At 38.5% G+C, this 115,343-nt stretch carries 127 protein-coding genes and 1 tRNA gene (2 of these 128 only partly in view); 49 read left to right on the top strand and 79 right to left on the bottom strand.

What is annotated here, in order from left to right:
* Positions 1-1,545, top strand: the 3' portion of a protein-coding gene (locus MED134_RS12830; RefSeq protein WP_038599830.1) for a M14 family metallopeptidase. It extends 945 nt beyond the left edge of the window; 1,545 of the gene's 2,490 nt are visible here — the last part of the coding sequence; its start codon lies off the left edge, out of view; it ends in the stop codon at positions 1,543-1,545.
* A 258-nt stretch (positions 1,546-1,803) separates the two neighbouring features.
* Here the strand turns inward: MED134_RS12830 and MED134_RS12825 are convergent, their stop codons facing one another.
* Together MED134_RS12825 and rimO are read right to left on the bottom strand one after the other, a co-directional pair.
* Complete coding sequence (locus MED134_RS12825) at positions 1,804-3,048, bottom strand: hypothetical protein (protein ID WP_052084239.1); 1,245 nt, start codon at positions 3,046-3,048, stop codon at positions 1,804-1,806.
* A 115-nt stretch (positions 3,049-3,163) separates the two neighbouring features.
* Entirely contained in the window at positions 3,164-4,516 is a 1,353-nt protein-coding gene (gene rimO, locus MED134_RS12820) for a 30S ribosomal protein S12 methylthiotransferase RimO (protein WP_035336055.1), read from the bottom strand.
* 105 nt (positions 4,517-4,621) lie between these two features.
* Here rimO and MED134_RS12815 point away from each other — a divergent pair, with 105 nt between their 5' ends.
* Positions 4,622-5,800, top strand: a complete 1,179-nt coding sequence (locus MED134_RS12815; RefSeq protein WP_237747117.1) for a serine hydrolase domain-containing protein — start codon at positions 4,622-4,624, stop codon at positions 5,798-5,800.
* Positions 5,801-5,808: 8 nt separating this feature from the next.
* Here the strand turns inward: MED134_RS12815 and MED134_RS12810 are convergent, their stop codons facing one another.
* Together MED134_RS12810 and ftsY are read right to left on the bottom strand one after the other, a co-directional pair.
* Positions 5,809-6,141, bottom strand: a complete 333-nt coding sequence (locus tag MED134_RS12810) for a hypothetical protein (RefSeq protein WP_038599824.1) — start codon at positions 6,139-6,141, stop codon at positions 5,809-5,811.
* Between the two features lie 14 nt (positions 6,142-6,155).
* Complete coding sequence (gene ftsY, locus MED134_RS12805; protein WP_035327777.1) at positions 6,156-7,109, bottom strand: signal recognition particle-docking protein FtsY; 954 nt, start codon at positions 7,107-7,109, stop codon at positions 6,156-6,158.
* A gap of 294 nt (positions 7,110-7,403) precedes the next feature.
* Here ftsY and MED134_RS12800 point away from each other — a divergent pair, with 294 nt between their 5' ends.
* From MED134_RS12800 to secDF, 8 genes are all read left to right on the top strand, one after another.
* Positions 7,404-8,756, top strand: coding sequence for a UDP-N-acetylmuramate--L-alanine ligase (locus MED134_RS12800; RefSeq protein ID WP_038599821.1), 1,353 nt, complete (start codon positions 7,404-7,406; stop codon positions 8,754-8,756).
* Between the two features lie 56 nt (positions 8,757-8,812).
* Positions 8,813-9,949 (top strand): DinB family protein, encoded by a 1,137-nt coding sequence (locus MED134_RS12795; protein ID WP_038599818.1) that lies wholly within the window; start codon positions 8,813-8,815, stop codon positions 9,947-9,949.
* A gap of 195 nt (positions 9,950-10,144) precedes the next feature.
* Entirely contained in the window at positions 10,145-12,088 is a 1,944-nt protein-coding gene (gyrB, locus tag MED134_RS12790; protein WP_038599816.1) for a DNA topoisomerase (ATP-hydrolyzing) subunit B, read from the top strand.
* A 133-nt stretch (positions 12,089-12,221) separates the two neighbouring features.
* A complete protein-coding gene (locus MED134_RS12785; protein WP_038599813.1) occupies positions 12,222-13,226 on the top strand; it encodes a DUF6588 family protein in 1,005 nt (334 codons plus the stop codon).
* 680 nt (positions 13,227-13,906) lie between these two features.
* Positions 13,907-14,833 (top strand): malate dehydrogenase, encoded by a 927-nt coding sequence (mdh, locus tag MED134_RS12780; protein ID WP_038599810.1) that lies wholly within the window; start codon positions 13,907-13,909, stop codon positions 14,831-14,833.
* Positions 14,834-14,953: 120 nt separating this feature from the next.
* Positions 14,954-15,862 (top strand): SecDF P1 head subdomain-containing protein, encoded by a 909-nt coding sequence (locus tag MED134_RS12775; RefSeq protein ID WP_038599807.1) that lies wholly within the window; start codon positions 14,954-14,956, stop codon positions 15,860-15,862.
* A gap of 165 nt (positions 15,863-16,027) precedes the next feature.
* Positions 16,028-16,624 carry a hypothetical protein gene (locus tag MED134_RS12770; RefSeq protein WP_038599805.1) on the top strand — a complete coding sequence of 199 codons (597 nt, stop codon included), beginning with the start codon at positions 16,028-16,030 and terminating at the stop codon, positions 16,622-16,624.
* Between the two features lie 163 nt (positions 16,625-16,787).
* Entirely contained in the window at positions 16,788-19,766 is a 2,979-nt protein-coding gene (gene secDF / locus MED134_RS12765) for a protein translocase subunit SecDF (RefSeq protein ID WP_038599802.1), read from the top strand.
* Between the two features lie 218 nt (positions 19,767-19,984).
* On the opposite strand, the gene MED134_RS12760 is transcribed toward secDF, so the two are convergent.
* The 3 genes from MED134_RS12760 to MED134_RS12750 all read right to left on the bottom strand — a co-directional run bounded on the left by MED134_RS12760 (position 19,985) and on the right by MED134_RS12750 (position 22,620).
* Positions 19,985-20,626: a 7-carboxy-7-deazaguanine synthase QueE gene (locus tag MED134_RS12760; RefSeq protein ID WP_038599799.1), complete on the bottom strand. Its 642-nt coding sequence runs from the start codon at positions 20,624-20,626 to the stop codon at positions 19,985-19,987.
* Positions 20,627-20,716: 90 nt separating this feature from the next.
* Positions 20,717-21,874 (bottom strand): MFS transporter, encoded by a 1,158-nt coding sequence (locus MED134_RS12755; protein WP_038599796.1) that lies wholly within the window; start codon positions 21,872-21,874, stop codon positions 20,717-20,719.
* Positions 21,875-21,996: 122 nt separating this feature from the next.
* On the bottom strand, positions 21,997-22,620 hold the full coding sequence (locus tag MED134_RS12750; protein WP_038599794.1) for a hypothetical protein: 624 nt from the start codon (positions 22,618-22,620) through the stop codon (positions 21,997-21,999).
* 185 nt (positions 22,621-22,805) lie between these two features.
* Between MED134_RS12750 and kynU the strand changes: the two genes are divergently transcribed.
* The 10 genes from kynU to MED134_RS12700 all read left to right on the top strand — a co-directional run bounded on the left by kynU (position 22,806) and on the right by MED134_RS12700 (position 31,917).
* Complete coding sequence (kynU, locus tag MED134_RS12745) at positions 22,806-24,068, top strand: kynureninase (protein ID WP_038599791.1); 1,263 nt, start codon at positions 22,806-22,808, stop codon at positions 24,066-24,068.
* Positions 24,068-24,685, top strand: coding sequence for an FMN-binding negative transcriptional regulator (locus MED134_RS12740; RefSeq protein WP_038599789.1), 618 nt, complete (start codon positions 24,068-24,070; stop codon positions 24,683-24,685). Before kynU ends, MED134_RS12740 begins: the two co-directional genes overlap by 1 nt.
* A 49-nt stretch (positions 24,686-24,734) precedes the next feature.
* The gene (locus tag MED134_RS12735) at positions 24,735-26,135 is read left to right on the top strand and encodes an FAD-dependent oxidoreductase (RefSeq protein WP_038599786.1); all 1,401 of its coding nucleotides are present in this window, start codon (positions 24,735-24,737) and stop codon (positions 26,133-26,135) included.
* A 15-nt stretch (positions 26,136-26,150) separates the two neighbouring features.
* The gene (locus tag MED134_RS12730) at positions 26,151-26,603 is read left to right on the top strand and encodes a RidA family protein (RefSeq protein WP_038599783.1); all 453 of its coding nucleotides are present in this window, start codon (positions 26,151-26,153) and stop codon (positions 26,601-26,603) included.
* A gap of 230 nt (positions 26,604-26,833) precedes the next feature.
* A complete protein-coding gene (locus tag MED134_RS12725; RefSeq protein ID WP_038601267.1) occupies positions 26,834-27,151 on the top strand; it encodes a GIY-YIG nuclease family protein in 318 nt (105 codons plus the stop codon).
* Positions 27,152-27,295: 144 nt separating this feature from the next.
* On the top strand, positions 27,296-28,738 hold the full coding sequence (locus tag MED134_RS12720; RefSeq protein WP_038599780.1) for an aldehyde dehydrogenase: 1,443 nt from the start codon (positions 27,296-27,298) through the stop codon (positions 28,736-28,738).
* Positions 28,739-28,796: 58 nt separating this feature from the next.
* Positions 28,797-29,576, top strand: coding sequence for an SDR family oxidoreductase (locus tag MED134_RS12715; protein ID WP_038599777.1), 780 nt, complete (start codon positions 28,797-28,799; stop codon positions 29,574-29,576).
* Positions 29,577-30,038, top strand: coding sequence for a DUF1648 domain-containing protein (locus MED134_RS14795; protein ID WP_052084237.1), 462 nt, complete (start codon positions 29,577-29,579; stop codon positions 30,036-30,038).
* A 79-nt stretch (positions 30,039-30,117) separates the two neighbouring features.
* Positions 30,118-31,209: an amidohydrolase family protein gene (locus tag MED134_RS12705; protein WP_038599774.1), complete on the top strand. Its 1,092-nt coding sequence runs from the start codon at positions 30,118-30,120 to the stop codon at positions 31,207-31,209.
* 66 nt (positions 31,210-31,275) lie between these two features.
* Positions 31,276-31,917 (top strand): O-methyltransferase, encoded by a 642-nt coding sequence (locus MED134_RS12700; protein ID WP_038601263.1) that lies wholly within the window; start codon positions 31,276-31,278, stop codon positions 31,915-31,917.
* Positions 31,918-32,028: 111 nt separating this feature from the next.
* Here the strand turns inward: MED134_RS12700 and MED134_RS12695 are convergent, their stop codons facing one another.
* The 3 genes from MED134_RS12695 to MED134_RS12685 all read right to left on the bottom strand — a co-directional run bounded on the left by MED134_RS12695 (position 32,029) and on the right by MED134_RS12685 (position 34,535).
* Complete coding sequence (locus MED134_RS12695; protein ID WP_038599771.1) at positions 32,029-33,573, bottom strand: S8 family peptidase; 1,545 nt, start codon at positions 33,571-33,573, stop codon at positions 32,029-32,031.
* A 122-nt stretch (positions 33,574-33,695) separates the two neighbouring features.
* Complete coding sequence (locus tag MED134_RS12690; protein ID WP_038599768.1) at positions 33,696-34,253, bottom strand: phosphatase PAP2 family protein; 558 nt, start codon at positions 34,251-34,253, stop codon at positions 33,696-33,698.
* Positions 34,254-34,535, bottom strand: a complete 282-nt coding sequence (locus tag MED134_RS12685; protein ID WP_035327726.1) for a twin-arginine translocase TatA/TatE family subunit — start codon at positions 34,533-34,535, stop codon at positions 34,254-34,256.
* A gap of 318 nt (positions 34,536-34,853) precedes the next feature.
* On the opposite strand from MED134_RS12685, the gene MED134_RS12680 reads away from it, so the two are divergent.
* A complete protein-coding gene (locus tag MED134_RS12680) occupies positions 34,854-35,717 on the top strand; it encodes an RNA polymerase sigma factor RpoD/SigA (protein WP_035327724.1) in 864 nt (287 codons plus the stop codon).
* A gap of 248 nt (positions 35,718-35,965) precedes the next feature.
* The gene (gene rpe / locus MED134_RS12675) at positions 35,966-36,625 is read left to right on the top strand and encodes a ribulose-phosphate 3-epimerase (RefSeq protein ID WP_038599765.1); all 660 of its coding nucleotides are present in this window, start codon (positions 35,966-35,968) and stop codon (positions 36,623-36,625) included.
* A gap of 75 nt (positions 36,626-36,700) precedes the next feature.
* On the opposite strand, the gene MED134_RS12670 is transcribed toward rpe, so the two are convergent.
* Both MED134_RS12670 and MED134_RS12665 read right to left on the bottom strand, forming a co-directional pair.
* Entirely contained in the window at positions 36,701-37,402 is a 702-nt protein-coding gene (locus MED134_RS12670) for a Bax inhibitor-1 family protein (protein ID WP_038599762.1), read from the bottom strand.
* A gap of 135 nt (positions 37,403-37,537) precedes the next feature.
* Entirely contained in the window at positions 37,538-38,071 is a 534-nt protein-coding gene (locus MED134_RS12665) for a hypothetical protein (RefSeq protein ID WP_038599759.1), read from the bottom strand.
* Between the two features lie 191 nt (positions 38,072-38,262).
* Here MED134_RS12665 and MED134_RS12660 point away from each other — a divergent pair, with 191 nt between their 5' ends.
* The 3 genes from MED134_RS12660 to MED134_RS12650 all read left to right on the top strand — a co-directional run bounded on the left by MED134_RS12660 (position 38,263) and on the right by MED134_RS12650 (position 41,004).
* On the top strand, positions 38,263-38,964 hold the full coding sequence (locus MED134_RS12660) for a DUF4331 family protein (RefSeq protein ID WP_035327716.1): 702 nt from the start codon (positions 38,263-38,265) through the stop codon (positions 38,962-38,964).
* 21 nt (positions 38,965-38,985) lie between these two features.
* The gene (locus MED134_RS12655; protein ID WP_035327714.1) at positions 38,986-39,609 is read left to right on the top strand and encodes a DUF4331 family protein; all 624 of its coding nucleotides are present in this window, start codon (positions 38,986-38,988) and stop codon (positions 39,607-39,609) included.
* Positions 39,610-39,693: 84 nt separating this feature from the next.
* Complete coding sequence (locus MED134_RS12650) at positions 39,694-41,004, top strand: tetratricopeptide repeat protein (RefSeq protein WP_038599756.1); 1,311 nt, start codon at positions 39,694-39,696, stop codon at positions 41,002-41,004.
* A gap of 256 nt (positions 41,005-41,260) precedes the next feature.
* Here MED134_RS12650 and MED134_RS12645 read toward each other — a convergent pair whose 3' ends face one another.
* Complete coding sequence (locus tag MED134_RS12645) at positions 41,261-42,052, bottom strand: anti-sigma factor domain-containing protein (RefSeq protein ID WP_038599753.1); 792 nt, start codon at positions 42,050-42,052, stop codon at positions 41,261-41,263.
* Positions 42,049-42,588 (bottom strand): RNA polymerase sigma factor, encoded by a 540-nt coding sequence (locus tag MED134_RS12640; RefSeq protein ID WP_038599750.1) that lies wholly within the window; start codon positions 42,586-42,588, stop codon positions 42,049-42,051. The genes MED134_RS12645 and MED134_RS12640 overlap by 4 nt, the downstream gene beginning before the upstream one ends.
* Positions 42,589-42,743: 155 nt before the next feature.
* On the opposite strand from MED134_RS12640, the gene MED134_RS12635 reads away from it, so the two are divergent.
* The 3 genes from MED134_RS12635 to cysM all read left to right on the top strand — a co-directional run bounded on the left by MED134_RS12635 (position 42,744) and on the right by cysM (position 44,913).
* Positions 42,744-43,154, top strand: coding sequence for a hypothetical protein (locus MED134_RS12635; RefSeq protein ID WP_038599747.1), 411 nt, complete (start codon positions 42,744-42,746; stop codon positions 43,152-43,154).
* Positions 43,155-43,241: 87 nt separating this feature from the next.
* Entirely contained in the window at positions 43,242-44,042 is an 801-nt protein-coding gene (gene epsC, locus MED134_RS12630) for a serine O-acetyltransferase EpsC (protein WP_038599744.1), read from the top strand.
* Positions 44,035-44,913, top strand: a complete 879-nt coding sequence (gene cysM, locus MED134_RS12625) for a cysteine synthase CysM (protein ID WP_038599741.1) — start codon at positions 44,035-44,037, stop codon at positions 44,911-44,913. The genes epsC and cysM overlap by 8 nt, the downstream gene beginning before the upstream one ends.
* Before the next feature lie 61 nt (positions 44,914-44,974).
* On the opposite strand, the gene MED134_RS12620 is transcribed toward cysM, so the two are convergent.
* Complete coding sequence (locus tag MED134_RS12620) at positions 44,975-45,850, bottom strand: sterol desaturase family protein (protein ID WP_038599739.1); 876 nt, start codon at positions 45,848-45,850, stop codon at positions 44,975-44,977.
* Positions 45,851-46,122: 272 nt separating this feature from the next.
* On the opposite strand from MED134_RS12620, the gene MED134_RS12615 reads away from it, so the two are divergent.
* From MED134_RS12615 to MED134_RS12570, 10 genes are all read left to right on the top strand, one after another.
* Positions 46,123-46,758: a Crp/Fnr family transcriptional regulator gene (locus MED134_RS12615; protein WP_038599736.1), complete on the top strand. Its 636-nt coding sequence runs from the start codon at positions 46,123-46,125 to the stop codon at positions 46,756-46,758.
* Positions 46,759-46,828: 70 nt separating this feature from the next.
* Positions 46,829-47,641, top strand: coding sequence for a sulfite exporter TauE/SafE family protein (locus MED134_RS12610; RefSeq protein ID WP_038599734.1), 813 nt, complete (start codon positions 46,829-46,831; stop codon positions 47,639-47,641).
* A 74-nt stretch (positions 47,642-47,715) separates the two neighbouring features.
* The gene (locus MED134_RS12605; protein WP_038601261.1) at positions 47,716-49,125 is read left to right on the top strand and encodes an MBL fold metallo-hydrolase; all 1,410 of its coding nucleotides are present in this window, start codon (positions 47,716-47,718) and stop codon (positions 49,123-49,125) included.
* Positions 49,126-49,135: 10 nt separating this feature from the next.
* Positions 49,136-49,450: a rhodanese-like domain-containing protein gene (locus MED134_RS12600; protein ID WP_038599732.1), complete on the top strand. Its 315-nt coding sequence runs from the start codon at positions 49,136-49,138 to the stop codon at positions 49,448-49,450.
* 162 nt (positions 49,451-49,612) lie between these two features.
* Positions 49,613-49,978 (top strand): rhodanese-like domain-containing protein, encoded by a 366-nt coding sequence (locus MED134_RS12595; protein WP_237747115.1) that lies wholly within the window; start codon positions 49,613-49,615, stop codon positions 49,976-49,978.
* Positions 49,979-50,082: 104 nt separating this feature from the next.
* Positions 50,083-50,349 carry a heavy-metal-associated domain-containing protein gene (locus tag MED134_RS12590; RefSeq protein WP_038599729.1) on the top strand — a complete coding sequence of 89 codons (267 nt, stop codon included), beginning with the start codon at positions 50,083-50,085 and terminating at the stop codon, positions 50,347-50,349.
* Positions 50,350-50,352: 3 nt separating this feature from the next.
* Entirely contained in the window at positions 50,353-50,613 is a 261-nt protein-coding gene (locus MED134_RS12585; RefSeq protein ID WP_038599726.1) for a YidH family protein, read from the top strand.
* A gap of 104 nt (positions 50,614-50,717) precedes the next feature.
* The gene (locus MED134_RS12580; RefSeq protein ID WP_038599723.1) at positions 50,718-51,191 is read left to right on the top strand and encodes a Dps family protein; all 474 of its coding nucleotides are present in this window, start codon (positions 50,718-50,720) and stop codon (positions 51,189-51,191) included.
* 137 nt (positions 51,192-51,328) lie between these two features.
* On the top strand, positions 51,329-51,889 hold the full coding sequence (locus MED134_RS12575; protein WP_038599720.1) for a YeeE/YedE family protein: 561 nt from the start codon (positions 51,329-51,331) through the stop codon (positions 51,887-51,889).
* The gene (locus MED134_RS12570; RefSeq protein WP_038599718.1) at positions 51,889-52,302 is read left to right on the top strand and encodes a DUF6691 family protein; all 414 of its coding nucleotides are present in this window, start codon (positions 51,889-51,891) and stop codon (positions 52,300-52,302) included. Before MED134_RS12575 ends, MED134_RS12570 begins: the two co-directional genes overlap by 1 nt.
* A gap of 76 nt (positions 52,303-52,378) precedes the next feature.
* On the opposite strand, the gene MED134_RS12565 is transcribed toward MED134_RS12570, so the two are convergent.
* From MED134_RS12565 to mraZ, 16 genes are all read right to left on the bottom strand, one after another.
* Positions 52,379-52,452: transfer RNA gene (locus tag MED134_RS12565), tRNA-Arg, on the bottom strand.
* Positions 52,453-52,487: 35 nt separating this feature from the next.
* Positions 52,488-54,440, bottom strand: a complete 1,953-nt coding sequence (locus MED134_RS12560) for an OmpA family protein (RefSeq protein WP_038599715.1) — start codon at positions 54,438-54,440, stop codon at positions 52,488-52,490.
* A gap of 292 nt (positions 54,441-54,732) precedes the next feature.
* Positions 54,733-55,182 carry a GatB/YqeY domain-containing protein gene (locus MED134_RS12555; RefSeq protein WP_038599712.1) on the bottom strand — a complete coding sequence of 150 codons (450 nt, stop codon included), beginning with the start codon at positions 55,180-55,182 and terminating at the stop codon, positions 54,733-54,735.
* A gap of 138 nt (positions 55,183-55,320) precedes the next feature.
* A complete protein-coding gene (gene ftsZ / locus MED134_RS12550; RefSeq protein WP_038599709.1) occupies positions 55,321-57,336 on the bottom strand; it encodes a cell division protein FtsZ in 2,016 nt (671 codons plus the stop codon).
* A gap of 97 nt (positions 57,337-57,433) precedes the next feature.
* Positions 57,434-58,783, bottom strand: coding sequence for a cell division protein FtsA (gene ftsA, locus MED134_RS12545; protein ID WP_038599707.1), 1,350 nt, complete (start codon positions 58,781-58,783; stop codon positions 57,434-57,436).
* 55 nt (positions 58,784-58,838) lie between these two features.
* Complete coding sequence (locus tag MED134_RS12540; RefSeq protein WP_038599704.1) at positions 58,839-59,555, bottom strand: cell division protein FtsQ/DivIB; 717 nt, start codon at positions 59,553-59,555, stop codon at positions 58,839-58,841.
* Entirely contained in the window at positions 59,545-60,897 is a 1,353-nt protein-coding gene (murC, locus tag MED134_RS12535; RefSeq protein WP_038599701.1) for a UDP-N-acetylmuramate--L-alanine ligase, read from the bottom strand. Before murC ends, MED134_RS12540 begins: the two co-directional genes overlap by 11 nt.
* Before the next feature lie 31 nt (positions 60,898-60,928).
* Positions 60,929-62,026, bottom strand: a complete 1,098-nt coding sequence (murG, locus tag MED134_RS12530; RefSeq protein ID WP_038599698.1) for an undecaprenyldiphospho-muramoylpentapeptide beta-N-acetylglucosaminyltransferase — start codon at positions 62,024-62,026, stop codon at positions 60,929-60,931.
* Positions 62,013-63,221, bottom strand: coding sequence for an FtsW/RodA/SpoVE family cell cycle protein (locus tag MED134_RS12525; protein WP_038599695.1), 1,209 nt, complete (start codon positions 63,219-63,221; stop codon positions 62,013-62,015). The genes murG and MED134_RS12525 overlap by 14 nt, the downstream gene beginning before the upstream one ends.
* A gap of 119 nt (positions 63,222-63,340) precedes the next feature.
* Positions 63,341-64,678, bottom strand: coding sequence for a UDP-N-acetylmuramoyl-L-alanine--D-glutamate ligase (murD, locus tag MED134_RS12520; protein WP_038599692.1), 1,338 nt, complete (start codon positions 64,676-64,678; stop codon positions 63,341-63,343).
* Between the two features lie 60 nt (positions 64,679-64,738).
* Positions 64,739-65,977 carry a phospho-N-acetylmuramoyl-pentapeptide-transferase gene (mraY, locus tag MED134_RS12515; protein ID WP_038599690.1) on the bottom strand — a complete coding sequence of 413 codons (1,239 nt, stop codon included), beginning with the start codon at positions 65,975-65,977 and terminating at the stop codon, positions 64,739-64,741.
* Positions 65,977-67,440 carry a UDP-N-acetylmuramoyl-L-alanyl-D-glutamate--2,6-diaminopimelate ligase gene (locus tag MED134_RS12510; protein WP_038599687.1) on the bottom strand — a complete coding sequence of 488 codons (1,464 nt, stop codon included), beginning with the start codon at positions 67,438-67,440 and terminating at the stop codon, positions 65,977-65,979. The genes mraY and MED134_RS12510 overlap by 1 nt, the downstream gene beginning before the upstream one ends.
* On the bottom strand, positions 67,437-69,428 hold the full coding sequence (locus tag MED134_RS12505) for a penicillin-binding protein (RefSeq protein WP_038599684.1): 1,992 nt from the start codon (positions 69,426-69,428) through the stop codon (positions 67,437-67,439). Before MED134_RS12505 ends, MED134_RS12510 begins: the two co-directional genes overlap by 4 nt.
* Positions 69,429-69,430: 2 nt before the next feature.
* Positions 69,431-69,751 carry an FtsL-like putative cell division protein gene (locus tag MED134_RS12500; protein ID WP_038599681.1) on the bottom strand — a complete coding sequence of 107 codons (321 nt, stop codon included), beginning with the start codon at positions 69,749-69,751 and terminating at the stop codon, positions 69,431-69,433.
* A gap of 7 nt (positions 69,752-69,758) precedes the next feature.
* Positions 69,759-70,655: a 16S rRNA (cytosine(1402)-N(4))-methyltransferase RsmH gene (gene rsmH, locus MED134_RS12495; RefSeq protein WP_038599677.1), complete on the bottom strand. Its 897-nt coding sequence runs from the start codon at positions 70,653-70,655 to the stop codon at positions 69,759-69,761.
* The gene (mraZ, locus tag MED134_RS12490) at positions 70,642-71,112 is read right to left on the bottom strand and encodes a division/cell wall cluster transcriptional repressor MraZ (protein ID WP_038601257.1); all 471 of its coding nucleotides are present in this window, start codon (positions 71,110-71,112) and stop codon (positions 70,642-70,644) included. The genes rsmH and mraZ overlap by 14 nt, the downstream gene beginning before the upstream one ends.
* Positions 71,113-71,427: 315 nt before the next feature.
* Between mraZ and MED134_RS12485 the strand changes: the two genes are divergently transcribed.
* Positions 71,428-72,192: an alpha/beta fold hydrolase gene (locus tag MED134_RS12485; RefSeq protein WP_038599674.1), complete on the top strand. Its 765-nt coding sequence runs from the start codon at positions 71,428-71,430 to the stop codon at positions 72,190-72,192.
* Between the two features lie 131 nt (positions 72,193-72,323).
* The gene (gene yihA, locus MED134_RS12480) at positions 72,324-72,929 is read left to right on the top strand and encodes a ribosome biogenesis GTP-binding protein YihA/YsxC (RefSeq protein WP_038599672.1); all 606 of its coding nucleotides are present in this window, start codon (positions 72,324-72,326) and stop codon (positions 72,927-72,929) included.
* Here yihA and MED134_RS12475 read toward each other — a convergent pair.
* The 3 genes from MED134_RS12475 to gldB are packed head-to-tail and all read right to left on the bottom strand — an operon-like array spanning position 72,919 to position 74,615.
* Positions 72,919-73,290 carry a hypothetical protein gene (locus MED134_RS12475; protein WP_038599670.1) on the bottom strand — a complete coding sequence of 124 codons (372 nt, stop codon included), beginning with the start codon at positions 73,288-73,290 and terminating at the stop codon, positions 72,919-72,921. The genes yihA and MED134_RS12475 overlap by 11 nt on opposite strands.
* Before the next feature lie 5 nt (positions 73,291-73,295).
* The gene (gldC, locus tag MED134_RS12470; protein WP_035327624.1) at positions 73,296-73,634 is read right to left on the bottom strand and encodes a gliding motility protein GldC; all 339 of its coding nucleotides are present in this window, start codon (positions 73,632-73,634) and stop codon (positions 73,296-73,298) included.
* 3 nt (positions 73,635-73,637) lie between these two features.
* Positions 73,638-74,615: a gliding motility lipoprotein GldB gene (gene gldB, locus MED134_RS12465; RefSeq protein WP_052084236.1), complete on the bottom strand. Its 978-nt coding sequence runs from the start codon at positions 74,613-74,615 to the stop codon at positions 73,638-73,640.
* Positions 74,616-74,698: 83 nt separating this feature from the next.
* Here gldB and nadE point away from each other — a divergent pair, with 83 nt between their 5' ends.
* Both nadE and MED134_RS12455 read left to right on the top strand, forming a co-directional pair.
* Positions 74,699-75,487 carry an NAD(+) synthase gene (gene nadE, locus MED134_RS12460; RefSeq protein WP_038599668.1) on the top strand — a complete coding sequence of 263 codons (789 nt, stop codon included), beginning with the start codon at positions 74,699-74,701 and terminating at the stop codon, positions 75,485-75,487.
* Between the two features lie 125 nt (positions 75,488-75,612).
* The gene (locus MED134_RS12455) at positions 75,613-76,251 is read left to right on the top strand and encodes a response regulator (protein ID WP_038599666.1); all 639 of its coding nucleotides are present in this window, start codon (positions 75,613-75,615) and stop codon (positions 76,249-76,251) included.
* Here the strand turns inward: MED134_RS12455 and dnaG are convergent.
* The 5 genes from dnaG to rsmG all read right to left on the bottom strand — a co-directional run bounded on the left by dnaG (position 76,248) and on the right by rsmG (position 81,685).
* Positions 76,248-78,227, bottom strand: coding sequence for a DNA primase (gene dnaG, locus MED134_RS12450; protein WP_038599662.1), 1,980 nt, complete (start codon positions 78,225-78,227; stop codon positions 76,248-76,250). The two genes, MED134_RS12455 and dnaG, sit on opposite strands and share 4 nt — an antisense overlap.
* A 235-nt stretch (positions 78,228-78,462) precedes the next feature.
* Positions 78,463-79,551 (bottom strand): hypothetical protein, encoded by a 1,089-nt coding sequence (locus tag MED134_RS12445; RefSeq protein ID WP_038599659.1) that lies wholly within the window; start codon positions 79,549-79,551, stop codon positions 78,463-78,465.
* A 51-nt stretch (positions 79,552-79,602) separates the two neighbouring features.
* Entirely contained in the window at positions 79,603-80,364 is a 762-nt protein-coding gene (locus MED134_RS12440; RefSeq protein WP_038599656.1) for a hypothetical protein, read from the bottom strand.
* Entirely contained in the window at positions 80,348-80,917 is a 570-nt protein-coding gene (locus MED134_RS12435; RefSeq protein ID WP_038599652.1) for an RNA polymerase sigma factor, read from the bottom strand. The genes MED134_RS12440 and MED134_RS12435 overlap by 17 nt, the downstream gene beginning before the upstream one ends.
* 138 nt (positions 80,918-81,055) lie before the next feature.
* Positions 81,056-81,685, bottom strand: a complete 630-nt coding sequence (gene rsmG / locus MED134_RS12430; RefSeq protein ID WP_038599649.1) for a 16S rRNA (guanine(527)-N(7))-methyltransferase RsmG — start codon at positions 81,683-81,685, stop codon at positions 81,056-81,058.
* Positions 81,686-81,887: 202 nt separating this feature from the next.
* On the opposite strand from rsmG, the gene MED134_RS12425 reads away from it, so the two are divergent.
* Positions 81,888-82,985 (top strand): fatty acid desaturase family protein, encoded by a 1,098-nt coding sequence (locus MED134_RS12425; RefSeq protein WP_038599646.1) that lies wholly within the window; start codon positions 81,888-81,890, stop codon positions 82,983-82,985.
* Positions 82,986-83,095: 110 nt separating this feature from the next.
* The gene (locus MED134_RS12420; protein WP_035327609.1) at positions 83,096-84,280 is read left to right on the top strand and encodes a pyridoxal phosphate-dependent aminotransferase; all 1,185 of its coding nucleotides are present in this window, start codon (positions 83,096-83,098) and stop codon (positions 84,278-84,280) included.
* A 77-nt stretch (positions 84,281-84,357) separates the two neighbouring features.
* Here the strand turns inward: MED134_RS12420 and MED134_RS12415 are convergent, their stop codons facing one another.
* A complete protein-coding gene (locus MED134_RS12415; RefSeq protein ID WP_148305673.1) occupies positions 84,358-84,948 on the bottom strand; it encodes a carcinine hydrolase/isopenicillin-N N-acyltransferase family protein in 591 nt (196 codons plus the stop codon).
* Positions 84,949-84,981: 33 nt separating this feature from the next.
* Entirely contained in the window at positions 84,982-85,206 is a 225-nt protein-coding gene (locus MED134_RS14790) for a hypothetical protein (protein WP_052084234.1), read from the bottom strand.
* A gap of 218 nt (positions 85,207-85,424) precedes the next feature.
* On the opposite strand from MED134_RS14790, the gene MED134_RS12410 reads away from it, so the two are divergent.
* Genes MED134_RS12410 through MED134_RS12400 form a run of 3 tightly spaced genes read left to right on the top strand, consistent with a single transcriptional unit; the run spans position 85,425 to position 88,877 of the window.
* Positions 85,425-87,209: a DUF885 domain-containing protein gene (locus tag MED134_RS12410; protein ID WP_038599643.1), complete on the top strand. Its 1,785-nt coding sequence runs from the start codon at positions 85,425-85,427 to the stop codon at positions 87,207-87,209.
* Positions 87,210-87,269: 60 nt separating this feature from the next.
* Positions 87,270-88,433, top strand: a complete 1,164-nt coding sequence (purT, locus tag MED134_RS12405; RefSeq protein WP_038599640.1) for a formate-dependent phosphoribosylglycinamide formyltransferase — start codon at positions 87,270-87,272, stop codon at positions 88,431-88,433.
* A 36-nt stretch (positions 88,434-88,469) separates the two neighbouring features.
* Positions 88,470-88,877 (top strand): Dabb family protein, encoded by a 408-nt coding sequence (locus MED134_RS12400; protein WP_038599637.1) that lies wholly within the window; start codon positions 88,470-88,472, stop codon positions 88,875-88,877.
* Positions 88,878-88,921: 44 nt separating this feature from the next.
* On the opposite strand, the gene MED134_RS12395 is transcribed toward MED134_RS12400, so the two are convergent.
* The 38 genes from MED134_RS12395 to rpsL all read right to left on the bottom strand — a co-directional run bounded on the left by MED134_RS12395 (position 88,922) and on the right by rpsL (position 113,053).
* Positions 88,922-89,836 (bottom strand): dimethylarginine dimethylaminohydrolase family protein, encoded by a 915-nt coding sequence (locus MED134_RS12395; RefSeq protein WP_038599634.1) that lies wholly within the window; start codon positions 89,834-89,836, stop codon positions 88,922-88,924.
* 99 nt (positions 89,837-89,935) lie between these two features.
* On the bottom strand, positions 89,936-90,433 hold the full coding sequence (locus MED134_RS12390) for a GyrI-like domain-containing protein (protein WP_052084233.1): 498 nt from the start codon (positions 90,431-90,433) through the stop codon (positions 89,936-89,938).
* 102 nt (positions 90,434-90,535) lie between these two features.
* Positions 90,536-91,822, bottom strand: coding sequence for a citrate synthase (locus tag MED134_RS12385; RefSeq protein ID WP_035327595.1), 1,287 nt, complete (start codon positions 91,820-91,822; stop codon positions 90,536-90,538).
* Positions 91,823-92,518: 696 nt separating this feature from the next.
* Entirely contained in the window at positions 92,519-93,808 is a 1,290-nt protein-coding gene (gene eno, locus MED134_RS12380) for a phosphopyruvate hydratase (RefSeq protein ID WP_035327593.1), read from the bottom strand.
* 138 nt (positions 93,809-93,946) lie between these two features.
* Positions 93,947-95,059 carry a glutamine-hydrolyzing carbamoyl-phosphate synthase small subunit gene (gene carA / locus MED134_RS12375; RefSeq protein ID WP_038599631.1) on the bottom strand — a complete coding sequence of 371 codons (1,113 nt, stop codon included), beginning with the start codon at positions 95,057-95,059 and terminating at the stop codon, positions 93,947-93,949.
* 114 nt (positions 95,060-95,173) lie between these two features.
* On the bottom strand, positions 95,174-95,875 hold the full coding sequence (locus MED134_RS12370) for a hypothetical protein (protein ID WP_035327589.1): 702 nt from the start codon (positions 95,873-95,875) through the stop codon (positions 95,174-95,176).
* Between the two features lie 138 nt (positions 95,876-96,013).
* A complete protein-coding gene (gene rplQ, locus MED134_RS12365) occupies positions 96,014-96,481 on the bottom strand; it encodes a 50S ribosomal protein L17 (RefSeq protein ID WP_038599628.1) in 468 nt (155 codons plus the stop codon).
* 57 nt (positions 96,482-96,538) lie between these two features.
* Entirely contained in the window at positions 96,539-97,531 is a 993-nt protein-coding gene (locus MED134_RS12360; protein WP_013751347.1) for a DNA-directed RNA polymerase subunit alpha, read from the bottom strand.
* 25 nt (positions 97,532-97,556) lie between these two features.
* Positions 97,557-98,162 (bottom strand): 30S ribosomal protein S4, encoded by a 606-nt coding sequence (rpsD, locus tag MED134_RS12355; protein WP_038599625.1) that lies wholly within the window; start codon positions 98,160-98,162, stop codon positions 97,557-97,559.
* An 89-nt stretch (positions 98,163-98,251) separates the two neighbouring features.
* Positions 98,252-98,635: a 30S ribosomal protein S11 gene (gene rpsK / locus MED134_RS12350; protein ID WP_035327583.1), complete on the bottom strand. Its 384-nt coding sequence runs from the start codon at positions 98,633-98,635 to the stop codon at positions 98,252-98,254.
* Positions 98,636-98,644: 9 nt separating this feature from the next.
* A complete protein-coding gene (gene rpsM / locus MED134_RS12345) occupies positions 98,645-99,019 on the bottom strand; it encodes a 30S ribosomal protein S13 (RefSeq protein ID WP_038599622.1) in 375 nt (124 codons plus the stop codon).
* A 5-nt stretch (positions 99,020-99,024) separates the two neighbouring features.
* Positions 99,025-99,141: a type B 50S ribosomal protein L36 gene (gene ykgO / locus MED134_RS14995; RefSeq protein ID WP_010519235.1), complete on the bottom strand. Its 117-nt coding sequence runs from the start codon at positions 99,139-99,141 to the stop codon at positions 99,025-99,027.
* Positions 99,142-99,158: 17 nt separating this feature from the next.
* Complete coding sequence (infA, locus tag MED134_RS12340) at positions 99,159-99,374, bottom strand: translation initiation factor IF-1 (protein WP_013751343.1); 216 nt, start codon at positions 99,372-99,374, stop codon at positions 99,159-99,161.
* Complete coding sequence (gene secY, locus MED134_RS12335) at positions 99,374-100,726, bottom strand: preprotein translocase subunit SecY (protein ID WP_035327579.1); 1,353 nt, start codon at positions 100,724-100,726, stop codon at positions 99,374-99,376. Before secY ends, infA begins: the two co-directional genes overlap by 1 nt.
* A 13-nt stretch (positions 100,727-100,739) precedes the next feature.
* Complete coding sequence (rplO, locus tag MED134_RS12330; RefSeq protein WP_038599618.1) at positions 100,740-101,192, bottom strand: 50S ribosomal protein L15; 453 nt, start codon at positions 101,190-101,192, stop codon at positions 100,740-100,742.
* A 12-nt stretch (positions 101,193-101,204) separates the two neighbouring features.
* The gene (gene rpmD, locus MED134_RS12325) at positions 101,205-101,384 is read right to left on the bottom strand and encodes a 50S ribosomal protein L30 (protein ID WP_035335938.1); all 180 of its coding nucleotides are present in this window, start codon (positions 101,382-101,384) and stop codon (positions 101,205-101,207) included.
* Between the two features lie 11 nt (positions 101,385-101,395).
* The gene (gene rpsE / locus MED134_RS12320) at positions 101,396-101,920 is read right to left on the bottom strand and encodes a 30S ribosomal protein S5 (RefSeq protein ID WP_035327573.1); all 525 of its coding nucleotides are present in this window, start codon (positions 101,918-101,920) and stop codon (positions 101,396-101,398) included.
* A gap of 7 nt (positions 101,921-101,927) precedes the next feature.
* On the bottom strand, positions 101,928-102,284 hold the full coding sequence (rplR, locus tag MED134_RS12315) for a 50S ribosomal protein L18 (RefSeq protein ID WP_038599615.1): 357 nt from the start codon (positions 102,282-102,284) through the stop codon (positions 101,928-101,930).
* Positions 102,285-102,295: 11 nt separating this feature from the next.
* On the bottom strand, positions 102,296-102,838 hold the full coding sequence (gene rplF / locus MED134_RS12310) for a 50S ribosomal protein L6 (protein ID WP_038599612.1): 543 nt from the start codon (positions 102,836-102,838) through the stop codon (positions 102,296-102,298).
* Positions 102,839-102,858: 20 nt separating this feature from the next.
* The gene (gene rpsH, locus MED134_RS12305) at positions 102,859-103,257 is read right to left on the bottom strand and encodes a 30S ribosomal protein S8 (protein ID WP_038599609.1); all 399 of its coding nucleotides are present in this window, start codon (positions 103,255-103,257) and stop codon (positions 102,859-102,861) included.
* Positions 103,258-103,343: 86 nt separating this feature from the next.
* The gene (rpsN, locus tag MED134_RS12300) at positions 103,344-103,613 is read right to left on the bottom strand and encodes a 30S ribosomal protein S14 (RefSeq protein ID WP_035327565.1); all 270 of its coding nucleotides are present in this window, start codon (positions 103,611-103,613) and stop codon (positions 103,344-103,346) included.
* Between the two features lie 3 nt (positions 103,614-103,616).
* Positions 103,617-104,168 (bottom strand): 50S ribosomal protein L5, encoded by a 552-nt coding sequence (gene rplE / locus MED134_RS12295; protein ID WP_035327564.1) that lies wholly within the window; start codon positions 104,166-104,168, stop codon positions 103,617-103,619.
* 2 nt (positions 104,169-104,170) lie between these two features.
* Positions 104,171-104,482, bottom strand: a complete 312-nt coding sequence (gene rplX, locus MED134_RS12290) for a 50S ribosomal protein L24 (RefSeq protein WP_035327563.1) — start codon at positions 104,480-104,482, stop codon at positions 104,171-104,173.
* Positions 104,483-104,495: 13 nt separating this feature from the next.
* On the bottom strand, positions 104,496-104,864 hold the full coding sequence (gene rplN, locus MED134_RS12285) for a 50S ribosomal protein L14 (protein WP_035327562.1): 369 nt from the start codon (positions 104,862-104,864) through the stop codon (positions 104,496-104,498).
* Entirely contained in the window at positions 104,864-105,121 is a 258-nt protein-coding gene (gene rpsQ, locus MED134_RS12280; RefSeq protein ID WP_013751331.1) for a 30S ribosomal protein S17, read from the bottom strand. The genes rplN and rpsQ overlap by 1 nt, the downstream gene beginning before the upstream one ends.
* A gap of 11 nt (positions 105,122-105,132) precedes the next feature.
* Positions 105,133-105,321, bottom strand: coding sequence for a 50S ribosomal protein L29 (rpmC, locus tag MED134_RS12275; RefSeq protein ID WP_035327559.1), 189 nt, complete (start codon positions 105,319-105,321; stop codon positions 105,133-105,135).
* Between the two features lie 11 nt (positions 105,322-105,332).
* Positions 105,333-105,755 carry a 50S ribosomal protein L16 gene (gene rplP, locus MED134_RS12270; protein WP_035327557.1) on the bottom strand — a complete coding sequence of 141 codons (423 nt, stop codon included), beginning with the start codon at positions 105,753-105,755 and terminating at the stop codon, positions 105,333-105,335.
* Positions 105,756-105,777: 22 nt separating this feature from the next.
* Positions 105,778-106,497: a 30S ribosomal protein S3 gene (gene rpsC / locus MED134_RS12265; RefSeq protein WP_035327555.1), complete on the bottom strand. Its 720-nt coding sequence runs from the start codon at positions 106,495-106,497 to the stop codon at positions 105,778-105,780.
* A gap of 4 nt (positions 106,498-106,501) precedes the next feature.
* Positions 106,502-106,912 carry a 50S ribosomal protein L22 gene (rplV, locus tag MED134_RS12260; protein ID WP_035327553.1) on the bottom strand — a complete coding sequence of 137 codons (411 nt, stop codon included), beginning with the start codon at positions 106,910-106,912 and terminating at the stop codon, positions 106,502-106,504.
* A 6-nt stretch (positions 106,913-106,918) separates the two neighbouring features.
* The gene (rpsS, locus tag MED134_RS12255; protein ID WP_035327551.1) at positions 106,919-107,200 is read right to left on the bottom strand and encodes a 30S ribosomal protein S19; all 282 of its coding nucleotides are present in this window, start codon (positions 107,198-107,200) and stop codon (positions 106,919-106,921) included.
* Positions 107,201-107,206: 6 nt separating this feature from the next.
* A complete protein-coding gene (gene rplB / locus MED134_RS12250; RefSeq protein WP_035327549.1) occupies positions 107,207-108,031 on the bottom strand; it encodes a 50S ribosomal protein L2 in 825 nt (274 codons plus the stop codon).
* A gap of 9 nt (positions 108,032-108,040) precedes the next feature.
* Positions 108,041-108,331, bottom strand: coding sequence for a 50S ribosomal protein L23 (gene rplW, locus MED134_RS12245; RefSeq protein WP_035327547.1), 291 nt, complete (start codon positions 108,329-108,331; stop codon positions 108,041-108,043).
* Positions 108,332-108,337: 6 nt separating this feature from the next.
* Positions 108,338-108,967, bottom strand: coding sequence for a 50S ribosomal protein L4 (rplD, locus tag MED134_RS12240; protein WP_035327545.1), 630 nt, complete (start codon positions 108,965-108,967; stop codon positions 108,338-108,340).
* The gene (gene rplC / locus MED134_RS12235; RefSeq protein ID WP_035327543.1) at positions 108,967-109,578 is read right to left on the bottom strand and encodes a 50S ribosomal protein L3; all 612 of its coding nucleotides are present in this window, start codon (positions 109,576-109,578) and stop codon (positions 108,967-108,969) included. The genes rplD and rplC overlap by 1 nt, the downstream gene beginning before the upstream one ends.
* 151 nt (positions 109,579-109,729) lie before the next feature.
* Positions 109,730-110,035: a 30S ribosomal protein S10 gene (gene rpsJ, locus MED134_RS12230; protein WP_013073266.1), complete on the bottom strand. Its 306-nt coding sequence runs from the start codon at positions 110,033-110,035 to the stop codon at positions 109,730-109,732.
* An 11-nt stretch (positions 110,036-110,046) separates the two neighbouring features.
* The gene (gene fusA, locus MED134_RS12225; RefSeq protein WP_035327540.1) at positions 110,047-112,173 is read right to left on the bottom strand and encodes an elongation factor G; all 2,127 of its coding nucleotides are present in this window, start codon (positions 112,171-112,173) and stop codon (positions 110,047-110,049) included.
* Between the two features lie 3 nt (positions 112,174-112,176).
* On the bottom strand, positions 112,177-112,653 hold the full coding sequence (rpsG, locus tag MED134_RS12220) for a 30S ribosomal protein S7 (protein ID WP_035327538.1): 477 nt from the start codon (positions 112,651-112,653) through the stop codon (positions 112,177-112,179).
* Between the two features lie 25 nt (positions 112,654-112,678).
* Positions 112,679-113,053, bottom strand: a complete 375-nt coding sequence (gene rpsL, locus MED134_RS12215; RefSeq protein ID WP_013751318.1) for a 30S ribosomal protein S12 — start codon at positions 113,051-113,053, stop codon at positions 112,679-112,681.
* A gap of 189 nt (positions 113,054-113,242) precedes the next feature.
* On the opposite strand from rpsL, the gene MED134_RS12210 reads away from it, so the two are divergent.
* Positions 113,243-114,928: a ShlB/FhaC/HecB family hemolysin secretion/activation protein gene (locus tag MED134_RS12210; RefSeq protein WP_038599587.1), complete on the top strand. Its 1,686-nt coding sequence runs from the start codon at positions 113,243-113,245 to the stop codon at positions 114,926-114,928.
* A gap of 121 nt (positions 114,929-115,049) precedes the next feature.
* Positions 115,050-115,343: the 5' end (the start) of a SusC/RagA family TonB-linked outer membrane protein gene (locus tag MED134_RS12205; protein WP_038599584.1), read on the top strand. The gene runs 2,949 nt beyond the window's last position; 294 of the gene's 3,243 nt are visible here — the first part of the coding sequence; the start codon lies at positions 115,050-115,052; its stop codon lies off the right edge, out of view.

The raw sequence follows: 115,343 nt of genomic DNA, 5'->3' as shown, positions 1-115,343 counted from the left end.
ATTCATACAGATCGAGGTTATGAACTCACGCTGGTAGATCGTGTAGCACACCACAAAACCACAGGACTCTCTACCGTAGAAATTTCTGTAAAAAATGCTGCAAAGCTCAACTCAGAGTTTAAAGCATACTTTAATAACAACAATCTCAAATATAAAAGCTACGTGCTTTCTGGTAATGTAGATAATCTCAAAGCGCTAGCCGACTTAATGGACAAGCACGAGATAAACTATGGCTTTGCCTCAAACGGAAAGGCAACAGGTTTTAACTACACCTCAAACGGTCAAGGTAGTATGAGCTATGACACAGCAATGGTGATAAGTACAGACCAGCCAAAAGGAAAGATGGTAAAGGCACTTTTTGAGCCAGATGCAAAACTAAGTACACCGCTCACTTATGATATCACCGCGTGGAATTTACCACACGCTTACGGTCTTAATGCCGTAGCAAGCACATCACTGGTAAGAGCAAATGCCGCAAGCCCTTTTAAAACAAACATAACCACAGCAAGCACAAATGTAGCGGGCTACATCGGGAAGTGGAATAGTCTTGATGATGCACAGTTTCTAGCAGGACTTCTTAAGGAAGGTATTAGAGTACGTTTTAGTGAGCAACCCTTTGTAAATAATGGAGTTTCTTACGAGCGCGGTTCTTTAATCATCACAAAAAGTGATAATCTGGGACGTGAAGATTTTAATGAAGTGTTGAGTACGCTTTCGCGAAAGCATAACAGAACCCTTACCGCTACGACAACCTCATTTGCAAGTTCTGGACCAGATTTTGGGTCGTCACAAGTAAAGCTTATCAATCCGCCAAAGATTGCATTACTTAAAGGAGATGCAACCTCATCATTGAGTTATGGAGCTACGTGGTACTTTTTTGAACAGACATTACAATACCCAGTGACTTCTATAAATGCAGATAAGCTAGGGCGCGTGAATCTTGATGAATTTGATGTACTCGTGATGCCTAGCGGCTGGTACGGAAGCGTTCTTAATGAAAGTAACCTTGATAAAGTAAAAGACTTTGTGCGTGGTGGCGGTAAAGTAATTGCACTAGCAAATGCCGTAGGAAGCCTCGCTGGAAAATCTGGATTTTCAATAAAAAGAAATACCGGCGGCAGCGATACCGAAAAAAGTGACAAGAAAGAAAACCTAACTCCGTATGCAGATCGTGAGAATGCAAGTACCACAAACTTTATCACAGGTTCTATCTTTAAGACTAAAGTTGATACGACGCACCCAATGGCCTTTGGCTATCCAGACACGTACTACAGCTTAAAGCTAGGAAGCAACTCCTATTCATATCTGGATCGTGGCTACAATGTAGCGTGGATTCCTGAAGAGGTAGAGAATGTAGCAGGATTTGCAGGAGAAACGGCCAAAGGAAAACTAAGTAACTCTCTAATTTTTGGAGAAGAACGTATGGGACGCGGGAGCGTTATCTATATGGTAGACGACCCACTTTTTAGAGCGTTCTGGCACAATGGAAAGCTATTCTTCACCAATGCTATTTTCTTGACCAATAATGGAAAGTTTAGGTTGTAGATTCAATACTTACTAAAACAAAAAAATGCCCTGTATTTCAGGGCATTTTTTTGTTTACTTACTCTTGCCGACATCTCCCTGACTCCCTCTTGGAAGAGGGACACTGTTGTGGGTAGGTTACGTTATTTTGATGGATAGAATTGAGGGGTAGAATTATTACATAAAATTCTAGTTAACTCACTCCTGCGGACATCTCCCTGACTCCCTCTTGGAAGAGGGACACTGTTCTGGGTAGGGCGCGTTATTGGGAAAACTAGGCTATTTCATCTCAAAGTGTACCATCTTGACCTCGCTGTTGTCACCATTAAGATCTGTCCAGGCGACAAAAATCGAATCGCCTACAACTTCTAGTTGTGGGAAACCGCTTTGTCGTTCGGCAGAGGTATTGGTTACTGTTACTGGCGCATCGTGTGTGCCATCTACATACACTCGGGCTACTTGGAGCACTACGTTTTCCCCCATTGGTTCTAACCACGAGATGAGAGCGCTTCCATCACTCATAAAATCTGTATCTACTCTACCTATTGCGTTTCCGTTATCTATACGGATTGCACCTCCAAAAGAGGCTCCATTATCATTTGAAAAAGCTGTGAGCACTCTAGGAGCATCACCCTCTGCAGTAAACCAACTCACCACCACATTTTCTTCTTTGGTTGCTATTGCAGGTCCGTTTACGGGGCAACCGTTAAGTTCCCAATTATCATTACCTATAACCATAGGTTTTGACCACGCTCCATCTACCCATCGCACGATTGCCATATCTCGTATCTCTGGTGTGGTGTCTGAACGATCTCTGTAAACGGCAACCGGTCCATTATTTGTAATAGCCGTTGCTGTATTACAGCAGTCACAAACGCGACTATCTATCTCTGTATCTTGAGTTATGTTTCCCGCTAAATCTATGTAGGCGTTGCGTAGCGTCATTTGGTTTTTACTCTTGTCTTCGTTTTTTGTATTTCTACCATCTAGCCAAGTAGCATAAAAACCTCCATCATATGCTTGTATAGACACAAAACCGTGCTCTGCATCTACACCATCTGTATTGAGTAGGAAATCATCTTTTATAACCGCATCACCTTTTGATAATTGAAGCTTTATATTATAATCATAAGTACCCTCTGCAGATTTTTCTAAGATATTAGTAAGCACATAATCACCATTTACTCCTAGGGCTGGAAAATCTGCCCAGTTTACAAACCAATTATCTCCAGATGTAATGGTACTAGGTTGGCTCCACTTGGCACTATCGTAACTAGCATATTTTAAAATGGCTTGTTTACCTTCTTGCTCCACCCAAGTCATATGTAATTTACCGCCACTCGACTTGAGTCTAGGCAAATGAGATTTTCCTGTAGAGGGTAGTTGTATCGCGGTGAGTGATGCATTGGTAGTAGACGCGGCTATTGCTGGCTGCTCTGTTATTGGTGCTACCTCAGTTTGATTAGACTCTTTACAAGAAGTAATAAGAATTAAAGCAAAAAACACTAGACAAATAATACGCATAAAAAAAGCTTTTTTAGTGCTACAAATGTAAGCCTTGCAAACAAACTCTTACACACAAAAAAGCCTTTCAAAACATTTGTTCCAAAAGGCTTCTTGTAAATTAATTTACTACTTCTTATTTTTTGGTAGCACGTTTTGCGTGCAATGCTTGTGGTCGCTCTAAGGCTACAAGTGGTTCTGCATACAGATCAAAATCTTCTGCCTCTGTTACTTTTACCATTGCGTAGTCTCCAGTTTTTAAATAAAACTTAGTCGCATCTACTAGCACCTCATTATCTACATCTGGTGAGTCAAATTCTGTACGACCTATAAAGAAGTTCCCTTCTTTACGATCTACAACAATTTTAAACTCCTTCCCTATTTTCTGCTGATTGAGCTCCCAAGAAATTTGTGATTGGATCTCCATAATCTGGTTTGCACGATCCATTTTTACATCCTCTGGCACATCATCTTCTAGATTATATGCGTGTGTATTTTCCTCGTGTGAGTATGTAAAACATCCTAAACGCTCAAAACGTTGATCTTTTACCCATTGCTTCAGCGTTTGGAAATCTTCTTCGGTTTCTCCAGGATACCCTACAATAAGCGTAGTTCTTATGGTCATCTCTGGTACGCTTTCGCGAAAGCGTTCTAACAACGCATTTGTCTTTGCCATTGTTGTACCACGTCGCATAGATTTTAAGATAGGATCTGCAATGTGTTGCAACGGAATATCAAGGTAATTACACACCTTAGGCTCACGCTTCATCACATCAAGTACATCTACCGGGAAACCAGAAGGAAATGCATAGTGTAGACGAATCCATTCTATACCTTCTACTTTAACAAGGTTTTCAAGAAGCTCTGCTAGGTTGCGTTTTTTATATAAATCAAGACCGTAATACGTAAGATCTTGTGCGATAAGTATTAATTCTGTCACGCCGTTTGCAGCAAGCTTTTTTGCTTCTACTACGAGGTGCTCAATAGATTTTGACTTGTGCTTACCTCTCATTAAAGGAATTGCGCAGAAAGAACAAGGGCGGTCACAACCTTCGGCTATTTTTAGGTAGGCATAGTTTTTTGGTGTAGTTGTGATACGCTCACCTATAAGCTCGTGTTTATAGTCTGCTCCAAGTGCTTTAAGTAATCCTGGTAGCTCTGTTGTTCCAAAATACTGATCTACATCTGGAATCTCCTTTTGAAGGTCTGGCTTATAACGCTCAGAAAGACATCCTGTAACAAATACCTTGTCTACATCACCTTCTTCCTTTTGCTTTACGTACTCAAGAATGGTGTTTACAGACTCCTCTTTTGCATTATCTATAAAACCACAGGTGTTAATCACAACGATGTTACCATCTTCTTCGTGAGCAACATCCATCTCATTTGCTTTAAGCTGGCCCATTAAGACCTCACTATCATAAACGTTTTTTGAGCAACCTAGAGTTACTACGTTTATCTTATTCTTCTTCAATGATTTTGTACGCATAGCCTTCCTTTTAAGGGAGTGCAAAGATAAGCCAAATAACATAGTAAATAGCACCTTGATATTTTACACCTTTTGATAGCTTTAAAAACTGCCAATTCCCTAATTATGAGAGCTACATTAATCCTTTTTAATATTTTAGAGTCCTATCATAAAGCCTCAATGATGCGTTACCTATATTTCTTATTACTTATAAGTCTATCGTGTTCAACTACAGATAATGAAATCATTACTGATGATACGATTATTATAACTGACGATACCATCGCAGAAGAGCCAGATGATACTGGCGAGACTAGTAATCTGTACTTCCCTCCTATTACAGGTGACACTTGGGAAGTGACAAGCCCGTCTACTCTTAACTGGAATCTTACAGCCTTACAAGATCTTACTGATTATGTAGCAGAAAATAACAGCAAAGCTTTTATCATCCTTAAAGATGGAAAAATAGTAGTAGAGAATTATTATCAAGATACAGACGCAACCACAAGCCATCGCTGGAATAGCGCTGCAAAAACGCTCACGGCTTACACCGTAGGTATTGCTCAACAAGAAGGCTACTTATCTATAAATGATGCTTCCAGCAATTATCTGGGCACGGGATGGACTACTATGACTCCAGAACAGGAAGCGGCGGTAACAATACGTAACCAACTCACGATGACCAGCGGAGGAGACTATACAGTAGACGATACCAACTGCTCTGACCCTGAGTGTCTGCAGTACCTTAATGATGCTGGTGCTGAGTGGTACTATCATAACGCTTTTTACACCTTATTACAAGACGTAGTAACAGCAGCTGTACCCGGTGATTTTAATACCTACTATGACAATAAGCTTAAGTCACAAACTGGTATGACGGGTGCCTGGGTGCCTTTTGGCTATTTTAGATTATACTTTAGTACAGCTCGAAGTATGGCGCGTTTTGGGCTACTCACGCTCAATGAAGGAAATTGGGACGGAAACCAATTAATAAATCCCGCATACTTTACAGAAATGACAACGCCTTCTCAAGATATTAATGAGGCTTACGGATATCTCTGGTGGCTTAATGGGCAAGACAGCTATAGACTACCCGGCACCACGACAACATTTACAGGAAAATTAATCCCTACTGCTCCAGATGATCTTATCGCTGGTTTAGGTAAAGATGATCAAAAAGTATATGTTTTACCTAGTGAAGGACTAGTGGTAATACGCCTAGGCGATGCAACCGAAGAGTCATTATTAGGTCCTTCTGGTTTTGATACAGATTTATGGGAAAAAATAATGGCTGTTATCAACTAATAGCTTAATTATTGAAAAGGATTAACCCACATCAAGAAACCGTAGATAAAAAACTTAGTGGACTCAAACACAATCACCGCAATTACGGGTACCCACCAGTATTGTGAAGTAATCGCTCCTTTAAGGATTCTCCATATGTAAAATATGATGAGACTGTAAAAGGCAATAAATATATAGTGAGGAAAAGCGGTGTACTGCGCTAAATATTTAGGCACAAGATCACTCCTAACAGCAGTGTATGCTGTATAGACGCTATACAGGTTAAGTAATAAGAAACCAATAGCAACCACTCGTAAGGTGCGCAACGTAAGTTCTGGAAGCCACCTAAAATCGAGTTTCATAAAAAAGTGATGGCTTACTTAAAGAAACTATCTACAAACTCTACTTTATTAAAGACTTGTAAATCTTCGATACCTTCTCCTACTCCAATGTATTTTACAGGGATTTGAAACTGATCAGAAATTCCTATCACCACACCACCTTTTGCGGTACCGTCTAGTTTTGTTACGGCTAGCGAAGTCACCTCTGTAGCTGCTGTAAATTGTTTTGCTTGTTCAAAGGCGTTTTGACCCGTAGAACCATCAAGTACAAGAAGTACATCGTGAGGAGCATCTCCCACTACCTTTTGCATCACACGCTTCACCTTAGTAAGCTCGTTCATAAGGTTTACCTTATTGTGCAATCTCCCGGCAGTGTCTATAATAATCACATCTGCATCTTGTTTTACGCCACTCTCTAGTGCGTCAAAGGCTACTGAGGCTGGGTCACTTCCCATTTGCTGTTTTACAATAGGTACATCTACTCGATCTGCCCATACCTGCAGTTGATCTATCGCCGCTGCTCTAAACGTATCTGCCGCACCAAGCACCACCTTTTTACCTTGCTTTTTAAACTGGTAAGCAAGCTTTCCTATAGTGGTTGTTTTTCCCACACCGTTTACACCTACCACCATAATCACGTGTGGTTTGTTTTGCGATGGGATTTCAAATTCGGTTGCGTTACCTGTGTTTGTCTCACTTAGTAGACCGGCAATTTCTTCACGTAGTATTCTGTTAAGCTCATCTGTGCCTACATACTTATCTTTGGCCACACGCTCTTCTATACGCGTGATTACCTTAAGCGTGGTTTTTACACCCACATCACTGGTAACAAGCACCTCTTCAAGATTATCAAGTACATCATCATCTACCTTAGACTTTCCGGCAACTGCCTTACTCATCTTATCAAAGAAGCTCGTTTTTGTCTTCTCTAGCCCTTTATCAAGGGTTTCTTTTTTTTCTTTTGAAAATATTTTCTTGAAGAAACTCATTTGGTTGTGCGTTTTCTGTGTTCCGTAAGCAGAACGTTGGTATCGGTTAGACAAAAATAGTGCCTTTTACTGAGAATGTCGTTATGTCAGTACAGACAACTCGCAGAGAGTCAATATTTCTGCATAAACAAACGCCTTTTTGTAGTCGTAACAGTGTTTTGGCAGCGAGGTTTAAGAGGAGAAAGTGTTTTTGTTACGCTTTCGCGAAAGCGTACTCATACCCAAAATAGAACTTATAATACTCGCACATTTGGAATCGAAATCTTATTTTTACGATAAAGACTTTTACAACATATGAACATTCATTTTATAGCCATAGGTGGAGCCGCAATGCATAATCTAGCACTTGCTTTACATCACAAAGGAGAGACCGTAACAGGTAGTGACGACACGATTTTTGACCCTTCAAAATCTCGACTTGAAAAATATGGACTATTACCTGAAGCATTTGGCTGGTTTCCAGAAAAAATAACAAGCGACCTCGATGCCGTTATTTTAGGAATGCACGCAAAAGAAGACAACCCAGAGCTGCTCAAAGCACAAGAACTAGGTCTCAACATTTACTCATATCCAGAATATCTATATGAGCGTGCAAAAGACAAAACTAGGGTCGTTATAGGAGGATCTCACGGTAAGACTACTATTACCTCTATGATACTGCACGTGATGCATTACTGGGATAAAGAGGTAGACTATATGGTGGGTGCACAGCTAGAAGGCTTTGACACAATGGTGAGAATGACAGATGACGCAGATTTTATGGTGCTAGAGGGTGATGAGTATCTGAGTAGCCCTATAGATCGCAGACCAAAATTTCACTTATACAAGCCTAATATTGCTCTACTAAGCGGTATTGCTTGGGATCATATTAATGTCTTTCCTACGTTTGACAATTATGTGGAGCAGTTTCAGATTTTTGTAGACTCAATGACAAACGGTGGTGCAATGGTGTACAATACCGAAGATGAAAATGTGGTGAAAGTAGTAGAGAACGCCACTGCTCACATTAAAAAATATCCTTACCAGACACCTGAGTACACGGTAGAAGATGGTGAAACACTACTAGAAACTCCAGATGGTGCGATGCCTATAGAAGTTTTTGGGAAACATAATCTCAATAACCTAGCCGGTGCCAAGTGGATCTGCCAGCATATGGGTGTTGTAGAAGAAGATTTTTATGAAGCAATCTCAACCTTTACAGGGGCCAGCAAGCGACTAGAACTTATCGCTCAAAGTAATGACACGGTCATTTACAAAGACTTTGCGCATAGTCCTTCTAAAGTAGCTGCAACTACAAGCGCCGTAAAAGAACAATATGGTGACCGTACCGTTGTAGCCTGCCTAGAGCTTCATACGTACAGCAGTCTTAATCCTGAGTTTTTAAGCGAATATCAAGGAGCACTAGATGCTGCAGATGTGGCGGTGGTTTTTTACTCACCAAAGGCTGTCGAAATCAAAAAACTAGAACCTATCACAGCGCAGCAAATCGCAGCAGCGTTTAAACGTGATGACCTCACCATATTTACAGACCCAGCAGATTTTAAAGCCTTTCTATTTGAACAAGAGCTTAAAAATAAAGCCATACTGCTTATGAGTAGCGGCAATTATGGCGGGTTAGATTTTGAGGAGGTTAAGGGGTTGGTGTAACAAAACCCCTATCTTGCTACTAATAAAGCCAGTAAGAACTCAAACAAGTCAATCCAATGAAATTTATCCCAACTCTTATCGTATTACTCTGCTGCTCATTTATTACAAAAGCACAGCAATCTCAAGTATCAAACAGCTGGACAGCCTTTTCTCAATCTATAGATATGAGTATGGACCAGGAGCGCAAATTTATTCTTAAAGCAGCTGTAAAGGCAGAAATTGCAGACTCCACAGCTTGGGCAGGACTATGGGCCCGAGTAGATATGAAGAATAATGAGAACGGCTTTTTTGATAATATGGGTGATAGACCTATCAGAGATCCAGAGTGGAAAGAATATACCATAGAAGGGACCATAGGTAAAAATGCAGAACGATTACTTATAGGTGGTTTGATGCTATCTGATGGAACATTCTACTTTGACAACTTCTCTTTACAAATAGAAGACAGTAACGGCATAATGACAGATTTTCCACTAGGAAATGCAGACTTTGAAAAAACCGCAAAAGGAGAGAAAATAGACTCTTGGTTAGAAGGTATAGGCGGCACAAACAGCAGTTCTGTGCTAGAGTATACACTAGAATCATCTAGCGATGCTTTTACCGGAGCACACTCCCTGATGATAACAGGAGAAGGTACAGAAGCTATGGACTTTGGCCCAGCCGAAATTAAGTCTGAAGATGGTTATGCTCCACAGCTAGGTGTTTTAATATCAATGCTAGATGATTTAAAAGAGCGAGTTGAGTATAGAGTAAAAGGAATGTCTCAGCACGAGATAGATCATCTACACGATGAGAATGCAAATCGCATAGGTGCACTCGTAATGCACCTAGCAGCAGCAGAGGCATTTTACCAAGTAAGAACATTTGAAAATAGAGGCTTTAATGAAGAGGAAGCCAAAAAGTGGGGACTAGCCTTAGACTTAGGTAAAAAGGCTCAAGAGGAGTTTAAAGGGAAGCCCGTAAGCTATTATCTAGAGGAGTTTACAAAAGTTAGAGAGCGCACTAAAGCCCTTTTTAAGTCTGCAAGTGACGAGTGGCTTCTTGAAGAAGTACCTAGTTATGGGATGAATAATTACTACGCCTGGTTTCACGTAATGGAACATCAGTCAAGTCACTTAGGTCAGGTTTTATTTCTTGCAAAACGCATTCCGCCAGAGGCAGAGATCAATGCGCCAACTGAGATGAAAAATTAAAGCTTTATAGATATTTAAAGATCATAATTCCGCTTTCGCGAAAGCGTAAAAATGCACCTCACAAATTGCGCTAAAAAGAGGCTTGTATTTTTCCACAAAATGTTAATAACTTCAAGGGTTTTCGAGGGTTTTTAAGACCTTTCTGGAGACCCTTTCTTTATATTTGTTTTTAGACAATATTTTAAGAATTATAATATGAGCGACGACGCTAATAAAAAGCAATATTCGGCAGATAGTATTCAGGCCCTTGAGGGAATGGAGCACGTACGTATGCGTCCTTCGATGTATATTGGAGATGTAGGAGTTAGAGGTTTGCATCACTTGGTATATGAGGTGGTAGACAACTCTATAGATGAGGCTATGGGAGGTTACTGTGACGCTATAGATGTTACTATTAACGAGGATAACTCAATCACGGTACGAGATAATGGTCGTGGTATCCCTGTAGGGATTCATAAAAAGGAAGGCGTATCTGCATTACAAGTAGTAATGACTAAGATAGGTGCCGGTGGTAAGTTTGACAAAGACTCTTATAAGGTTTCTGGTGGTCTTCACGGGGTAGGTGTATCTTGTGTGAATGCACTTTCTAACCATCTTAAAGCTACGGTTTATAAAGAAGGTAAAGTATGGGAACAAGAGTATGAACGTGGTAAAGCATTATACCCAGTAAAAGCTATAGGTGATACAGATTTTACAGGTACCGAAGTTACGTTTACTCCAGATGACTCTATCTTCCAGCAAACTACAGAGTACAATTATGACACGCTTGCTTCAAGATTAAGAGAGCTGGCTTACCTTAATAAAGGTATCACTGTAACACTTACAGACAAGCGAAATAAGAAAGAAGATGGTGAGTTTGAAAATGAAACTTTTCACTCTAATGAAGGTCTTTCAGAATTTGTACGCTTCTTAGATGGTAACCGTAATCCTATAATAGGGAACGTTATCTCTATGGAAGGAGAGAAAAATGGTGTCCCTGTAGAAGTTGCTATGATTTATAATGATAGCTATGCAGAGAATTTACACTCATATGTAAACAACATTAACACACACGAAGGAGGAACACACCTTGCAGGTTTTCGTCGTGGTCTTACGGGATCACTTAAGAAATTTGCAGATGCCTCTGGAATGCTAGATAAACTTAAGTTTGACATCGCGGGAGATGATTTCCGTGAGGGTCTTACAGCTATTATTTCTGTAAAGGTAAGTGAGCCACAATTTGAAGGGCAAACTAAAACCAAACTAGGTAACCGTGAGGTTACATCTGCAGTATCTCAAGCAGTGGCAGAGATGATTGAGATCTATATGGAAGAAAACCCGAATGATGCTAAGACCATTGTTCAAAAGGTAATTCTTGCAGCTCAAGCTCGTCACGCAGCAAAGAAAGCGCGTGAGATGGTGCAACGTAAGACGGTAATGAGTATAGGTGGTTTACCTGGAAAATTATCTGACTGTTCTGAAACAGACCCTGCAGTTTGTGAAGTATTTCTTGTTGAGGGAGACTCGGCAGGTGGAACGGCTAAGCAAGGTCGTGACCGTGAGTTTCAAGCCATTTTACCACTACGTGGTAAGATCTTGAACGTTGAGAAAGCAATGCAGCATAAAGTTTTTGAAAACGAAGAGATCAAAAATATTTTTACAGCCTTAGGAGTAACTATAGGTACAGAAGAAGATAGTAAAGCACTTAACCTTTCAAAACTTAGATATCACAAAGTAGTTATTATGTGTGATGCCGATGTAGATGGTAGTCACATTTCTACTCTTATTCTTACTTTCTTCTTCCGCTATATGAGGGAGTTGGTAGAAAAAGGTTTTGTATACATCGCAACACCACCATTATACTTGGTTAAAAAAGGTCAGAAAAAGCAATATGCTTGGGATGATAAAGAACGAGATGCAATAGCAGAACGTCTGGGTACTCAAGGTGTATCTATACAACGATACAAAGGTCTTGGAGAGATGAATGCAGAGCAGCTTTGGGATACAACTATGAATCCTGAGTTTAGAACACTACGCCAGGTTGCCATAGATAATGGTACAGAGGCAGATAGAATATTCTCTATGCTTATGGGTGACGAGGTACCACCTCGCCGTGAGTTTATCGAGAAGAATGCTATCTATGCAAACATAGACGCTTAAACACTCTTAATTATATGCGTAAAAGGCTCTAAACTTATGTTTAGAGCCTTTTTTTATTTTAAATAGCATTACCAATTCTCTAATAGTTTGATAAATAGTATTTTCCCATACTCCTACTGAAACCTATAAGATTATGACACTAAAACTACGCCTTTGTATTTTCAATTTAATTATTTGCACTTCGCTTCAAGCCCAATCTGTTTTTGAAGATGCAGAAAACACGGTACAAGACCTAGTTTTTATTTCTGAAGGTTTTATTACACCCGGTGCAGAGGCAAGCTCATTTCAATCTTCTGCAGCTTGGGTAGATAATGCCCGCTCATTGGGATTATTCGAAACCAAAACTTCTTTGCACTTTAACACGCTATTTACACCCAATAGTAAGCGTAGTTTTGAAGTCTCAAATTCAGATTTCAATAATTTTATCATTCGTGATGGTTCGAGCAGCGCTATCATACCGAGTGCATTAGGTGGTGAGACTTCTACCTTTTTTGATTTTACCATAGGCGATGAACCTAATGAATTACAAGCTTTTGAAGGCGTACAACAAAGTGTGCTTTTTCACCCCTTTCTACAGGCCTCTGTAGGCTTGTGGAAAAAGACAGAGGTTACCTTACGTTATTCCCCTAGAATACCCATTGAAGATGCGGCATATAATATTTATGGTATAGGCGTTAAACATAACCTCAATCAATACAGCTCTAAAGGCGAAAATCCAGAATCACTTCAGTATGCTATCGCTGCTTCATACGCTCGGTTTGACTTAACGATCAAATTAGATGCCTTTACTATTGATAATCCAGATGACACAGAGACAACTCCGCTTCTAGAAGTAGACGGTATGGAAATAGCTTCAAATTCGATACTTTTTCAACTTATAACTTCTAAGAGACATAAGCAATTTGAGTTTATGGGTAATCTGGGAATAACAGTGAGCAATTATGATTTTTCGCTCAATGGTCAAGAAAGTCAGTTTTTATCTATTTTAAATCAGCTAGTAGAAAAAATTGATACTCAAAAAACCGCTATAAGATGTGAAATTGGCGTGAGCTATCATTTCTCAAAGTGGAGCTTATCGCACATCTTAACGGTAGGAAGATTTACAAATTCTAACCTAGCAGTTATGTACAGGTTGTAACTATCTTAAAGCTCTCATCTTATTCAAATAATATCGATAAAAAGTAAATTATAATCGACAAAGTGTAGTTTTAAACAATCTGATTAATGTTTTATCACCTCACAATTTAAAGCTTCAAATAATATTTAAATTGCAGTAGTATATGATGAGTGTTTGACACTTTTCGCTATTTTCTTATAATTAGATGTAGGGGTTTAATTTTAAAGAATCTAGTCATACGTAAATCCTCGCTATCTGATAGTGAGGATTTTTTTTAATTAAGTCTTCTCAACAAGTGCATACTTCCGTACAAGATTTTAGTTTTAATCGATGAAATACTTAATTTATCGATGAATTACACAAATATACATATTTGATCTCTAACATTACTTAACAAAAAAATCAATTTTTTGAGTCGTAGTACATTTACACCAGCGTAATCATACGTTGATTATTAAACTATTCTAAGTTGGGTATTTGAAATGGTTTAAAAAACAAGCAACATAATATTTTGATTCATTTGGATTGTGAATTCAGGCTTGTTATATCCCTGTCACTACTTGTAGCGACAGGGATTTTTTTTTGACGTCTATTAATACAGTTTTATCATCTTAGACTACATTAAAAGAAGGAGATATCGTATTTTCGTAGCAGCTTTAAAAAGCTGTATAAATCAACATAAATATTAAAAATTATATCCAATGAAAGTTACCGTAGTAGGTGCTGGAGCCGTAGGTGCCAGCTGTGCAGAATATATCGCAATAAAAGATTTTGCTAGTGAAGTAGTATTAGTAGACATTAAAGAAGGTTTTGCCGAAGGTAAAGCAATGGATTTAATGCAAACAGCTTCATTAAACGGTTTTGATACAAAAATCACAGGTACTACTGGTGATTACTCAAAAACTGCAGGTAGTGATATCGCGGTAATTACTTCTGGTATACCTCGTAAGCCAGGTATGACTCGTGAAGAACTTATAGGTATTAACGCAGGTATCGTAAAAAGCGTTGCTGCTAGCCTTGTAAAGGAGTCTCCTAACGTGATCCTTATCGTAGTATCTAATCCTATGGATACAATGACTTACCTAGCTCATAAAGTAACTGGACTTCCTAAAAACCGTATCATCGGTATGGGTGGTGCTCTTGATAGTGCACGTTTTAAGTACCGTCTTGCCGAAGCTCTAGAAGCTCCTATCTCAGATGTAGATGGTATGGTAATAGGTGGACACTCAGACAAAGGAATGGTACCACTTACACGTCTTGCAACTCGCAACAGTGTACCAGTATCAGAATTTATTTCTGACGATCGTCTTACTCAAGTAAAAGAAGATACTAAAGTAGGTGGAGCAACACTTACTAAACTTCTCGGAACTTCTGCTTGGTACGCACCAGGAGCAGCAGTATCAGGTCTTGTACAGGCTATTGCTTGTGACCAAAAGAAAATATTCCCTTGTTCTACACTACTAGATGGTGAGTACGGTCTTTCTGATCTTTGTATCGGTATACCAGTAGTACTAGGTAAAAACGGAATCGAAAAAATAGTAGAGATCAACCTTGACGATGCAGAAAAAGCACACCTTGCAGAAAGTGCAGAGGGCGTTAAGAAAACTAACGGATTATTAGAGCTATAATACAGCCTACATAACTCGATACAAAAAGCCTGTTACTTAAATGTAGCAGGCTTTTTTTTTACGCTTTCGCGAAAGCGTAATTCGCTCATTATTATATATCTTCGGCTTACAAATCAGTATATGAAAATACAATTATCACTTTTATACGTACTTCTAAGCTTAGCATCCTGTATAAGTTTCAAACCCAAAAATAGCTTTAAAATTGAAGTCTCCTCACCAGCACAAGCACTCACAGTGCACCATCTAGAAGCTATAAAAAATAGGCTTGCCCCATCTAGTAAGGCTATTAAGATTGAAGCCGTAGGTAATAATCAAGCGTATATTAGTTTAAAAACCAAAAAAACAGAAGAACATATAAGAACCCTTCTAAAAACTCCGGGCGCTGTTGCCTTCTACGAGACCGCATCTATAAAACAGATAATGCCCTCCATAATTGATTTATATAATGAAGAACTAGACCCTGAAAGAGACTACAGTATCAAACATTTTAGAGAAGTGTTTATGGCAGGATTACCTAACAATACAACATATATAGGATTAAGTAACGTTAAGGATACAGCACTTGTAAACCGCACACTACACTCAGAAAAGGTAAAGGTAGCACTACAAAAAGAAAATCTCAATGTCACATTTGCCTGGGGTATACCAGAAACTAATGGTGTGATAACACTTTATGCACTCATACTTGACTCATCGGGAAAACCGGCGATGCACGGTAAATTTATTTCACGCTCCACACAATCTTTTTCTCAAGTAGGAGAGCCCACAATAAACATTACAATGACAGATACAGCTGCTACAGCGTGGGAAACCCTCACCACAAGAGCGGCTAGAGATAGATTTGCAATAGCAATTGTGATAGATAATCAAGTGTATGCAGCACCTATGGCAAACCAACCTATAACTGGTGGACAAACCGAAATAAGCGGTAACTTCACCGTAGAGAGCGCGCACAACCTTACACAAGTGATTTCTACAGGTGTGATACCACAGCTGGAAATCACATCATTTATTACAAATGATGACTAAAGATTTTTAAACTCCTATATACGCTTTCGCGAAAGCGTAAAACCTAAAACTACTAGCAGATAGGAGTCTACAAGCCGTTTTAATTAACTAATAAGTAGTCTTTAAAACATTGGGTACTTAACCTGAGAATATTATATTTGTCTCTTGATGAATAAACATCAATTTGTGAGAAACAAGTGGTACTTATATACATTTATTATTACCCTAGCTATTTTAGGAATAAGCTTGGAGCAAAATGCTGTACCTAACCAGGAGATTCTCATAAAATTTACTACTTCTCAAAACAGTGTACATAACACTCAAGATGCAATTGCACTTGTAAAGAGCAAACTAGAAAATGTAGACGTAAGCAACATCAAAGTTGAAAAGCTTATAGATGGAACACTAAAACTGAGTTACTACAGTGATCTAGAGGTATCTGAGATTCAAGAAATTTTTAGCGAAACAAGTAACAGTCAAGCATACACGACTACTCCTGACCACTACCCTACTGGTGAGAGTCCTGCAGAGTACTACGAGCTGGACATCTATAAAATTAAGAATACTAGCGATTTTGATGGACCAGCTGGTCATATTGTTGAGCCTAAGTCTGAGACTACACGTGCTACAAGCTTTGACACCTATGCTGCTTTTAATAACCAGCAAGCAAGAGAAGAAAATAGTAATACACACACAACCTATACACTTTATAGGTACAATGCTATCGCATTAAAAAATATCCAGTACCGCATACCACAAGTACGTGCTGGACCTATTTCTTAACAACTTCACCTAGATATATACAGTCTAGCCAGTGGCTAGTTGTAATATCCACAACGCTGCTTCAACACCCAGAAGTGACACTTATTATCAATTAATTATTTATCAACCTTCAGAGATTTTGGTTTACAGTAAAACCACCTTTTCTGAACTCAAACAAAGTAAAATGCAAAATAAAGGACTCATTAGAGTTTTTGCGTTAATTTTTGGTCTGGTATGTTTATACCAACTATCATTTACGTATTTAACAAACAAAACAGAAGACGAAGCAAAGGCTTATGCCGTTGCACAAGCGCCTACAGATGCAGATGCACAAGATCGCATAGAGCGCACGTACTTAGACAGCATAGGAGCAAATCCTATCTTTGCTGGCATCACTTATAATGATGCAAAAGAGAAAGAACTTAATAAAGGTCTGGATCTTAAAGGAGGTATCAACGTGATACTTCAGATATCTATACGTGATATCTTAGGTGGTCTTTCTAACAACAGTACAGACCCAGCTTTTATCGCAGCACTAGATGCTACAGATGAGGCGCAAAAAGATAGCCAAAACACTTACTTTGAAGATTTTGTAACAGAATTTGAAAAGCAGGGTGGGCAACTAGCTTCTCCAGACATCTTTGCAAATGTTGTTCTAGAGGACAAAGTAAACACAGGAATGAGCAACTCTGAAGTTGCTACAGTTCTTGAAGGTGAAATTAAAGAAACTATAGGCTCTGCTTTTGAAACGTTACGTAATCGTATTGATAAGTTTGGAGTTACACAACCTAACATACAGTCTCTAGGAGATAACGGTCGTATACTTGTTGAGCTTCCAGGAGCAAAGGATATTGACCGTGTGAGAGGTCTTCTTGAAAAGACAGCGCAACTTGAGTTTTATCAAACTCATTATGCTGGTGAAGTACTTAACTACCTTGTAGGGGCAAATGAAACATTAAGAACTCTTGTTGCTGCATCTGAGAAAAAAGAGGCTGCAGTTGCTCAAGACAGCACACTAGATGATAATGTATCTGACCTACTTAAAGATGTAGATGAAGAAGAAGAGGAGCAAGATTTTGGACCATTATTTAAAGTCTTTAGTCCTAATCAGCAAGCAGTTCAAATGAGCTCAATTCCAACTGTAGGATTTGCGGCTGTAAAAGATACAGCAACAATAAACTCTTACTTAAGAAACCCAGCAGTTATCAAGCAGCGTCCAGCATCTTTACGTTATGCAAAGTTTGCTTGGGGGGTACCAGAAGAAGGTGCAGATATTGTAGGTCTTTATGCACTTGAGTCTAACAGACAAGGAGCGCCTTATATGGACGGAGATGTTGTAAACGACTCACGCCAGCAATTTACACAAACACAACAACCATCTGTAGGTCTTGATTTTGAAGGACAAGGGGTTAACCAGTGGGCAAAACTTACTCGTGAGGTTGCTCAAAAAGGAAATGCTATCGCTATTGCACTAGATGGTAATGTTTACTCTGCAGCAACAGCTCGTCAAGAGATTAAAGGAGGTAGCACAGAAATCTCTGGAAACTTTACAGTAGCAAGCGCACAAGATCTTGCAACAGTATTAAACGCAGGTAAACTTCCTGCATCTGCTAAGATTATTCAAGCAGAAGAAATAGGACCATCATTAGGTCAAGAGGCTATTAATTCTGGTATCTTATCATTCTTAATCGCACTTTCACTAGTACTTATCTGGATGGTATTTTACTATGGTAAAGCCGGAGGATTTGCAGATATCGCACTTGTAGTGAATATCCTTTTCATCTTTGGAGTACTTGCAGGTCTTGGAGCTGTACTTACACTTCCTGGTATTGCGGGTATCGTACTTACTATAGGTATGTCTGTAGATGCAAACGTACTTATCTTTGAGCGTATTAAAGAAGAGATACGCAAAGGGAAGTCTCAAAAAGATGCTATCAAAGACGGTTTTAACAACGCACTTTCATCTATTCTTGATGCAAACATTACAACGTTCTTAACAGCACTTATCCTTTTCTTATTTGGAACAGGACCGGTACAAGGATTTGCAACTACGCTTATGATAGGTATTGCAACATCACTTTTCTGTGCAATCTTTATCACACGTCTATTTATAGATGGATACGGTAAAAACGGAAAATCTCTCGAGTTTGCTACAGGTATGACTAAGAATCTATTTGTAAACAACAATGTAGACTTCTTAGGAAAACGTAAAATCGCTTACGCTATCTCTGGAGTACTTATCGTAGGAGGTCTTGCTGCTTTATTAACAGGAGGTCTTGACGCAGGTATTGACTTTGTAGGAGGTCGTACGTATACAGTACGTTTTGATCAACCTATGAATGCACAAGAAGTAGAAGATGCACTTGTTGCAGATTTTGGAAGTGCAGATGTAAAAACTTTTGGAGCAGATAATCAATTAAAGATTACTACAAAGTACCGTATCGATGAGACAGGTACAGATATTGATGCTCAGGTTGAGCAGCAACTATTTACATCACTTACACCATTCTTACCTAGCGGTATGAGCTATGCAGCTTTTGCAAAGTCTACAGATGATAAGCAGGTAGGTAAAATGGAATATTATATGGTAGGTCCTACTATTGCAGATGATATTAAGAAAGGAGCACTTTTTGCCGTAATCGGTTCATTAATTGTGGTATTCTTATACATCTTATTACGTTTCCGTAGATGGCAATTCTCTCTTGGAGCTGTAGCAGCAGTTTTCCACGATGTATTGTTAGTACTAGGTGTATTTGCAATATTCAAAAACATAATGCCATTTGATATGGAGGTAGATCAGAACTTTATTGCGGCTATTCTTACCGTAATTGGGTACTCTCTGAATGACACAGTGGTAGTTTTTGACCGTATACGTGAGTACATTAAAGAGCACGGTTCTACTAGAGGATTTGGTAAATTAATTAACCAAGCACTTAACAGTACATTAAGCCGTACACTTAATACGTCTGTAACTACATTAATCGTACTTCTAGCGATCTTCTTCTTAGGAGCTCCATCTATTAGAGGATTAATGTTTGCACTTATTGTAGGTGTGATCGTAGGTACATATTCTTCACTATTTATCGCAACTCCTGTAATGTTTGACACAGTACAGAAGAAAGGATTAAAGGAAGAAAAAGAAGAGGAAGAAGTAGAAGCATAAGCTTCTAAGAAACTCAATAAATAAAAAATCCGCTACTGAGAAGTAGCGGATTTTTTTATGCGCTTTCGCGAAAATTAGCTGTTAGTAAATATAAAGTTGCTGGATAATGGACAATGAAATTTTTAGTAAAGCTGTACAGAAACTGTTAGACTACCAACTTGATCATCTCCGTAACAGTATCCCTTGCTTATAGCATATCGCTTAAAGCTTTAAGCCTACTATGGAATATTCAAATACTTATGTGTCTGTAAGCTCACCTTCCACTTTGGGTTTTTCATCACATAATCTACAATGAGTGGCACCATTTTATCACGCACAGACCATTCTGGCTGTAAGTATAGAATACAGTCCTCACCCACTTGTGTCGCGTGCTTCTCTGCAAAGTCAAAATCTGACTTATTAAAGATAATCACCTTCAGTTCATTTGCTTTTTCTAAAACAGAAGCCTTAGGCAACATACGTTTTTTAGGAGAAAGACATATCCAGTCCCAGTCACCAGAAAGCTCGTAAGCTCCAGAAGTCTCAATATGAGTTGTAAGTCCTAGGGACTTTAATTTTTTAGTAAGCGGGTTCATATCCCACATAAGCGGCTCACCACCTGTTACCACAATTGTATCTGAGTACTTTGCAGCATTTTCGGCAATGGTATTTGCATTTGTAGGGGGGTGTATTGCAGCATCCCAACTTTCCTTCACATCACACCAGTGACACCCCACGTCACAACCACCTACTCGTATAAAGTAAGCTGCTGTTCCTTTATGGAATCCTTCTCCTTGTATGGTATAAAATTCCTCCATAAGCGGAAGCATCTCACCAAGGTCTATTTGTGCTTGTAATGAATCTAGGGCCTGTTTTGTCATAGCGTGCAAAGATAGATAATACTACTAGATTTAAAACTATTTACAATAACTGTCTACTTTACCTTAACATACGTATAGCTATAGTTGGAGTTAATTACGCTTTCGCGAAAGCGTAATCCCGATAATCATCGCCAGTAATGCTCCACCACCTAGCACCGTAAAGCTCAGCTTGAGACTTGAAAAATCTGCCAAAAATCCCACCAATGGTGGACTCGCAAGAAACCCTATAAAACCAGCTCCCGCAACAAACGAAATACCGTCTGCGCTGTTTACTCCCTTTGCTTTCCCTGCAAGTCTAAGCAACTCAGGAATAATCACAGAAAAGCCGAGCCCTATAATTGCAAAGCCTACAAGAGTGACATAGGTAATAGTTGAGAGTACCGCTAGGTAGCCTACAACCGCAAGAAGAGCACCACCTATGATAATTTTGAACGATCCAAAACGCTTACTCACCCCATCACCAAAGAAACGCCCTATCGCCATAAACAGTGAGAAAAGTAAAAACCCCATTCCTGCAGTTTTTTCTGTAGCCACTTGCACAATATCTTCTAGGTATAGTTTACTCCACTGCTCAATGGCTCCTTCGCTGCCCATAATTATAAGAGCTATAATGGTAAGACCTAGCAGAGGTTTGAGTAAATTGAAATTAAGTGTCCCGTGACTGTCATCTATAGGTGTTCTATGAGCTATATAACTTTTGCATAGCCACAAGTTTGTGACAATGACCAGAATTGCAGCTCCCATACCGTGATAAACAGGCACCTTAACAAGGTCTATTATAAAATAACCTATCACTGCGGCAATTGCTCCTCCTATAGAAAAGAAACCGTGAGAAGAACTCATAATATGCACATCATCTTCGGTTTCAATATCTGAGACGAGCGCATTCATTGCTATATCTGTAAAACAAGAAAATAGCCCTACAGAAAACAAGGAAACACACAGAAGTGCATAAGATGGCGCAATTAATGGCATTAAAAACAATAATGAGAAGATAATAATACCTGCTACTGTAGCTACCCCTACTCCCACTCGCTTTATAACGCGAGAGGCCACCGTGAGCGACACGAGACTTCCTAACCCCATACAGAATAAAGCTACACCTAGCTCACCATCATCTATTCCTAGCTTTTCTTTTACTCTCGGGATGTAAAGCACCCAAGTACCTAACATAATATTGAGAGATGCAAAAACCCAAGCGGGTGCAAAGTATCTTTTTCTAGATAGTATGAGAAATAGAGAGTTCATCTCTCAAAAGTAAATCATCTTATATCTCAAACCACAATAGCGTAAGAATTTGTACGCAAACGTTTTATAATAAAAAGGTCTCCCATATTGAGAGACCCTTTATTATAATATGTCAGTAATATTTACTCTTGAACTGTTACATTTTTCCACTTTCCACCACCAAAGTAAAACCCTAAAGAGATACCAAAGTACCCATTCTTTACAGCACCAAACTCATTATTATTAAGGTCACGTAATTGACCCTCTGGCGCAAAATTATACTCTGCAGCAAGTCTAAACTTAAAGTAGTCAAAACCTACTCGCAACATCCCTCCTAAACCACCATCGGTTTCTATATTATTTGCCTCGTCATATTCATCAAAATCGGCAATAACGTTTGCACTAGAAACATATCCTATCCCGGCACCACCAAATACTGCAAAAGGTGACCCATCTTTATGGTAAAAGTAATAATCTATTGTACCTAAGTATGATCCATAAACAGTAACGACATCTGTTTCAAAAGCGTTAATTTCATTAGAAGGACTTGTTAACTCGGCAAGTGCCGCACCACCTATTCTAAAACCTACATTTATCTTTTCATCTATTGACCATTTAGGTTCCAGATTAAATAAAACACCATCTCCATATTCATTTCCCGCAGCATAACCAAGGCGTATATCAAATCTAAATTTTTCTTTTTCTTGTGCAGTAACCTGTGTATAGCAACCTGCAATTAGTAAAAGTAGTACAACTAGTTTTTTCATAAAGTTTATTATTAAATGGTCCACAAATATAAATAACCTCGGCTCTCAACGTAAGAAAAACTCAGTTACATATTACAATTTAAATGTGCTGAACATTTAGGCTGCTTCATAAGCCTTGTAAGGCATTTTCTCCCTTAAAATCATTATTTTTAGACAAGCAACAGTTCTTCAAGAAAACAGCATATATGGTGTATGAAAATAATCTCGCTTTCGCGAAAGCGCAAGACGAAAAAGATCCCCTTAAAGAGTACCGTAATCACTTCTACATACCAGTAGACAAAGAGGATAACGAACTTATCTACCTCTGCGGAAACAGTCTAGGCTGCCAGCCAAAATCTGTCGCACAATACATAGAGCAAGAACTCAATGACTGGGCAGATCTGGGTGTTGAAGGGCATTTTAAAGAAGTAACTCCGTGGATGTCTTATCACGAGGAACTCGCAAAACCTATGGCACACATCGTAGGTGCAAAACCTAGTGAGGTAGTGATAATGAATACGCTCACGACAAACCTTCACTTGATGATGGTTTCGTTTTACAATCCTACGCCATCACGTCATAAAATCATTATAGAAAGCGACGCTTTTCCATCAGATAAGTATGCGGTAGAAAGTCAGATACGCCAGCGTGGATACGATCCAGAGACGAGCCTTATACTATGGCAACCTCGAGAAGGAGAAGAATTATGCCGTTATGAAGACCTAGAAGCACTTGTAAAAGAACACGGCGATAGCGTTGCGCTATTACTCATAGGTAACACAAACTATTATTCTGGACAGTACTACCCTATTAAAAAAATCACAGACTTAGGTCATAACAACGGCAGCAAAGTAGGCTTTGACCTTGCACACGGAGTGGGTAATATTATGCCAGACTTACACGAGAGCGGTGCAGATTTTGCCGTGTGGTGTACTTATAAATACCTCAACAGCGGTCCAGGAAGTCTAGGGGGGTGCTTTGTACACGAGCGCCACCATACAGATAAAAATATACAGCGATTTACGGGCTGGTGGGGACAAAACAAAGACACACGCTTTAATATGCGTAAAGGCTTTGACCCAATTCCAACTGCCGAAGGCTGGCAATTATCAAATCCTCCTATCCTCAGTATGGCAGCGGTAAAAGCGAGCTTAGATATTTTTGAGGAAGCTGGTATGAGCAACATACGCGCAAAATCTGAAAAACTCACTGGTTACCTAGAGTTCTTAGTAAACGAGCTCAACAATGAGCACATCGCTATCATTACACCTAGCGATCCAGCGCAACGTGGGTGTCAACTAAGTATTCAAGTAAAAAATGCCGATAAGAGTTTACACAAAAAACTAACCGAAGCAGGAGTCATCTCAGACTGGCGTGAGCCAGATGTAATACGCGTCGCTCCAGCACCGCTTTACAATAGTTATCAAGACGTATTTGAAATGGTAGAACGACTCAAAAAGATACTGTAATGTATATCCCTGAGATTTATAAAAATGAAAAACCAGAGGAGATACGCAGTTTCTTAAAAGAAAATGCTTTTGGGATTCTTGTCACAAATCTTGACGGAAAATCGTGTGCAACACACATCCCTTTAGAATTATCAAAACGCCCAGACGGCACCGAAATCATACACGCACACATCTCAAAAATGAATGAGCAAGTTGCTCATCTCAAAAATAGCGCAGAGGCGCTCTGTATTTTTAATGGACCTCACAGTTATATTTCGGCTAGTTGGTACGACTTTGAAGAAGTATCCACCTGGAACTATACGGCCGTACAAGTGAGAGGTAATGTGCGTTTACTAGATAAGGAAGGTACTTATAAATCCATCAAAACATTGATGGATAAGTATGAAGCTCCGCAAAAAAATCCAATAGATATGGATGCGCTTTCTGAAAAGACATTGCGACAAATAAACGGCGTCGTGGCATTTGAGATCGAAATTACGAGTATTGAGGCGGTAAAAAAGATGTCACAAAACAGAAACGACAAAAATCACGCTGCTGTAGTTTCTAGCTTACGCGAAAATGGAACTCCAAACGACAAAGCCGTCGCAGACGAAATGGAGTGCTTGAGAAATAAATAACATTCAAACAGTACTAACGGAGAAATCACGCTAGTACTCACAATATAATATGGCAAAACAAGAACACATACTCATTATAGGCGCAGGCCTTTGCGGTTCGCTTCTAGCATTACGTATGGCGCAACGTGGTTATAAAATCACCTTGATGGAAAAGCGTCCAGACCTAAGAGCCGTACATCAAGATGCTGGTAGAAGTATCAACCTAGCCCTATCAGACAGAGGTTTAAAAGGAATACGCCTTGTAGGTCTTGAAGATCGAGTAAAAGATTTGTGTATCCCTATGAATGGAAGGATGTTGCACGACAAAGAAAGTAACACGCTTTTTAGTCCGTATTCTGGACGTACAGATGAATACATAAATTCTATCTCACGTACAGACCTCAACATTATGCTACTCAATGCGGCAGATGAGTATGATACCTTACAAGTTCACTTTAACCAGGCGTGTACAAACGTAGATCTTAAAAATGCTACGGCAACCTTTACAGATTATCACACAAAAGAAGAGCAAACCATCACTGCAGATATTATTCTAGGAGCAGATGGTGCAGGATCTGCAGTGCGTAAAAGTATGTATATGAGTCGCGACTTTTTATTCAGCTTCTCGCAAGATTACTTAGGTCACGGCTACAAGGAACTCACCTTCCCTCCTGACGAAAATGGCGGATACCGCACCGAAAAAAATGCCTTACACATCTGGCCACGTGGTCGTGATATGATCATTGCTTTGCCTAACCTAGATGGGAGTTTTACTGTAACGCTATTTATAGATTATGAAGATGCACCAGATAGTTTTGCTTCACTAGATAGCCCAGCTGCAATTACAGAATACTTTACACGCCAGTTTCCAGACGCTATCCCTATGATGCCAGAACTTGTAAAAGAGTATGAAGAAAATCCTGTAGGGCCGCTAGGTACTATAAAATGCCACCCGTGGAGTGCTTTTGGAAAAACCTGTATTCTAGGAGATGCGGCACACGCCATTGTTCCATTTTATGGGCAAGGGATGAATGCCAGTTTTGAAGATGTGGTAGTTTTTGACGAGACGCTAGATGCATTTGGCGATCAAGGATGGGAGAAGGTATTTAAAGAATTTGAAAAAACCAGAAAACCAGATACAGATGCCATTGCAGACCTTGCGGTAGATAACTTTCACGAGATGAAAGAACACACGGCTCACCCTATGTTTCAAGAAAAGAGAAAGCTAGAGACACAATTTGAGAAAGAATTCCCAAAGGAGTATTACTCAAAATATAGTTTAGTAACTTTCAACGAGGCGATAGGATACAAAGAGGCAATGACCCGCGGTAGAGCACAAAACAAGGCTATTTTAAACCTACTGGATGACGGATTGCTACCTGATTCTCTTTCGCTTAAAGCGAAATTAAAAAAAGTACAACAGGCTACAGAAGACATCTTGCACGACGATGCCATAGCCGGAAACATATAACAAAATCATATACCTATGAGTGATAAAGATTTAGACCTACGTTTACAAGGCGATCCTTTTAATGAAAAGAAAGTGACACCTAGAGGAGCTTATCCTCATATTAAAAGAGCTGGAGACTTTCTATTTGTCTCGGGCACCAGCAGCCGCAAGTCAGATAACACCTTTGCAGGCGTGCACGTAATAGACGAGATGGGCACAATGCACCTTGATATCAAGGAGCAAACCAGAGCCGTACTAGAAAACATAAAGAAAACACTCGCAACCGCAAATGCCACGATGGAAGATGTGGTCGATGTTACGTCATTTCTTGTTAATATGAATGATTTTGGCGGTTACAACGAAGCCTACGGAGAGTTTTTTAATAAAGAAACTGGTCCTGCAAGAACCACCGTAGCCGTACACCAGCTACCACACCCGCATCTGGTGGTTGAAATTAAGGTAATGGCTTATAAGCCGATTGAACAATAGAAGCAATGTCCCTTCGAGCATAGTCGAGAAGATGTCCATTGGCTAGAAATTCTGAAAGTGTCTCTTCGAGCGCAGTCGAGAAGTTGTCCCTTCTAGCACGGCCGAGAAGATGTCTTTTTAAATAAAGTCGAAATGATGTAATTTCAAAAGCAGTCGAGAAGATGTCCGTTCGAGCGCAGTCGAGAAGATGCCCGTTCGAGCGCAGTCGAGAACTCAATGAACCTAACCTAATGAAAACCTATTATGTCTATATGCTTAAATGTAATGACAACCTGATTTACACAGGTGTTACAAATGATATAGCGAGACGTTATGAAGAACATCAACAAGGACGAAATAAGAGTAGTTTCACATACAAGCGTCGCCCAGTCACATTGATTTGGCACGAAGTATTTAATGATATAGAGCAAGCAATTACTTTTGAAAAGAAGCTCAAAAAATGGAGTTCAAAAAAGAAATTGGCTCTCGCATCTGAAGATTATGATATGATTCAGGCGTTAGCAGAATGTAGGAATGCGAGTCATTTTAAATATAATCCTGACAGTTAGTTCTCGACTGCGCTCGAACTGACAAGAGAAATTCAGAGCCAGATCAAGAATTAGTTCTCGACTGCGCTCGAACTGACAGGGAAACTCGACTGCGCTCGAAATGACAGCAGAAAAATGTAGAGATCCAACTGATAAGAAAAGACAATGAACATCAAAAACTACATAAACGGCGACTATAGAAATCCAGCATCAAATGATTGGTTAGATAATTATGAGCCAGCTTCTGGTGAGGTATATGGTCAGATCCCTAATAGTAATGCGCAAGATATTGAGGAGGCTACCGCTTTCGCGAAAGCGGCATTCCCGCAGTGGTCGAGCACCACACTTGATGAGCGCAGTCGCATCTTGATGAAAATTGCAAGTGGCATTGAAGCTAGACTTGAAGAACTTGCGCTAGCCGAAAGTCGCGATAATGGGAAACCGGTTTCACTAGCAATGGCCGTAGATATCCCTAGGGCGGCGAGTAACTTTCGATTTTTTGCAAATGCAATCACTCAGTTTTCGGCAGAGAGTCACGAGAGTGTGGGAATGAACGCAATGAATTTTACCCTACGTAAACCCATAGGCGTTGTAGGGTGCATAAGTCCGTGGAATTTACCGCTGTATCTCTTTACCTGGAAAATCGCTCCTGCTATAGCCGCTGGCAATTGTGTGATTGCAAAACCTAGCGAAGTCACTCCTATGACGGCTTACCTGCTAGGTGAGATTTGTACAGAGGCTGGACTTCCTCCTGGTGTTCTCAATATTGTGCACGGACTGGGACACACAACGGGACAAGCTATTTTAGAACATAAAGACATCAAGGCGATAAGTTTTACGGGAGGTACAAAAACGGGAGCGCATCTCGCAAAAACGTGTGCCCCTATGTTTAAAAAACTATCGCTAGAACTAGGAGGCAAAAACCCAAATCTCATTTTTGCCGATTGTAATTATGAGGATATGCTTGCCACAACCGTGAGAAGCTCCTTTGCAAATCAAGGGCAAATCTGTCTTTGTGGAAGTCGCATTTTTATAGAGCGATCTATTTATGACCGATTTAAAAGTGATTTCATTTCAAAAGTTAAGGAGTTAGTCGTGGGACATCCATCACGAGAGAAAACAAACCTAGGAGCACTCGTTTCAAAATCACACCTTGAGAAAGTAGAGGACTATATTCGTAACGCACAAGGATACGGAGGTACTGTTCTTTGTGGTGGTAAGCGAGTAACCGTTGCAGGATATGAGAATGGCTATTACTTAGAACCTACGGTTATTGAGGTGAATAGTAATGACTGCAAACTAAATCAAGAAGAGATTTTTGGACCTGTGGTGACCATAATGCCTTTTGACACCGAAGAAGAAGCTCTTGAACTAGCAAACGGAACAAAATACGGACTCTCTGCAACAGTTTGGACACAGCAACTTGACAGAACAATGCGTTTAAGCAATTCACTTGAAGCTGGTATTGTCTGGGTGAATACGTGGATGAATCGTGATTTGCGCACACCCTTTGGCGGAGTGAAAGCTAGCGGCGTGGGTCGTGAAGGCGGCTTTGAAGCGCTTCGATTTTTTACTGAAGCAAAGAATGTTTGTATAAAATATAATTAGAAGATAAAATTAGAGCTCACTCGGACAGATTAGTTCGCTACGCTCGCAATCACATACTATGAAACTAAATCTAACTAATAAAAATGCACTCGTCTGTGGCTCTACAGCAGGGATCGGACTAGCAACCGCTATGGGTCTGGCAGAAGAAGGTGCAAACGTAACCCTTGCTGCTCGTAAAGAAGAAAAGCTCAAAAACGTTATCGCACAGTTACCTAATAACGGTTCACAAAAACACAGCTATGTGGTGGCAGATTTTACCAATCCGCAGGAGGTGGCAGCTGCTGTTTCGGCAACGGGCAATGTATATCACATATTAATCAATAACACAGGTGGCCCTCCAGGCGGACCGATTGTGGATGCAGATGTTACCGCTTTCGCGAAAGCGTTTACACAACACTTACAAACCAATCACTTATTAACACAAACCGTACTCCCAGGGATGAAAGCCGAAGGATATGGACGTATCATTAACGTGATTTCTACCTCTGTAAAGCAACCGCTAGATGGTCTAGGCGTGAGTAACACGATACGTGGTGCAGTAGCAAACTGGAGTAAAACAATGGCAAATGAACTAGGGCAATACGGCATCACCGTAAACAACGTGCTTCCTGGCGCAACCGCTACTGGTAGACTCTCTGAGATTATAGAAAACAAGGCAAAAAAGACAGGGAAATCTATAGAAGAGGTATCACAAACTATGGCAAACGCTTCACCAGCAAAACGTTTTGCAAAGCCAGAAGAGGTTGCAAATGCAATCGTTTTTCTAGCTAGTGAAGCCGCTTCATTTATTAATGGAATAAATGTCCCTGTAGATGGTGGGCGCACAAAAAGCTTGTAGATGGATATTAAAAAGATTTTTTGGATACTAAGTTGGCTCGTGGCGGGAGTTACCTTTGCGATGATTCTGATACATTATGGGGACATTCCAGACGAGGTGCCTATGCACTTTGATGCGACTGGCGTGGTAGATAGATATGGTTCAAAAAATGAACTTTTTATCTTACCCATACTTAGCGTCTTACTTATCTTACTATTCCAGTTTATGACAGGCAAGTCTATAAAGGTGAATAAGCATAAACAAGGGGTTAAAAATGAGGCACAGGTTACGGTTACAAAAACCTTTATGTCACAAATGGCGCTTTATTGCACCCTTCTTTTTGGGTGGCTGGTATATCAATCTATGGCAGTTGCCGTGGGTAAACAGACGGGATTAAGCAGTTATTTTTTGGTTGCAACCTTTGGCGGTTTTATTATACTACTCGTCTTATATTATATACAACTTAAGAAGGTAAAAGAGTAAGGCGGTACTCATATAATAATTGTATTTTTAAAAACACAACAGCGATTGCGTAGTACGCTTTCGCGAAAGCATACTCAATATGTCACATAAAAAACTTCGCATAAACGGTCACTCTCACCTACTTCCCTACCCTGAGGAAATTCCTCAGTTTATGAAAGACAAAGGGATTTTTTGGGTAGACAAAGACCGAAAGTTTATGCTCCAAAAAGACTGGAGCAGACCTGTGACAGATTCTAGTTTTTTCTTGCACGAAAAACTGGAGTGGATGGAACGCAACAAGGTAGATCACGCGGTAGTACTTAACCTCTCGCAACTTTATGGAAACGGACTGCGTCTAGAGGAAATGAAACAAGCACTTAAGTTTCAGAACGACTTTAATGCACGAGTGCAACAAGATCACCCAGATAAATTTACAACTGGTTTTGTGGTACACCCAGGATTTGTGCGTGGAGCATTATGGGAGATTGAGCGATGTGTAGAAGTGCTAGGTATGGATTTACTATGCTTACCTACACACTATATGGATACCATCGGGACGTGGCGATGTATTTTTGATGAAGAAAATGAACCTATTTTTGAACTTGCAAGTAAGTATAATCTCGCAGTAGAGATTCACCCGTATGATGGTGAGAAGTTTATAAAACTACAGAATACAAACTGGCGTTTTCACCTCATCTGGATGCTTGCACAATGTGCAGATGCTTACCACTTTCTTACACTTAATGGTTATGCCGACAAGTATCCAGGTATGCGTGTGTGCTTTGCACACGGTGGCCAACTAGCACAAATAAATCTAGGGAGACGTATACAAGGTTTTGACGGAAGACCAGATCTTTTTAAAGGAAAAACACACCCACGTAAATCTGTGGGGCATCCTAATATCTTTTTTGACACCCTAGTACACGATACAAATTCGCTTAAAATGGTGATAGAAAACCAAGGAAGCAAGCAGGTGGTTATGGGACTTGATGATCCATACCCGCTGGGTGAGATGGAAAGCGACAACCAGAGTAGTTATCCTGGTAAGATATTAGATCTTGCTTTAGAACGTGACATCATTAATGCTACCGAGTATGACCAGATATGGGATGATAATGTTGTGCGCTGGCTATATGGAGATGATGAGAAGCGCAAGGAAGCTTTTAGGAAAAGAATATTAGGCGAAAAATAAATTATTGCATTACCTAGACCTATCTCAAAAACGATGGGTAATTTTGCCCTTTCAAACTTATTTATAATGCATTTTTTACCAGAGGAACTTGATGATTATGTGGTTGCCCACTCGGCGCAAGAACCAGCTCATCTCAAAGCGCTTACAAAGGAAACCTATCAAAAGATACTACAACCACGTATGCTTTCTGGTGCGTATCAAGGTAGAGTGCTTAGTATGATAAGCAAGCTAGTAAACCCAAAAAACATTCTTGAGATAGGTACTTTTACAGGCTACTCTGGCTTATGTCTCGCCGAAGGTTTACAACAAGAAGGCTCTCTACACACCATAGATATCAAGGAAGAACTTGTAGACTTCCAGCGCAAGCATTTTGACGCTTCGCCTTACGGATCACAAATTACACAGCACCTCGGTCAAGCGTTAGATATCATTCCAACCATTGACACTACTTTTGACCTCGTTTTTATAGATGCAGATAAACGCAACTACATTAATTACTATAATGTGATTATTCATAAGATGAACAAGGGTGGCATTATCCTCTCTGATAATGTGCTCTGGAGCGGCAAAGTGGTTGAACCACTTAATGAGAAAGACATAGACACTAAAGTGTTACTGGAGTATAACAAGCTACTCAATGAAGACAAACGTCTAGAGACCGTTCTATTACCTATAAGAGATGGACTTACGGTGAGCCGTGTGAAGTAGTATATTACTGGTTTTAAGTACGCTTTCGCGAAAGCGTAATTCTAGATATCAAAAACAAAGGTCTCATTGATGATTACAATGAGACCTTTGATATTCAAAATGACAACCTATTTACTGTACAGCTTGGTAGGCATCTATATTACCATAACCGTACTTACTACTCGTATTACCATATAAGTCTGATGACTGGCGAAGTCTATTAAGAACTTGCTGTCTTGACCAGTTAGGGTATTTTGACCAAACCATCGCTGCAACTCCAGCCATAGTTGCTGTAGCTACAGATGAGCCACCTACATAATCACGTTGCCCCTGGTTAAAACCTATCACTGGTGTTGTTCTATCATCATTACTATCGCGTTCCATCACGATTGTAAATTCTATCTCGTTACCGTCGTGGCAAATATCACACTCTCTATAACCTCCAGACCAGTCTGTCACTCCTGTCACTGCAATAGCCTCTGGCATACTTGCTGGAAAAATAACTGGATACCAGTTTGTAGCACTGGTGCTTGTACCGCCTGCAGCAAATATGAGTTTACCACGACTATATGCATAACGTACAGCATCTCTTACATTACCTATACTCCAAGGGTAACCTATAGACATTGAGATAATATCTACATCACTCCTATCTGCAAGTGCTCGTAATGCGTTAGACACACCTTTGCGCTCGTGATAATCATTTAGAACTACATCAGATGTTCCTCTATACATTACAAGATTTGCATCATAAGCTACTCCAGAAGGAAGGCCATCGTTGTTACGAGGTCCTGCAGCCACTCCTGCCATACTTGTACCGTGACCACAGCGGTCATTAGGTCCATCTAGATTATTAGACCACCACCAGGCAGAGTCTATATAAGTTCCATATTTTTCTACTGTTCTTCCGTTTATAGAAGCTCCATCTCCAAAACTGTTACCCAGCAATGGCTGGTTAGGTGAAAGACCAGTATCTATAATACCTATGGTGATACCTGCACCACGAGAGCGCCCCCAAGCGCTGGCTATATTGTGACGATCAAACGTCCAAGGTACTAGTGCTCCAGGCCATATACTTCTATAATCTGCACTATTAAGGCTACTACCACTAGTATCACAACCTGCGCTGCGTGTTTGAGTAGGCGCCGGCTTTGCTCCTTGTGGAGTAGTGATGTCGTAATAAGAATAACCGTTAGGTTCTAAATACCTCACTCCATCTGAGGCTAGGAGCTCTCTTATAGTTTCTAATTTTGTGACCTCAAGATCTACGACATTAAGAACCTCATCTTCTTTTACTCTGAAATCTTTTTTATCAACTTGCTCACTACTTTGAACCAAATCCATAAGACCGAGCCTTGTGGCATCAAGGCGATCGTTTTTTTCTGTTCTAAAGCTTTCACCTTTTTCACCATAACCTATGGTAAGAACTTTACCTCCGTGTACTGTGGCACTCCAAAGTACATTGGCCGGGACTTCACTCCAAGAGAATGATTGTTTTTCATAAAATGACTGGTTGATTAAGGCGTTAATCTCTTCGATAGTTAAGAACGCGTCTGAATCTTGAAGGTTAACTTCTACATTTTCTGTAATAAGGTCTGACGCTTCGTCTTGATCTTTTGTACAAGAGAATGCCGCAAGAAGGCACAGTCCAAGTACTAAGGAGTTAGCTTTTTTCATATTGATTGGGTTTGTGTTAAAATCACCTCAATTTATTAAAAAATTAATAATTATGCGTGCATAATATTAAAATCATAATTTTTTATATGAAATTTTAAAGAATACGTTTTTGTTGGTAACAATTAAGCCTTTAACAGCAAGCGCCTACCTAGATATTTCCAAAAAACAAAGCCTATAGTAGTTCCTACAAGTGCCCCTACAAATATGTCGCCCGGGTAATGGACTCCCACGAGAATACGACTCATAATAAAAAGTAGTGGCCAGATATAAAATAAATACACCCACTTAAACCTTGATCGCAATGCCAGTACAACAAATGTGGTTATTGCAAAAGAAACAGCTGCGTGACCGGAAAAAAAGCTAAAGTTACCCGGAGTTTGTAATACCCGTATAAGCTCTGAAAGTTCTGTATTATTATTAGGCCTCAATCTACCTACTGTATTTTTTACAAGTTCTGTAAGACCTAGTGTCGTGACAAAAACTAAGAGTGTAATACCTACACCCATAAATGCCTTGCGGCGTGTGTAGACTATAAAAAAGAGAATAAAAAAGAGAATGTAGAGCGGTGTCCAGTGCTCAATCTTGGTGACAAAGATCCAGAAGGCATCATATTCTTCTATACCCAGACTATTAAGGTATATAAATAATGACCTATCCCATTGCTGGAGTTGCTCCCACATCTAGAGCGATCTTTTAATAGGCCCCGTGATGTCATTTATATCTTCCTTTGCCTTATCTATTTCTTTCTTGATATCCTTAGTTACATCAAGATCTATATCGTTACGCTCTGCAGTTTTAGTTATTTCAGATTTGATATCATTTGTAGCGTCTTTAATCTGACGCATACCTTTCCCTAGACCACGTGCAATTTCTGGAACTTTATCTGCACCAAAAACCATAATCACTATAAAAATAATGAAGGCAATCTCGGTACCCGAAATAAAAAGAGGTAAGCTTATCATAGGTTGCAAAGATATTTAATAGCAATATGGTTTAAAAGCTTTATATAATATTATTGAGTCTCCAAAAGTTGTGTTTCACGCTTTCGCGAAAGCGTAACTACTTCCCCTCACATTTATGATACATTAAACTGTACATACTTGCTAAAGTTTAAACTACTGATAATATATAAGTATAAAAACCAGTGTTTTGTGAGGTTTGAAAAAGCGCCTTAAGCTATAACTAAAAAACCACTTAAAAAAAACTTTAAGATTTTTGTAACATTTTGCAACTTTGCCTCGTATAATAAATGAACGCTAACCCAAGTTTATTTCGGCCCTATGAGACAGCTTAAAATTACTAAGCAGGTAACAAACAGAGAGACTGCTTCTTTAGATAAGTACCTACAAGAAATAGGTAAAGTAGATCTTATTACTGCAGAGGAAGAGGTAGAACTAGCACAGCGCATAAAAGCGGGTGATCACCGTGCTCTGGAACAGCTCACTAAGGCAAATTTGCGTTTTGTGGTTTCTGTATCAAAACAGTACCAAAATCAAGGGCTTACACTACCAGATCTTATTAATGAGGGTAATCTAGGACTTATCAAGGCGGCACAACGCTTTGACGAGACACGTGGGTTTAAGTTCATATCATATGCTGTATGGTGGATAAGACAGTCTATCTTACAGGCACTAGCAGAGCAGTCACGTATAGTAAGATTACCACTTAACAAGATAGGCTCAATAAATAAAATTAATAAGACTTTTGCTTTTTTAGAACAAGCTAACGAGCGTCCTCCTAGTCCTGAAGAGATTGCAAAGGAGCTGGATATGACTATAAAAGACGTAAAAGAGTCTCTTAAAAACTCTGGACGTCATATAAGTATGGATGCTCCTCTTGTAGAAGGAGAAGATTCTAATCTTTATGATGTATTAAACTCTGGAGAATCACCTAACCCTGACCGTGCTTTATTGCACGAATCTCTTAAAACAGAAATAGAGAGAGCGCTAGAGACCCTTACCCCTCGTGAAGCAGATGTGGTGAGACTCTACTTTGGTCTAGGAGACCAACGACCTATGTCGCTAGAAGAAATAGGAGAAACCTTTGACCTTACTCGAGAAAGAGTTAGACAGATAAAGGAAAAAGCTATACGTAGACTCAAGCATACCTCAAGAAGTAAAATTCTTAAAACATATCTGGGATAAACGTGATATATGCACCGATAAAGTGCATAATCTCTTAAAGTTTCAGTTTAACTTTTTGTAGAATAAAAGTTTTGGTATCTTTACAGTACTAAATGTAAGTAATTAACGCCTCTGGCGACCTAATAACAGCAACAACAGTTTATCATAACTGTTCGTTTTTTGATTGATGAATGAATCCCCGGCTGATTACCGGGGATTTTTCATTTCCAATATTTAGATAATCTTATCTTTACCCTAAAGAATCTTTTATGTCTTCAAAACTCATAGCCCCTTCTATACTAGCAGCAGACTTTGCAAACTTGCAACGTGATATAGAAATGATAAATAATAGCGATGCAGACTGGTTTCATATAGATATTATGGATGGTGTTTTTGTGCCTAATATCTCTTTTGGTATGCCAGTACTTAGAGATATCACTAAGCACGCTAGTAAGCCTATAGATGTGCACTTAATGATAGTAGATCCAGATAGGTACATACAAACATTTGCAGATCTGGGAGCAGATATTCTTACCGTACATTATGAGGCTTGCACGCATTTACACAGAACACTACAAGCCATAAAAGATGCTGGTATGAAAGCTGGTGTAGCACTTAACCCACACACACCTATATCCCTACTAGAAGATGTAATAAGAGATATTGATCTAGTATGCGTGATGAGTGTAAATCCTGGTTTTGGCGGTCAAAAATTTATAGAAAATACCTATGATAAAGTGGCTGCGCTCAACTCTCTTATTATAAGAAAAGGTGCGACCACGCTTATAGAAATAGACGGTGGTGTGACAAATAAAAATGCTTCACAACTCATTGAAAAAGGAGCAGATGTACTCGTAGCGGGAAGCTATGTTTTTAAGTCCGAAAATCCCGTTACCACAATTAAAAATCTAAAATCACAGATTATATAAGTGATCAATTAAGTAAATAAAAAAGCCATCGCTTATACAGCAATGGCTTTTTTGTTTTTATAAAACTTGGTAATACTAGTCTCTTGACATGAATATTCTAAGTATGTACCAAAACAACAACATAAGTGATGCAAATAAGCCTAAGGCAGCAGCGACATATTGCTCCTCATCATATTTATGAACCATATTTGAGGTTGTATAAAGTATAGACCCTGCGGCAAGAGCAACCATCCCTACACTAAACCAAAGTCCTAAGTCAAATCCAAATAACAAACCTGCAACCATTAGGCCTATAGCGAGAAAGAAACCAATGGTAAGTATTGATCTTAAGAATGAAAAATCCTTTTTTGTGACAATAACTACTCCAGATAGCCCTGCAAAAAGTGCAATAGTCATTACAGCTGCTTTTTGAAGCATCTCAACACCATCTATCATTGAGAAAGCAATGAGCAATAAGGGTATGAAAATAAAGGCTTCGGCCACTACATAGATACCTAGCGCTAGATAATGCTTGGTCTTATCACGGGAGTTAAGTGCTAGGCCTTCAGCATAGTTTGTAATAAACATAAATGCTCCCAGTAATAATAACCAACTCCATCCACCCGTAAGTGACATTGCAAAGTTTACTATAACTGGTGATTGAAAAAATAAGTACTCAGTAACTATAAATAGTAATACTGCTATCGCAACATAGGTGTAGGTCTTTCGGTAGAAGTCTACGCGCTGCTCGTCTGAGAGTGCGCTTACTGGTAAAAATTGAGGTTGTGGTGATTCCATATAAATATATTTGATTGATGATTAATAGTTTCAAATGTAATAAAAGATGTTTTACGCTTTCGCGAAAGCGTAATTAAAACCTACAAGCGCCTATTAGTCTATAGTTGTACCTAATAGGTATAGTCTAAAGGATTCTTACTTCTTTGAAGAAGCTCCTTTAAAGTTTTGAGAGCTATTTTTGAAAAGAACGTTAAAGGTAGTAAGACTTCCGTAGATGCGGGTAATATACTGTTGTAGGTCTATTTTATCTTGATCATCAAGAGTTTTACTCGCGTTTATCTTTTGCTCCATCACACGTATACGGTCGCGCACCATCACGATTTTATGAAAGAAACTATCTATAGGGATTTCTTTTGAGGCTAGGCTACTATCCTTTGGGTTCATTGTGAGGGTACCTCCTCTCCACTTATCTGCAAGTGGGACGACCTCAGAGATGTCACTATATCTTTTTAACAAGTCTCTTAAAGACTTCTCTACTTCATAAAAACTTACAGTATCAACCTCATCTTCTATAGCTTCTATCACGTCAAAATGATCATCTAGCGTGATGGTCTCTAGACCACCATCTATAAAGGTAACCCAATATAACTCTGATGTTACGTTTGTGATCACACCTTTTCCAAGTTTATGGTGATCTATTCTACTCCCTATTCCTAATAATGTATTCATTTACTATGGTGTTTGTATAAGGTCTAAGATATTATACTCTATTGAAAATTGCACAAACCCCTTGTAAAATTTGCGTAAAGAGGAATTATAGATTGCTGTTTTTAAAAATTATGTTAACAAGAGTTTAACGTATGCCATAAAACCCATAGCACATAAGCTGCGTAGGTATCTGAAATAAATAACATACAACAATGAAAACAGTATCAAAAATTCTAATTGCCAGCGCACTTGTTGCTGGAGTGGGTGCCCTAATCGCGGCAGACCACCTAGATGCACCAGCTGTGGGAGGAACCACGGCAGACATCACAGATTATTTTGCCTTTGAAAGTGCAGAAAATGGAGACAACACCGTATTTGTAGCAAACGTACAGAGCTCGCTAGCGCCTGCAGGTAACGACGCAACATTTGACGAGAACGTTCTAGTTGAGTTTAATATAGATAACACGGGAGATCTTGTAGAAGATCGCGTGATACAAGCTATAGCTAGAGATGGGAGAATGTACTTTTTTGGCCCATATGCGCCTTCTACCACAGGGTTAAATAGTACAATAGATGCTTCTCAAATGATAGGTTCGGTAGCTATTACTACAGATGGTAATGCTATTACAGAAACTACAGAGGGTGGTATTAAAATGTTTGCAGGTCCTAGAGAAGATCCTTTCTTTTTTGATTTTGGAACTTTTAATGCTGTTATAGGCGGAGATGCAGAAAACAATGGACCTAATGGAGGTTTTCAAACTGCCGAAAATGCAGTAGACACCTTTGACGGTACAAATGTGCTATCTATAGTTGTAGAAATCCCTAACGCCCTTATAGGACCTACAGTAGCTCACCCAGCAGGATTTGATGTACAAGTATGGAATACTTGGGTAGAAGCAAAAAGACAACAATAATATTACTAAAGACACATAAAGATGAAATTACAAAACATAAAATACCTATTAGTAGGTGCTGTACTCGCAGGGTTTGTATCGTGTAACGATGATGACGATTTATTTATACCAGCACCAGAAGAGCAAATGGAAATGGAGGAGCTTAACTTTGAAGGAACTTTTGCTCAAGAAGACCAGATGGGAAGAGCCGCTATAAACACCGTTCTTAATGGAGATAGCGCTTCAAAAAACAGCTTTAACCTTACAATACCGTCTGAGATGGTAGCAAACTTTCAGCAAGGGTTTCTTGATAGAGCAGTTGCATTACACGCTGCTTTTGGTGTAGAATATGAAAATAATGTATTAGGTCTAGATGCAACAACACTTACAACAGTTCTCGCGGCAGATGTATTACAAGTTGCGCCAGATGCACCTACTACATATATAGATGGTGATGGTAATGTACTTACTGGTCGTAATCTTACAGATGATGTTGTAGATGTATCACTTATACTTCTTTTTGGAGGTAATAATGGTGACCGTTTTAATGGTCAAGATCTTGATAATGATGGCGTGGCAGATTTACCAATACTTGTTACAGATAATGTACCAAACACTGGTGAAAACCCAAGCACTACGTTCCCATACTTAGAAGGACCTCACTAGTTCCCCAACAAATCACTAGTTCCCCAATAAATAATGATAAAGGGACTGAAGTTTTTCAGTCCCTTTTTTTTAATAAAACAAACTATGAAAACACGCCAACTACCATATACAAAATACCTCATAGTGCTATGTACATTAATCTTTCTCACATCGTGTCATAGCCATAAGGAGGATATCCTCACAGATCAAAATGATTATAATGCATATCTCAGCACCTCAAATAGTAAGGTAATTTCAGAACTTAATGATCAAGTTGCCTTCTGGAACAGTCGTATTAAAAAGGACAGTTCGCAAATAATAGACTTAAGTAAAAGTGCAGGAACTTACACCGCCCTTTTTAATCAAAATGCAGATATCGAGATGCTCAAAAAGGCTGAGCAAAATTTGCACAAAGCTGCACAAAAAGCGGCGATAGGTAAAGACAACTACTTACGCGCTCTCGCTCAGAACTATATCACTCAACACCGTTTTAAAGAAGCAAAAACTATCATAGACTCTGCCGCACAAGTAGGCGGTGAGGTAAGCGCTAGCAACTTTGTATTATTTGATGTGGCAATGGAGCTAGGTAAGTATAAAGAAGCAAAAACATTACTAGACAAAGAAGCAGACTTTTCTAACTACAATTACTTAATAAGACTTGCAAAGTGGGAAGACTACAGCGGTAATCTAGACGCCACCATACAGCATATGGAAAACGCAATGCGCATCGCAGAGCGCAGCAATATTCCAGATCTTAAAATATGGGTATATACAAACCTAGCAGATTATTATGGTCACGCTGGTCGCATAAGAGATTCTTACAACCACTATCTTAAGACTTTAACTTTAGACCCTTCTAACGCTTACGCGAAAAAAGGAATTGCCTGGATAACGTATTCTTATGAGAATAACCCTCAAGAGGCATTACGAATTATTGAAGCGATTGAAAAAGACACTAAAAGTCCAGACTATACCTTATTAAAATCTGAAATCTATGAGTATATAGGCGATCACAAAACTTCCGAAGATTTAAAGAAGGAATTTATAAATAGCGCCACTGCCATAAACTACGGTGATATGTATGGAGCTTATCTTGTAGAGCTTTATGCATCTCAACCAGAAACAGCAGATAAAGCTATTGCTCTTGCAAAAAAGGAAGTGAGTAACCGCCCCACCCCTATGTCTTATGATTTACTAGCACGCGCACATTATGGAAAAGGAGATTATGCACAAGCACTTATTATAGCAGAGGAGCACGTGATAGGCAAAACATATGAGCCTGTAGCACAATTTCACACAGCACAAATCTATAAAGCATTAGGAATGCAAAAAGATCTCACTCCTCTTAAGAAAGAGCTCTTGGAAACAAGTTATGAGTTAGGACCAGTAACCTACTCACAAATAAAAAATTTATAATAAGAAACCAAGACACAAGCATTTGCGTATGTATTGATATAGTATAAAAGCTATAAGGTTGGATAGTTTTTTAGTTTGTTTGTGAACGATCTACTTTTTTAAGTAGGTCGTTTTTTTGCTCATAACCCAACTCAGATTGAAAAACACTCTTCACATTAACATATATATATTAAAGATGAGTTAGTGAGTTATATGAGACAAATGAGAAGACACAAAATTGCGACTAGTGTCTTATACATAAAGTTTAAGAAGAATATTAAGAGGTTACTACACCCAGCGTATATAATTGCTCAAGAGTAGGAGATTCACTACCTCCGGCAGGTTCTAGTGTGATACCAAATGCTTCAGACTGGTTAGGATTATCAAGTTCAAAAATTTGATTACCCGTAACATCATACTGGTCTAGTATCCCTAAGCTGGTAGGCGTGAGTGGTTCTAAAGTAAGCGACCATACTTGATACACCTTTCCTTGTGGCGGTTCTGGAAGACCTTTTACATCTATATAAGCCTTTCCGTTTTCTTGATCCCAGTACACAGATGCATATGCTTCTGGTGCAACGGTTTGGGCACCTAGCGGTACAGTGATAAGATCTTGCTGTCTTATCACGTTAAGGATATCTTTTGTTTGTTGTAAATCAGATTCGGCTACTTGGGTTTTAGACTCTTGTAATAATAACTCTCGCTCTGCTTCTACAAGCTGGTTTTCTAGTTTACTGTTTTCAGTGTATAAATAACCTACACCAGCAAGTAAAAGAATGGCAGCTGCCCATAATATAATGGTAGGTATAGGAGTTCGCTTTCGCGAAAGCGGTATTACTTTACCATTTACATCTATATACTTTCTTAGGTTGCTAAAGTCTGCCACCTGAGCCGGAGCGGCTGCGCTGGCAAGTTTCATTAAGCTATTTTCTATAGAAACTACTTCTTGTAAGAGTACTGGGTTTTGAGCTACGATGTGAGCAACCTCGACCATCTCTTCCTCAAGAAGGGTCCCATATACGAAGAGTTCTAGCACTCCTGAGTCTATATATGTTTGTGGGTCTTTCATTCTACTCCTACGATATCTCTTAATTTTTTTATGCAGATTCTATTTCTTGTTTTTACGGTTCCCAGAGGAATATCTAGCTCTTCGGCTGTTTCCTTTTGGGTATACCCTTTAAAAAACAAAAAGTGAATTATTTTTTTACAAAGCGGTTCTAAAACGTCTACAAATTTTTGAATCCCTATGGCGTCTACAGAGGTGTTAAAACTCCCTCTCGCTTCAAGAATATCTACGAAATATTCGGCTGTATGGTTTTTACGTTGATTCTTAAATGCCTTGGATCTTGTTTTATCTATTGCACTGTTGCGCGCTATGTTGAGCATCCAGGTAAAGAATCTACCTTTCTTTGGGTTATAACGATCTGAGTTATTCCAGATTTTTACAAAAGTATCTTGTAGTACCTCTTCAGATAATTCTTTATCGTGCAGTATACTATTAATAACTCCAAAGAGGCTCTCACTATACAGCTCATATATCTTCTCAAAAGACATAGCGTCTTTTTGAAGAAATCTAGCAATTAAAGCATCTGGTTGTGTCATCATAGGGAACGACTAAGGTAATAATTATGCTTAAAATAGAAATATAAAACTCACTATTTAATATTCTTCCTCACTCACGTTATATTATCTCTCCTTATGTAACAATAGTTACTTACAAGGTCGTAACAACCCATTATTTTTACATAAAACTTCTTATTATGCTTAAAGGAACCAAACTATATAGCGTGTTATTTATGAAATGCCCGGTGTGCCAAGAAGGCGATTTTTTTAAAGGGCACCCTTATAAGTTTAGCACAATGGGTAAAGTACACAAGCGTTGCTCTTGCTGCAATACAAAGTTTGAACTTGAAACGGGTTTCTACCAAGGGTCTTACTATGTTTCTTATGCTCTAGGGGTTGCTTTATTTATGGCTGTAGTTATACTAAATTATATTTTTAGAGAAGAGCTTACTCCATCTTCACTTATGATATCTTTTGTGGTATCTCTTATCGTGCTTTTCCCGCTTCTTTATGCACTATCTAAAATTATCTGGGCACAATTTTTCTTTAATTATGATAAATCCCGTAAAAAGGCAGCTAGTACTATAGACTCAAATAGACCTGCATAGCTACTACTAACATAGCGTTTATAATTACCTTATTTTTGTATTATAATAAGTCTAATAAATTAGGCGCATCACCAGATTTTATAACTTATGGAGGTATCACACCTTGTAGATGCAATAAATGCTCATAAAAAAGAAGTACACGTTACTGTACGGTTAAAAGAGGAGTCACAGCGATTTGCTCAACTTCTTTTTAACACACTCTTTGATGTAGAGACAGATGTACAATCATCTCTTATAGTTTTAGAAGAGTTATTTATAACTATTAGAGATATTGCGTGTCCTAATATAAAGGGAAAACCTTGTAAGACCTGGACAGATTTTATGCAAGTGATACCTACTATTTGCACTAATCTCAAAAAAGATGCACAGGCCATACTTGCAAATGATCCTGCTGCACAATCACTAGAAGAGGTTTACCTTGCCTACCCTGGCTTCTTTGCCATATCAATTTATAGAATGGCAAGAGAATTTTACAATCTGCGCCTACCACTCATACCAAGATTAATGACAGAGTATGCTCACCTGCTTACAGGTATAGATATACATCCTGGCGCTACCATAGGTGACTCTTTTTTTATAGACCACGGGACAGGTGTAGTTATAGGAGAAACGGTAGAGATACGCAATCACGTAAAACTGTATCAAGGAGTAACACTAGGAGCGCTTATTGTGACTAAAGAATTACAAAACACAAAACGCCACCCTACTATACTAGATAACGTAACCATCTATGCAAATGCTACTATACTAGGTGGTGATACAGTAATAGGTGAGCACAGCGTTATAGGTGGTAACACCTGGATAACCTCATCTATAGAGCCACATACCTTTGTCGTACATAGACCAGAGCTACAAGTATCTACAAAACAAATAAGAAAAAATGAATAAAACACTCATAGATAGAATAGGTAATACACCACTTGTAAAGTCTACTACGCTTAATACAAACCCAAACGTAGCCCTATATTTTAAACTTGAGGGAAATAACCCTGGAGGGAGTGTAAAAGATCGTGCTGCTCTTAATATGATTAAGACGGCTCTAAATGCTGGCGAGATTGATAAAACGTCAAAACTCATTGAGGCTACAAGTGGTAATACGGGTATTGCACTAGCTATGATTGCAGCCATTTATGGTCTAGATATAGAGCTTGTAATGCCAGAAAAGGCCACCAAAGAGAGAGTACAAACTATGCGCGCTTATGGTGCAAAAGTTACGCTACATCCAGACGGTATAGAAGGCGCTCGAGATTATGCTATCGACAAAGTAAAAAATGAAGGCTATTACAGCTTTAACCAGTTTTCTAATGATAATAACTGGAAAGCACACTACAAGTCTACAGGTCCAGAAATCTGGAGAGATACAGATGGAGAAGTAACTCACTTTGTATCATCTATGGGCACAACAGGTACCATTATGGGTACCTCAACCTACCTCAAAGAACAAAATAAAAATGTTGAGATAGTGGGCGTACAACCCACAGACGGTTCTAGAATACCCGGTATACGTAAATGGCCAGAGGCTTATCTCCCAGCTATATTTGACGCTTCAAAGGTAGATCGTGTTCTTGAAGTAAGTACAGAAGAAGCAATTGCAATGGCTAGACGTCTCGCAAAAGAAGAAGGTATTCTTGCGGGTATGAGCAGCGGTGGCGCTACAGCAGCAGCCCTTAAACTGGCAAGCACGCTTGAGAGCGGTATTATTGTAAGTATTATATGTGATCGTGGTGATAGATACCTATCATCTGAGCTTTTTGAATAGATAGCCGCGATTATAGATTGTATTCTTTGTAATTACGCTTTCGCGAAAGCATACTACTCCCCTATTGTTGTCCTTTTTTAAGACCGTAGGTGTTTTGACTCACAAAGTCTTTTGGGAAAACCTCATCTCCGGGAAAACCTAGCTCTATAGTACCGCTATCCTCAGGTATATAATTTGTCTTAAAAATATAGTCCCATACACTTAGCGATATGCCGAAATTTACGCCATAAGTTCCTTCGGGAATGGTATATGCGTGATGATACAAGTGCATTACGGGGTTATTAAAAATATACTTTAAAGGACCCCAGGTAATCTTAATGTTTGCGTGATTTATGTGACCTATTGCGATTGCAATAAAGTGCACGATGTATGCCTGCGTAGGTTCAAAACCAAAAAGAATCATTACGCCAAATGTCTTAAGTGGTTTATAGAGAATATTCTCCATCCAGTGATAGCGCAAGTGTGCTGCAAACCCCATTTCTTTTACACTATGGTGCACCTTGTGGTACTTCCAGAAAAAAGGATATTTATGTAATAAGGTGTGTGTAAACCATTGCACAAAGTCTAGTACAATAAAAAAGACGAGTAACTGGCTCCACATAGGCCAAGAAGATGGATCAAAAAGCGCTAGAGAATCTTCGCTTATCCCTATATCTTCAAAACCAAGTTGCAATAGCTTATAAAAACCGCTTATTGCTATTGCAAACAAGAAAAAATTAAAGAACATATAAAACCCATCTAGCCAGAAGTCCTTTCTAAAAACAGATTGCTCCTTCCTCCAAGGGAAGAGTATTTCCATAGACCATACAAGTAACGATAAAATGATAAGCCCCCAGAAGTAATTAGTATACCAAGGGACTTCAAAAATGACAGATTTCCAGGTCCAGTCTATGGTACCTAAAATTGCATCTTTAAAACCTATCATATATTTTTCCATATGTTCTTAACTAGAGTGCTAGACTTTTACACGTATAAGTAGACGTAATTTGCTAGTAATCTTACAAACTTTGCTACCTTTTAAAGTGCTCATCTCATTTTGTAAAATTAATGAATTCTATATCTTTCTTACTGTAACTTTTGTTACTTAAAGGACATTAGAATTAGGTTAACTTTACAGTACAAAAAATACAGTAGTAATGTAATGCTTCATAAAAACTGAAGTATCTATCATCATAATTGTAATTTACAAACTGACTTATTTATATATAAATGATTCAAGAACTTAAGCAAAATTACGGTCAACTTTTTGAAGACGACTTACTAAACGAGATTGCACAAGTAGGGACTTATAAAGAAGTTCCTGCTGGCTTTAAACTTATGGAGATAGGCTCTTACATAAAAGGAATGCCTTTACTTATCTCTGGTGCTATAAAAATATTGCGAGACGATAAAGAAGGAGATGAGCTCCTACTCTACTACCTAGAAAAAGGTGATACCTGCTCTATGACTATGAGTTGCTGTCTTGGGCAAACAAAGAGTGAGATTAGAGCCATAGCAGAAACAGATACTAAACTTATAATGGTACCTGTCCAAAAAATGGAATTATGGACCTCAAAATATAAATCGTGGAGAAATTTTGTTTTTGAAAGCTATCACACCCGTCTCAATGAGATGCTCCACACCATAGATACTATTGCTTTTAACAATATGGACCAGCGCTTACTAGATTACCTTAGAGAGAAATCTAGAGTTAATAAAGATAACAGCATACGTAATACTCATCAAGAAATCGCAGGAGAACTACACAGCTCGAGAGTAGTTATATCCAGACTTCTCAAGAAATTAGAAAAATTAGGTAAAATAGAATTACATAGAAATTATATAGAAATCATAGATTTAGACTAGCTATGTAACCTTTGTTACTGCCAGTAGTTTTATATCAGAATACATTTGCTATAAAATACAAAGTTTCATTATGGAAGTTTTAGAAGTATTAGGATATATAAGTGCTCTAATTATAGGCATTTCTTTAGGTCTCATTGGTGGTGGTGGCTCCATACTTGCGGTACCTGTTCTTGCATATTTGTTTTCTGTAAACGAAAAAGTAGCAACTGCATACTCTTTATTTATTGTAGGTGCTAGTGCGCTCGTGGGCGGGCTTAAACAGCATCTTAAAGGATATGTAGACTGGCGTACTGCAGTAGTATTTGGTATTCCTGCTATTGTGGGAGTTACAGTGGTAAGACATTATGTAGTACCAGCTTTACCAGACGTTTTATTTACCATAGGTGATTTTGATTTTACACGCAGGATGGCAATGTTTGGCCTCTTTGCAATACTAATGATACCAGCGGCTTTCTCAATGCTCAAAAAGCGTAAAGAATGCCCAGAAAAAAATGATGGTAAGGTTTCTTATAACTATCCTCTTATCTTAATAGAAGGATTGCTAGTAGGTGCTATTACTGGTATGATAGGTGCCGGTGGTGGTTTTTTAATCATACCCGCGCTAGTAATACTTGCAAACATAAAAATGAAAGTAGCCGTAGGGACATCACTCATAATCATAGCATTTAAATCTCTTATGGGCTTCTTTTTAGGTGACGCTTTAACAATGAATGTGGACTGGGTATTTCTCTCCATTTTTACACTAATCTCTCTTATAGGAATTTTTATAGGCAGTTATTTAAGTAATTTTATAGATGGACAGAAGCTCAAAAAAGGTTTTGGTTACTTTATTTTTGCAATGGCCATTTTTATCTTTTATATGGAGTTCTTTGTAAATAAATAATATGATGAGACCAAATAACGAGTTAAAATGTATGATATAACGCTTTCGCGAAAGCGTACTAAAAAATGGAAAGTATGAAAATTGAACAAATCTACACAGGATGCTTAGCACAAGGTGCCTATTATATAGAAAGCAAAGGTGAAGTTGCTATAATTGACCCTTTAAGAGAGGTAAAACCTTATCTTGATAGAGCAAAACTTGATGATGCAAAAATCAAGTATATTTTTGAAACTCACTTTCACGCAGATTTTGTGAGCGGTCACGTAACACTAGCCAAAGAAACAGGCGCTCCTATCATATATGGTCCTAATGCAAACCCTTCTTTTGATGCAATAATTGCAAAAGATGGCCAAGAGTTCGAGCTAGGTGATGTAACTATTATAGCATTACACACTCCAGGACACACGATGGAAAGCACGACCTACCTTCTTAAAGATAAAGATGGTAAAGACCACGCGATTTTTAGTGGTGACACTTTATTTCTAGGAGATGTAGGAAGGCCAGATCTTGCTCAAAAAATGGGAGAACTCACAGAGCGCGACCTTGCTGGTTTCTTATATGACAGCTTACGCACTAAAATAATGCCCCTTGCAGATGATGTTACAGTATATCCAGCACACGGTGCGGGATCTGCCTGTGGTAAAAATATGATGAAGGAAACCGTAGACACTCTAGGGAACCAGAAACAAATGAACTATGCCTTGAGAGCAGATATGACTAAGGAAGAGTTTATAAATGAGGTTATAGATGGACTGTTACCACCACCTCAGTATTTTCCGCTCAATGTAAAAATGAACAAGGAAGGTTATGAAGACATACAAGATGTTTTAAAAAGAGGTACACAAGCCTTATCACCACAAGCTTTTGAGGCTGCTGCAAATGAGACGGGGGCCATTGTACTAGATGTACGTCATCAAGATGAGTTTGCAAAGGGTCACATACCTAGGTCTATTTTTATAGGTCTCAAGGGAGGTTTTGCTCCGTGGGTAGGAGCTCTTATTGCAGATGTAAAGCAACCTATATTACTAGTAACAGAACCTGGTAAGGAAGAAGAGGCAGTGACACGATTATCACGTGTAGGTTTTGACAACACACTGGGATATCTCAAGGGTGGTTTTGATGCCTGGAAAAAGGAAGCTCTTGAGTATGATACGGTAAGCTCTATAACGGCTGCACAGTTTAAGTCTGATCTTGAAAAATCTAAAAAACCGGTATATGATGTACGTAAAGAGAGTGAGTATTTATCTGAGCGTGTAAAAGACGCTCACCTCACACCTCTAGATTTCTTAAATAATCACCTTGCAGAGTTTCCAGAAAACGACACTTTTTATGTACACTGTGCTGGAGGATATAGAAGTATGATTGCCGCATCTATTTTAAAAAGCAGAGGCATACACAATCTTATAGATGTAAAAGGTGGTTTTAAAGCCATAAAAGAAGCTGGTGTACCTGTTACAGATTTTGTGTGTCCAACAACATTATAAAACTTTTAAAATGAAAAATATAAATCAAGCCGAATGGCAAGAACTCATTGCAAATGACAGTCAGGCTGTAATTCTAGATGTAAGAACTCCTGGAGAGTGTGCAGAGGGAATACAGGCTAATGCTCAAATGATTGATTTTTTAGACCAGCCCTCGTTTATGGCTTCTATAAAAGAGCTTGACACCTCAAAAAATTACTACATCTATTGCAGGAGCGGTAATCGTAGTGGGCAAGCTTGTCAAATACTTGATAATATGGATGTACAAAGCACATACAATCTTACGGGTGGAATGATGGCCTGGACAGGAGAAACGGTAGCACCATAACGCATAATTTGCCTCATTATAATTAAGGCTTATTATTTTAAATTAGTGAAGAAAAAAGTGACTGTACAAACAGTCACTTTTTTTTTGTTTTAAAAGCCTTGCTATGTAACCTAAGTCACTGACAAACGTATACTAAGCGCTTATCTTTGAGTAAAAATAATAATGAAACTTACACTCATACTTATGTCATTTCTATCCTTACTTTTTGGTGATAAATTGCAACAGAGCGATGCTATCACAATACTAGACAGAGACGCTTTTAAAAGCGCAATAGCAACCCCTGGTGTGCAGCTCATAGATGTACGTACTGCAAATGAGTACAGCTCTGGTCATATAGCAAAAGCACAAAATATAGATTACTTTAAAACATCAGAGTTTACAACTAAGGTAAATAAACTTGATAAGGATAAACCGGTGTACCTCTATTGTAGATCTGGTAATAGAAGCCAGCGCGCTGCGGCAAAATTAGATAGCTTAGGTTTCAAAATCATCTTTGATCTAGAAGATGGTTATAACAACTGGAAATAGCTTAGTCTATAAATCATAATGATTATAATGTATGCAATCACGCTTTCGCGAAAGCGTAATTAATTATATCGATTTACTTAATCTCTTCATCAAAATATTACACTATGAAAACGGCTATAATTGTTCAAAATCTAAGATGTGGTGGCTGTGTTAATACAATCACTACAAAAATTAATGCATTAGAAAATGTACATAATGTTAGTATAGATCTAGAATCATCTACAATCTCCTTTACTGCCGAAGATGGTATAGATGCGCTATCTGTAAAGGAAACTCTAAAAAAACTAGGCTATCCATCTATAGAAGATGATAATGGTGTATTGTTAAAGGCAAAATCTTTTGTAAGTTGTGCTACGGGAAAAATAACCTAACCTATGAGCACACTAGAGCAATCACTAAGAGATAAACTGGCGATAGATAGAACGAGACTGGCAAACGAGAGGACCTTTCTTGCTTATTTTAGAACGTTTATTGTTTTTTTAAGTTCTGGTTTTGCTATTATAAAATTAGACCTGTTAAACGAAATACGCTGGATAGGTATTATGCTCATTGTTATAGGACCTGCCTTATTAATTATAGGTTTGTTTCGTTTTTTATATGTAAAGAAGAGTATCAAAAACTACTATAAAGAGTAATGTATTATGAAAGCCTCTTGCTTTCTTAATTTATAAAAATACTTTAAGACACTAAGGCGCACGTTTTAGCGTAGCAATTAATAACTTTAAAAAAACTAATTATTATGAAAAAACTAAATAACATAGGCCTAGATGTAACCTCCTCACAACAAACGGCAGAGAAGCTTAATGATTTACTATCTAACTACCAGATGTTTTATATGAACCTAAGAGGATTTCATTGGAACATAAGAGGAAAACGATTTTTTGAATTACACCTTAAGTTTGAAGAGTTATACAACGACGCACTTATAAAAGTAGATGAGATTGCAGAGCGTGTACTTACCCTAAGCGCTACTCCACTTCACACCTTTAAAAAATATCTAGAGATATCAGAGATTAAAGGTGCCGAAAATATTACAGATGGTGAGGCAGCAATATCAAGTATACTCGAGGCACTTACTGTCTTACTCAAAAAAGAAAGAGCCATCTTATCAATAGCTGCAGATGCAAATGACGAAGGGACAGTAGCACTTATGAGTGATTATATCGTACAACAGGAAAAACTGGTATGGATGCTCTCTGCTTATCAAAACTAGTATAGGTACGCTTTCGCGAAAGCGTAACAAACACATTTACAATACATTAAAATACTTGATTAATAAAGACCTCTCTTAGGTAACAAATGTTACTGAAGAGGGGTTATTTTTGCGCTTTCTTTGTCAAAAATCAAGTAATGAATTGGATATTTTCCCCCTGGCCTTGGTATGTATCGGGCCCAATGATTGCTTTTGTGATGTTTTTACTACTTATGGTGGGCAAAAACTTTGGTATGTCTTCTAATCTTAGAACGATGTGCACCATTTGTGGAGCAGGCACAAAAGCAGACTTTTTTAAACTAGACTGGCGTGCACAAAAATGGAATCTCACCGTGGTTATAGGTGCCATTATAGGTGGCTTTATAGCTGCAAATTTTATGACTCCAAATGCCGCCGTTGCCATCACACCAGAAACTATAAGTGATTTACAAAATCTAGGCTTTAATAGTGCTGGTAAAGCATACCTTCCCACAGAGCTTTTTGAAACCTCGGCGCTGTTAGATTTTAAAACCTTAGCTATACTCATTATAGGCGGGCTCCTCGTGGGCTTTGGAGCGCGTTATGCCGGTGGTTGTACATCTGGCCACGCGATCTCTGGTCTTAGTAATTTACAACTCCCGTCACTTATAGCCGTAGTAGGATTCTTTATAGGTGGTCTTGTGATGATACATTTATTATACCCCTTAATTTTTGCCTAATGAGAACAATAGTTTATTTATTTATAGGAATCCTCTTTGGGATTACAATGTTTAAGAGTGAGGCTGCCTCTTGGTTTCGTATTTATGAAATGTTCAAATTTGACGCATTTCATATGTATGGAATTATAGGTTCTGCACTGGTGATAGGTGTTATCACTATACAGCTCATTAAGAAATTTGATATAAAATCTTTTTATGGGGAGACCATACACTTTTATCCAAAAACTAGGAGTGTAAGTCGCTACCTTATAGGTGGTATTATCTTTGGCTTAGGGTGGGCACTTGCAGGTGCGTGTCCGGGTCCTATGTTTACTCTTATTGGAGCAGGTTTTATACCTATACTAGTAGTTATTGCTGCGGCAATACTAGGTACTTTTTTATATGGTATACTTAAAGATAAGTTACCTCATTAATTGATAGACAAAGAGCCTTATGATTAAAATCCCCCAGTAAGTTTATACCTTAATGGGGGATTTTCAAATTTATCTGTGACCGCGAGAGGATTCGAACCTCCAACCCTCAGAGCCGAAATCTGATATTCTATCCAGTTGAACTACGCAGCCTTTTTACGCTTTCGCGAAAGCGCAAATTTACTCCATTACTGATTAACAACAATAAACTCTGAGCGTCTGTTTAACTGGTGCTGCTCCTCGGTACAATCACTATTATTACCACAGCCATTTACAAGTTGTGTCTCTCCATAACCATTACCACTTATACGCTCTGCATTTATACCTCTTGAGATGATATATGCCACTGTAGACTTTGCTCGTCTATCTGATAATGACAAGTTATAAGAATCTTTACCTCTACTATCTGTATGTGAGCGCACGTTAATAACCATCTCCGGCACTTGCTTCATAGCAGAGATGACTTTAGTGAGTTCAAGGGCTGCATCTGGTCTTATATCTGACTTATTATAGTCAAAATATATAGGGTTCAAATTGAGAAGCTTTGCAAGATCGTCTCCTACGCCTACTTCTGTAAGTCTAAGTTCTAACTCTATATCTCTTTCTAAACTTTGCTCTGTTGCTGGTGTCATCACAAAAACTTCGTTTGAGTAATACGTTTTGGAGGAAGCGCGTATGATATAATTCTGAGAGCAAACAAGATCAAATGTATACTTACCCTTAGGCGAGACCTGTACTTCTTGTAAAACCTTATTATCAGGATCTAGAAGTTGCACCTTTGCATCTGTAATAGGTGTTTTTGTGTTTTTATCTGTCACATAACCACTTATAGGTATATCACATTTGCGAGGTGGTTTTTCTGTCTGTTTAAAACGGTAGATGTCATCACTACCCATACCCTGAGCACGACTAGACGAGAAAAAGCCCATTTTTATGCTATCATTTACAATATAACCAAAGTCATCACTAGAGCTATTAATAGGTGCTCCCACACCCACAACAGCAATCTCTTCTGAAGAGGGATTTGTAACATAAACATCTAGACCGCCTAAGCCTGGATAACCGTCTGAAGCATAATATAAATTACCTGTATCACTCATAAAAGGAAACGCCTCTCTACCTTCGGTATTTATAGGTTTGCCCATATTTTCTGGTTCTCCATACGTCCCATCTTCATTTATATCGACCCTCCAGATGTCTGATCTACCTACTCCTCCAGCTCTATCTGAAGAGAAGTATAGTAATCGTCCATCCCGACTCAAAGCCGGATGCGCATTTGAAAAATCATCACTATTAAAGGGAACTTCTTCAGCCTTTGTCCAGCTCTTTGATGAAGAAAGATACGTGGACTTATAAATCTTTAGCTTGTTTATTCCGTCTTTTGATGCTTTATAATCTCCTTTTGTAAAGTTGTTACGGGTAAAATAAACGGTTTTTCCATCTTTTGAAAAAGTGGGTGAACTCTCGTGATAAATAGTATTGAGCTTTCTGCTAAATCTAGATGGAGGTGACATTGTACCGTCTTCTTTTATAGTAGACCTGTATAGGTCTAAAAAAGGTTGATTAGTCCATTTATGTATACGCCTGGTAACTGTACCGGTATCTCTTGCAGAGGCAAAAACAATTTGTCCCTTATAATATGCGGGCCCAAAATCTGAATACCTAGAGTTAAGCGTGCGCAACATATTAATCTCATAAAGACTCTCCTTATATCCCTCTACTGCCACATAATCTGGATTTTCTTGAAATAGCCTTGCTCTAAAATCATTACCACTTAAGGAGGTGAAAATTTGCATCATATCATCAGACTCGTCATACTCCTTTGTTGCTCGTAAAGTTTGTGCATATCTAAAATAATGCTCTGCACTTACGGAGTCTGCATAATTTTCTGTGATCTTTTTATACCACTCTTGTGCTTGTGAGTACTTACCGTTATAGTAATAAGCTTCTGCTATTTTTTTGAAAACATCATAAGACTTAAAGCCTTCTGCTACAAGGTCTTTGTAGATTTCTATTGCATCTATATATGCAAGCTGATTAAATTTTTTATTTGCCCTGGCAAGTTTTGCATCTTGAGCCACCCCTGTGATATAAAATAAAAAACAGACTAATAACGTGATCCCACGTAAAAAATTCTTCATTTAACCTTTAGTATTAAGTATTAACTTTTTAATTAAAAGATAAGTTGAGGATAGAATTTTACTACAAAATAAGGGGAGGCCACAAACATACTAAAAAAAGTGAAAGACACCAGCCTTACCTATTGAAAACTAGCGTCTTGCATAATAATTTAAAATATAAAATTAGAAAATTGACAATGCTTATGTTAATAAATAAACGTATTCGCAAATTATGGCTGTTACTTGCGTTTATTTACAAAAAAAGAGGCACATTATTGTGCCTCTTTCAATTGTATTATATTTAAAGTATAAACTAGCTCAGTCTTGATTTTACGATCGTACTTATAGTCTTACCGTCTGCTTTACCAGCTAGCTTGCCATTAACCTGCCCCATTACTTTACCCATATCCTTCATTCCTTGAGCACCAGTTGTAGCTATGACCTCATCTACCACTTTGGCTATATCATCTTCTCCTAGTTGTTCAGGTAAAAATTGTGCAATAACTTCTGCTTGAGCAAGCTCAGGCTCTGCAAGATCTGCTCTACCTTGTTCATTAAAGATGGTTGCACTATCCTTACGTTGTTTAACAAGTTTTTGAAGCAATTTTAACTCTTGCTCCTCTGTTATTTCTTCTTTTGCACCGCTTTCTGTTTGTGCAAGTAAGATAGCAGATTTTATAGCGCGTAGTGATGTAAGGGCATTTTGATCTTTGGCCTTCATAGCCTCCTTCATAGCCGTCATCACATCTTTAGATAGACTCATAGTTTATTGTTTTAATTAGATTATCAAAGATACGGAGTTTTATATGTACCACTTAAGTAGAAATAATCACTCCATAAAAAAGTAGTCCAACAATCTTGGGGGAGATCATTGGACTACAAAGCACTAATAATAATTGTATTAATCTACATTATCGTGTAGAAATGAGTTGTTCTTACGTAGTTGTACTTCGTCATTATCATCTGTAGAGAGTGACGTTCTAGATAGGTTACCATCTTTTTTTGGCGTCTCATCTAGATCTATACCCATACGTTTATATGCAGGCTGCTTCTCTATCTCTTCTATACGTGACTGGTTATTTCTAAACTTGTAGTTAAACTCCTTCATCTTACGTTTACGCTCTGATGCTCTATCTATAAGTAACTTTGAGATAGGGCTATTCATAGGGTCTATTTCTGCCTCTGGCTCATCTTCTTCTTTCTCTTGAGGAGCAACTGTCTTTGTTTCAAAAATGATTGTTTCTTCCTCATCAATATCTTCTTTTACAATAGAGGCACTTGAGAGTGTCTCTTCGAGCTCCATATAATCTTCAAGACTGTAGCGAGTCTCTCCATCATTAGTATGCTCGGTAACTGGAATGATTTCTATAGGCTCATTTACTTCTATTGATGCTGTGCTATCGTCTAGGTCAAAAAGCTTAGGTGCACTTTCTTCCTCTTGTACAGTAGTGTCTGCATTAAGTGGCATATCAAAAAAGAGCATTCCGTTTCCTTCTGGCTCTTTATTTTCGACTACTGGACTTTCTTGACGTACAGTTGTGTCTATAATTTCAAAGTCTGCATCATTTTCGGCTAGAATTTCATCATATACTACATTGATATTTTTTATAATATCTGTTGTAGGCACAATATCCATTTTATATTGCTGGCTTGCTGGAGCTTCTTGTCTTGACTGAGCCTGTGGTGCTTCTGGAGCTTTTTCTTGTGGAACTTCTTTTACAGGCGCTTTCGCGAAAGCGCTAGTAGTATCCTCCAGCTCATCTAAGTCTAGCGTGTGTACAATCTTAGCTGGTGCTACTGGTTTCTGAGGCTCAACGGGTGCTGCTGGCGGTATCTCTACTGTAGCCTCTGGCATAAGGTCTTGTTGTGCTTTTTGCTCCTCCTCTAGCGTGTGTATGATTTTTTTTGTCTCAACGTTTACAATATCGTTTTGCTGCTCTGCATTAAAACCTGTTGCTATTATTGTCACAGAAATCGCATCTCCTAGAGAGTCATCTTCACCTACACCCATAATGATGTTTGCACTGTGACCAGCCTCTGCTTGTATGTGATCATTTATTTCACCTATCTCGTCTATAGTAATCTCATCACCACCAGAAACGATAAGTAGTAATACATTCTTTGCACCTGTAATCTTGTTATCATTAAGTAATGGTGAGTCTAGCGCTTTTGATATTGCCTCGTTTGCACGACTTGTACCACTGGCAGTAGCGCTACCCATTATAGCTGTACCAGATTTACTTAACACTGTCTTTGCATCACGCAAGTCAATGTTTTGAGTGTAGTGGTGTGTTATTACCTCTGCAATACCTCTTGAGGCTGTGGCAAGAACCTCATCTGCTTTACTAAAACCAGCTTTAAAGCCTAAGTTTCCATAAACCTCACGTAGCTTATTATTATTTATTACAATGAGTGAGTCTACCTGAGCACGTAGTCTATCTACTCCTTTCTGGGCTTGTTCGTTACGCATTTTTCCTTCAAACTGGAAAGGAATCGTGACTATCCCTACGACTAGGATATCAAGCTCACGAGCCATCTTTGCAATTACAGGAGCGGCACCAGTACCTGTACCACCACCCATTCCGGCAGTAATAAAGATCATCTTTGTATTAGTACCTAACATCTGTTTAATATCCATCTCACTCTCTATAGCAGCTTGCTCACCCACTTCTGGATTTGCTCCTGCACCAAGACCTTCTGTAAGACCTACACCTAGTTGTATCTTAATAGGCACTGTACTATTCTCAAGTGCCTGTGCATCTGTGTTACAGATTACAAAATCTACACCTTTTATGCCCTGCTGGAACATATGGTTAATAGCATTGCTACCTCCTCCACCTACACCTATCACTTTTATGACATTGCTTTGGTTTTTAGGTAAATCAAATGTGATGTTATTAAATTGTGTCGTACTCATATAATTTATTTTTTGCCCCGTTGTATTCTACTAGATCGACGCCCATACGCCGATTTGATTCTTATTCTAATTCTTTAATTACTGCAGTGCTATTGCACTACTCTGCATTATCAAGAAAGTCTTTAAACTTATCTGCCCATCTATCAAAGATGCTGCGCTTAGGCGCTTGAGGCTTAGTTTGCCTAGCTTCAATATCTGTTTCTTGTACTTCATTTATGGTATCTGTAAATACCTCTTCTTCCTTTGCAATCACCTCTTCTTCTGCCTCTAGGTGAGAGTTGTATAGCCCGTGCTCAAGACTGTTCATCACAAGTCCCACTGCCGTTGCATAAAGCGGGCTTGTGGTCTCTGCATCACTATCTCCGGCAAGATGCTCATTAGGATATCCTATACGAGTATCCATACCAGTGATATATTCTACTAACTGTTTTAAGTGTTTAAGCTGGCTACCACCACCTGTGAGCACTATACCTGCTATAAGTTTTTTCTTCTGCTCCTCGTGTCCGTAATTCTTAATTTCTAGATACACTTGTTCTACAATCTCCACTACTCTTGCGTGAATGATTTTTGATAAGTTTTTTAATGTTATCTCCTTAGGCTCACGACCACGCAATCCAGGAATGGAAACAATCTCGTTATCTTTATTTTCACCTGGCCACGCAGATCCAAATTTTATTTTAAGTAGCTCTGCTTGTTTTTCTATAATTGAGCAACCTTCTTTTATATCATCTGTGATAATATTACCACCAAAAGGTATTACAGCCGTATGCCTGATTATCCCATCTTTAAAAATGGCAAGATCTGTTGTACCACCACCTATATCAATAAGAGCAACACCAGCCTCTTTTTCTTCTTGACTTAGCACTGCGTTTGCAGAGGCTAGAGGCTCTAGGGTAATACGATCTAAATTGAGCCCTGCGCTCTTAACACAACGTCCTATATTTCTTATAGATGCTACTTGACCTACAACCACGTGAAAATTTGCTTCCACACGACCACCATACATTCCTATTGGTTCCTTTATCTCACTCTGCCCGTCTACCTTATACTCTTGTGGTAAGACGTGTATAATCTCCTCACCAGGTAACATTACTAGTTTATGTACTTGATCACATAATGCTTCTATATCTTGCGCGTCTATTACCTCTTCAGAGTTATTTCTAGTGATGTAATCGCTATGTTGTAATGAGCGTATGTGCTGTCCAGCTATCCCTACTACAACATCTTTTATTTTAATCCCTGATACATCTTCGGCCTCTTGTACTGCTTGTTGTACAGACTGTATGGTCTGGGTAATATTATTAACTACACCACGATGCACACCAAGACTTTTAGACTTACCTATACCTAGAATTTCTACCTTGTTGTACTCATTGTACCGCCCTATCATTGCCACGATCTTCGTGGTCCCTATGTCCAGTCCTACTGCGATATTTTGATTTTCCATACTTCTAATTTTGAAGGTTTACGCTTTCGCGAAAGCGTTCTTATAACACCCTCTATTATTTTTTCTCACAAACTACTTGCCCGTCATACTTAAGCACTATTGTTTTATAATTACCTAAGCTTTTATCTTTTTGTGCCTTTTGATAAAACGCTTTATAATTACTGAAACGTTTATTAAGTTGCTCTACTTTACCTAGCGCAATTGTATACCCTAGTTTTCTTGCTTTGAGCATATACTCACCACTAGTGGTGCGTGATATGCCTATGATGTGCTTTGAGAGAAATGTATCTTTATTGATAAAATCTACCAGTTCAAATACTTCGTCTATATTCTTATCTGTCGCTCCAGTTACGAGAGGGACGTGTGCAGCGTGATTTTCTGACAGTGGCATCACCTCACCACCCTCGTCTATATAAAATGACGTAGCACCGTTAAGTCGTGCAATAGGCTTGCGTTGCTCTATTGCAACTCCTACCTCACCACTCATCGATACATAAACATCTGCATTCTTGATAATTGGATGCGCCTTGACGCGATTTTCCATTATACTCAAAGCTAAATTTTCTTTAGGCGTTTCCGTAACCTTTTTTCCACTTACTATCAACAATTTATTAACGGTCTCACGAGTGACAAAAGGTGCACTTTCATCATCAAAAGAGATGGTTATTTCTTCTACAAGACGAGCATCGTTTCTCTGTACAGAAAACCCAAACAGAAACACTGTGAACCCCAGTAAAACCAGCATCTTTATGTAAAACCAATTAACCTTCACTCTGCAATATTTTTGTAACTTTTAATATTTCTACACCTATATCTCCGGCGCCCATCATTACTATAATTTTCTTATTTGAAGCTGTCACAATCTCAGGCAAGCGATTTTTTGTGACAATTTCTTTATTTGAAAGCGTCATTTTATCTAATAATGCTTGACTTGTAATACCTTCTATGGGCAACTCTCTAGCTGGATAAATATCTAGCAGTGCCACCTCATCAAAACGAGATAACTCTGTAGCAAAATCTGCCATAAAATCCTTTGTTCTACTAAACAAATGTGGCTGAAAAATAGCCAGCACTTCCTCGCCCGGATACATCTCTTTTATACTTTGATACACCGCCGCAATCTCTGTAGGGTGATGTGCATAATCATCTATGAGCACCTTATCTTGAGACTCGTAGCGATAGGTAAACCTGCGATTTACACCCGCATAACTAGCTAACGCTTCTGGCAACTTTGCTACTGGAGTACCATAAGCCACCGCCATACTAAGTGCCGTGGTAGCATTAAATAGATTGTGCCTCCCTGGTAATGTAACTTTCAAATCTTTAAGCACACCATCTGGATACTTAAAATCAAAATGATAAGCACCGTCTACAATACGCACATTTTGTGTCGAGTATGTTGCATCATCTTCTATCCCCACGGTATTACCCGCAAGTGGCAAACCATTCTTTACAAATCTCTTTTCTGGAGCTACAAGAGATCCAAACTCTTGAAAAGTCGCCACAAGATCTGCCTCGTCTTCATAAATATCGAGATGATCTGCATCCATAGAGGTGATGCACAATATGTCTGGCGTGAGCTGTAAGAATGACCTATCAAACTCATCTGCTTCTACAACAGTAATATCGCTTCCGTTCTGAATAAGGTTACCGTTGTAATTATTTGTTATTCCTCCTACAAAAGCTGTTACTGGTGCTCCCGTAGCAGCGAGTAAGTGACCTAATATACTTGAGGTAGTTGTTTTTCCGTGGGTGCCAGCAACAGCAAGCGAGAACGACTGGTTTGCAATAAGACCCAACACTTCTGCGCGTTTTTTGAGGATATGCCCGCTTTCGCGAAAGCGTACTAACTCTCCCATTGTACTTGGCACCGCAGGTGTATATATAACGAGCGTGTTTTCCTTATCTGCAAAGATCTCATCTATCGCATCTCCCTTATCTTGAAAATGAACAGCAACGCCAGCCTCTTGCAACTTTGTGGTTACATCTGAAGGCGTCTTATCATAACCTGCTACGTTTTTACCTTCACTTTGAAAATAAAAAGCAAGCGCACTCATCCCTATACCGCCTATGCCGATAAAGTAAAAGTTATGTATGTCCTTAAGTGCTTTCATATATTACTCTTCACAATATGCTGTAAAGTTTCTACTTTTTATCTTTTAATAATTTTTCTACCTCATCTACTATATCACTAGTCGCATTAGGTAAAGCGAGCGCATTTATTTTATTGCCCAAAGCAAGTCTAGATGGCTCATCATCTATTAACGCCTTAAACATAAGTTCAAACTTCTTGTCAAGATCTTTTTGAGCAATGAGTATAGCACCACCTTCTTTCTCTATGGCTTTTGCATTTTTGGTTTGGTGATCTTCTGCTACATTAGGCGACGGTATAAAAATAGTTGCCTTCCCCACGATACATAACTCAGATACAGAGCTTGCTCCAGCGCGAGATACAATAACATCTGCAGCAGCATAAGCCATATCCATCTGGTCTATGTATGCCATCACTTTAACATCTTCACTATCTAGATGCTTATAGGTGTCATAATATAATTTACCTGTTTGCCATAAAACCTGTACCCCTTGTTCTCTAAGGAAAGGTAGCTTCGCATACATAAGCTCATTAACTGCTTTTGCACCAAGACTCCCTCCTATCACAAGCACCACTTTTTTACTCGCATATAGCTCATATTTTGCCATTGCTTGCTCGCTTTTACCTGATATATCAAGTAAATCTGAGCGCACTGGATTTCCTGTTTTTACAATCTTTTCTTTAGGAAAAAATCGATGCATCTCATCATATGCTACACATACTTTACTTACGTGTTTTCCTAATAGTTTATTTGTGATGCCCGCATAGCTGTTTTGCTCTTGTATTAACGCTGGTATGCCAGCTACAGTTGCCATTTTAAGTAAAGGGCCACTAGCAAAACCACCCGTACCAATGACCACATCTGGCTGAAACTTTTTTATAATCTTACGAGATTTCCATAAACTACTTATGAGCTTAAATGGAAACATAAGATTATCTACCGTGAGCTTGCGCTGTATACCTGCTATCCATAATCCCTCAATATCAAAACCTGCTTGTGGCACCTTGTCCATCTCCATACGGTCGCTCGCACCTACAAAGAGAAATTGTGCGTCAGGATGACGCCGCTTTATCTCGTTTGCGATGGCTATAGCAGGATAGATGTGACCACCTGTTCCTCCTCCAGATACTATGACTTTACAAGGCTTCACTTAAAACATCTAATGGGTTTAACTCACTCTCTTCTTTTACCGGTGTAGGTTTGCGCTTTGCACTTACACTTAACACAATTCCTACAGCGAGACAGGTCATCCATATAGATGTACCTCCACTACTCACTAGTGGTAATGTTTGTCCAGTTACAGGAAACAACTCTACAGCAACTGCCATATTAATAAGGGCTTGAAAAACTATAGGCAACCCTACTCCCACTACCACCAGCTTTGCAAAAATCGTTTCGGCTTTATGGGCTATCACTGTTATTCTAAATAGCAATAACATATATAAAAACAATAGAAAACCTGCTCCAGCAAGACCAAACTCTTCTACAATGATGGCGTATATAAAATCTGAAGATGACTGTGGCAAGAAGTTTTTCTGTACACTTTTACCAGGACCTTGACCTAATAAACCACCTGAGGCAATTGCGATTTTTGCTTTTTCAATTTGGTAATCTGCATCTGCATCTACCTCATCATTTGCAAAGTTTTCTACACGACTTATCCAGGTGTCTACCCTGTTTGGGAACATCCCCGGAAAAGCTTTTGCCATAAGCACAAAAAATAACAGCGCCACAATACCTGTTGCTATTACAATACCCAAATACTTAAGCGGGTACCCACCTAAAAACACCAGTGCAACCACCATAGCAGCAATGATTGCCGTAGTCGAAAAATTGGCTGGCAATATAAGTCCCAGCACTACCGCCACAGGCAACCATAGAGGAACAAGCGTTTCTTTAAAAGTTACTACTTTATCCTTAATTTTTGCCAGATAACGCGCTACATAGACCATAAGCACAACGCCTGCAAAGGTTGATGTCTGAAAACCAACACCCAGTATAGGTATCTTAATCCATCTACTTGCATTTGCACCTCCCATCGTGGTACCCTGGGCTAGCGTTACTATAAGTAGTATAATCACAAAGGGCAATGCTATAAATGAGAGCCCTTTAAAATAATGATGTGGTATTTTATGCACGCCATATAGCATTGCAAAACCAAGTACTAAGTGCATCCCGTGCTTAATTAAAAAACGCACCGTATTACCGTCACCCTTTATATAAGCAAGGTTACTCGCAGCACTATATACCGGTAAAAATGAAAACAATGCCAGTAGAGCAACAATTGCCCATATAGCTTTGTCGCCTTGTAAACCTGCAAATATGTCTTTAAAACTAGTACTCACTTACTATTAATTGTTTTTGTTGCGCTTTCGCGAAAGCGTGATTTTCCTTTTTTTTATAAACTCTGATACACCGGCTACTCACGGGGGATTGCAGCTTGCGGCCGGTTGTATAATCAGAATTAAAGGTTACGTACGGCAGCTTTAAACTGGCGGCCTCTATCCTCATAGTTATCAAATAAATCAAAGCTTGCACACGCTGGAGAAAGCAATACATTATCACCACGCTCTGCCACCTTGTAAGCTATCTTTACAGCCTCTGTCATAGACGGTGTTTCCACAATAATATCCACCATATTTTCAAAATGACTCATAAGCTTTTGATTATCTACACCTAGACAGATAATTGCTTTTACCTTCTCATTAATAAGGGGATATAAGTCACGATAATCATTACCCTTATCTACTCCACCTACTATCCATACCGTAGGGTCGTTCATACTATCTAGCGCATAAAATGTAGCGTTTACATTAGTCGCCTTACTGTCATTTATGTACTGCACGTTGTTAATCTTGAGCACCTGCTCTAACCTATGCTCTACCCCTTGAAAACCTTCTAAACTCTCACGTATCGTTGCCTTACGGATGTTTAATAAATTTGCTACCGTAGAGGCAGCCATTGCGTTTTTCTTGTTGTGTTGCCCTTTAAGAGCGAGATTGTTTGTGGTCATTGTAAAGGTGTTATTATCTATTTGTACTACTAGGTTATTGTCTTTTATAAAAGCGCCATTTTCAAATTCTTGTGTGAGTGAAAAGGGCAATAATTTTGAGCGCACCGGGTGTTTATTAAGCCAGTCTACACTCACGGGATCATCTGCATCATAGATGAGATAATCTGTTTCTTTTTGGTTCATCGCTATTCTAAATTTTGATGCGATGTAATTTTCAAACTTATAATCGTATCTATCTAAGTGATCTGGTGTCACATTGAGCACCACCGCGATATGAGGAGCAAAATCTGCGATTCCGTCTAACTGGAAACTGCTTATTTCTAGCACATAGGTGTCAATCTCCTTTTGCGCCACCATCTTTGCATAGCTGTCTCCTATGTTTCCCGCAACACCAAGATTAATACCTGCTTGTTCTAGAATAAATCCAGTAAGCATCGTGGTTGTAGTTTTCCCGTTACTTCCGGTAATCCCCACAATTGTGGCATCTGTATATTGAGAAGCAAATTCTATCTCAGATATTACAGAGACTCCTTTTTCTATTAGCTTTTGCACGATAGGTGCTTTATCTGGTATTCCAGGACTCTTCATCACTACATCTGCATTGAGAATAAGTGCTTCTGTATGCCCTTCTTCTTCCCAAGCAAAATCCTCAGCAATGAGTATCTCTTTGTAGTGATTCTTTATCTTTCCAAAATCAGATAAGAACACGTCATAGCCTTTGGCCTTGCCTAAAATGGCAGTACCTACGCCAGACTCTCCAGCTCCTAATATGACTAATCGTTTCTTCATTATTTTATACCCTCTAACTTTGGCAGATTCAGTTTTGACTTCGCTTTCGCGAAAGCGTGTTTATCTAATTTTTAATGTTATGATAGAAAGTACCGCAAGCAATATCCCCACAATCCAAAAACGAGAAACTATCTTACTCTCGTGTATGCCTTTCTTTTGATAATGATGATGTAATGGTGACATCAAGAAGATGCGCTTACCTTCTCCAAATTTCTTTTTTGTGTATTTAAAATATCCAACTTGCATTACCACAGAGAGATTCTCCATTAAGAAAATCCCGCATAAAATAGGAATGAGCCATTCTTTTCTAGTAGCAATGGCGAGTACCGCTATAATACCACCTATAGTGAGACTGCCCGTATCACCCATAAACACTTGCGCTGGGTACGCATTATACCATAAGAAACCAATGAGAGAACCTACAAAGGCTGCTATAAAAATGAGCATCTCTCCAGTACCTGGGATATACATCACATTGAGATAATCACTAAAGATGATGTTACCAGATATAAAGGCAAATATGCCTAGCGTAAGTACTATAATAGCGCTCGTGCCCGCCGCGAGACCATCTATACCATCTGTAAGATTTGCTCCGTTTGAAACAGCTGTAATTATAAAAATTACGATAGGGATAAATATGATCCACGCATAGTCTTTCCAGTCTTCATTGATACTAGTAAGTATCGTGCTGTAATCTATCTCGTTATACTTTACAAAAGGAATAGTAGTCTTGAGACTCTTATGAGCCACGTCAAACTTGTCATTCCCTCTAAGCGTAGTGATTTCTACCTGCTCTGTTCCTGCTGTTTGCTTGATTTCTTCACGTATGGTAATGTCACTATGAAAAAACATTGTTGCCCCTACAATGATACCCAGCCCTACCTGGCCAATAACTTTATACTTACCAGCTAGACCGTCTTTATTTTTTTGCATTTTCTTTTTATAGTCATCTAAGAAACCTATGATTCCCATCCACACAGTGGTTACTATTAAAAGAATGATATAAATATTTTGCAAGTCACCTAGAAGCAGTACAGGTATTAGTGTAGCACCTATAATTATGAGTCCTCCCATAGTAGGTGTTCCTGCTTTTTCTGCTTGTCCTTCTAGACCTAGATCTCGTATTTGCTCACCCATCTGCTTGCGTTGCAAAAACTTAATCACACGCTCTCCATATACCGTAGAGAGTATTAAAGAAAGCAACACAGCAAGCGCGGCTCTAAACGTACTAAACTGAAACAAGCCTGCACCTGGCAAGTTATAAGCTTCGTCTAACCATTGAAAAAGATGATACAGCATTACTTGTTAAGTTGTTTAAGAGTTTCTTGTACTATTTTATAATCATCAAAATCAAAACGCTCTCCATTTATCTCTTGATAAGTCTCGTGACCTTTACCTGCTATTAATATTATGTCTCCCGCATTTGCCAGTTGGCAAGCAGTTTTGATAGCTTGTTTCCTATCTGTAATAGACAGAATTCTTTTATAATGTATAGGCTCCACCCCTGCTTCTATTTGCTCAATAATAGCCTCTGGATTTTCTGACCTTGGGTTATCACTTGTGATAATAGCCTTTGTACTAAGTGCGCTAGCGATGTTGCCCATTTTAGGTCGCTTTGTAGTATCACGATCACCTCCAGCTCCTATAACCGTAATAAGCTCTTCATTTTTAGTACGAATGTCATTTATGGTTTCTAGCACATTTTTAAGGGCATCTGGCGTATGTGCATAATCTACTATTGCAGTCACATTACCTTCAGAAATAAAATATTGAAAACGTCCAGACACACTCTCTAGCTCACTTAAAAGCTGTAATGCTTCCATTTGATCTAGTTCCAAAAGTTCTGCTGCTGCAAAAATGGCTAAGAGGTTATATGCGTTAAAAGAACCAATAAGCTTTACCCAAACTTCTTGATCTTGCACCTTGAGCAATAATCCCGATAATTGATTTTCTAGAATTTGCGCTCTATAATCTGCATATGATTTTAAAGCGTAGGTTACTTTCTTTGCTTTTGTATTTTGAACCATAACAGGTCCATTTTTATCATCGTTATTTACAAGCGCAAAAGCCGTTTTAGGCAACTCGTCAAAAAACTTTTTCTTAACATCTCTGTACTCTGCAAATGTCTCGTGGTAGTCTAGATGGTCGTGAGATAAATTTGTAAAAATCCCTCCTTCAAAATGTAAACCTTCTGTACGCTTTTGGTGAATACCGTGAGAGCTCACTTCCATAAAACAATACTCAACCCCAGCAGCACTCATTTCTGCGAGATACTTATTAATAGTAAGACTATCTGGTGTAGTATGCGTTGCCTTATGCTCTATTGTATCTACCATAATCTTCACAGTAGATAATAACCCTGTTTTATATCCAGCCTTCTTGAAAAGTTGATATAACAGGCTGGCGATAGTAGTCTTACCATTAGTACCAGTAATCCCTATAAGCTTCAGATTTGCAGATGGGTTTCCGTAGTAATTACTTGCTATTGTAGCGAGGGCACTAGAGGTGTCTGCCACTTTCACGTAAGTGATACCATTTACAATTTGCTGCGGCATCTCCTCACAAATAATCGCTAGTGCTCCCTGAGCAACTGCCTTTTCTATATAATCGTGACCGTCACTCTGAGTCCCACGTATTGCCACAAATACATCATTAAGAGACGCTTTACGCGAGTCAAAATGCACATCTGTGATAGCAATAGCAGTATTACCCACAACAGACTCTAAGGTTACTCTATATAATATGTCTTTAAGTAAAATCACGATAATTGTAACGTAATAGTTTTGTTCTTTTCTATTTTATCACCAGCCTTAATAGACTGGCTTTTTACTTTTCCGCTTCCGCGAAAGTTTACTTTTAATCCTAAGTTTTCTAGCAATGCTACAGCATCCATACCTGGCATACCTTTTACATTTGGGATTGTCTTATGGCTCTTATTTACGTTTGCATAATACTTCTGAAAGTCATTTGTAATATTAGAAGCATTATCTGCCGGCAGTGCTATTTCGTCTACCACTGGCGTATCTGAATATATTTTTTGAGCAATCTCTTTAAACACCGGGGCAGCAACCACATTGCCATAAAACCCTATAGATTTTTTAGGCTTGTTTACCACAACAATGCACGAGTACTTAGGCTCATCTGCAGGAAAGTATCCTGCAAAAGATGATATATACCTGCCCGCTTCTATCCAGTATTCTGTTTGACAAGTACCCGTCTTGCCAGCCATAGAGAATTCCTTGCTGTAGATATTTCTTGCTGTACCACGCTCTACTGTTTTCTTCATCATCTCCTTAACAACGTTAATTGTTTCTTGAGATGCGATGCGCGAGTTTATCACCTCTTTATCAAAAGTCTCTATAGTTTGATCCCACTCCTTTACCTCTTTGATAAAACGAGGTTTTACCATCTCACCATCATTTGCAATGGCATTATAAAATGTGAGTGTTTGTAATGGAGTAAGCTCTACGCCATAACCAAAGGCCATCCAAGGCAAGGTAGTTCCATACCAGTTTTTATCTCCTGGGTACGGAAAATTAGGTTTTCCTTCTCCTTTTATCTCTAGCCCTAACTGATCGTTGAGACCCATATTAAAAAGTCGTTTTACAAATTTTTCTGGATCTGAGGCATAGTTATCGTTTATCATTTTCGCGAAAGCGGTATTACTACTCAATTCAAACGCTTTTGCCGCAGTGATTTTACCATAACCACCACGCTTAGAATCTATAGCTGTACGGTCATAAAATTTTACTCGTCCATTTTCTGTATCAAACACCGTACTTGAGTCAATCACCTTGTCTTCTAGCGCAGCCACCATAGACATCAATTTAAAAGTAGACCCAGGCTCGTGTGCCTCTCCTACCGCATAGTTGAGACGCTCATAATATTTTCCTTCTTTAGTACGACCTAAATTTGAGATGGCTTTAATCTCGCCAGTCTTAGTTTCCATAACAACCACACAACCGTGATCTGCCTGGTATTTTTCGAGACTCGTAAGCAAGGCGTTGTGTGCAACATCTTGAATATTTACATCTATGGTAGATATTACATCATACCCATCGCGAGGCTCTACGACATTACCTATCCCTAAAGGTTTCCACTCGCCTTTTGCAATCTTTTGCTTAAGACGGCGTCCTTCTTTACCTCTTAGATAATAACCATAGGCTCCTTCTAGACCTACTCGGGTATAATATCCACTATCATCCTGACGTTCATATCCTACTGTGCGCTCTGCCATTTTTTCTAATGGATGCTCACGCTCTGTATGCTCTTCTACAATGATCCCTCCTCGAAACTGCCCTTTATTAAACAATGGCAACGACTTGATTTTTACATAATCTGCATAACCTAGTTTACGGGCAATAAATAAATAGCGGTTTTTTGTGCTACGAGCTTTGCGCAGTCTATTTTCATAATATGACTGAGGCTTACCAAGCACCTCAGAGAGTCCTTTAGAAAGCGCTACTATGTTTTCATTAAAATTATCCTTAGACGGTGCAAGTGCATCCCAGCGTATATCGTACTTAATTTGAGACGTAGCAAGTAGACTACCATCCTCTGCATAAAGATTACCACGCGTAGCTGGTATGGTAACCATCTTCTCGGTACTAGTAACAGCAAGCTCTCGATATGCCGCACCTTGAAACACCTGTATCGCTACAAGTTTATATGCAATAATAAGCGCTAGAAGAAACATACATCCAGCGACGAAATAAAGGCGGTTTAATATGTTCTTTTCTGATGTAGCCACTTTTAATCTCTTTCTTCTATTTTTACTTTAATTTTTTTTGGAGGTACATTAGATGGTTTTACTCCTCTTGCCTCAAGCGCCTTTGCGACACTACTACTTGTTTTTAATTTCCAGAGATTTACTCTAGAATCTACAGCCTCACTACGCAACTCTGCAACCTCATCTTTAAGATCTGCTATCTCGTGTACTTTCTCATCTGCCCTATGCGAACTAGCAATCATAATAAGCGCCAGTACAGATAAAAAAATGATCATTCTCCAGTTCTTAAAAGCATCTTCATCTACAAGAAACTTACCCTTAAGTATGTCATTTACTTTACTCATAAACACACTATACTTTTGCAGCTATTCTAAGCTTTGCACTACGAGCTCTGTTATTACTCTTTATTTCTTCTTTGCTAGGCACAATTAATCGGCCTACTTTTTTAAACGGCACTTCAAAATTGCCGTACATATCTTTTTCTGGCTCTCCCTCAAAAAGACCATTACGTATGTAACGCTTTACCAGTCTATCTTCAAGAGAGTGATAACTTATAAGACTTATTCTCCCACCCGGCTCAAGCAGCTGCTCTGTCTGGAGCAAAAACTCCTTAAGAACCTCTATCTCTTGATTTACCTCAATACGTATGGCTTGATAAATCTGTGCGAGTATTTTATGCTCTCTATGTTTTGGTAAAAAGGCCGCAAGCACTTTTTTAAGTTGCTCGCTTGTTTTTATAGGCGCATTACCTCTTGCTACAACAATTGCACTAGCAAGCTTAGGTGCATTGCGCAACTCTCCATACTGCCAGAACACTTGCCTTAGGTCCTCCTCTGCATAATCATTAACTACGTTATAAGCAGATAGATCATCCTTCTGGTTCATACGCATATCAAGATCACTTTCAAAACGCGTAGAAAAACCTCGCTCTGCAACATCAAACTGATGTGAACTCACACCAAAATCTCCCAGAATCCCATCAACCTTTTTATGACCGTGAAAACGCAAGAAGCGCTTTATGAACCTAAAGTTTTCTGGTATGAGCACAAATCTGCTATCATCTGGCACATTTTGCGCTGCATCTGGATCTTGATCAAAACCATACAACTTACCATTCTCACCTAGCCTGCTCAAAATCTCTCTAGAGTGACCTCCACCGCCAAATGTGACATCTACATAAACACCATCTGGCTTTATGTCAAGACCATCTACGGTCTCTTTTAATAAAACTGGGTTATGATAATCCATCTGGTATATCGCTATCTCCCATTACCTCCTCGGCTAGATCTGCAAAGTCTACTGCCGCCTCGTCAATGGCTTTTTCATATAAATCTTTATCCCAAATCTCAAGAATATTAAACGCGGCATTTACCACGATAGACTTCTCAAGCTTTGCAAAACTTCCCAAATCCTTAGACACAAGAATTCTCCCCGTACCATCTACCTCTACAGGCTTTACACCTGCATTAAAACGACGTATAAACTCATCGTTCTTTTTATTAAAACGATTAAGCTTATTCACTTTTGCGCTTAGCACATTCCACTCTGCAATGGGGTACAACTCAAGACACTTTTGAAACACAGCACGCTTAAGCACAAATCCATCCTGAAGGATAGGTGCCAGCTGCTTTTTAAACGCTTGAGGCAGCATAAGGCGGCCTTTGGCGTCTATTTTACATTCGTATGTTCCAATGAGATTAATCACTCGAGATGGGTTAGTTTTCATCTATTAACTCAAATATAGGGCAAATATTACCACTTTTTACCACATTCTACCACTTTGTTGATAAGTTGTACCACCACCCTATACTTGTTAACAATGGTTCATTACTTTAAATTGAGGTCTTTTACTAAAAAAAATCTTAGATATGTTGAGGCACGCTTTCGCGAAAGCGCACTAAAAACTCTCATAATGAACACTATATAACAGGATATAAACCCTATGAAGCAAAGTCAAAAAATGGTAACCAATCAAAACCGAAATAGCTATATTTGCTTGGATTGAAGACTAACCACATTTATGACACACGACTTAATTACTGAAGGAGATTTCACCTATCTAGAGAAAGGCGAAGGCACACCAATTATTATCTTACACGGATTAATGGGTGGCTTAAGCAATTTTGATGCGGTGACTTCTCATTTTTCGGAAAATGGGTATAAGGTGGTCATTCCTGAGCTACCAGTTTATACAATGCCACTTCTTAAGACTGGAGTAAAATCTTTTGCTTCATACCTGAACGATTTTATAAAGATGAAAGGGTATAAAGAAGTAATTCTCTTAGGCAACTCTATGGGTGGTCACGTGGGTCTTTATCATACAAAGATGGCTCCAGACACAGTAAAAGCACTAGTAATTACCGGAAGCTCTGGACTTTATGAAAGCGCAATGGGAGAAAGCTACCCTAAGCGTGGCGACTATGAGTACATCAAGCAGAAGGCTCAGGGTGTTTTTTATAACCCAGAGTGTGCTACAAAAGAGATTGTAGATGAAGTTTATGACACCGTAAATGATCGTAACAAGCTTCTCAAAACACTTGCGATTGCAAAAAGTGCGATACGACACAATATGGCGCAAGATCTTCCAGAGATGAAAACACCTACGTGTATCATCTGGGGTAAGCAAGATGGTGTGACTCCACCAGAAGTTGCAGAGGATTTTAATAAACTCCTTCCAGATTCAGATCTTTTTTGGATAGATGAGTGTGGTCACGCAGCAATGATGGAAAAGCCTAACGAGTTTAACGACATACTACTTAAGTGGCTCAAAGAAAGAGGCTTTTAAACACCTCTACTCCAGTAAAGCACTACAGATTTACCTCAACAAATATTTACAATTATTGTGAGACGGTGATTGCCTTTCACTTTATTATAGTGTAATTCTTAAATGACAGATTACATTATTACTTTTGCATTATGAAAATAAAGTCTGCCACATTTGTAGTAAGTAATTCTGAGGTATCAAAATGCCCTAACACGCGCATACCAGAATATGCCTTTATAGGCCGCTCTAATGTAGGTAAGTCTTCACTTATAAATATGCTTACTAACCGTAAGAGTCTTGCCAAAACCTCTGGAAGACCTGGTAAAACGCAACTTATTAATCACTTTTTAATAAACGAAAACTGGCACCTAGTAGATTTACCTGGTTATGGTTATGCTCGAGTATCAAAAAAGGATAAGAAGTATTTTCAAAAATTTATTACAGACTATTTTGAGCAACGCGAGCAAATGATCTCTGCATTTGTGCTGGTAGATTGCCGCCACGAGCCTCAAAAAATAGATATGGAGTTTATGGAGTATATGGGTGAGAAGGAAATCCCTTTTTCAATCATATTTACTAAGGCAGACAAGCTGCGACCACAAGCCCTAGAACGCAATATAGAAGAGTACAAACGCATTATGCTTGAGGGTGTATGGTGGGAGTTTCCTAACTACTTTGTGAGTAGCTCAAGCGATGGTACCGGGCAAGATGAAATTTTAAATTACATTGAGGAGATAAACAGCAATCTTAAAAATTAAAAAGACGCAACACCTCTTGCACTTCTTCTATTAAAGCTTCGGGCGTTTGCAACTCAGTAAGTCGCTCTTTTGAGATAGCTACCTCCAGACCGCTATCTATAGCAGCTAGCACCACAGGAAAATCATATTGCGGCAACCACTTAGACTTGTAGCGCTTTAAGAACTCATCTTTATACAAAAACTGCATTGGGGTTTTTACGCTTTCGCGAAAGCGTAACCACTCTTTTTTTTCTGTAAAAGCTCCGTGGGTAAGATCACAAAGCTCACACTGGTAAGTTTCTGGACTCACCAGCTTATGAGCCGTATCTAGAATACCATTTATGGCGCCAGAGTTTGCATTGTATATAAATAGCAAACTCATATCTTTTACTTCTCCTTTAAGTTAAGGTGCTCTGCAAAGTAATCTGTAAAATCTTTCATCGTATCTGCCATTTTCTCATCATTTGTAGCACGTTTAAAAGAGTCTGTCATCCCTACAAGCACTTGATGAAAAAACTGCTGCATCTCATCTACTGGCATATCCTTGGTCCATAAATCTATACGTACAGTTTCTTTCTGGTTAGGATCCCACAGAGAGAGTAGCATCGCTTTTGCCTCCTCATTTGCCACTCCTCCATCACGAGCTGTCCACGCCATTTTTTCTGGCACACGATTTTCATCAAGCTCAATAGAAATTTTTATATCAGATTTTATGTTTTTTGCCATTACTTAGGGTTTATATTTTGCGTTTGCAAAGATAGTAGTTGCATCTTGATTCAATAGCGCTTTAAGCGATATATCATTTTTAGACATATATGACGCAACAATCTCATAACCTATAAATCTCCCTATACGCCCAGGCGTTTCATTATCAAAGGATAGATAAAACTTTGAGAAAGGAGCGGGATCTATAAAACGACTAAGCAATTTTTTATCTGTGTCATACAGCAGTTCGTTTTTAATAAAGAACTCCCAGATATTTATCTGGTTTTCTTGTGCAAAAGTGAGCTCACTTTCTGTATATCCAAACACCTCTTGGAGCGGGGTTTCTCCTAATAAGGTTTTCATCAAATACAGTTTCTTACCCTCATAAATCATTTCTGAAAGAAAATCTTGGGTGCGAGGCTTACTTACTTTTTGATTTGCAAACGCTGCGGCAACATCTACCGCTATTTGCTCTTTCCTGAAGTTTTTACTTTGAAATTTAGGTATCCCTATATAAAAATGGTGGTCTGTCCCTAGGTAGGTATCTAGACCTATAAGTAAAAGACTATCTGCTAGAACAACTTTATTTCTATAATCTACCTCAGAAGCTAGCGTTACTACCTTAGGCACAGTAGTCTCTGGAAAGTAATAAACTATGTGACGAAATAGATTTTCTAACTCCTCCTCTTCCTGATTAAAATCTGGATAAGCTTTTGCCAGCTCTTCATTAATTTCAATCTGGATGGTATCTTTAAAGCGCTGCGCCCAGTACTCATCTGGATACTTTTTTGAGAACAAATAAGGAAACTCCCCTTTTAAATTATCTAGCTCATTTATTGTAGACTGTGCAAACAACTGGTCAAAGCGTCGCACCTCCATATCTAACTCAATAGCTTCTATAGCAGCTTCTTCTTTTGAAATTTCAGTGCAGCCGGTTACTAGCCCTAGCATTACTAAAAGCACAAGCATTTTATTCATAGAGTTTGTATCTTTATAATTCATAACGCAGGTAATACAAAAAGTTGTATTGTATAGCGTTTTCAAAGGTAAAAGTACCAATTTTATACACTCTAAAATAATCGCAAATGCAAACTGAAAAAGTAGTAGACCACATTGTAAACTGGCTAAAAGAATATGCAACAAATGCAAGAATGAATGGTTTTGTAGTGGGTATAAGTGGTGGTATAGATAGTGCACTAACCTCAACATTATGTGCAAAAACTGGACTGAGAGTACTTTGCGTAGAGATGCCTATACATCAAGATGAGCGCCAAGTTACCCGCGCAAAAGAGCATATAAAGCAACTTAAAGAACGATTTGCAAATGTTACTGACGTGGAGGTTAACCTTACCGACACCTTTGAGCAAATGAAAAAGGCTGTACCCGTAGCAGAGATGAGCGAGCAACTTAATCTAAGCCTAGCAAATACGAGAGCTAGATTGCGTATGAGTACTTTGTATTACTTTGCAGGGTTACACAAATACCTTGTCGCTGGTACAGGTAACAAGGTAGAAGACTTTGGCGTAGGTTTTTATACTAAGTATGGTGATGGAGGTGTAGACTTGAGCCCTATTGCAGATTTAATGAAATCTGAAGTTTATGCCTGTGCTGCACAAGTAGGTGTGCCAGAGAGTATACAAAAAGCCGCTCCTACAGATGGATTATGGGGAGATGACCGCACAGACGAAGACCAAATAGGAGCTACATATGATCAATTAGAATGGGCTATGACACAAGATGAAGATAACAGCACTTCTGACAATTGGACAGACGAACAACACAGAGTGTTCAAGCTTTATAAAAAATTGAATACTGCAAATCTTCACAAAATGAACCCAATACCAGTCTGTGAAATACCCGTTAATCTTAAATAAATAGCATTTTAGCGAATTTTTTAACAAAAAAGTTAATAAAATTACCAATTAAGCTTACATTAGTGCTGCAAACAAACAAGTAAACCCCTCAATTTCTTGTTTCATTATTTGTTAAACAATAACTAATGAACAAAGTACTAATAGCAGATCATCACCCGATCACACGAAAGGGTATTTCCTCTATTCTGCAAGCCGAAGGTCAATATGACATCATAGGCTATGTAAAAGACGGAAATAACCTCCTGAACACCTTGACCACAACCGAGGTGGATATCCTCATTCTTGAAATCGATATCCCAAACCTAAACAGTATAACTGCTTTAAAAGCCATTAAAAGAGAGTTTCCCCATATTAAGATACTCGTTTTAAGCTGTCATCCCGAGGAGATGTACGCTCTAAGCGCTATCAAATATGGAGCCTCTGGATATGTTGCAAAAACAGCAGATGTAGAGCGTATTATAAACGCCATTACACAAGTTCAAAAAGGTGGTATATACCTTAATGAGGCTTTAAGCCAGCGACTTGTAAATGATGGTAATGCTACGCAAGGTTTAGCATATAAGTATAAAAAACTCTCAAGTAGAGAGATAGAAGTTCTCAACCTCTTATCTAATGGTAAGCGCAATAAAGAAATTGCTGCAGACCTAGATATTAACGAGAAAACTGTAAGTACTTATAAGATGCGATTACTCAAAAAACTAGAAGCACAAAATGTGGCAGAGCTCATAAAGCACGCACGTTTATTGCAGAGTAGTCATATCTAGACCGACAGCACTCGTCCCAGTTTATTACCTAGTAAGGTATTGAGCGATTGGTAATCAAGAATGTCTTTAATAATCTCCTGATTATTAGAGCTTCCTTGTGTCTTATCCATAAGCTCTTTTATCTTTTGGGTGATAAGGTATTTACGTAAACTAAGCACAGTTTCTGATACAAACTGAGCTATTGAGGTGTCTTTTTTACGCACGTACACCTCACGTGTATCCCAGCGGTGTAGCTCATACTTCTCATCATTAAGAATGATGTTAGAAATCTCGCTTGCTTCTTCTGGAGCGAGCTCATTGATAAAGTTTTGAATTTGAAAATTATCATTTAGATTCATTTGTTCCACTATTCTCACATACAAAACCTTAAAAAGGTCGTTTGTAAATTCCACCTCATCATCTTGAAGGTCTAAATAGATTTTTTCAAAAACCCTAAGTTTATGAACCTCTGGCACTAGGCCAAGTGAGCCATCTTCATTTTCTTTAAGAACCAGATCTTCAAAATCTTCTTCTACCTGACCATATAAAAGCAAGGACTCTATAAGCTTGCGTTCAAGCTCATATAACACATTAACTTTCTCAACAGCATTAGGCATCTCGTCTGGCACCACAGACATATATTCTGGTGGTGGTTGAGATTGATTACCTCTATTTTGTTTTGCTGCCTGCTTTTTATCTTTCTTAAGTATTTGAGCAAGCGTATTATACAACACAGTCTCAGAAACCTCCATTATACGCGCACACTCTTGCACATAAATTTCTTGCTTTATGGCATCAGGTATTTTAGAAATACTCTCTACCATATCACGCACAGTATCTGCTTTTTTTACAGGATCACCAGCCGCTTCTTCTACAAGCAGATTTGCTTTGTACTGTATAAAGTCTTTTGCATTTTCATCAAAAAAGGCGACGATTTCTTCTTTACTATGCTTTCGCGAAAATGAGTCTGGATCTTCCCCCTCAGGAAAAGAACAAACCCTCACGTTCATTCCCTGCTCGAGAATTAAATCAATCCCTCGTAGTGCTGCGCGCTGTCCCGCAGCATCACCATCAAAAAGAACCGTTATATTTTTAGTAAGTCTATTTATTAATCGTATTTGCTCTGGAGTAAGTGCCGTTCCAGAAGACGAAACGACATTCTCAATACCCGACTGAAACATCTGTATCACATCTGTATACCCTTCTACTAGGTAACAGTTATCCTCCTTTGCAATAGCTTGCTTTGCATAGTAAATACCATACAGCACTTTACTCTTATGGTAAATGTCACTCTCTGGCGAGTTGAGATACTTTGCTGCTTTCTTACTACTATCTAAAATTCTACCTCCAAAACCTAGCACACGACCACTCATAGAGTGTATAGGAAACATCACACGCCCTTTAAAACGGTCAAATTGCTTCTCCTCCTTAACTATAGAGAGTCCGGTTTTTTCTAAGTAATCTAGTTTGTAACCTTGACGTATTGCCTCACTCGTAAAAGCATCCCATTGATCTGGATTATACCCTAGCTGAAATTTTTCAATAGTCGCTGCAGTAAAGCCGCGTTCTTTAAAATATGAAAGACCTATAGCCTTACCCTGCTCAGAGTTAAGCATCGTTTTATGGAAGTAATCACGAGCATACTCACTCACGAGATACATACTCTCACGCTCATTTGCAGCTTCCTTTTGCTCGTCTGTGCGCTCTGTTTCTTCTACCTCAATATTATACTTTTTGGCTAGGTATTTTATCGCTTCTGGATAGCTAAAATGTTCGTGCTCCATCAAAAATGAAACCGCCGAGCCTCCTTTACCAGTAGAAAAATCTTTCCAAATTTGCTTTACAGGACTCACCATAAAACTAGGGGTACGCTCATCAGAAAATGGAGAGAGCCCTTTAAAATTAGATCCAGATTTTTTAAGATTTACAAAATCACCTATCACCTCCTCTACACGGGCGGTTTCAAAAACTTTGTCTATGGTTTCTTTTGATATCAAATCTAGCTTGTCGTGATTATGTTACAATAACTTTTGGTAGCCTGCAAAAGTACTTCAAATTACAACAGTTTTCAATATAACGCATTGCATCGTTTATAAAAAAAATCAAATCACTTATAAATAGAAATAGCCCAGACATTTTACATATCTGAGCTACCTTCTTTCTTAATTCCGCTTTCGCGAAAGCGTAATAAAACACTTTTACAAAAACGGAATACTAGCTATACATTATATGTTACCAGTCCCAACGTAAGCCTAGAGAGACATTATTTACATCACCTAAGTCACTTGTGCTGAAAGCGGTGCTCAAGTCATACTTACCGTACAGGCTAAGGTCTTGCGAGAGTCTTATGTAGCTACTCACCCCATACACAAAGTTATCACCACCAAAGTCTTGCTTCTCTTTTGTCTTGATGCGGTCTCCATTTATTTTGTACTTCAATTTTTGTTGTGTCCCAAGTCGCACACCTACATAACCTCCTATACCCATTCTAAATTTACCTGACAGCCTGTAGCGCACATAGTCTTCTTCTTGCTCCTTTTTCCACCCGCCAAATTCTAGGTGCACAGGCACCACTAGGTTTGAGAAACGTAACTGGGTCTTGTCTAACTCTTGTGGGAACTCCTCATAAGCAGCGACATCCTCTGTGACTACGAGTCGCTCATTTTGTTTTGTAAACAGCTTGTTAGTTTGCAATGACACTCCATACTTGAGGTGAAGCGCGCCAGAGTTTTGAAATACTCTCGTTTTCCAGGCATAACCTAGTTCAAAAAAGCGCGATTTACCTATGGAGAACTCATCGCCAAAGTCGGCTCCATTTTCTACAATACCGTTATTGAGACCAAAGGCAAATACAAGCTCGCTATACGTACGTCTGTCATAGGTGACTTTTTTTGGCTTATTGGTATTTACAGCGATACCTAATACTCTATTGCCGTTCTCATCTGCACTACCAAAACCTATTTCTACAGAGCTTCCTTTTGAAGGATCTATGTGACCGGTTCTTTTTACAAGTGCGATTTGATTATCTATAATGGCTAGTTCGTTTTCTATATTAAGTGCAACTTCTTGTGCGGCATCCTTTTTTTGTTGTTCTGCCTGAGTGGCACTAATGTTTTGTTTTTCTCGCTGAGCATTTATAAACTGGATTCTCTGTTTGAGATTACTTTTCCAGTTTTCTTTTACTTTCTCTTTTCGAGCTTCCAAGGTTGATACTTGGTCTACAATTTTTTGAGAGACCTCTTGTTGCGCTTCTTGCGCATTTACGTTTTGGGCAAAGATTACCACTGTTGCCGCTAGGGCAATTTTAAAAATTGTGTTCATAATAGTTTGTGTTTTGTGCGCTCGATGATGGCGCGTTATTGATGAATTTTCTTAATTATCTTTATTTGCAACTGCCTCTACGGCTCTATTAAACTCTTTTTTGAGCGTGCGGAACATTCTGTCTTTAAAGGAGTCTGGGTCTACCTCAGCTTCGGCGTCTAGTAATAACTCATTTGCATCTACCACTCGTTGTGGCTGTGTATACACTGGTTGTTTATTGATATTTTGCTGGGCAGCTTTGAGTAGGTTTTCTACCTCATCATCTAGCAACTCTTCGCTCGTTTTTACTTCATCAGGATTTACATCTACAACAGCATTTATAGTAGATTTTATCGCTGCCTCTTTCTTAATAGAAGTGGCTACAGCTTCTTCTACTTGTGAGTTTATAGTATTAGCATTGCTGTATGGGAGATACTTACTTTTAGTAGGATTTGTTCTTTTCTTCTTTGTAGCAGTATTGTTTTGGGGTGACGTAACAGATTTTTGTACTTCTACATTATTTGTTGTTGCTTCTGTAAGTAAAATTTCACTAGGTTTATCACTTGTTTGTTCTGGTGCTATCTCATCTATCACCTCTTCTGGCTGATTTTCTACATAAGGCGTTTGTTCATCTACCACACTCGTGTTGTAAATAAGTGCTGTGATAAACACGCCTGCAATAAAGCTTGCCGCGATACCCATCCATAAAACTATTTTACTTTTTTTCTTGCCTTGACTAGCATCTAGCTTGCCCTCTATACGATCCCAGGCAGATGCGGTAGGCTCGAGACGGCGTCTCTCTAGCTTATCTTTAAAATTATCCTCTAAGTTCATCTGTACCGTTATTTATTAATTCTTTTTTTACCGCTGCTTGTAACTGCTTTCTCGCTTTAAACAATTGGCTTTTTGAAGTGCTCTCACTAATCCCAAGTGCTTTTGCTATCTCTCTATGCTTATAACCCTCTATGGCATACATTACAAATACGACTCGATATCCTTCTGGCAGGTCATCTATGAGTGACTGTATATGCGCCACTTCAAGATCTGTCTGTATGTTATTTATAGCATCATTATTTTCTACCACACCATCATCTGAGAAATACAACTTCTTTATTGCTCTTAAGTATGAGATGCTTTCTCGCACCATAATCTTACGTATCCACCCTTCAAAACTCCCATTACCTCCATAGGTATCTAGCTTTGTAAATACTTTTAAGAAACCGTTGCACATAGCCTCTTCGGCTTGATGTACATCTTTTATATAATAACGACAGATGCTCAGCATTTTAGGCGAGTGCTCATCATAGAGTTTGCGCTGTGCATCTCTATTGCCTTTAATGGCTTTTTTTATGAGTTGTCGCTCGTTATTAAATTGTATGACTTTCATACCTGATGTTTGGGTTTCTATTTATAAAGACGCATCGTTTTTAAAAAAGGTTGCCTCAAGGCAAAAAAAAATCCAAATTTCTTCTTACCGTAGTGTAATTAGAAATTTGGATTTGTACATAAAGGTCTGTTTTATAGCTTATCCTTTATACTTCATAGGTAAGTGAACTACCTTTTTTGTTTCAAAGAAATCTTCTTCAAAGAATGTGGGAAGATCATAAATAGTGGTGGTGGTATACTTTTTAAGTTCTTCTGTGAGATCTCCTCCTTTGAGGTATAAAATTCCGTTTTTGAGTTCGTGGTTAGATTTTTTTGCAATATGCCCGCGCACCCATCTTACAAATGTTTCCATTTGAGCTACCGCTCTAGACACAATAAAATCATACTGACCAGGTACATTTTCTACTCGGTCGTTTGTAGTTTTTACATTTGTGATACCTAGGCCCTCTACCACCTCGTTTACTACTTTTATCTTTTTACCTATACTATCTACAAGGTGAAAATTTACTTCTGGGTGTAGTATGGCAAGTGGTACTCCAGGAAAGCCTCCTCCCGTACCTACATCCATTATACTGGCACCAGGATTAAAGGTTTGAACTTTTGCTATACCTAGTGAATGCAGTACGTGACGTAAGTAAATCTCATCTATATCTTTACGGCTTACTACATTGATTTTGAGATTCCAATCTTGATATAAATCTTTCAGTTTTGAGAACTGCTCAATCTGAGTATCTGTTAGATCTGGAAAATATTTTAATATGATATCCATTATTTAGTATATTAACGGTGTAAAAGTACCATAATACCCGCTATTATTTTAACGCAGGTTCATAGATGTAGCCTATATTATGCATTACTTTTACCAAGCTATTAAAAGAAGATTATTTTTTTTTCGCGAAAGCGGAATTAAAAACCTCAACAACACTACAATAAAACAGTTATTGTAGCGCTATGAGAGTAATTATTACATTATGGAGACTACTATAAAATTTTCTCGCACGGACTCTGCAAAGTTTTTCAGAACTTTAAATAAACGTGTAAACAACTACTTTAAAGAGAATAATATAAAACGCACAGGTAACTGGAAATTGTACCTAAAGGCAATCATTATGTTTGCCATTTACTTAGTTCCTTACTTTTTATTTTTAACGCTAGATATGCCTACCTGGCTTCAGATTGTCCTTACCATTGTTATGGGTGTGGGTATGGCTGGTATAGGGATGAATGTGATGCACGATGGTAATCACGGTTCATTTTCTAGTAAAAAATGGGTAAACAAATTAATGGGAAGCAGTATTTACATACTAGCTGGTAATGTTTATAACTGGCAAGTACAACACAACGTGCTTCACCACACGTATACTAACATACACGGTCACGATGAAGATATGGAAGCTGGTCGCGTGCTACGCTTTTCAAAACACGGAAAATGGCACTGGGCACATAAGTTCCAGCATTACTACTCGGTGTTTTTATATGGTCTACTTACCTTTAACTGGGCACTTACTACAGATTTCTTCCAGATGAAACGTTATATGAAACGTAAATTATCTTACGGAAAACTACAGAGCCCTGTAAAGCAGTGGAGCACACTACTTATTACAAAAGCGATATACATCGCGATGTGGATTGTTATACCTCTGGTATTTATTGATCTTGCTTGGTGGAAAATTTTAATAGGCTTCTTTATTATGCACTACACTGCAGGTCTTATTCTGAGTATTATTTTCCAGCTTGCGCATATGGTAGAAGATGCACATATGCCGCTACCAGATGAGACAGGAACTATGAAAAATACTTGGGCAATACACCAGCTATTTACTACTGTAAACTTCTCAACTAAAAATAAAGTTATGAACTGGTTTTCTGGAGGATTAAACCACCAGGTGGAGCACCACATCTTTCCTCACATAAGCCACGTACACTATACTAAGATTAGTAAAATTGTAAAGGAGACAGCACAAGAGTTTAATTTACCCTACCACGAGTATAAAACTACTAGAAAGGCACTTATCGCTCACTTTAGTCACTTACGTGAGATGGGTATGAAACCTGCGATTTCTGCATAGAAGTGGTTAAATTTTTAAGAAAATATCAAACGCCAAATCCCATAAGGATTTGGCGTTTTTAGTTACCTTGCACTAAATCTTTTATCAACTAAATAAAGAATGCGCCTCGTATGAAGAATTTATCTACCCGCGTTACAAATATGGCAACCTCTGCAACTCTTGCAATGGCTGCAAAGGCTCGCGAATTAAGAGCAGAAGGAAAAGACATCATAGGTCTTAGTCTAGGAGAACCAGATTTTAATACTCCAGACTTTATTAAAGATGCTGCAATTCAAGCAGTAAATGATAATTACAATTCATACACACCGGTAGATGGTTATGTAGAGTTAAAAGAGGCGATTATCACAAAATTTAAAAGAGATAACAATCTGGATTACACCCTCCCACAAATTGTTGTTTCTACAGGTGCAAAGCAGTCACTTGCAAATATTGCTCTTGTATGTCTTGACCCAGGTGACGAGGTAATATTACCTTGCCCTTACTGGGTGAGCTACTCAGACATTGTAAAAATAGCCGAAGGTGTACCAGTAGAGGTAAAAACCTCAATAGATACAGATTTTAAAATGACACCAGAGCAGCTAGAAGCAGCTATCACGCCTAAGACAAAGATGCTTTGGTATAGCTCTCCTTGTAATCCATCTGGATCGATATATAGTAAAGAAGAGCTACGCGCTCTGGCAGATGTACTTGCAAAGCACCCACAAATTATAGTAGTAAGTGACGAGATTTATGAACACATTAATTATGTGGGAGATCACGCAAGTATGGCACAGTTTCCAGATATGTATGACCGTACGGTAACTGTAAACGGTGTTTCAAAAGCATTTGCAATGACGGGATGGCGTGTAGGTTACATAGGAGGTCCAGAATATATTGCACGCGCTTGTAACAAAATGCAAGGACAGATTACTAGTGGTACAAACTGCATTGCACAACGTGCAGTAATTACCGCTCTTGAAGCCCCAGTAAGTAAAGTACAATATATGATTGATGAGTTTAAAAGTCGTCGTACGTTAATACTGGACTTACTCAATGACATTGAAGGCTTTAAATGTAACGAGCCAGAAGGTGCGTTTTACGTATTCCCAAATATCTCACACTACTTTGGAAAAACGCTAGGAGGTCAAAAAATAGAAAACGCAACAGATTTTTCTCTTTACCTTCTTGAAGCGGCAAATGTTGCTACGGTTACTGGTGAAGCATTTGGAAACCCAGATTGTATACGTATATCTTATGCAGCGAGTGTAGATAATATTAAAGACGCAATGAAGCAGATTAAAGCCGCAGTTTCATAGCCCTTATATATTACGCTTTCGCGAAAGCAAAACAAAACCCGCTAATCTCTTAACGGGTTTTTTCATTTGTAATGGAGTTAATCCATATCGATTTTTCGTTTTTTGTTAAGTGCAAATTCTTTTTTGAGATCTATACGCATCATTTTGCTTCCATCTAGTTTTGGCACCATAACCATTTGCATCGCTGTAATATCAAAAAAGGTAGTGTAGAGCGTCCCTCCCATTCTACCTTCACCCCAGTCTGCAGCTGGTTGCACTGCTCCAGCCATCGTTTGCCCCACAGATTTTAAGGTGATGTCTTCTCCACTGCGCTCTAGCTCATCTACGCGTGAGTTTATAGATTGATATCTGTGGCAAGGGAAGCCGCCGTCTTCTGGAGCATTTATCAAAAAATTTGTGGCTACTAGCGTGTTGCCCTCCATAGGTATGATATGTTTCTTGCCGTCTATCCACTCTACAATAACTGCATTACCGGTGGCATCACCTATTAAAAAATGACTCTGGTGCACGGCGAGTTTTTGCTCCTCTATCCAGGCAAGCGCTTCGGCTACTGTACTTGCGTTTGCCAGTAAATCATCTCCTATGTTACCTTTTGCCCAGCCATACCCTTCTGGCATTTTTTGTTCTGGCGTCACCGCTACGTCAAAAAATAATCCTGCGCTATTTATACCTCCCTGAGCAAAATTATCCCAGCCATACCATTATCTAGCTAGCTTTTTTGAAGTCGCTTTTTCTATCTGTATATAAGCATCGGTATCAAGCCAGAAGTCTTCATTATTTACGGCATAAATAGTACCCGTTTCTTTATCTACATAATACAAAATAGAACACGCATACATAGAACTAGCACAAGCAGCAATTAAACATAGCGTTAATAACCACTTTCTAGAGGTATTGCTCACTTTCTTTGTCAATAGATGAATCATAATTTACAGCTTTAAGAACCTGACTTCCTTAAAGATGCAACAAAAATCACATACACACCTAATTTAACAAGCAAGTTATTACCTCATAATTTATGTACTTATAGGTATCTTAGTAGAGTAATTTTTAAAATGAGTAATCTCGCTTTCGCGAAAGCGTAAAAACCCACAAAAACCACCATCAGTAGTAAAATACTGTGAGAATTAATACGACTCGACTTATGAAAAAAACGCTACTTGCAGGAATGATGGCTCTAAGCCTTATAGCTTGTAAAAACGACGCTACCACAGAAACAACTAGCACAGGAGATACATCTCTGGCATTTAACAATGTGCTAGATAACTATTATGAAGACGGCCTAAAGCTTAACCCGCTTAATGCAACAATGTCTGGTGATAATAGGTATAATGATAAATTTCCAGATGCATTATCTCAATCTCATAAGGATGCAGTAAAAACTTATTATACATCTTACCGCGACTCTATACAGCAGTTTAACGACAGTGACCTTACAGACATAGAGAAGATGAGTAAGGAGGTATTGCTCTGGGATATTGCTATCAATCTAGAGGGTATGGAGTTTAAAAAAGACCTCACGCCTATAGACCAGATGTGGTCACCACATCTTATGTTTGGCCAGCTTGCAAGTGGAGCGAGTGCACAACCTTTTAACACTGTAGAAGATTACCGCAACTGGCAACAACGCGTAGATGAGTACCTAGTGTGGCTCAACAGCTCAGAAACAAATATGCGCAAGGGTATGACAGAAGGTTATGTACTTCCTAAATCACTTATTAAGAAAATCATCCCGCAAATGGATGCTATGACAGAGCCTACCATAGAGAACCACCTTTTTTACAAGCCTGTTGCAAATTTTCCTGATGGAATTACAGAAGAAGACCAGAATATCATACGCACAGATTATAAAAATATGATAGAAGGCAAAGTAATCCCTGCTTATGCAAAGATGCGTGACTTCTTACAAAATGAATACCTAGCGGCTGGGCGCGATAGCTCTGGTTATAGTGATTTACCACAAGGAAGTGAGTATTATGACTATGCCATAAAATTATATACCACTACCACAATGAGCGCAGACGAGATACACCAGCTTGGTCTAAGTGAGGTAGCCCGTATACGCAAGGAGATGGAAAAAGTAAAGGAGCAAGTAGGTTTTAAAGGAGATCTTAAAGCATTTTTTGACGATGTACGTACTAACAAAAAGCTAATGCCGTACAGTACTCCAGAAGAGATTATTGCAAACTTTAATGCAATGCACGAGACTATAAAGCCGCAGGTAGACCAGCTCTTTAGCCTACAGCCTAAAACAGCTTTTGAAGTGAGACAGACAGAAGCTTTCCGTGAGAAATCTGCAAGTGCAGAGTATAACCCAGGATCGCTAGATGGTACTCGACCAGGTATTTTCTACACGCCTATACCAGACGCAACTACCTATAATGTTTACTCAGACGAGTCTTTATTTTTACACGAGGCTATACCAGGTCACCACTTCCAAGTGTCACTCACGCAAGAAAGCGAGACACTACCACAGTTTAGAAAAACTTTATGGTACAGTGCTTACGGCGAGGGCTGGGCATTATACACAGAATCGCTTGGTAAAGAGTTAGGACTTTATACAGACCCATACCAATACTTTGGAACACTAGGAGCCGAAATGCACCGAGCAGTTAGGCTTGTAGTAGATACAGGAATCCACACCAAAGGATGGAGCCGTGAGAAAGCAATCGCATATTGTCTAGAAAATGAAGCCGAAAGTGAAGCAGGTATTACATCAGAAATTGAGCGCTATATGGCAAATCCAGGACAAGCGCTTTCTTATAAAATAGGCCAACTTAAGATTAGAGAACTTAGAGAAAAAGCAACTCAGGAGCTTGGTGATAAATTTGACATAAGAGATTTTCACAAAGAGGTACTCGAGACAGGGTGTATCCCTCTCGCACTACTTGAGGAAAAAATTAATGGTTGGATAGAAGAAAGTAAATAATACCGCTTTCACGCAAGTGAAGTTTATACTAAGCTTGCCGAAGTGCGAAAGCAAAACATTATGAATAAAAAAATAGTATTACTAGGCTCAGGAGAACTAGGAAAGGAATTTGTAATAGCTGCACAACGTCTAGGTCAGACCGTAATTGCTGTAGATAGTTATGATAATGCCCCTGCTATGCAAGTAGCAGATGGTCGCGAAGTGATAAATATGCTAGATGGGAAGGCACTAGATGCGCTTGTAGCAAAACATAGCCCCGACTATATAGTACCAGAAATAGAAGCTATAAGAACGGAGCGATTATATGATTATGAAAAACAAGGAATCACTGTAATACCTAGTGCAAAAGCAGCAAATTTTACAATGAATCGCAAATCTATACGCGATCTTGCTGCAAAAGACCTTGGCTTAAAAACTGCAAATTATCGCTACGCAACCTCTGCTCAAGAGCTCCAAAAAGCGGTGAAGGAAGTAGGCATTCCTTGCGTGGTAAAACCACTAATGTCTTCAAGCGGAAAAGGACAATCTACCATTAAAACACCAGACGACATACAACGAGCGTGGGACTACTCTCAAGAAGGCTCTCGAGGTGATGTTGCAGAGGTGATTGTAGAGGCTTTTGTAAACTTTAATTATGAGATAACCCTACTCACGCTTACACAGCACGACGGCAACACTTTGTTTTGTCCACCTATAGGTCACCGTCAAGAACGTGGTGATTATCAAGAAAGCTGGCAACCCGCTACTATGGAAGATGCCCATCTTAAAACCGCTCAAGATATGGCGGCTCAAGTTACTGCAGCGCTAGGCGGTGCCGGTATCTGGGGCGTAGAATTTTTTATAGGAGATGATGGCGTTTACTTTTCTGAGCTTTCACCACGTCCACACGACACCGGTATGGTTACGCTTGCAAACACGCAAAATTATAATGAGTTTGAGCTACACCTAAGAGCTGTGCTAGGACTTCCTATTAAAGAAATTACTCAAGAACGTATAGGTGCAAGTGCCGTTATACTAGCTACGGATCACTCAGAAAATCCAGGTTTTACTGGCATTAATACCTTGGCTACTGCGCCAAAAAGCGATTTCAGACTTTTCGGAAAACCTACTTCTCGTCCATACAGACGTATGGGAGTTGTAGTAACCTATGACGATCTTAATGGAGATATTACAGAGGTAGTATCGAGAGCAAAAAAACTTGCTGGTGCAGTTAAAACTACTTAACATCTGATTTTTACTAAATAATTTAAAGTGTACTATATGAAACTATCTGTAGCCTTATTTGTATTAATAATCACCCTTGGGTGCTCACAAGAAAATACTACATCAACCCGTGAAATAAGCAAGCAAGAAATGAAACATACAAGACAGCTAAGGCATATGGTACTCTTTAAATTTAATGAAGAGAGTACAATACAAGAGATTGAAAAAATTGTTACAGATTTCTCGACCTTACCATCTCAAATTAAAAGCATAAAAGATTATGAATGGGGATTACATAAAAGTGCAGAAGACTTAAACAAAGGTTTTACCCACGCATTTTTATTAACGTTTGACTCGCAAGATGGTCTAGATACGTATCTACCCCATACTGCTCATCAAAACTTTGTAGCCTCTATACAACCGCATATAGCAGATGTTATGGTAATAGATTACTGGACTAATTAAAGTGAAAAAGGCTGGAAGATAAAACTTCCAGCCTTTTTATTTTTTTAATCTCTTATAAGTGGCAATGTACTGCAGCGCAGCAAGCCTTCTTGCTTTGCTATCTCTGCATAAGGAACCTCTTCTACAGTTATATCTTGATCGCGTAGCCAAGTGTTTAATCTGGTAAAATTGCGTTCAGAAATGACTACCTCTGGAGAAATACTAAAGATGTTTGAATTCATATTAAACATCTCCTGAGAGGTGATTTCAAAGATATTTTCTTTCCCGTAAAAGTTTACCAGCCACTCGTATTCCTTTTCTTGTAAAAAGCCATTTTTATGAAGTATAGCTTTACCGTTACCCACTGGCTGAAAACAGCAATCTAAATGTAAGGCATTATTATAAGGATCTGTATTAGACTTTCTGAGATCAAAAGACATTACCTTCTTGCGAGGAAACAAATCTTGTATCATACCCACCGCAAGCATATTGGTACGCGCAATGATATAATCTGGATAATCATCACCTCTATATGTACCTATAAAAATATGATCATCTGCCAGCATCACATCTCCTCCCTCAATGTGCGCTTCTTCTGGTAATCTAAAAACGTGTGTAGACGGCACCTGTCTTATAACGTGCTCAATAGCTTCTATCTCTTCTTCTCTGTCTGGTAATATATTAGATTTAAAAAATTTATCATCTATAACAAATCCTATATCACGTGTAAAGATCTGATTTAGGTTCTCTATAATTTGCGGTCTGTAAACGTCTACATCATATTTTTTAAAGACTGCTGCAACGGCTTCCATTTCGGGAACCATATCTTTCTCTAGAGGATATGTTCCTTCTCTTAAATGTAGCGCAGATTTTGGGTCGTAGGCATCCTCAAGCTTTGGCGTAGGTCCATTACTTTCGGCAGTACCTAAGATTACGGCTCTAAGCCTTGAAGTTTCGTTCTTTACGTTTAGTTTAAGCATAAGGTAAAGATAACTCAGATTTGCTAAAAAAAGAATGCCAATCTATATGAAATTTATCATATACGCAATGCATCGTGATTTTTACGCTTTCGCGAAAGCTTACTTAATAGGTATCCACACTTCTTCTTCAGATTGTGGATTATTTGGGCCTAGGTAGTCCTCTGGCATAAATTCATAATGTGGTCTATCATCTAATTGATACCCAGAATTTGGCAACCACTGACTGTAGATATATTGAGCAAATACTCCAAAATCACGTGTGGTTCCTTTGTATGGAAAAACTGCCCATTTACCTTTTGGAATTTTTAATACTTCTAATTGATTTGGAATGTCATTTTCGGTTGTTACAGCTACTGCGGCCCATTTTACAAACTTAGTTTCTGGTGTAAATGGAGTAGTCATAAAATCATCTGCATAGCATTGCACACTATAACTCCCTCTATTAGACTTGTTAAGAATAGTCCTCCTTAGCGGTCCAAAGGCTTGCCATAACTGCATTGTAGTATTATGAGCTAGAGACATTGTAGCCTGTAAACCTACAAGGATAAGTTCACGTTGCTCTACGATAACTGGTGATGGGTATTTGGAATTTTTCACGAAAGTGAATTTACAATTTTTTAAATAGTTACGTTATTGCTTTTAAGGCATAAAAAAAGAGCAAGCTAAACGCTTGCTCTTTTATAATGTACTATTGAGTTCTTATCTCTCAGAAACTTCTTTAAAAGCTCTTAAGTTTTCACCAGTATAAACCTGACGTGGACGACCTATAGGTTCTTTGTTAAGACGCATTTCTCTCCATTGTGCGATCCACCCTGGAAGACGACCTAAAGCAAACATAACCGTAAACATCTCTACTGGAATGTCTAGAGCTCTGTAAATAATACCTGAGTAAAAATCTACATTAGGATATAATTTACGATCTACAAAATATGGATCTTCTAGCGCTTCTTTTTCAAGACCTTTTGCAATATCAAGAACTGGATCTTGTATACCTAGTTGACCAAGAACCTCGTCTGCAGCTACTTTTATGATCTTTGCACGTGGATCAAAGTTTTTATAAACTCTATGTCCAAAGCCCATAAGACGGAAAGGATCTTGCTTATCCTTTGCCTTTGCCATATATTTTTTAGTGTCACCACCATCATTCTTTATTGCCTCAAGCATTTCTATAACTGCTTGGTTTGCTCCTCCGTGTAAAGGTCCCCATAATGCAGAGATACCTGCAGAGATAGAAGCAAATAGACCAGCGTGAGATGATCCTACAATACGTACTGTAGATGTAGAACAGTTTTGCTCGTGGTCTGCGTGTAAAATTAATAACTTATCTATAGCAGCGATTATCTCTTTATCTACTGTATAAGCTTCATTAGGTTTTGAGAACATCATTTTATGGAAGTTCTCTACATACCCTAGTGAGTTATCTCCGTAATCTAACGGTTGACTTTTCTTTTTACGCATTGCCCAGGCAGCTAGCACTGGAAACTTAGCTAGTAGCTTTACGATTGCGTTATACATTTCTTCTTCAGAATCTACATTTACTGTAGAAGGATTAAATGCAATAAGTGCAGATGTAAGAGCACTTAATACTCCCATAGGATGAGCAGACTTAGGAAAACCATCTAAGATTTTCTTCATATCCTCATCTACGTGAGACTCAGACTTAATATCTGAATCAAATTTTGCAAGCTGCTCCTTTGTAGGTAATTCTCCAAAAATTAAAAGATATGCAGTTTCAAGAAAGTCTGCTTTTTCGGCAAGTTCTTCTATTGAGTATCCTCTATATCTTAGAATACCTTTTTCTCCATCAAGGAAAGTAATAGCACTCTGGCAAGACCCTGTATTTTTATAACCTGGGTCAATAGTCGTTATACCTCCAGTAGCACCTCTAAGTGCTTTAATGTCTATTGCCTGCTCTTGCTCTGTACCTGTAATGATAGGAAACTCGTAGCTCTTTCCGTCTATTGTTAAAGTTGCTTTATCTGCCATCTATGCCTGAAAAAATTTATTTTTACTTAGTTTATTTTGGACCGCTAAATTACAAAAAAGAAGTCGTTTTATTTAACATAATAGACCGCTAGATGGTTAATAAAATGTAAAAATATCGGTCTTTTGACCTTTCTATTGCTTACCGCGTAAATAAATAGATGGAGATGTATAAATTATCTTAAGATAGTACTGTGCGATAACTCTCTCAAATCATAGCTAAGCCCTCAAATTTAAAATAAAGATTTAATACTTAGATACAGTTTTTTAAAAAGAGCGAGCGTGCAGCAAAAGGGCCTCACTGCCCGCTCTTTACCCAACTTAAAAAATTATATACCTGTTTATTCACTAACGTGGTATCAACAATTGTGGGCAAACTATTAAGGTGTTACTTCTTGAATTTTAACTACCTAATGAAAGTCTAAAGATAACCTTATAGCGGTTACTTCATCTTTACATCGGCAATTTACGTTCTTTTTGTCGATGTACAAGTGTTTTTATGTAAGTTTATTCTTTCTTTTTTAGAAAACTTGCACTTTTTAAACATTCTACTTGTAAAAAATAATGAAATTTCTATTTTTTACTTAAACTGACTCCTATATGCCAGTAAACCAACAAAGTAAAGCAGACTCAAAATTAAAAATAGTCTCATAAAAAAACCCTCTCAGAGAGAGGGTTTTAAAAAATATAGTTTTAATTCTATTTAATTTTAAAAGCATTCATTGCCGGAAAGTAAGCAGTATCTGCAAGCATTTCTTCTATACGAATAAGTTGATTATACTTTGCCATACGGTCTGACCTAGAAGCCGAACCAGTTTTGATCTGTCCCGTATTAAGTGCTACTGCGAGATCTGCAATAGTATTATCTTCGGTTTCACCAGACCTGTGTGACATTACTGATGTATATCCAGCATTGTGAGCCATATTTACGGCTGCAATAGTTTCTGTAAGAGTCCCTATTTGATTTACCTTAATAAGGATTGAGTTTGCAATACCTTCATTAATACCTCGAGAGAGTCTCTCTACGTTAGTAACAAATAAATCATCTCCTACAAGCTGCACTTTATCACCCACCTTATCGGTTAAGTATTTCCAGCCTTCCCAGTCATTTTCATCCATACCATCTTCTATAGAGATAATAGGATACTTATCTGCTAGTTCTGCTAGATAATCTGCTTGCTCCTCACTAGTGCGTATTTTACCTCCTTCTCCTTCAAATTTTGCATAGTTATATTTTCCGTCTACATAAAACTCTGCAGCGGCACAGTCTAAAGCAATCATTATCTCATCACCCCAAGAATAACCAGCTTTTTCTACAGCAAGTTTTACACTATCAAGTGCATCTTCTGTACCGTCAAGTGCAGGCGCAAATCCTCCCTCATCTCCTACAGCTGTACTTAAATTTCTGTCGTGCAATACTTTTTTAAGATTATGAAATATTTCTGTACCCATCTGTAAGGCGTGACTAAAGCTCTCTGCTTTTACAGGCATTACCATAAACTCTTGAAAGGCAATAGGTGCATCACTATGAGAACCTCCATTTATAATATTCATCATAGGTACTGGAAGTGTGTTTGCACTAACTCCACCTATATATCTATATAATGGCATATTAAGCTCGGCTGCTGCGGCTTTTGCGCAGGCTAATGAGACTCCTAATATAGCGTTTGCTCCTAATTTCGACTTGTTAGGAGTGCCATCTAGCTCAATCATTAACTCATCTATGGCATTTTGTTCAAAAACTGAAACACCTAAGAGTTCTGGAGCGATAAGGGTGTTTACATTTTCTACCGCTTTCTTAACACCTTTACCCATAAAATCTGTACCACCATCACGCAACTCAACAGCTTCGTGCTCACCTGTAGATGCTCCAGAAGGTACTGCTGCTCTACCCATAGCGCCCAGTTCTGTAAATACATCTACCTCTACTGTAGGGTTACCTCTTGAATCAAATATTTGTCTTGCGTGAATTTCTATGATAATGCTCATTTTCTTAGTTGTTTTGTTAGTTACGTAAAAATACGATTTTGACCTTAATTTCTATAAATTGATAGGTTATTGTCGCGATAACGTTTTCGCGTAAGCGTTATAAAAAAAATCCCTGCCATAATGGAAGGGATTAAATTTTTATGCTGTTACGCTTTTTATATTTTCTATAAACTGATCAAATAGATAGGTAGCGTCATTAGGTCCTGGGCTTGCTTCTGGGTGATATTGTACTGAGAAGCAATTCTTATTTTTCATTTTAATACCAGCAACACTATGATCATTAAGGTGAACGTGTGTTATCTCTACCTCTGGATGTGCTTCTGTCTCTTCCCTATTAATAGAGAAACCGTGATTTTGAGAGGTTATCTCTCCTTTACCTGTAATTAAATTCTTAATAGGGTGGTTAATACCGCGATGCCCATTATGCATCTTATATGTTGAAATTCCATTTGCAAGGGCAATTACTTGATGACCGAGACATATCCCGAAAAGAGGCTCATCATCTGCAATGATATCCTTTGCGACCTGAATGGCATTTACTAGCGGTTCTGGATCACCAGGACCATTTGATAGAAAATATCCATCTGGATTCCAAGATTTCATTTCTTGGTATGTTGTATCATAAGGAAAAACCTTTACATAAGCTCCACGCTTTGCAAGGTTACGTAAGATGTTGCGCTTAATTCCAATATCAAGGGCTGCAATTTTAACCTCGGCATCCTCTTCTCCAAAGTAGTATGGCTCCTTTGTAGAAACTTTTGATGCTAGTTCAAGTCCTTTCATATCGGGAACTTCGGCTAGCTTTGCCTTAAGTGCTTCTATATTTTCTACATCTGTAGTAATTAAAGCATTCATAGCTCCATTATCACGTATGTGTGCTACTAGTGCCCTAGTATCAACATCAGAAATAGCAAATAAATCACTCTTGTCTAAAAACTGCTCTAGAGACTCCTGAGCATCTTTGCGAGAATAATTATAACTAAAGTTTCTACATATAAGACCTGATATTTTTACTTTATCAGACTCTGTCTCAACATCTGTAGCTCCGTAGTTACCTATGTGAGCATTTGCAGTTACCATTAATTGCCCAAAATATGAAGGATCTGTAAAGATCTCTTGATATCCCGTCATACCGGTATTAAAACAAACTTCTCCATATGAAGTTGCTTCTTTATCTCCAACGGCTTTACCGTGAAATATAGTCCCATCTGATAATAAAAGTAAGGCAGGTCTTCTAGATTGATATTTCATTCAGAATTTATTTTATAAACTTTACAAAAATAGGTTAAAAAAAGGTTTTCAGAAAAGGACTTTATCCCATATCTAAACAAAAAAAAGGGAGCCAAATAGCTCCCATAAATAATATTATAAACTGCCATAGTAACTGGCGATCTTTTCAAGGTCTTTCTCATCTCTAAAATTGAGATCATTTTTATCTGCATAGGCCTCAAGCATATCGGCTTTACTACCTGCAAGTTTTAAAAAGCTAGATTTTTTTAATTTAAACTTTTTAAAGCTTCTACCCTTCTTCACATAGTAAGAGTCTTTCATAAGATACTTGTCATTTTGTTGAGCAAGCATCGGGTTAGGGTTTCCTTCCTTAATATCGATTTTATAATCTTTATATATAGCAAAATCATCAGTTTCCGCTACAACCTCTACTAGACGGTAACCTCCCTCTACTGGAGAAAAGATGTTTTTATACGTCTTATTATTTACAACCATTTTCTCAATGTTTGTAAAATCAAAAGTAAATACTGAGTCTGTTCCTATCTTAGATTCAAAAACATTACGTCTGGCATTGAGATTAATATTATCACGCAAACGCAACGTCATACCTCCGGTAGTCTGTATAATGGCATTATTGCGCCAAGTATCAAATACGTGTATTGTCCCGTCTATAGGTCTTGGTGGATTATAAATAACACTTGACCCTCCGACGTTTGCCCCATCAGGACCAAATGTTGCTACAGCACCAAGTACATTGTTATTTGCATCTACACCTTTTTTTTGTGCGTAAAGTGATGTTGCTAAAACACACAATACAACTACAGCTATTTTTTTCATTTTCTAATATTTTAATTTCAGTAACTAATAGGCAAACACTTTGCCAAACATTTAATTATACCGCCAAAAATAAAAAAAGGGATTTACCTTGCAGTAAATCCCGATACTAATTAACCTATTTTCATAAGGTTTACCGTTCTATTCTTCCTCGTTAGAAGCAGTTTCTGTAACTGCAGGAGCAGCTTCAGCTTTCTTACCTCCACGACGAGTAGATTTCTTTTTGGCAGGTTTACCAGCGTTATAAATCTCATTGTAATCTACAAGTTCGATCATTGCCATATCTGCGTTATCTCCAAGACGGTTACCCAACTTGATGATGCGAGTATAACCTCCTGGACGATCACCTACCTTTGCCGCTACATCTCTAAATAATTCTGTAACTGCATCCTTCTGACGAAGTTTTGCAAATACAATACGACGGTTGTGAGTCGTATCAGATTTTGATTTAGTAATCATAGGCTCTACAAATTGCTTAAGTGCTTTTGCCTTTGCAACTGTAGTGTTTATTCTTTTATGTTCAATTAAAGAGCAAGCCATATTTGCAAGCATAGATTTTCTATGTGCAGTCTTTCTCCCTAAGTGATTAAATTTCTTTCCGTGTCTCATTGTAATAATTATTTTTCCGCTTTCGCGAAAGCGCTATTCTATTTAAAGTACAGCTACCTAGTCTTTATCTAATTTATATTTGGCTAGATCCATTCCGAAACTTAGTCCTTTTACATTTACTAACTCTTCAAGTTCAGTAAGTGATTTTTTACCAAAGTTTCTAAACTTCATCAAATCATTCTTGTTATAAGAAACAAGATCTCCTAACGTTTCTACCTCTGCAGCCTTTAAACAGTTAAGCGCACGTACAGATAAATCCATATCTATAAGCTTTGTTTTAAGTAACTGACGCATATGAAGAGATTCCTCATCATAAGTTTCAGTTTGTGCAATCTCATCTGCCTCTAGAGTGATACGCTCATCTGAGAATAACATAAAGTGGTGGATAAGTGTTTTTGCAGCTTCAGTAAGTGCTTCTTTAGGGTGGATTGAACCATCTGTAATTATTTCGAAGACTAATTTTTCATAATCAGTCTTTTGCTCAACACGGTAATTTTCTATACTGTATTTTACATTACGGATAGGTGTATAAATAGAATCTGTAAATATTGTTCCTAATGGAGCATTAGATTTCTTATTCTCCTCTGCAGGAACGTACCCACGTCCTTTCTCTATAGTGATTTCCATATTAAGGTTCACTTTCTTATCCATATTTGCTATAACCATATCTGGGTTAAGCACTTGGAATCCTGAAATAAACTTTTGGAAATCTCCAGCTGTTAATTGATCAACACCTGATAAAGATATAGTTACAGTCTCATTATCTATCTCCTCTATCTGACGTTTGAAACGTACTTGTTTGAGGTTAAGTATAATTTCTGTAACATCTTCTACTACTCCAGCCAATGTTGAAAACTCGTGGTCTACACCTTCTATACGTACAGATGTAATTGCAAAACCTTCTAATGAAGATAGTAATACACGACGTAAAGCGTTTCCTACTGTTAAACCATAACCTGGTTCTAAAGGTCTAAACTCAAATTTACCTTCAAAATCAGTAGAGTCAATCATAATGACTTTATCGGGCTTCTGGAAATTTAATATTGCCATATCGGTTTTCTAGCTTTAGTGGTTATTACTTAGAGTACAGCTCGACGATGAACTGTGTGTTGATGTTTTCAGGTATCTGAAGACGTTGTGGTACTGCCACAAATGTTCCCTCTTTCTTATCGTTGTTCCAAGTGATCCACTCAAAAACGTGACTTGCATTAGAAAGTGAGTTAGAAATTACTTCTAAAGATTTAGACTTTTCGCGTACAGCGATAACATCACCAGCTTTTACTTGATAAGAAGGGATATTTACAATGTTTCCATTTACAGTAATATGACGGTGTCCTACTAACTGACGTGCACCGCTTCTAGAAGGAGACATTCCCATTCTATAAACAACGTTGTCTAGACGACACTCACATAATTGTAAAAGAACTTCACCTGTAATTCCAGGAGCACGGTTTGCTCTGTCATACATATTTCTAAACTGACGCTCAAGTATACCGTAAGTATACTTTGCTTTTTGCTTCTCAGCTAGTTGTACAGCGTATTCAGATTTTTTTCCTCTACGTCTGTTGTTTCCGTGTTGCCCTGGAGGGTAATTTCTTTTTTCAAAAGATTTGTCTTCTCCGAAGATTGCCTCGCTAAATTTACGTGCGATCTTTGTTTTGGGACCAGTATATCTTGCCATTTTAAATGTGTGTTTTGAGGGTGGTTAGAAATTAAGGTCAATCCTTTGCAAACCGTTCTCCCTCGAGATATTAATTAAATAATTATTTATTAAACGCGACGTCTCTTTGGAGGACGACACCCGTTGTGTGGCATTGGAGTGATATCAATGATTTCTGTCACTTCAATTCCACTATTATGTACAGCACGTATAGCAGACTCACGTCCGTTACCTGGTCCTTTTACATAAACTTTTACTTTACGAAGGCCTGCCTCGTGAGCAACCTTTGCACAATCTTCTGCAGCAGTTTGAGCAGCATAAGGAGTGTTCTTTTTAGAACCTCTAAAGCCCATTTTACCAGCAGATGACCAAGAGATTACATCTCCTTTTTTGTTTGTTAACGATATGATGATGTTGTTAAAAGAAGCTGTTACGTGCGCCTCTCCTACTGATTCTACAACAACTTTACGTTTTTTTGCAGTTTGCTTTGCCATTATGCCTTATTATTTAGTTGCTTTCTTCTTGTTTGCAACTGTTTTACGCTTTCCTTTTCTCGTACGTGAGTTATTCTTTGTACGTTGTCCTCTTAATGGAAGACCTACACGGTGACGAATACCACGGTAACAACCGATGTCCATCAGACGTTTAATGTTCAAAGATACTTCAGAACGAAGTTCCCCTTCGATAGTAAATGTACCAACAGCATCACGAATACGACCTATCTCGTCATCATCCCAATCAGATACTTTCTTATCTTCTGATACATTTGCAGTAGCAAGTATTTCTTGTGCTCTACTTTTTCCTATTCCAAAGATGTACGTTAATGCAATTACACCTCTCTTTTGTTTTGGGATATCTATCCCTGCAATTCTAGCCATAACTATTAACCTTGTCTTTGTTTAAACCTAGGGTTCTTTTTGTTTATTACGTATAATCTGCCTTTGCGACGAACGATCTTGCAATCGGCACTTCTTTTCTTAATGGATGCTCTTACTTTCATATCCAGCTTTTTTCCGCTTAGTAGCGGTACGTTATACGAGCCTTTGACAAATCGTAAGGACTCATTTCTAATTTTACTTTATCCCCAGGTAATAATTTAATATAGTGCATACGCATCTTACCTGAGATATGCGCTGTCACAACGTGACCATTTTCTAGTTCTACACGAAACATTGCATTTGATAATGCTTCTATTATAGACCCATCTTGTTCTATTGCTGCTTGTTTTGCCATTATGCTACTGCTTTACGGTTTTTACCAGACTTCATAAGACCATCATAATGCTTATTAAGTAGGTAAGAATTCACTTGTTGCATAGTATCTATTGCCACTCCTACCATAATGAGTAGGGAAGTTCCTCCATAAAACAAAGCCCATCCCTGCTGCATACCTAAAACATTAACTGCGATAGCAGGAAATATAGCGATAAGTGCTAAAAATATAGATCCAGGCAATGTAATCTGAGACATAATCTTATCTAAATACTCTGCTGTTTCAGATCCAGGACGAATCCCTGCAATGAAACCTCCACTACGCTTAAGATCCTCTGCCATTTTATTGGTAGGAACTGTAATCGCAGTATAAAAATATGTAAAGATAATAATCAAAAGTCCAAAAACTAAATTATACCAAAATCCAAATATATTATTTCCAAAGTTAGTCTGTAACCAAGTACCTACCGATGTGTCAGCAAGGAAACTCGCTTCTCCAATAAGACCAGGTACAAACATAATAGCCTGTGCAAATATTATTGGCATTACTCCAGAAGCATTTAATTTAAGAGGTAAAAAATTTCTAGCTCCAAACGCATTCTTTTCATACTCACCAGTTGCAGTTCTTCTTGCATATGATACAGGAACTTGACGCACTGCCATAACCAATAGGATACAAAGAAGAATAATCACAAACCAAATTACTAATTCAATAAGGATCATTATTAATCCACCATTAGATTCAGTAACACGGGCAACCCACTCTTGTACAAATGATATAGGCATAGTTGCAATAATACCTACCATAATAAGTAGTGATATACCGTTTCCTATTCCCTTATCTGTAATCTTCTCACCTAACCACATCGCAAAGATACATCCTGTTACAAGGATAAGTACTGAAGAAATGTAGAATGTAGGTGTAAGACCCATTACAAAAGCAGTTGAAGGTACTCCTAGTGCAGGTAATGCAGCTAGGTACCCTGGCGCCTGTAATAAACAGATAGCGATAGTTAACCAACGCGTAATCTGATTAATCTTACGACGACCACTTTCTCCCTCCTTCTGTAGTTTTTGTAAATAAGGTATTGCAATACCCATTAACTGTACTACAATCGAAGCAGAAATGTAAGGCATAATACCTAATGCGAATACAGATGCATTAGAAAAGGCACCTCCTGTAAACGCAGCCAAAAGTCCTAAAAGCCCTTGGTCTGTAGAAGCTTGAAGACCTCCCAATTGTGACGCATCTATACCTGGAAGTACAACTTGTGCACCAAAACGATATACGAGGAGAAGCGTAAGCGTAAGAATTATTCTATTCCTAAGCTCATCAATCTTCCAGATATTCTTTATTGTATCTATAAATTTCATCCTCTTATATCGATTATAAAGTTACAGCTTCACCACCAGCAGCCTCAACAGCAGCTTTTGCAGTTGCAGTAAATTTATGAGCAGTTACTTTGATTTTAGCCTTAAGCTCACCTCTACCTAAAATCTTTACTAAATCGTTTTTACCTACAAGACCAGCTTCAATAAGTGTATCTATAGAAACCTCTTCTGTAAGACGACCAGCGTCTACATATTCTTGTAATGTGTCAAGATTTACACCAGCATACTCCTTACGGTTTATGTTTGTAAATCCAAACTTAGGTACACGACGTTGAAGTGGCATTTGCCCACCTTCAAAACCGATTTTCTTACTATACCCAGAACGTGACTTCTGTCCTTTGTGTCCACGACCAGCTGTTCCACCGTTTCCAGTTGCCTGGCCACGTCCTTTACGACCGTCGTTTTTCTTAACAGCGCCTTTTGCAGGTCTTAAGTTATTTAACTCCATCTGTTATTTATATTAAGCTTCTTCTACAGAAACTAAGTGACTTACTTTATTTACCATACCAAGGATGTTAGGTGTGTTTTCGTGCACCTTTACCTGGCCTATTTTTCTCAATCCAAGAGATTCTAAAATTCTCTTCTGGTTCTGTGTGCGATTAATCGCGCTCTTCACCTTTGTTACTTTGATTTTTGCCATTGTTCCTTGATTTATCCTTTAAACACTTTATCAAGTGAGATACCACGTTGCTTTGCAACTGTCTCTGCACTTCTTAATTGTAATAAAGCATCAAAAGTTGCTTTTACTACGTTGTGTGGGTTTGAAGATCCTTGATTCTTAGAAAGTACATCGTGTATACCTACAGATTCAAGTACGGCACGTATTGCACCACCTGCGATTACTCCTGTACCGGCTGCTGCTGGTAAAAGTAATACACGAGCTCCTCCAAATTTACCTTTCTGTTCGTGAGGGATAGTTGCTTTGTTAAGCGGTATACGCACTAGGTTTTTCTTAGCATCTTCCATAGCCTTTGCAATTGCAGATGCTACTTCTTTTGACTTTCCTAATCCGTGTCCTACAACACCATTCTCATCACCTACTACAACTATAGCAGAAAATCCAAAAGCTCTACCTCCTTTAGTTACCTTAGTAACACGCTGAACGCCTACTAGACGATCTTTTAAGTCTAAGCCACTTGGCTTTACTAACTCTACGTTTTTATAATCTTGATACATAACTTTATTAGAATTTAAGACCGCCTTCTCTTGCGCCCTCTGCTAGTTGTTTAATTCTTCCGTGGTAAAGGTAACCTCCTCTATCAAATACTACAGCTTCAACTCCAGATTTTGTAGCTTTTTCGGCGATTGCCTTACCTACAAGTTTTGCAGTTTCAGATTTGTTAGATTTCGCAGCAGCGATATCCTTATCACGTGACGATGCAGCTGTTATAGTCTTCCCATTAAGGTCGTCTATTAACTGTGCATAAATCTCTTTATTACTTCTAAATACACAGAGTCTTGGTCTCTCCGCAGATCCAGAAATAGTCTTACGAATTCTAAGGTGAATTCTATTTCTTTTTTCACTTTTTGATAATGCCATTTCTCTATGTATTATGCAGATTTACCTGCTTTTCTTCTTATTATCTCTCCTACAAATCTGATTCCTTTTCCTTTGTAAGGCTCAGGCTTACGGAAACCACGAATCTTTGCAGCGACAGCCCCTACTAGTTGCTTGTCGTGTGAAGTTAACTTCACTATAGGGTTCTTACCTTTTTCTGAGATTGTCTCAACTTTTACTTCTGGAGCTACATCTAAAACGATGTTGTGAGAGAAACCTACAGCAAGATCAAGTTTATTACCCTGATTACTTGCTCTGTATCCTACTCCTACTAACTCAAGTTGCTTTTCAAAACCTTTAGAAACTCCTTCTATCATATTTGCGATAAGAGCTCTATAAAGACCGTGCTTTGCACGTAGGTCTTTTTTATCTGATGCGCGCTCAAGAGTAATTACTCCCTCCTCGATTTTGATCTCAATACCAGAGTACTCTTGCGTAAGCTCGCCTAATTTTCCTTTTACTGTTACAATGTTATCAGCAAGAGTTACTGTAACTCCTTCTGGCACTGTAATTGGACTTTTACCTATTCTTGACATGTCTTTGTCTTTTTATCTGATTAGTAAACGTAACAAAGTACCTCTCCTCCAACATTATGTTGTTGCGCTTGCTTACCTGTCATAACTCCTTTAGAAGTAGAGACAATAGCAATACCTAAACCGTTTAAGATACGAGGTATCTCACTAGATGAAGAATATTTACGTAAACCAGGCTTACTGATTCTTTGGATATCCTTAATAACTGCTTCTTTAGTAATGCGATCATACTTCAAGGCAATCTTGATCGTATCCTGCGCTTTACCTTCTACAAATTTGTAGCTAAGGATGTAACCTTGGTCAAATAAGATTTTAGTCATCGCCTTCTTAAGGTTTGATGCTGGAATCTCGACCACTCTGTGATTTGCTGCCGATGCATTACGCACACGTGTCAGAAAATCTGCAATAGTATCTGTATTCATTTAATTATAGTTACGGTAGTGGTTTTCTCTATTTCCGCTTTCGCGAAAGCATAAAAAGAACCTTCTACCAATTTATACTCTTTAATCTACCAGCTTGCTTTCTTAACACCTGGTATCAACCCCTGGTTAGCCATCTGACGGAACATCACACGTGATATACCGAACTGACGCATATAACCTTTAGGACGACCTGTAAGTTTGCAACGATTGTGCTGACGTATAGGTGAAGCGTTCTTAGGTAGCTTTTGCAATCCTTCGTAATCTCCAGCTTCTTTTAAAGCTTTACGTTTTTCAGCATATTTTGCAACAGTTTTAGCACGCTTTACCTCACGGGCTTTCATTGATTCTTTAGCCATATCTTAGTTCTTTTTAAAAGGTAAACCTAGTTCTTTAAGCAACGATTTTGCTTCCTTATCAGTTTGAGCAGATGTTTGAAAAGTGATGTTCATACCATCTATTTTCTTAATTCTGTCAATGTTGATCTCTGGAAAAATGATTTGCTCAGTGATACCCATACTATAGTTACCACGTCCATCAAATCCTGTTGCATTGATACCGTTAAAGTCACGTACACGTGGTAATGCAGATGTTACAAGTCTATCTAAAAACTCATACATACGCTCCCCACGTAAAGTTACTTTTGCACCAATAGGCATTCCTTTACGTAATTTAAATGTTGCAACGTCTTTTTTAGACATTGTCGAGATAGCTCTTTGTCCTGTAATAAGAGTAAGCTCTTCTACAGCATTTTCAACTAACTTCTTATCTGCAACCGCAGCTCCAACACCACGAGATACTACAATCTTATTAAGACGAGGTACCTGCATAACGTTCTTATATCCAAACTCTTCTTGAAGGGCTGGCGTCACGCGGTCATTAAACTCTTGTTTTAGTCTTGGTACGTATCCCATCACTATAATATTTCGTTGTTAGACTTTGCAAAGCGTACCTTCTTACCATCTTCCATACGGTAACCTACTCTCGTAGTTTTACCATCCTTATCTAAAAGGGAAAGGTTAGATATTTGAAGTGGCGCTTCTTTTTCTTTTATTCCACCTTGAGGATTTGCGGCGCTAGGCTTTTCGTGCTTCTTCACCATATTAACACCCTCAACGATTGCTTTGTTCTTCTCGATAAATACTTTTACGACTTTACCTTCTGATCCTTTATGATCTCCAGCAATAACCTTTACAGTATCTCCCGTTTTTATTTTAAGCTTTGTCATCTTCTTCTCTGTATTAAAGCACCTCTGGTGCTAATGATACAATCTTCATAAACTGTTTGTCACGAAGCTCTCTTGCTACTGGTCCAAATACACGAGTACCGCGCATCTCACCTTGAGCAGTTAAAAGAACACAAGCATTATCATCAAAACGGATATAAGATCCATCTGGACGACGTACTTCTTTCTTAGTACGCACAACTACTGCTGTAGACACGGCTCCTTTTTTAACCTGGCCATTAGGTGTTGCATCTTTTACAGATACAACAATCTTGTCTCCTACAGAAGCATATCTTCTCTTAGTACCTCCTAATACACGGATAGTCAAAACTTCTTTTGCTCCTGTATTGTCTGCTACTTTTAATCTTGATTCTTGCTGTAACATTACTTCGCTCTTTCAATGATTTCTACTAGTCTCCAAGTCTTAGATTTACTCATAGGACGTGTTTCCATTATCCTAACTGTATCTCCTTCGTTGCAGTCGTTTGTTTCGTCGTGTGCTACATACTTCTTCGTTTTTAAAACGAACTTACCATACATAGGGTGCTTTACTTTTTTAACTTCGGCAACAACGATAGATTTTTGCATCTTGTTACTAGTTACTACACCAACACGCTCTTTTCTTAAATTTCTTTTTTCCATCTTAAGCAGCGTTATTGTTCTCTTTTAGTTAATTCAGTTGCAATTCTAGCGACTGTACGTCTCATAGAACGCAATTGAATAGGATTGTCAAGTGGAGAGATAGCGTGAGCCATCTTAAGATCCATATAAGATCTCTTTGCTTTACCAAGCTCTTCTTGCAATTCTGCTGTAGATAATCCTTTTACCTCTGATTGTTTCATAGTACTCAAATTTATTCAGCTGAAAAATCTCTAGCTACGACATACTTAGTTCTCACTGGTAATTTCTGAGCTGCAAGACGTAATGCCTCTTTTGCAACTGGCTCAGGAATACCTCCTAATTCGAACATAATGCGTCCTGGTTTTACAACTGCTGCCCAATATTCTACAGCACCTTTACCTTTACCCATACGTACCTCTAGAGGTTTCTTTGTAATAGGCTTGTCCGGGAAGATCTTAATCCAAAGAGTTCCTTCCCTTTTCATATAACGTGTTGCTGCAATACGAGCTGCTTCTATTTGTCTCGCAGTTACAAAAGCTGAGTCTAATGATTTTATACCGAACTGGCCATTAGAAAGCGTGTGCCCTCTTTGCGCTAGTCCTTTCATACGACCCTTCTGCTGCTTGCGGAATTTTGTTTTTCTAGGCTGTAACATTTTTTACTGTCTTTTTAAAAAATTACTTTCTACGACGTGGTCCTCGGTTATCCTTACGACCTCCGCCACCTTTAGACTTACTGTTTTGAAGTCCAACTAAAGGAGAAAGCTCTCTCTTGCCATATACTTCACCTTTCATAATCCACACTTTAACACCCAGTCTACCGTAAGTAGTGTGAGCTTCAACTAAAGCATAATCTATGTCGGCTCTAAAAGTTGATAAAGGAATACGTCCATCTTTATAAGACTCTGTACGTGCCATCTCTGCACCGTTCAGACGTCCAGAAATCTGGATCTTAATACCCTCAGCATTCATACGCATTGCAGCCGCAATTGCCATCTTTATTGCACGACGGAAAGAAATTCTTCCTTCTATCTGACGAGCAACACTCTGACCTACTAGAAATGCATCTAGCTCTGGACGTTTGATTTCGTGGATATTAATTTGTACTTCTTTACCTGTGAGTTTCTTAAGCTCTTCTTTTAACTTGTCTACTTCCTGACCACCTTTCCCGATAATGATACCAGGCCTTGCAGTAGTAATAGTAACGGTTACAAGTTTAAGCGTACGCTCAATGATAACTCTTGACACACTAGCTTTACTTAAACGAGCGTGAATATAACGTCTAATCTTATCGTCTTCGGCAAGTTTATCACCGTAGTCATTACCTCCGTACCAGTTAGATTCCCATCCTCTGATTATTCCAAGGCGATTTCCGATTGGATTTGTCTTCTGTCCCATCTAATTAATTGCTTTGTGTGTTATCTTTTGCTCCAAGAACCACTGTTACGTGGTTAGAACGTTTTCTTATTCGGTGCGCGCGACCTTGTGGTGCTGGACGTAATCTTTTTAACATTGTTCCAGAATCAACCTTGATCTCTTTAATAAAAAGATTTGCATCTTCGATACTTGCGTCTTCATTCTTTGCTTCCCAGTTTGCAACTGCAGAAAGAACTAATTTCTCAACTTTACGTGATGCTTCTTTATTACTAAATTTCAATAACTGAAGTGCTCTTTCCACTTGCGTTCCTCGTACCATATCTGCTACAAGACGCATTTTACGTGGAGAGGTAGGGCAGTTATTCAATTTCGCGAAAGCGATAGACTTGTTAGCCTCTTTGCGACGATTTGCCGCTTCTTTTTTACGAACTCCCATCTCCTGTTATCTTTTACCTTTATTTTTCTTATCAGCTCCGTGTCCTCTGTAAGAACGCGTAGGCGAAAATTCTCCTAGCTTATGACCTACCATATTCTCAGTAACATATACCGGTACAAACTGGCGACCATTATGTACTGCAATAGTTTGCCCCACAAAATCTGGAGTAATCATAGAAGCCCTAGACCAAGTCTTAATGACAGTCTTTTTATTGCCTTCTACGTTTGCAGCAACTTTCTTTTCTAACTTATAGTGAACGTAAGGTCCTTTTTTTAATGAACGTGCCATATCTTATTATTTCTTTCTACGTTCTACAATATACTTATTACTCGACTTCGTCTTAGAACGCGTTCTGAAACCTTTAGCAGGTACACCATTACGGTTTCTAGGGTGACCTCCAGAAGACTTTCCTTCACCACCTCCCATAGGGTGATCAACAGGGTTCATCACTACTGGACGTACACGTGGACGACGACCTAACCAACGGCTTCTACCAGCCTTACCAGATACAAGTAACTGGTGATCACTGTTAGACACAGCTCCTATTGTAGCCATACACGTTGCAAGAATCAATCTTGTCTCACCTGAAGGTAACTTTACAGTTGCAAATTTACCATCACGAGCCATTAACTGAGCAAATGCTCCAGCCGAACGAGCCATAACAGCTCCCTGACCTGGACGTAACTCTATACAAGAGATTATAGTACCTAATGGAATATCTGAAAGTGGCATCGCATTACCAATCTCTGGCGCTACATTAGACCCAGAAACTAAGTTCTGACCTACCTGAAGACCGTTTTGAGCAATGATATACCTCTTTTCTCCATCTTGATAGTTAAGAAGTGCGATAAACGCAGTTCTATTTGGATCATACTGGATAGACGCAACAGTCGCAGGAACTCCTTCTTTGTTACGTTTGAAATCGATAATACGGTAACGCTTCTTGTGACCTCCACCTACTTGGCGAATTGTCATTTTACCCGTATTGTTTCTACCACCTGAGCGTTTTTTCGGAGCCAAAAGGCTTTTTTCCGGCTTATCAGTTGTAATCTGGTCGAAACCATTTACAACTCTAAATCGCTGCCCAGGAGTGATAGGTTTTAATTTTCTTACTGACATTTTGTTGTCTTAAATGTTGTTATAAAAATCTATTGTATCACCTTCCGCCAGCTGTACAATTGCTTTCTTAATAGCATTTGTTTTACCAGAAAGAACACCAGACTTCGTATAACGAGACTTGCGATCCGGGCGGACATTCATTGTGCGAACTTTTTCAACTGAAACACCATAAGCAGCTTCTACCGCTTTCTTAATTTCAACCTTATTTGTTCTCATACTAACTTCAAAAGTATAGCGATTCATTTCCTCACTATCTTTTGTCGCTTTTTCTGTAATAACAGGTTTTATCAAAATACTCATCGTGTCTTATTTTGCTAAGTTTGCCTCAACACCTTCTAAAGAACCCTCTAAGAATACAACATTGTTTGCATTCATAATACCGTAAGTGCTTAATTCTGAGCTTTTTACGACTTTTGAGGCCTTTAAATTGCGCGACGACAAATATACATTATTATTTGACTCTCCCAACACTATTAGTGACTTTTTATTTTCTAAGCCTAAGGCTTTCAAAACGTTCACAAAATCTTTTGTTTTTGGAGCGTCAAAATTGAAGTCTTCTATTACAGTGATTGCGTTATCGTTAGCCTTCATTGTAAGTGCAGAACGACGTGCAAGTCTCTTTAATCCTTTATTTAATTTGAAAGAGTAATTTCTCGGTCTTGGTCCGAACATACGTCCTCCACCTTTAAAAACACCAGACTTGATACTACCCGCACGAGCTGTACCTGTTCCTTTTTGTTTTTTGATCTTACGAGTAGATCCTGCGATCTCTGCTCTTTCTTTAGCCTTGTGCGTACCTTGACGTTGGTTTGCAAGAAATTGCTTAACGTCTAAGTAAACAGCGTGCTTGTTTGGTTCAATTCCAAAAACAGCATCAGAAAGGTCTGCCTTTCTCCCTGTTTCTTTTCCTTTGATATCTACAACTGCTACCTTCATTACTTCTGAATGATTACATAAGCATTTTTGTGACCAGGAACACATCCTTTCACTACAAGTAGGTTCTTCTCAGCTACTACTTTCAATACTTTAAGATTTTGAACTTTTATTTTGTCACCACCCATACGTCCTGCCATACGCATTCCTTTGAATACACGTGCAGGGTAAGATGCTGCTCCAATAGAACCAGGAGCTCTAAGACGGTTATGTTGACCGTGAGTCGCTTGACCTACACCGGCAAAACCGTGGCGCTTTACAACCCCTTGAAATCCTTTACCTTTTGAAGTTCCCGATACATCAACAAACTCTCCTTCAGCAAAATGATCTACAGTAATTGCATCTCCTAATTTAAACTCTCCTTCAAATCCTTGAAACTCGACAACTTTACGTTTAGCAACAGTTCCTGCTTTTTTGGCGTGGCCAGTAGCAGCTTTGTTTGCCTTTTTAACGTCATCGAAACCAAGTTGAAGGGCTTCATACCCGTCAGTTTCTTTGGTTCTGACTTGGGTGATAACGCAGGGACCTGCTTCAATAACTGTACAAGGAATGTTCTTCCCGTTCTCGTCAAAGATGCTAGTCATACCTACTTTCTTTCCGATTAACCCAGACATATTTATAAATATTAATTATTAAAATTCAATTCAAAAAACAAGGCCGAACACGTTCGACCTTGAATGTGTGTTTTCCGTTTTTCCCTCGCGCGCAGCTCAGGACAAGTTAGTGCGGTTATTATTTACGCTTTCGCGAAAGCGTAAACACCTATCACACCTTAATCTCCACCTCTACTCCAGATGGTAATTCTAACTTCATTAAAGCATCAATAGTCTTTGATGAAGAAGAATAGATATCAAGTAAACGCTTGTAAGAGCTAAGCTCAAACTGCTCACGAGATTTCTTGTTTACGTGTGGAGAGCGTAATACAGTAAAGATTTTTTTATGTGTTGGAAGCGGAATAGGTCCAGTTACTACAGCACCTGTCGTCTTCACAGTCTTAACGATTTTCTCAGCACTCTTATCTACTAAGTTGTGATCGTAAGATTTTAGTTTTATTCTAATTTTTTGACTCATTTCCTTAGTAATTATTCGTTTGTACCTTTTGAGGCAGCGATTACTTCTTCTGCAATATTAGAAGGAGTTTCTGCATAGTGCGAGAATTCCATAGTTGAAGTCGCACGACCAGATGAAAGCGTACGTAACGTTGTTACATATCCAAACATCTCAGAAAGTGGCACAGTAGCTTTTACTGTCTTTGCACCTGCACGGTCTCCCATATCAGATACTTGACCACGACGACGGTTAAGGTCACCTACGATATCACCCATATTTTCTTCTGGAGTAATAACTTCAAGCTTCATAATAGGCTCCATTATAACAGCTTTTGCAGCTTTTGCAGCGTTCTTAAATCCAAGCTTTGCAGCAAGTTCGAAAGAAAGTTGATCAGAATCTACATCGTGGTAAGATCCATCTGTTAATGTTACTTTCATAGCATCAACCTCATAACCTGCAAGAGGTCCATTTACCATTGCCATTTTGAATCCTTTCTCTACAGAAGGAACAAATTCTTTTGGTACGTTACCTCCTTTAATAGTAGATTCAAACTGTAATCCTTCAGCGCCTTCTTCTGCTGGTTCAAGTGTAAATACGATATCTGCGAATTTACCACGTCCACCAGATTGCTTTTTATAAGTCTCTCTGTGCTGTGCTTTTTGAGTAATAGCCTCCTTGTACTCAACCTGTGGCTGACCCTGAGAAACTTCCACCTTAAACTCACGCTTAAGACGATCTACAATAATATCTAAGTGAAGCTCACCCATTCCAGATATAATAGTCTGTCCTGATGCCTCATCTGTTTTTACTTGGAACGTTGGATCTTCTTCAGCAAGTTTTGCTAAAGCCATACCTAACTTATCAACATCTGCCTTAGTTTTTGGCTCAACAGCGATACCAATTACTGGATCTGGGAAGTCCATAGATTCAAGAACAATTGGGTTCTTTTCATCAGACATTGTATCTCCAGTCTTAATATCTTTAAATCCTACTGCTGCTCCAATATCTCCAGCCTCGATGAAATCGATAGCATTTTGCTTATTAGAGTGCATTTGATATATACGTGATATACGCTCTTTTTTACCTGAACGGTTATTTAAGATATATGATCCAGCATCTAGACGACCCGAGTAAGCACGGAAGAATGCAAGACGACCCACAAAAGGATCTGTTGCAATTTTAAACGCTAGAGCAGCAAATGGCTCTTTTACGTCTGGCTTACGTAGTTCTTCTTTTTCTGTATCTGGGTTAATCCCAACGATACCATCTTTATCTGTAGGAGAAGGAAGGTAACGACATACTGCGTCAAGAAGAAATTGAACTCCTTTATTCTTAAAGGCAGATCCACATATCATAGGGATAATCGCCATATCCATTACAGCAGCACGAAGTGCAGCGTGCACCTCTTCTTCTGTAATAGAATCTTCATCTTCCATAAATTTCTCAAGAAGGTTTTCATCATATGTTGCAACCTCCTCAATAAGCATAGCTCGATACTTACGAGCTTCCTCTTTCATATCTTCAGGAATGTCAATAACGTCAAACGTAGACCCCTGAGTTTCATCGTGCCATACAATTGCACGGTTCTTCACAAGATCAACAATACCTTTAAAGTCACCCTCGTCACCTATGTTTAAAACGATAGGCACAGCGTTTGACTTCAACATATCCTTCACCTGCTGACAAACAGCAAGGAAGTTAGAACCTTGACGGTCCATCTTGTTTACAAAACCTATTCTAGGCACTTTATAATTATCTGCAAGTCTCCAGTTAGTTTCTGACTGAGGCTCAACACCATCTACAGCACTAAAAAGAAATACTAATCCATCAAGAACACGTAAAGAACGGTTAACTTCTACCGTAAAATCAACGTGACCAGGAGTATCAATAATATTAAAGTGATAGTCTTTAGTTTCTGGAAGAGGCTTAGCGTTCTCCATTGGGAACTTCCAAGTACAAGTAGTTGCAGCAGAGGTAATTGTAATACCACGCTCCTGTTCTTGCTCCATCCAGTCCATCGTTGCAGCACCATCGTGAACCTCACCGATTTTATGACTTACACCCGTATAATAAAGTATACGCTCTGTAGTAGTGGTTTTTCCAGCATCAATGTGAGCCGCAATACCAATATTTCTAGTAAATTTTAAATCTCTTGCCATTTCTTAGAATCTAAAGTGTGAGAATGCTTTATTTGCTTCTGCCATTTTGTGTGTATCAACACGCTTTTTAACAGCAGCACCTTCTTCTTTTGCCGCAGCCATAATCTCTGCAGCTAGCTTTGCAGCCATAGACTTCTCATTTCTCTTACGAGAAAAGCTAATTAACCACTTCATCGCAGTAGAAATCTTACGATCTGGACGAATTTGGTTTGGTATCTGATAAGTTGCTCCTCCCACACGACGACTACGCACTTCTACGTGAGGCATTACGTTAGATAAAGCATCTTTCCACAGCTCTAAAGCTGTTTTTTCTTCATTTGTGTTCTTTTCTTCTACGATGTCAATTGCATCATAAAATACTTTAAAAGCTGTAGACTTCTTACCACTCCACATCATCATATTAACGAAACGAGTTACTAACTGATCGTTAAATTTTGGATCTGGAAGAATAGGTCTCTTCTTGGCCTGTTTTTTTCTCATTACTTCTTCTTAAAGTGTTGTTGATTTACTTCTTAGGGCGTTTTGCACCATATTTAGATCTCGATTGCGTTCTTCCTGCAACACCAGCGGTGTCTAAGGCTCCACGTACAATATGATATCTAACTCCTGGCAAATCTTTTACCCTTCCACCTCTTACCAATACTATCGAGTGCTCTTGTAAATTGTGACCTTCTCCTCCGATGTATGCATTCACCTCTTTACCATTTGTTAAACGAACACGCGCAACTTTACGCATAGCCGAGTTTGGTTTCTTAGGTGTAGTCGTGTAAACACGAGTACATACGCCGCGGCGTTGTGGGCACGATTCAAGGGCCGCCGATTTACTCTTCTTGGTAATCTTGGTTCTTCCTTTACGTACTAATTGTGAAATTGTTGGCATAATTTCTTTCTACCTAATTGTTAATTTACTTAATATACCCATTTTAAGGGTTGGCAAAAGTATGAAATTTTTCTCAGCCATCAAATAGCAGCTCGCTAATTTTTCAAAAAAGTTCTGAATACCAAAAAACTAACATACTTTAGCAACAGAAAAACACGTTACCCAAACAACCATAAATCCATCCATTTTTTGAAGACCCACATATTATTATTTACACTATTTGTCTTCACCATTACATTAAGTGGTCAAAATTCAGGTTCAAAACTACTCCTACAACTAGAAGGAGAGAATAAAGAAGAAACTGAATTACTCAACACAATACCACACACTAAATCTTTTACAGAAGCTGCTTTACTCTATAACGAGATAGACAGCATCGCAAACCAACTCATTACAGAAGGCTATTTTGATATTGAAAAAACAGTCCAACAGAGCAATAACATCTACACGGCAACATTCTCACTAAACACTAGGTACGATTCACTAACTCTTGACATTTCAAAACAACCCATTCTAAAAACTTATATTAAGGAGACAGCCTACACCATAGATAATGATATTCTAATTATAGAAACCGCTTTCGCGAAAGCGCTATTAGAGCAACTAACAACTATTGCCGCAAACAATGGTGATCCGTTTGCAAGTTTTCAAATAACAGAACTCGCAAAAACCAACAACATCATAAATGGTAGACTAGAATTAACATCGAATAAACAACGAAAAATAACCGATGTGATCTATAAAGGATATCCAAATTATCCAACTACGTTTCTAAACAGCATAACAAAAAAAGTACTCAACAAAACCTACAACCAAGAAAAGCTGAATACGATAAACGATGAGTTACGCAGTTTACGTTTTATAAGTACAACTAAAAAAGCTCAAGCTCTTTTTAAAAAAGATAGCACCACCGTTTTTTACTACATTAAAAAAGTAGATCAAAATCAATTTGACGGTTTTATTGGTTTTGCATCAAACGAAGACAATACTTTAAGACTAGATGGCTACCTAGACTTACAACTCATAAACAACTTTAACTACGGTGAAGAACTATCACTTAACTACAAATCTGACGGGGAGGATCAATCACAACTTAAAATAAAAGCATCACTACCCTATATACTAAAGACACCCTTAGGAATAGAAAGCTCACTCTCCATCTTTAGAAAAGATAGCACATTCTCAACTACAGATATAAACATTCAGGCATATTACCACCCGACTACTAATCACAAAATCTCAACAGGATACAATAACACAACATCAGAAAACCTCCTCACCATTCAAGAAACAGAACAGGACGCAGCAGACTTTAAGACCACAACAGGATACCTCGAATACCAGTATACAAAAAGAAACAATGACTATTTCTTCCCTATAACCACGCAATTTCATTTTCAAACTAATTACGGAACTAGAATTGCGAATATGACAAAAACACCACAGACCCAAATTTTATTAAAAATGAAAAGGATTTTTAATTTTAATAACAAAAACTCAATCTATATTTCTGGATCTTTTAACAGTTTGTTTTCTAAAAATTACATCACAAACGAACTTTTCAGACTAGGAGGAATTACTTCTATAAGAGGCTTTGAAGAGAACAGCATCTTTGCAAATCTCTCTGGCATCATAAACACAGAATATAGATTAAAACTAAGTAATAGCCTATACATCAACACAGTTACAGATGGTGGGTATGTAGAAAATAGTATTGCAAATGAAAAGAATTACCTGCTAAGCCTAGGAGCAGGAGCGGGAATACGCACTAAGGCAGGACTACTGCAAATCAATATTGCAAACGGAAAATTTAACAATTCTGCATTAGACTTCTCAAACACAAAATTACATCTAATTCTTGCCGTACGCTTTTAAATAAAGGGATTAACACCATTTACAAAGCGTTAAAAAAAAACTAAATTTTAGGAACTATTAGTTGTGTAATTAACTTTTTATTGTGATTTTTGGCATTGGCTAATTCAAATAATTTATAAAAATGAAAACAAAGTTTAGTGGAATTTTAACGCTATTGCTAGCGTTTGTAGTGCAAGTTTCGTTTGCACAAACAACAGTTTCCGGAACTGTTACTGAAGACAATGGTCCTTTGCCTGGTGCAAATGTCATTATCAAAGGTACTTCTACGGGAACTCAAACCGATTTTGACGGAAATTACTCAATCCAAGCAAGCCCATCTGATGTGCTTGTCTTTAGTTTTGTTGGTTTCGCAACACAAGAGGTTACTGTAGGAAATCAATCAACAATTAATGTAGCTCTTGCTGCTGACAATGCT

It is taken from the genome of Dokdonia sp. MED134, from assembly GCF_000152925.2.
Taxonomy (GTDB): Bacteria; Bacteroidota; Bacteroidia; order Flavobacteriales; family Flavobacteriaceae; genus Dokdonia.
This window is presented reverse-complemented; position numbering and strand designations above follow the sequence as displayed.

Bases quoted from the DNA above. Each gene is read 5' to 3' on its own strand.
- MED134_RS12825 (WP_052084239.1), bottom strand. From the start codon at position 3,048: ATGCGTATTATTTGTCTAGTGTTTTTTGCTTTAATTCTTATTACTTCT.
- rimO (WP_035336055.1), bottom strand. From the start codon at position 4,516: ATGCGTACAAAATCATTGAAGAAGAATAAGATAAACGTAGTAACTCTA.
- MED134_RS12815 (WP_237747117.1), top strand. From the start codon at position 4,622: ATGAGAGCTACATTAATCCTTTTTAATATTTTAGAGTCCTATCATAAA.
- MED134_RS12810 (WP_038599824.1), bottom strand. From the start codon at position 6,141: ATGAAACTCGATTTTAGGTGGCTTCCAGAACTTACGTTGCGCACCTTA.
- ftsY (WP_035327777.1), bottom strand. From the start codon at position 7,109: ATGAGTTTCTTCAAGAAAATATTTTCAAAAGAAAAAAAAGAAACCCTT.
- MED134_RS12800 (WP_038599821.1), top strand. From the start codon at position 7,404: ATGAACATTCATTTTATAGCCATAGGTGGAGCCGCAATGCATAATCTA.
- MED134_RS12795 (WP_038599818.1), top strand. From the start codon at position 8,813: ATGAAATTTATCCCAACTCTTATCGTATTACTCTGCTGCTCATTTATT.
- gyrB (WP_038599816.1), top strand. From the start codon at position 10,145: ATGAGCGACGACGCTAATAAAAAGCAATATTCGGCAGATAGTATTCAG.
- MED134_RS12785 (WP_038599813.1), top strand. From the start codon at position 12,222: ATGACACTAAAACTACGCCTTTGTATTTTCAATTTAATTATTTGCACT.
- mdh (WP_038599810.1), top strand. From the start codon at position 13,907: ATGAAAGTTACCGTAGTAGGTGCTGGAGCCGTAGGTGCCAGCTGTGCA.
- MED134_RS12775 (WP_038599807.1), top strand. From the start codon at position 14,954: ATGAAAATACAATTATCACTTTTATACGTACTTCTAAGCTTAGCATCC.
- secDF (WP_038599802.1), top strand. From the start codon at position 16,788: ATGCAAAATAAAGGACTCATTAGAGTTTTTGCGTTAATTTTTGGTCTG.
- MED134_RS12760 (WP_038599799.1), bottom strand. From the start codon at position 20,626: ATGACAAAACAGGCCCTAGATTCATTACAAGCACAAATAGACCTTGGT.
- MED134_RS12755 (WP_038599796.1), bottom strand. From the start codon at position 21,874: ATGAACTCTCTATTTCTCATACTATCTAGAAAAAGATACTTTGCACCC.
- MED134_RS12750 (WP_038599794.1), bottom strand. From the start codon at position 22,620: ATGAAAAAACTAGTTGTACTACTTTTACTAATTGCAGGTTGCTATACA.
- kynU (WP_038599791.1), top strand. From the start codon at position 22,806: ATGGTGTATGAAAATAATCTCGCTTTCGCGAAAGCGCAAGACGAAAAA.
- MED134_RS12740 (WP_038599789.1), top strand. From the start codon at position 24,068: ATGTATATCCCTGAGATTTATAAAAATGAAAAACCAGAGGAGATACGC.
- MED134_RS12735 (WP_038599786.1), top strand. From the start codon at position 24,735: ATGGCAAAACAAGAACACATACTCATTATAGGCGCAGGCCTTTGCGGT.
- MED134_RS12730 (WP_038599783.1), top strand. From the start codon at position 26,151: ATGAGTGATAAAGATTTAGACCTACGTTTACAAGGCGATCCTTTTAAT.
- MED134_RS12725 (WP_038601267.1), top strand. From the start codon at position 26,834: ATGAAAACCTATTATGTCTATATGCTTAAATGTAATGACAACCTGATT.
- MED134_RS12720 (WP_038599780.1), top strand. From the start codon at position 27,296: ATGAACATCAAAAACTACATAAACGGCGACTATAGAAATCCAGCATCA.
- MED134_RS12715 (WP_038599777.1), top strand. From the start codon at position 28,797: ATGAAACTAAATCTAACTAATAAAAATGCACTCGTCTGTGGCTCTACA.
- MED134_RS14795 (WP_052084237.1), top strand. From the start codon at position 29,577: ATGGATATTAAAAAGATTTTTTGGATACTAAGTTGGCTCGTGGCGGGA.
- MED134_RS12705 (WP_038599774.1), top strand. From the start codon at position 30,118: ATGTCACATAAAAAACTTCGCATAAACGGTCACTCTCACCTACTTCCC.
- MED134_RS12700 (WP_038601263.1), top strand. From the start codon at position 31,276: ATGCATTTTTTACCAGAGGAACTTGATGATTATGTGGTTGCCCACTCG.
- MED134_RS12695 (WP_038599771.1), bottom strand. From the start codon at position 33,573: ATGAAAAAAGCTAACTCCTTAGTACTTGGACTGTGCCTTCTTGCGGCA.
- MED134_RS12690 (WP_038599768.1), bottom strand. From the start codon at position 34,253: ATGTGGGAGCAACTCCAGCAATGGGATAGGTCATTATTTATATACCTT.
- MED134_RS12685 (WP_035327726.1), bottom strand. From the start codon at position 34,535: ATGATAAGCTTACCTCTTTTTATTTCGGGTACCGAGATTGCCTTCATT.
- MED134_RS12680 (WP_035327724.1), top strand. From the start codon at position 34,854: ATGAGACAGCTTAAAATTACTAAGCAGGTAACAAACAGAGAGACTGCT.
- rpe (WP_038599765.1), top strand. From the start codon at position 35,966: ATGTCTTCAAAACTCATAGCCCCTTCTATACTAGCAGCAGACTTTGCA.
- MED134_RS12670 (WP_038599762.1), bottom strand. From the start codon at position 37,402: ATGGAATCACCACAACCTCAATTTTTACCAGTAAGCGCACTCTCAGAC.
- MED134_RS12665 (WP_038599759.1), bottom strand. From the start codon at position 38,071: ATGAATACATTATTAGGAATAGGGAGTAGAATAGATCACCATAAACTT.
- MED134_RS12660 (WP_035327716.1), top strand. From the start codon at position 38,263: ATGAAAACAGTATCAAAAATTCTAATTGCCAGCGCACTTGTTGCTGGA.
- MED134_RS12655 (WP_035327714.1), top strand. From the start codon at position 38,986: ATGAAATTACAAAACATAAAATACCTATTAGTAGGTGCTGTACTCGCA.
- MED134_RS12650 (WP_038599756.1), top strand. From the start codon at position 39,694: ATGAAAACACGCCAACTACCATATACAAAATACCTCATAGTGCTATGT.
- MED134_RS12645 (WP_038599753.1), bottom strand. From the start codon at position 42,052: ATGAAAGACCCACAAACATATATAGACTCAGGAGTGCTAGAACTCTTC.
- MED134_RS12640 (WP_038599750.1), bottom strand. From the start codon at position 42,588: ATGATGACACAACCAGATGCTTTAATTGCTAGATTTCTTCAAAAAGAC.
- MED134_RS12635 (WP_038599747.1), top strand. From the start codon at position 42,744: ATGCTTAAAGGAACCAAACTATATAGCGTGTTATTTATGAAATGCCCG.
- epsC (WP_038599744.1), top strand. From the start codon at position 43,242: ATGGAGGTATCACACCTTGTAGATGCAATAAATGCTCATAAAAAAGAA.
- cysM (WP_038599741.1), top strand. From the start codon at position 44,035: ATGAATAAAACACTCATAGATAGAATAGGTAATACACCACTTGTAAAG.
- MED134_RS12620 (WP_038599739.1), bottom strand. From the start codon at position 45,850: ATGGAAAAATATATGATAGGTTTTAAAGATGCAATTTTAGGTACCATA.
- MED134_RS12615 (WP_038599736.1), top strand. From the start codon at position 46,123: ATGATTCAAGAACTTAAGCAAAATTACGGTCAACTTTTTGAAGACGAC.
- MED134_RS12610 (WP_038599734.1), top strand. From the start codon at position 46,829: ATGGAAGTTTTAGAAGTATTAGGATATATAAGTGCTCTAATTATAGGC.
- MED134_RS12605 (WP_038601261.1), top strand. From the start codon at position 47,716: ATGAAAATTGAACAAATCTACACAGGATGCTTAGCACAAGGTGCCTAT.
- MED134_RS12600 (WP_038599732.1), top strand. From the start codon at position 49,136: ATGAAAAATATAAATCAAGCCGAATGGCAAGAACTCATTGCAAATGAC.
- MED134_RS12595 (WP_237747115.1), top strand. From the start codon at position 49,613: ATGAAACTTACACTCATACTTATGTCATTTCTATCCTTACTTTTTGGT.
- MED134_RS12590 (WP_038599729.1), top strand. From the start codon at position 50,083: ATGAAAACGGCTATAATTGTTCAAAATCTAAGATGTGGTGGCTGTGTT.
- MED134_RS12585 (WP_038599726.1), top strand. From the start codon at position 50,353: ATGAGCACACTAGAGCAATCACTAAGAGATAAACTGGCGATAGATAGA.
- MED134_RS12580 (WP_038599723.1), top strand. From the start codon at position 50,718: ATGAAAAAACTAAATAACATAGGCCTAGATGTAACCTCCTCACAACAA.
- MED134_RS12575 (WP_038599720.1), top strand. From the start codon at position 51,329: ATGAATTGGATATTTTCCCCCTGGCCTTGGTATGTATCGGGCCCAATG.
- MED134_RS12570 (WP_038599718.1), top strand. From the start codon at position 51,889: ATGAGAACAATAGTTTATTTATTTATAGGAATCCTCTTTGGGATTACA.
- MED134_RS12560 (WP_038599715.1), bottom strand. From the start codon at position 54,440: ATGAAGAATTTTTTACGTGGGATCACGTTATTAGTCTGTTTTTTATTT.
- MED134_RS12555 (WP_038599712.1), bottom strand. From the start codon at position 55,182: ATGAGTCTATCTAAAGATGTGATGACGGCTATGAAGGAGGCTATGAAG.
- ftsZ (WP_038599709.1), bottom strand. From the start codon at position 57,336: ATGAGTACGACACAATTTAATAACATCACATTTGATTTACCTAAAAAC.
- ftsA (WP_038599707.1), bottom strand. From the start codon at position 58,783: ATGGAAAATCAAAATATCGCAGTAGGACTGGACATAGGGACCACGAAG.
- murC (WP_038599701.1), bottom strand. From the start codon at position 60,897: ATGAAAGCACTTAAGGACATACATAACTTTTACTTTATCGGCATAGGC.
- murD (WP_038599692.1), bottom strand. From the start codon at position 64,678: ATGAAGAAACGATTAGTCATATTAGGAGCTGGAGAGTCTGGCGTAGGT.
- mraY (WP_038599690.1), bottom strand. From the start codon at position 65,977: ATGCTGTATCATCTTTTTCAATGGTTAGACGAAGCTTATAACTTGCCA.
- MED134_RS12500 (WP_038599681.1), bottom strand. From the start codon at position 69,751: ATGAGTAAAGTAAATGACATACTTAAGGGTAAGTTTCTTGTAGATGAA.
- rsmH (WP_038599677.1), bottom strand. From the start codon at position 70,655: ATGGATTATCATAACCCAGTTTTATTAAAAGAGACCGTAGATGGTCTT.
- MED134_RS12485 (WP_038599674.1), top strand. From the start codon at position 71,428: ATGACACACGACTTAATTACTGAAGGAGATTTCACCTATCTAGAGAAA.
- yihA (WP_038599672.1), top strand. From the start codon at position 72,324: ATGAAAATAAAGTCTGCCACATTTGTAGTAAGTAATTCTGAGGTATCA.
- MED134_RS12475 (WP_038599670.1), bottom strand. From the start codon at position 73,290: ATGAGTTTGCTATTTATATACAATGCAAACTCTGGCGCCATAAATGGT.
- gldC (WP_035327624.1), bottom strand. From the start codon at position 73,634: ATGGCAAAAAACATAAAATCTGATATAAAAATTTCTATTGAGCTTGAT.
- gldB (WP_052084236.1), bottom strand. From the start codon at position 74,615: ATGAATTATAAAGATACAAACTCTATGAATAAAATGCTTGTGCTTTTA.
- nadE (WP_038599668.1), top strand. From the start codon at position 74,699: ATGCAAACTGAAAAAGTAGTAGACCACATTGTAAACTGGCTAAAAGAA.
- MED134_RS12455 (WP_038599666.1), top strand. From the start codon at position 75,613: ATGAACAAAGTACTAATAGCAGATCATCACCCGATCACACGAAAGGGT.
- MED134_RS12445 (WP_038599659.1), bottom strand. From the start codon at position 79,551: ATGAACACAATTTTTAAAATTGCCCTAGCGGCAACAGTGGTAATCTTT.
- MED134_RS12440 (WP_038599656.1), bottom strand. From the start codon at position 80,364: ATGAACTTAGAGGATAATTTTAAAGATAAGCTAGAGAGACGCCGTCTC.
- MED134_RS12435 (WP_038599652.1), bottom strand. From the start codon at position 80,917: ATGAAAGTCATACAATTTAATAACGAGCGACAACTCATAAAAAAAGCC.
- rsmG (WP_038599649.1), bottom strand. From the start codon at position 81,685: ATGGATATCATATTAAAATATTTTCCAGATCTAACAGATACTCAGATT.
- MED134_RS12425 (WP_038599646.1), top strand. From the start codon at position 81,888: ATGGAGACTACTATAAAATTTTCTCGCACGGACTCTGCAAAGTTTTTC.
- MED134_RS12420 (WP_035327609.1), top strand. From the start codon at position 83,096: ATGAAGAATTTATCTACCCGCGTTACAAATATGGCAACCTCTGCAACT.
- MED134_RS14790 (WP_052084234.1), bottom strand. From the start codon at position 85,206: ATGATTCATCTATTGACAAAGAAAGTGAGCAATACCTCTAGAAAGTGG.
- MED134_RS12410 (WP_038599643.1), top strand. From the start codon at position 85,425: ATGAAAAAAACGCTACTTGCAGGAATGATGGCTCTAAGCCTTATAGCT.
- purT (WP_038599640.1), top strand. From the start codon at position 87,270: ATGAATAAAAAAATAGTATTACTAGGCTCAGGAGAACTAGGAAAGGAA.
- MED134_RS12400 (WP_038599637.1), top strand. From the start codon at position 88,470: ATGAAACTATCTGTAGCCTTATTTGTATTAATAATCACCCTTGGGTGC.
- MED134_RS12395 (WP_038599634.1), bottom strand. From the start codon at position 89,836: ATGCTTAAACTAAACGTAAAGAACGAAACTTCAAGGCTTAGAGCCGTA.
- MED134_RS12385 (WP_035327595.1), bottom strand. From the start codon at position 91,822: ATGGCAGATAAAGCAACTTTAACAATAGACGGAAAGAGCTACGAGTTT.
- eno (WP_035327593.1), bottom strand. From the start codon at position 93,808: ATGAGCATTATCATAGAAATTCACGCAAGACAAATATTTGATTCAAGA.
- carA (WP_038599631.1), bottom strand. From the start codon at position 95,059: ATGAAATATCAATCTAGAAGACCTGCCTTACTTTTATTATCAGATGGG.
- MED134_RS12370 (WP_035327589.1), bottom strand. From the start codon at position 95,875: ATGAAAAAAATAGCTGTAGTTGTATTGTGTGTTTTAGCAACATCACTT.
- rplQ (WP_038599628.1), bottom strand. From the start codon at position 96,481: ATGAGACACGGAAAGAAATTTAATCACTTAGGGAGAAAGACTGCACAT.
- MED134_RS12360 (WP_013751347.1), bottom strand. From the start codon at position 97,531: ATGGCAATATTAAATTTCCAGAAGCCCGATAAAGTCATTATGATTGAC.
- rpsD (WP_038599625.1), bottom strand. From the start codon at position 98,162: ATGGCAAGATATACTGGTCCCAAAACAAAGATCGCACGTAAATTTAGC.
- rpsK (WP_035327583.1), bottom strand. From the start codon at position 98,635: ATGGCAAAGCAAACTGCAAAAAAACGTAAAGTTGTTGTAGAATCAGTA.
- rpsM (WP_038599622.1), bottom strand. From the start codon at position 99,019: ATGGCTAGAATTGCAGGGATAGATATCCCAAAACAAAAGAGAGGTGTA.
- ykgO (WP_010519235.1), bottom strand. From the start codon at position 99,141: ATGAAAGTAAGAGCATCCATTAAGAAAAGAAGTGCCGATTGCAAGATC.
- infA (WP_013751343.1), bottom strand. From the start codon at position 99,374: ATGGCAAAACAAGCAGCAATAGAACAAGATGGGTCTATAATAGAAGCA.
- secY (WP_035327579.1), bottom strand. From the start codon at position 100,726: ATGAAATTTATAGATACAATAAAGAATATCTGGAAGATTGATGAGCTT.
- rplO (WP_038599618.1), bottom strand. From the start codon at position 101,192: ATGGAGTTAAATAACTTAAGACCTGCAAAAGGCGCTGTTAAGAAAAAC.
- rpmD (WP_035335938.1), bottom strand. From the start codon at position 101,384: ATGGCAAAAATCAAAGTAACAAAGGTGAAGAGCGCGATTAATCGCACA.
- rpsE (WP_035327573.1), bottom strand. From the start codon at position 101,920: ATGTATCAAGATTATAAAAACGTAGAGTTAGTAAAGCCAAGTGGCTTA.
- rplR (WP_038599615.1), bottom strand. From the start codon at position 102,284: ATGGCATTATCAAAAAGTGAAAAAAGAAATAGAATTCACCTTAGAATT.
- rplF (WP_038599612.1), bottom strand. From the start codon at position 102,838: ATGTCAAGAATAGGTAAAAGTCCAATTACAGTGCCAGAAGGAGTTACA.
- rpsH (WP_038599609.1), bottom strand. From the start codon at position 103,257: ATGAATACAGATACTATTGCAGATTTTCTGACACGTGTGCGTAATGCA.
- rpsN (WP_035327565.1), bottom strand. From the start codon at position 103,613: ATGGCTAAAGAATCAATGAAAGCCCGTGAGGTAAAGCGTGCTAAAACT.
- rplE (WP_035327564.1), bottom strand. From the start codon at position 104,168: ATGGGATACGTACCAAGACTAAAACAAGAGTTTAATGACCGCGTGACG.
- rplX (WP_035327563.1), bottom strand. From the start codon at position 104,482: ATGACAAAGCTTAAAATAAAAACGGGAGATACTGTAAAGGTTATTGCT.
- rplN (WP_035327562.1), bottom strand. From the start codon at position 104,864: ATGTTACAGCAAGAATCAAGATTAAAAGTAGCAGACAATACAGGAGCA.
- rpsQ (WP_013751331.1), bottom strand. From the start codon at position 105,121: ATGGAAAAAAGAAATTTAAGAAAAGAGCGTGTTGGTGTAGTAACTAGT.
- rpmC (WP_035327559.1), bottom strand. From the start codon at position 105,321: ATGAAACAATCAGAGGTAAAAGGATTATCTACAGCAGAATTGCAAGAA.
- rplP (WP_035327557.1), bottom strand. From the start codon at position 105,755: ATGTTACAGCCTAGAAAAACAAAATTCCGCAAGCAGCAGAAGGGTCGT.
- rpsC (WP_035327555.1), bottom strand. From the start codon at position 106,497: ATGGGACAGAAGACAAATCCAATCGGAAATCGCCTTGGAATAATCAGA.
- rplV (WP_035327553.1), bottom strand. From the start codon at position 106,912: ATGGGAGTTCGTAAAAAAGAAGCGGCAAATCGTCGCAAAGAGGCTAAC.
- rpsS (WP_035327551.1), bottom strand. From the start codon at position 107,200: ATGGCACGTTCATTAAAAAAAGGACCTTACGTTCACTATAAGTTAGAA.
- rplB (WP_035327549.1), bottom strand. From the start codon at position 108,031: ATGTCAGTAAGAAAATTAAAACCTATCACTCCTGGGCAGCGATTTAGA.
- rplW (WP_035327547.1), bottom strand. From the start codon at position 108,331: ATGAGTATTTTGATAAAACCTGTTATTACAGAAAAAGCGACAAAAGAT.
- rplD (WP_035327545.1), bottom strand. From the start codon at position 108,967: ATGAAGGTAGCAGTTGTAGATATCAAAGGAAAAGAAACAGGGAGAAAG.
- rplC (WP_035327543.1), bottom strand. From the start codon at position 109,578: ATGTCTGGGTTAATCGGAAAGAAAGTAGGTATGACTAGCATCTTTGAC.
- rpsJ (WP_013073266.1), bottom strand. From the start codon at position 110,035: ATGAGTCAAAAAATTAGAATAAAACTAAAATCTTACGATCACAACTTA.
- fusA (WP_035327540.1), bottom strand. From the start codon at position 112,173: ATGGCAAGAGATTTAAAATTTACTAGAAATATTGGTATTGCGGCTCAC.
- rpsG (WP_035327538.1), bottom strand. From the start codon at position 112,653: ATGAGAAAAAAACAGGCCAAGAAGAGACCTATTCTTCCAGATCCAAAA.
- rpsL (WP_013751318.1), bottom strand. From the start codon at position 113,053: ATGCCAACAATTTCACAATTAGTACGTAAAGGAAGAACCAAGATTACC.